The sequence below is a fragment of the Croceicoccus sp. BE223 genome (assembly GCF_031457155.1).
In the GTDB taxonomy this organism is placed as follows: Bacteria; Pseudomonadota; Alphaproteobacteria; order Sphingomonadales; family Sphingomonadaceae; genus Croceicoccus.
The window spans coordinates 499,877-607,229 of record NZ_JAVDWB010000001.1 but is presented as its reverse complement, the minus strand read 5'-3'; the positions used below and the strand labels follow the sequence as shown (position 1 = coordinate 607,229).

The following is a 107,353-nucleotide window of genomic DNA, read 5'->3' as shown; positions in this document are numbered from 1 at the left end:
GGCCGGTTCAGCGTCACGCCGCCCCCCGCCACCAGGCTCACCAGGCCGGCGGTCGCGGCCCGAAACGTGACGACCGTGTCGATCGCAAAGGCGACGTCGGAATCTGGGGGAACCGTGATCAGACACCCGCCGGCGTTCGTCGCCCGCTTATACTTGTTCGCCCCGTCAGCCAGAGCCAGCGTGTAAGTCGGACCGGCGATTTCCTCGCTTGTCGCGATGCTCGCGGCCGCCAGCGCCGCGGCCAATCCGGCGACGTCGCCGATCGTGTGGCCGTGATCGTCGGCCGCCTTGCCGTCCAGCGCTGCCTGCAATCCCGCGACGTCTTCGATCGCGTGATCGTGCGGGATCCCGGCAATGTCGCCCAGCGGCGCCTGGCGCGAATGGCCGCCCTGGACGATCGCGACCAGTTCGGCGCCGTCCAGCGCGTCCGCCTCTGGCAGCTGGTCGGTTCGTTTGTCGGTCATGGCTGTCGGATCCGCATTGTGATGAACGGCGACAGACTGGCCGACCAGGCGCGCGGATCGAAGCGGCCCCCGTTGTCAGGCCGGCCGCGACAACGCGCGCGGATTGAATAGATGCCCGCGCCCGCGATGATCCGGCGCATGGCAGTAGCAAGCGACAGTTTCACCGGCGTCGATCTTTCGCGGATCCCTGCGCCCGGCATCATCGAAAGCCTGGATTTCGAAACGATCCTGGCCGCCGCGCTCGCGCAGCTGCAGATCTATTTCCCGACCTTCGACGCAACGGTCGAAAGCGATCCGATCGTCAAGGTCGTCCAGCTGTTCGCCTATCGCGAACTGATCCTGCGCCAGCGGGTCAACGATGCGGCTCGCGCCATCATGCCGGCGTTCGCTGTCGGCGCGGATCTCGACCACATCGCCGCGACCTTCGGCGTCGAACGGTTCATCCTCGACGAAGGCGATCCCGACGAAGGCATCGCGCCGACTTACGAATCCGACACCGATTTTCGCCGGCGCATGGTTCTCGGCCCCGAAGGCTATTCGGTCGCCGGCCCAGCGGGCGCCTACATCTTCCATGCGCTGTCGGCCGACGGCGACGTTCGCGATGCATCGGTCGAAAGCCCCGATCCCGGCGAAGTCGTGATCACGATCCTGTCGCGCACCGGGGACGGCACGGCCAGCCCCGAATTGCTGGCGACGGTCGACGCGCGGCTGAACGCCGACACGATCCGGCCGCTGACCGATCAGGTCACGGTCCAGTCAGCGACGATCATCCCGTTCACGATCCAGGCCGACCTGATTTTCCTGAACGGCCCCGATCAGGCGCTGGTTCTGGCCCAGGCGCAGGCGCAACTGAACGATTTTCTGGCCGCGACGCTGCGCCTTGGCCGCGACGTCAGCCGCGCCGGCATCATCGCCGCGCTGTTCGCCGAAGGCGTCCAGAACGTGATCCTGAACGAACCGGCCGCCGACATGGTCATCACCCGCGCCGAATGCGCGGCCGTGACCGCGATCGATCTGGTCGACGCCGGGTTCAACGAATGATGCAGATCCTGCCCCCGAACGCGACGACGCTGGAAAAGGCGCTCGAAATGCTGATCGGCGCTCGGGTCGGCGCGATCGGCGCGCCGCTGCGCGACATTTGGTCGCCCTGGGATTGCCCCGAAGACTTGCTGCCCTGGCTGGCCTGGGCATTGTCGATCGACAGCTGGGACGCGACCTGGCCGCTGCGAATCCGCCGCGCGCGGATCGCGGCCGCGATCGCGGTTCAACGGCGCAAGGGGACGACCCGTTCGATCCAGGACGTCGTCGCCTCGTTCGGCGGCCATGTCGTCATGCGCGAATGGTTCGAACAGGATCCGCCCGGCGAACCGCACACTTTCACCCTGACCGTTTCGATCAGCGGCAACGATGGCGCCGCGCCGACGTCCGAATTCGTCGACCAGGTCATCGCCGAAGTCGTCCGCACGAAACCCGTCCGGTCCCATTTCACGTTCCTGATCGCGACCGATGCGCTGGGCGCGATCGGCGTTGTCGCAGCGGCGCGGCCGGTCGTCTTCGCGCGCCTGATGCTGGGCGCCGATGCCGCGCCGGAATCCGCGCTGTTGCTGTCGGGCGATCAGCAGGACGGCGGCGCCGACGCGCTGCAGCTGAACGGCGACCAGCAGGACGGCGACGATCGCCTGCAACTCTCGATTTTCTCCTGACCCCCTTTTCATGACCAGGTAGGGACACGATGCCTTTCACGATCACAGTCACCGACGCCGGCCGCGTTGCCCTGATCAACGCCGAACACACCGGCACCGCACCGGTCGCGATCACCGAAATCGGCCTGTCCGAAACGGCGATCGTGCCCGATCCGGCGGCGACCGTCCTGGTCGACGAAATCAAGCGGGTTTCGGCGATTTCCGGCGAAGTCGTCGCGCCCGACACGATCCATGTCACCATGTTCGACGACGGCCCCGACGCCTATTCGATGCGATCGTTCGGCGTTTACCTCGCCGACGGAACGCTGTTCGCGATCTACGGCCAGGCCGATCCGGTCGTCGTGAAAACCGCCGCGTCGATCGCCTCGCTGGCCGTCGACGTCCGGTTCGTCGACGTCAACGCCGAATCCGTCACGTTCGGCGACACGACCTTTTCGAACCCGCCGGCGACGACCGAACGCCAGGGCGTTGTCGAACTGGCGACCATTGCCGAAGCGATCGCCGGTATTGATGCACTGCGCGCCCTAACCCCCGCCGCCGGCCGCGCCGCGGTCCTGTCGTGGCTGCTGGGTCAGGACGGCAGCGGGTCAGGGCTCGATGCCGACATGCTCGATGGGCAGGACGGCAGCTGGTATGCGAACATCCCCGCCCGCCTGGGGTTCACGCCATTGGACGCGGCCGCCTTCACCGCGAACGCGATCCTGACCAGGATCAAGACGGTCGATGGCGCCGCTTCCGGCCTGGACGCCGACTTGCTCGACGGCAAACACGCGGCCGCCTTCCTGCAGGCTGTCGACGCGACGAAGTTCGGCAGCAATTCGGCCGGCACCTGGGAAAAGCGCGCAAACGGGTTTCTGGACCAGGCCGGTTTGAAAACGGGCAGCTGGACGAACGAAGCGGTCGTCGCGGTTTCCTTCCCCCTGCCCTTCGGGTCGGTCGGCGAAATCATCGCGATCAGCGTCACGCCCGTCGTTTCGACCGCGTCGATCTATCGCGATCTGTGGTGCCAGGTGATCAGCGGCACCGTCACGAAGAACGGGTTTTCGGTCCAGCTGCAGGCCGATGACGGCGACGATAACAGCTTGCAGGGGTTCTACTGGTCCGTTCGCGGCAAGCAGTAATCCCGACACGAAAGGCCCAGACCATGCGAACCCAGATCCGCGCCTACGATCCCGAAACCAGGACCGTCCCCGTCACCTTCTCGCACCGTGGCAAGATCCATCGGCGCGCCGTCAACGCCGTCCTGGACGATGCCGGCGCCTATGACCGCGACGCCACCCGCGCGCGCGTCGCCGAAGTCGCCCAGGGCGTCGAAGCCAAGATCGACGCCGGCCTGATCTGACATTGTTCCGGCCCGCGCGATCATGCCCGTTGTAAGCGCGGCCGGCACAACCCCGGCCGCTGGCCTGATCGCGCAGGCGCGCGCAAGGCATCGGCCATGCGCAGTCCCGAAGATGCCCCGACCGATCCCGACCAGCTGATCCGCTTCGGCGCGATCGCTGCCGTCGACCTGTCGGCGGCGCGCTGCACCGTGGAATTCGACGACGGCGCGATCAGCGGCCCGATCCGCTGGATCGAAAGCCGGCATGGCGCGACGATCACCTGGACCCCGCCCAGCGTCGGCGAACAGGTCGTGCTGTTGTGCCCCGCCGGCGAAATCGGCGCCGGCGTCGCGCTGCGCGGGATCGTCTGCGATGCCTTCCCGGCGGCCGACAACCGCGCGATCGACCTGATCCGCTTCGGCGACGAAGCGGTCCTGTCTTACGACGCGGCCGCGCATGCGATGGTGATCGAACTGCCCGCCGGCGCGACGATCACCGCCACCGCCGACGGCGGCGTCACCGTGAACGGTCCGGTCACGATCAACGGCGAAACGACCGTGAACGGCAATGTCCAGGTGAACGGCAACGTCCAGATCAGCGGCGATACCGGCGTCGGCGGCAATGTCGATTCGGGCGGCACTGTCACCGCCAGCAGCGACGTCGTCGGCGGCGGGGTCCACCTGAAAACGCACCGGCACACCGGCGTCACGACCGGCAGCGGCACGACCGGATTGCCGACATGATTGGCATGAACCGCGAAACCGGCGCGCAGCTGGACGGCGACGATCACCTGATCCAGTCGATCGGCGACATTCTGTCGACGCCGATCGGAACGCGCCCGATGCGCCGCGATTATGGCTCGCTGCTGTTCGAATTGCTCGATCGGCCGAACAATGCCGCAACCCGCCTGTTGTGCGTCATGGCGACTGCGATCGCGCTGGCCCGCTGGGAACCGCGCCTGCTGGTTCAGCGGGTCGAAGTCGCCGGCGAATTCGCTCTGGGTCAGATGATCATCACCGTCACCGGCCGCCGCACCGACACCGCCAGCCCGACGTCCGTTTCGCGCCTCACTGTCCCGATTTTCTGAAAAGGAACCGAACCCCATGCACGGAATCAAAACCAACGTCCTGACCGCCGGCACCCGCGCGATCACCACGATCGCCACCGGGATCATCGGCCTTGTCTGCACCGCCGACGATGCGGTCGACGAAATCTTCCCGCTGGATCGCCCGACCCTGATCACCGATCTGCGCCGCGTGATCGGCGATGCCGGCACGACCGGCACCCTGAAACCGACGCTGGAAGCGATCGCCGACCAGGTCGGCCCGATCCTGATCGTCGTCCGCGTCGCCGAAGCCGAAGAAGATCCCGAAAACCCCGGCGCGCAGGACACCCTGGTCATCGGCGACCAGATCGACGGCGTGTTCACCGGCCTGCAGGCATTGCTGGCCGCCGAAGTCCAGACCGGGTTCCGCCCGCGGATCCTGGCCGCGCCGGGCCTCGATACGCAGGACGTCACGACCGAACTGGCCGTCATCGCAACCAAGCTGCGCGCGATGGCCTATGCCCGCGCGATCGGCGAAGACATCGCCGCTGTCGCCCTCTATCGCGCCAACTTCTCGGCCCGCGAACTCATGCTGATCTGGCCCGATTTTACCGGCCCGTTCGTGGGCGATGCGGTCGCCCGCGCGGTCGGCCTGCGCGCGCTGATCGACGAAACGCAGGGCTGGAACAAGACGCTGTCGAACGTCCCCGTCGCCGGCGTGACCGGACTGTCGAAGGATATTTATTTCGACCTGCAGGACGACGAAACCGACGCGGGCACCCTGAACGCGGCCCAGGTGACGACGCTGGTCCGCACCAACGGGTTCCGATTCTGGGGGAACCGCACCTGCAGCAGCGAGCCCCTGTTTGCCTTCGAAAGCGCCGTCCGGACCAGCCAGGTTCTGCAGGATTCGATCGCGGCCGGCCTTCTCTGGGCGATCGACAAGCCGCTGACCGTCGGCCTGGTCCGCGACATTCTCGAAACGATCAACGCCGATTTCCGCGCCAAGGCGGCGGCCGGCCTGATCGTCGGCGGCTCGGCCTGGTTCGACCAGGCGCTGAATTCGCCGACTGACCTCGCCAACGGCAAACTCGTCATCGACTACGACTTCACGCCGACGGCCCCGATGGAAGGCCTGCAGCTGAACCAGCGGATCACGGCGAAGTATTACGCCGACTTCGCCAACCTTCTCGCGGCGGCCTGATCGGATCCGGCGCGCAACCCCTTCACCTGATGCCGGCCAGCCCTTCCCCTGACCCGGCGCCATAGGAGCAAAGACAATGGGCCTTCCCAGCAAACTGAAGAACATGAACCTGCACGGCGACGGCGACAGCTATATGGGCGTCGTCGCCGAAGTGACCCTGCCCCCGCTCAAGATCGTGACCGAAGACTGGCGCGGCGGCGGCATGGTCGGCGCGGTCGCCGTCGACCTGGGCCTGGACAAGCTGGAAATGGAATTCGTCGCCGGCGGCCTGCTGGTCCCCGCGATCCGCAAGTTCGGCGCCGCGGCGCACGACGGCACCATGCTGCGCTTTAACGGCGCCTATCAGGCCGACGACGGTTCGGCGGTGAAGGCCGTCGAAGTCGTGTCGCGCGGCCGTTATGTCGAAATCGACATGGGCGGCGCCAAGCCGGGGGATGACACCGAACACACGTTCAAGTCGGTCCTGTCCTACTACAAGCTGTCGATCGACGGGCGGACGGAAATCGAAATCGACATGGTCGGCGGCGTGTTCATCGTCGACGGCATCGATCGCAACGCCGAAATCCGCGCCGCCCTGGGCGCCTGATTTCGCCAACCCTCTCCGCTCTGGCGCGAAAAAGCGGGCGCGCCAGGGCGGGGAACCCCGCACCGCCTGCCCGCTGATCGCCCTGAAAGGTTCCCGCTATGACCGAAGCCACCCCCGTCGCCGATGCGCCGGCCACCGAAACCACCGGCAAGCCCCGGCCCTACACGATCACCCTCGCCGAACCGATCGAACGCGAAGGCGGCAACGTGACCGCCCTGGCCTTGCGCAAGCCAAAGGCCGGCGAACTGCGCGGCCTGTCGATTTCGAACCTGGTCAATTCCGACGCTGGTTCCATCATCACCGTCCTGCCCCGGATCTGCGACCCGTTCATCACCGAAGCCGAAGCCGGCAACCTCTCGGCCGAAGACTTCGCCGAAGTGGCGGGAACGATCGTCGGTTTTTTTATGTCGGCCGCGCAGAAACAGCAGATCGCGCAGCTGACCGGCGCGATCGTTCCGTCGACGCCATGATCGCCGACGTCGCGGCCGTGTTCCATTGGCCCCTTTCCGAAATGATCGGAATGGATTTCGACGAACTGGCCGCCTGGCAGGATCTGGCGGTCGAACGGTTCAAACAGATGAACCGAACCGCCTGACCGCCTGACCCTGAACCGCCCGAAAGGCCGCCCGAATGTCGAACAACCTGCTGAACCTGATCGTCCAGTTCACCGGCGTCGACAAGCTGTCGGGCGGCCTGAAAAACATCATCGGCCTGGGCCGCTCCGGCGGTCAGGTTCTGGGCGGGATGCAGCGCGAAGCGCGCGGCCTGGAACGCGAACTGCGCGACGTTCGGCGCCAGCTCGAAAGTGCGACCGGCGACGTCACTGCCCTTGCGAACCAGGAACGCGAACTGGAACGCCGCGTCCAGGGCGCGAACGAAGCGATCCGCCGCCAGCGCGACGAACTCGCGCGCCAGGGCCGCAACGCGAAAATGGACGCGCGCGGCCAGGAACTGCAGGCGGCCGGTCAACAGCAGATGATCAGCGGCGCGACGCTGCTGACCCCGATCGTGATCGCCGGCAAGGCGGCGATGGATTTCAGTTCGGGCATGGTCGACATTCAGCAGAAAGCGAACCTGACCAATCGCGAAACGCGCGCGATGGCCGACAATATCCTGCGCGCGGCCGAAGCGGCACACCGCATGCCCGAAGACATGCGCGCCGGCGTCGACACCCTCGCTGGCCTGGGCCTGGATCCGCGTCAGGCCGTCCAGATGATCGGCCCGATCGGCCAGCTGGGGACCGCGTTCAAGGTCGACATGGCCGACGGCGCCGCCGCCGCCTTCGCGAACCTCAACAATCTGAAAGTCGGGCTCGGCGATACCGCCCGCGCGCTCGACATCATGGCCGCCAGCGGCAACGCGGGCGCCTTCGAAGTGAAGGACATGGCGAAGCACTTCCCCGGCCTGACTGCGCAGATGCAGGCGCTGGGCCAACACGGCGTCGGCGCAGTCGCGGATCTGTCGGCCGCCTTGCAGATCGCGCGCCAGGGCGCAGGCGATGCCGACGAAGCCGGGAACAACGTGAAAAACCTGCTGGCGAAGATCAATTCGCCCGCGACGATCAAGGCGTTCCAGAAAAACTTCGGCGTCGATCTGCCCGCCGCGATGAAAGCGGCCTACGCCAAGGGTAGGACGCCGATGGAAGCCCTGGCCGAAATCACGCAAAAAGCGACCGGCGGCGACCTGTCGAAGATCGGGTTCGTCGTCGAAGACATGCAGGCACAATCGGCGCTGCGCATGCTGATCCTGAAAATGGACGAATATCGGGCGATGCGCGCCCAGATCGCGAACAGTTCCGGCACCATCAGCCAGGCGTTCAACCAGCGCGAACTGCAGGACGGGAACGTCGCCTGGGCATCGTTCCTGAGCACGGCAAGCCGCCTCGCGATCACCTTGGGGACGACGCTTCTGCCGGTTGCGACCCGCTTCCTGGGCATGGTCAATTCGATCCTGTCGCGCGTGTCGGCCTGGGCGCAGGCGAACCCGCAGCTGGCCGGAACGCTCATGTCGCTGGCCGCTGGGTTCGCCGTGATCAAGATCGGTCTGGGCCTGACCATGTTCCTGTTCGGCGGCACCCTCTCGGCCGTCGCGAAACTCCTGCCCTATCTCGGCATGGCGCGAACCGCCGTCCTGCTCCTGGGCCGCGGCGTGATGCAGGCCGGCCTGATGATGATGGCAAACCCGATGGTCGCGCTGATCGTCGGGATCGGCCTCGCCCTCGCCGGCCTCGCCTATCTCGTTTATGCGAACTGGGATCGGATCAAGGCGGCGTTTTCGGCGGGATGGTCGGCGGTCAAGTCGGTCCTGGCCGCCGCGCCTGGCTGGCTCCGGTCGCTGGGCGGCCAGATGATGCAGGGCCTTTTGTCGCTGATCGACCCGTTCGGCCTGCGCAATCGCCTGCTCGCTGTCGCGCGCAACGGGATCGCCGCTTTCAAGTCGTTCTTCGGGATCAAGTCGCCGTCGCGCCTGATGATGCAGATGGGCGGCCATATGACCGAAGGCCTGGGCATCGGCCTCGATCGTGGCGGCCAGCGTCCGCTGCAGGCGATGGGCCGCCTGTCGGCCGGCCTGGCCGGCGCTGGCCCGACGGCCGGCGGCATGGCTGGCGGCGGCGCGCCTGGCGCAACCCAGGGCGGCGCGGGGAAATGGGAAATCCACATTCACCAGCGCGACGGCGAAGATGCGCAGGCGCTGGCTGAACGGGTCGCGCGGATCATCGATCGACGCGACGGCCAGCGCGGCCTGGCAACCTACACCGACCAATTTTAAGGATCCGGCCCGATGCTCGCTGCCCTGGGAATGTTCGTTTTCGAAACCGACAGCGCCCTGTTCGATGAACTCGCGCGCACCCGCAACTGGCGCCATGCGACGACCGATCGGTTCGGCGCGCGGCCGGCCAGCCAGTTCACCGGGCCCGGCGCCGACACCGTCACCCTGACCGGCAAGATCGTGCCCGCGATCGCCGGCGACTATTCGTCGATCGCGAAGCTGGTCGACATGGCCGACGACGGCGACGCGCTGCCCTTGTCCGATGGGTCGGGGAATATCCTCGGCCAGTTCGTGATCGAATCGGTCGACGAAAAACACGCGAACCTGGTCGACACCGGCAAGGCGCGTACCGTCGATTTCACCCTGTCGCTGCGCCGGGTCGACTGATCATGGCCCAGCAGGGCGCCGATCGCGCATTCAGCCAGCCCCGCGCCGCCTGGTCGGTCAGGATCGACGGCGGCCAGGATCTGACCGACAGGTTCGAACCGCTGCTGGTTTCGCTGCGCCTCACTGAACAGCGCGCCGAATCCTGCGACGAGCTCGAGATCGTTCTGGTCGATCGCACCGGCGAAATCGAACTGCCACCCGAAGGGTCCCGCCTGCAGGTTTCGCTGGGATGGGAACGGGGAACCGGCGTCGCGATCGGCCTGGTCGACAAGGGGACGTTCCTGGTCGACGAAGTCGCCTGGGATGGGCCCCCAGACAGGATCACGCTGCGCGCCCGCTCGGCCGACATGGCGAAGTCCTTCCGCACCCGCCGAACGCGAACCTGGAACGGCAAGACGATCGGCGAAATCGTCGGCCAGGTCGCGGCCGACAACGGCCTGAATGCGGCATGTCATCCCGATTTCGCGGCGACCGTCGTGACGTCGGTCGAACAGGCGAACAAGTCCGATATGCAGCTGCTGCGCGACTTGGGCCGCCGCTATGACGCGATCGCGACCGTGAAGGATGGGAACCTGATCTTCGCGCCGATCGGCGCCGACACGACCGTCGGCGGGTCGCCGATCCCGTCGATCGAACTGACCCGCTCGGCGGGTGATCGCTATTCCTACCGCCGCGCGTCGCGGGAAAAGGCCCAGGACGGCGCCGAAGCGACCTGGCACGATCAGGGCGCCGCAAAACAGAAAACCGCCTCGCACGGGGGCCAGAACCGCAAGCGGCTGAAACGGATCTATGCCAGCCAGGCCGACGCCGACGCTGCCGCCAAATCGGAAACGAACCGCCTGGCGCGCGCCGCGGCCAGTTTCGAAGTCACGCTGGCCTACGGCGACGCCGCGATCGCCGCTGGCATGAAAGCGACCCTGTCAGGGTTCAAATCGGAAATCGACGCGAAGACATGGCGGATCGCGCGGGTCGAACACGAAATGGACAGCAACGGATTCCGCTCCCGCCTGGAAATGGAAACAGCTGGCTAATCCCAACGCTGAAGGGTCTTTCGAATTTCGACCGGCGGCGTGGGCGGCGGGTTCCTGCAGACCTCCATTTCGGAATTAGTAATTATGGGCTTAAGGCGCTGTATCTAGCGTCCGAGCGGTAGTGACGGCTGCGCCACCATCCGGGCTTTCGCGACGGTGGGAGTGTTGAAACGCTTCCCTGCCAAAATATCGCCGACAGTCAGCATCTGCATCTTGGGGTATTGGACGCCCATCACATCGAGGTAGCCAGCATCGCCCATTTCAGTGGCGAAGTTCTTGGTCTTGCGGTCGCCCATTTCGCCCATAATGATAAGCCCGGCCATTGCCGCCTGATCGCGCTCAAGGACGCCCCGCAAACTACGGACGTTCTCCTTGGTGACGTGCTTGCCGCCCTTGACCTCGATTACCATGCTTTCCAAATCGGCCGAACCGGGGAGCGAGAAATAGAGCCGCCCGTCAATGCCGCCGTCTGCGGTCTTTTTGGTGGTCACGAACCCATCCACTTGCTCGATTGCCCACTTCTGGAACTGGTGCTTGTCGCGTTCCCAGAGGTCCTGAGCGCCCTCGGCAGATTCAGGAATGCCCTCGACTGTGAAGTCCTTGCCCTCCACTAGTCCCAGACGGTCTTCGAGGCGCACCTTGGCCACACGCTTGATGGCATGAATGGCGATATCAATCCCTATCCACTTACGCTTCAACCCGTGCGCGGCCTCTACGGTGGTGGCGCAACCGGCGAAGGGGTCGAGGACAGTATCGCCCTCGTTCGTGGACGCCTTGATAATCCGCTCTAGCAGAGCCACGGGCTTCTGAGTTGGATAACCAAGCCGTTCCGCCGCTTGCGATCCAATGGGCCGAATATCGCTGATAATGTCTTGTATGGGGTTGCCTTCGGCCACCGCCAGATAGCGCTTGTATTGCGGCACAGAGCCCCGTGGCGGCCAATAGATCAGCCCTTGATCGTCTAGCACGTCAAGCCTCTCCTGGACGCTCATATCGGCGTATCCCGGGGGATGCTTGAACCACGGCGGAAGCGCCCGGTCTGGGGGAAGTTCCCAGTGCCGCCCTTTTGGCGTCGGATCTACACCTCGCCACGGCTCGCCCGACGAACCACCGCGCTTACCGGGACCGTCCAGCGTCACATAACGATAGCGGCCATGGCGATCTTCGTGGCGGTAGAAGTCGTCGATATAGGACTGGTCGTATTTCTCGAAGGTCCGGTTCCAAGTGTAGCTGTCGCTGCGCGTGTAAAAAAGGATCGTATCGTGGATGGGCCCCCATTTCTTGGCCCGACCGTGCGCCCCGGTGCGTCGCCAGATGATCTCGTTTCGGAAATTCTGGTGCCCGAAAATGCTGTCCATCATCGCCTTGATGTAGTGCGAGGCGGTAGGGTCGCAGTGAAGGTAGATCGAGCCAGTTGGCCGCACGATAGATCGCAGCGGTAGCAGCCGTTCCGTCATGTAGGAGAGATAGGACAAGAGCCGCGGTTGCGCGTTGCGAAGCGCTGCCATCCAGTGCCGCCACAGTTCGGCAACCTCGTCCGGAATCCCCGCGTCCCGCATAAGAACGGGCATCATCTTGATCTCTTGGATACGCTCCGGCGACAGTTCCCAGAGGTCGTTGAAGGCGTCGATTTGCTCCGGCAATGGCCTGCCCGTTTCATCCTCGTAGATCGCCGCATAGTCGCGGTTCGAGTTGAACGGCGGGTCCAGATAGACGAGGTCAACACTCCACTTGGGCATGTCGCGCAAATGGGTGAGGCAATCGCCATAAAGCAGCCGGTTCATAACTACTAGTTCCGCTCCATTTTATCGTCGAAAGCCTTAACCAGATTTTCGCGCACCTTGGGCATGGGATGCTCCGCCATTTTACCGGCAGTCACTCCTGCGCGCAGAGCGTCAAAGTAAGCTGCGCTTAGTGACCTCTCATCAAAAAGTGCGACGGCGGCCGGTCTACGGCAGGCCAACACCGACGATTCCAAGTCGGAATGAACAGCGGCAATGCAGGCGTCCAATTGTGCAGCGGACGCCATTCGCAAAAACAAAGACGTCAATTGTCAGACCTTCCGAACGACCGCGACGACCCGGCCCAGGATGTGCATTTCGTCATCGTATGCGATCGCGTCGCTAACATTTGGATTGTCCGACATGATCGACACACCCCCGTCGCGTGTCGGTCGCAGCCGCTTAATCGCGCCGCAATCGTTCCAGGCGACCGCCCAGATCTTGTCGGTCATGTTCAGCGTCCGCTGCGAACAGTCGATCAGCATCAAGTCGCTATCGAGCAACGTCGGGAACATCGAATCGCCAGCACCTTGCGCGAACAGCAGGTTTTCGGGATCCGACCGCGTATATTGCCGCAACCATTCGCGCGAAAAATGGCGCGAATGCTCGGTAACGGGAACGTCCATATAAGTCGCGCCCATGCCGAACGTCAGATCCAGTTCGCGCACCGGGACGACCTCGCCGGTCATCTCCTGGGGAACCGGCTCACTGGCCTGGGCCACGTAGGCCAGGCGCCGATCCTGCATCGCAGCCCCTAAATCGTCCGGTTCGTCACTTTCGCCGGTCAGATATTCCGGCGTCGTGCGCAGCGCCCGCGCGATCGCGTAGATCTTCGCCGTGTCGGTCGTTTCTCCCCGAACGATCTTGCTGATCGCCTGCGGCGTCACGCCGACGGCACGCGCCAAGGCTGCTTGGCTCATGTCCCGCAAGTCCAGCAAAGACCGAAGGCGTTCGGGCAAAATCATGCCCCGACCAATCGCAACTTAGGTTGATTGGGGATAGTCAATTCTGGTTGTTGACGCCCGCAACAATGGTTGATACTAGCGTCAACTATGGTTGATGATCTTTCCCCGTTCGAGGCTCTGAACCTCGCCGCCGACAAGCTGGGTTCGCAAGCGAACTTGGCCCGCATTTGCAACGTGTCGAACACCGCAGTCTGGAAATGGCTGCAGTCGTCGAAGCGGCTCCCCGCCGAACACGTTCTGGCCGTGGAAGCCGAAACCGGCATTTCGCGCCATGATCTTCGCCCGGACATTTACCCCCGCAACTATCCGCCTGCCCCTGAATTCCTGGGCGTAGATAGCGGGCGACTGAATGTCCCGTTCAATTCCCGCCATGCTTTGCAATCGGATCGCGTTGCGTGACCAAGCGCCGCGAACCGATCACCTTCCACCGCGCGCTGACGATCGTCGCCGCGCATATCGGATGGGACCGCTGCGCCGCGATCTGCGGCGTGACGGAACGTGCCGTCCGTAACTGGTCGGATCCTGACACCGACGCCGAAATCCGCCTGATCGACGCGCGCCGGCTCGACCAGGCGTATCTGGAACACGGCGGCGCCGAACCGCCCTTCATGCAGGTTTACAAGCTGCAGCTGGAACTGGCCGCCCTGTCAGCGACCGAACGCAGCAAATGCCTGGGCCTGGCCGCCAGCAACGCGGCGAAAGAAGGGGGCGAAGCCTTCGCGGCCCTGATGCGCGCCGCCCTTCCCGGCGCGGGCGCCGCCGATCGACGCCGCGCCGAACGCGAAGCCGAAGAAGCGATCGCCGCCCTGCACGAAGGGCTTTCCATTCTCCGCAACGAAACCGGCAAAGCCGACTTGGGATAGGCGACAAAATGGACGGGGGTCACAACATCGCAGAACAGATCGCGGCGGCGCCGTCGGTCAGCTTCGTCCACGACGACGCCGATCGCAGCGGTGACCTGCGCTGCCCGCATTGCCGGTCGACCGTGTTGCGCCGGACAAGCCGCGAAATCACGCCGACCTTTCGCGAACTGTTTTACATCTGCCGGAACGCCGCTTGCGGCCATTCCTTCAAGGCATCGCTGTCTTACGAATACGGCCTGTCGCCCAGCGGCATCCCCGATCCGGCCCTGAACCTGCCGATGCGTCCGATGGAACGCATGCCTGGCGAGACAATCCCGGCACCCGGCGCGCTGCCGGATCCCAATCAACTGAACCTTTTCTGATGGGGGAAACCATGCCCGATTCCGTCAAGCCCGTCGCCGACTCCGCTCGCCGCGTCCGCTTCGAAGAAATGACCGCCGGCGCCGAACTGGATCGCCTTCGCCGCGTCCAGTTCCAGCGGCCGCTGCGATGGAACGAAATCGAACGGGTCCATCATCTGTTGGATCTGACCGCGCGGCGCCAGCAGCGCCTGGCTCGCGAACGCGCCCTGCGCGCCCTGCAGGTCGCGCTCTGATGCTGGCCCGCCTGATCGTCGGCGTCGCCACTCTCGCCACCATTTTCATCGTGTTCCTGCCCGCGATCACCGACGGGAAGTGGGCGCAGCTTTGGGATCTGATCGCGAAATGATCGACCAGTTCGACCCCCCGCTGGCACCCGCCGCCGCCGCCGCGTTCCGGGCACTTGCCGATTGCAAGGTTATCCGTGGCGCCCTGCATCATCGCGGTCTGTCCGAACTCGCCGCAATCGGCGTCGCGTCTGCGCGGCCCGTTTCGGCCCGCCCCGGTTATGCCGACTGGCGACTGGCGACCGATTTCACCGCCAGCATGGAGCGCGCGGCATGACCGGCATCCTGAATTTCTCGCCCGCCCTGGCCGAAGTCTTCGCCGAACGGATGCGTCAGATTGACCAGTTCGGTCATTCGCCCGACGCCGACTTCGACGCCTACTGGAACGCCGACGACGGTCGCACCCGCCTCGCGGCGATCGGCGCCCGTTTTGCCGACGGCGCCCGCGATCATATCAGCGTCGGTTCGCTCAAAGCGGCCCGCGCCTATGCCCTGCGCGCCGCGGCAACGAACCTCGCACTGATCGAACTGATCGACCGCGTGACAGATCACACCGCGACAGCGACCGACCTGGGGGACGCCGCATGATCGGCGACGACCGTCCGCGCGGAATGGCGAACATAACTTGGCCGACCTGGCTTGGCCTCGCTCTGCTGGCCGGCGGGTTCTGGGCAGGCCTGGGCGATGCCTTGGGAATTTTTCAATGACCGCCGGCAACCGATCGACTGCGGTCATGGAACGCCGGATCGAACCGGCCGACAGTCTCGACTATTTCCCGACCCAGCCTTGGGCAACCCGCGCGATCTGCGAATTCCTTATCCGCGATCTGGGTCAGGATCTGTCGTGGCAAACGGCATGGGAACCGGCCTGCGGCGAAATGTTCATGGCCGACCCGCTCGCCGAATACTTCGGCACCGTGATCGCGTCTGACGTTCACCGCTACAGCAACCGGCACGGCCTGCATGATTTCCTGTTGCCGGGTGCGACATATGCGCGGCCTGACTGGATCATCACGAACCCGCCGTTCCGCCTGGCCGACAAGTTCATCGCCAGGGCGCGCCAGATCGCTCGCGCCGGCGTCGTCATGTTCGTTCGGTCGTCCTTCGCCGAAGGCGGCGCCCGCTATGGTGAACTGTTCGGTCCCGATTGTCGGCCGTCCTGGGTCGTCACTTACAGCGAACGGGTCGTCCTGCTGAAAGGCCGCCTGATCCGTTCCGGATCGCCGGATCCGTTCAATCTCGACGCGGCCGGCCAGCCCATGAAGGCCAGCAGCGCGACCAGCTATAGCCTGATGATCTGGACGCCTGGCGATCACGACACCCGGCACCGCTGGATCGCTCCCTGCAGGGCGCAGCTGGAACGCGACGCCGACTTTCCCGCCTACGCCGAACAATGGGCCAGGATCCGCCCGCCGGTCGACCCGCCGGCACAATTGGCCCTGATCGCCTGACCTAACTCCACCTGCACCCGAACCCAGATCCCCGCGCGCCAGGCTCGATCCCGGCGGCGCCCTCGCCTTGCCAGAAAGAACGAACACACGACATGCGCGACGACATTCGAATCGAAGTCCTGAAACGGGTCCGCTCCGACTATGGGTTCGGCGACCAGGCAGGGGACTGGCTGCAGAAGGGCCGCTGCCCTCAATGCGGCAAAAAGGAACTGTTCACCGCCGCCGCGAAACCCTGGATGCTGCGCTGCGGCCGCTCGAACCGCTGTGGTTGGGAAGGCAGCGTCCGCGAACTCTATCCCGACATTTTCGACAACTGGTCGACCAGGCACAAGGCAACCGAAAAGGATCCGAACGCAGCGGCCGATGCCTACCTGGCGCACGGTCGCGGCCTCGATCTTCGCTTGCTGCGCGGATCCTATGGCCAGGAAACCTATCACGACCGCGATCGCAACCTGACCAGCGCGACCGTCCGCTTCCCCTTGCCGAACGACAGCTGGTGGGAACGACTGATCGACCAGCCAGGCCGGTTCGACAAAAAGGCCCGCTTCGCCTGGGGCAAATCCTATCAGGGCCATTGGTGGCAGCACCCGCAACAGGATCTGGCCGCGCTCGCCAACGCCGACGAAATCTGGCTGGCCGAAGGGATCTTCGACGCGGCCGCGCTCGCCCAGGCTGGCAAAATCGCGGTCAGCCTCATGTCGGTGAACAACTATCCGACGCACTCGCTCGACGCGCTGCGCAAGGCGATCGCGAACGGCGACAATGCCGCGCGCAAGGGTCCGGAACTGATCTTCGCGTTCGACGTCGGCAAGGCCGGCACCGAATACACCCGCAAGTTCGTCGCCCGCGCCCGAAGGGAAGGCTGGGAAGCAAGCGCCGCCCAGCCCCGGCCCGAAGGCGAAACCGACAAGCTGGACTGGAACGATTTGCTGCAGCGCGATCGCCTGGGCGATGCCGACTTCGATTCCTACCGCTGGAACGGCCGTGTCCTGATCGCCCAGGACGCATTCGAAAAGGCGTTCCTGATCTGGCAGCGCCGGCCCCAGGCTGGCTTCCCCGTCACCTTCAACAGCGAACTTTTCTGGGCGACGTTCAGCCTGTCGAAGATCGACGAAATCGTGAAGGAACTGAACGAAAACCCGGACTGGAAAGACCGGCCGATCGAAGAACGCCGGATGAAAGCGGCCGAACAGGCCGGCGCGATCAAGCGGATCTGCAACTGCGATTTCCGCACCCTCTATTTTCAGCGCAACCCGGCGACCGACGAAAGCCAATACTATCTGCGGGTCGACTTCCCCGTCGATCGGGCGGCCGTGAAAGCGGGTTTCACTGGCGGCGCGCTGGCCGCCAGTTCGGAATTCAAAAAACGCCTGTTGTCGGTCGCCCCTGGCGCGATCTGGACTGGCTCGGCCGACCAGCTGGATCGCCTGGTTCAGACCCAGACCCGCCGGATCAAGACCGTCGAAACGGTCGAATTCACCGGCTACGATCGCAAGCGCGACGTTTACCTGCTGGGCCAGGTCGCGGTTCGCAAAGGCCGCGTTCACTATCTGAACGACGAAGATTTCTTCGACTTCGGCGATTGCGCCCTGAAACTCGCGACAAGCGAACGCCTGCTGGAAATCGAATTCGACGCCGATCGGGTTCCCGTCGATTGGGTCGGCGACGTCCTGACCGCCTTCGGCATGAACGGCCTGGTCACGACCGCCTATTGGCTGATGACGCTGTTCGCCGAACAGATCCGCACCGAAACCAAGTCGCTCGCCTTCCTGGAAATGACCGGCCTTCCCGGCACCGGCAAATCGACCCTGATCGAATTCCTCTGGAAGATCTGCGGCCGCGAAAATTATGAAGGCTTCGACCCGACCAAGGCGACCGCCGCGGCGATCGCGCGCAACCTGGGCAAAGTGTCGAACCTGCCCGTCGTCCTGATCGAAGGCGACCGGAACGAAAGCGCGCCCCATGCGCGCCGGTTCGAATGGGAAGAACTGAAAAGCCTATACAACGGCCGCGCCACCCGCTCGCGCGGCGTGAAGAACGGCGGCATGGAAACGTTCGAGCCCGATTTCCGGGGCTCGATCATCATCGCCCAGAACGATCCTGTGAACGCCTCGCCGGCGGTCATGGAACGGATCATGGGCCTGCACTTCGACAAGTCGGGTTTCACGACCGAAACGAAGGAAGCGGCCGAAAGACTGGAACAATGGCCGGTCGAAGATCTGTCGGGTTTCGTGATCCACGCCCTGCGCAAACAGGCCGAATTCATGGAAGCCTGGCGCGGCTGCTACAAGCGGTATTTCGCCGAACTCGAAACCCGGTCGGGCGTCCACAACCTGCGCTTGCTGCGCAATCACGCGCAGCTGGCCGCCGCCCTCACCGCCATGCGCTGCATCGTCCCTATCAGCGACGCAACGCACCGCGCGGGCCTCGAATTTATCGCCGACATGACGAAGACGCGGCAGCTGATCGCAGCGTCGGAACACCCGACGATCGAAAAGTTCTGGGGGATCTTCGACTACCTGGTCGAAATCGAAGCCGACGACACGAACCGGCCGCTGAACAATCACCGCAAGGCCGACGAATTCATCGCGGTCAGCATCCCGCAATTCATGGAACGCTGCAGGGCGCACGGCCAGAACCCGCCGACCGAAGACGAACTGCGCAAGCACCTGAAAGCGTCGAAGGCCCGCAAGTTTATGGGCCAGAAATCGGTGAACGCACCGAACGGCAAGATCTTTCAGTGCTGGGTTTTCCAGCGGCCGCTGTCCGAACGGTCGGTGATCTGATGACCGCCGCACCGCTCGCCGAAGTCGCCTTCGATTGTCCCGATCTGCGCACCCGCCGCTTGGTCGACGGGATCGAACGCGATGACGATCGGCCCGCCTACGCCTTCGAATGGGCCGCGCTCTGGGGACAATGCCGCGTCGCCCTCGCCCGGCGCGAACGAACCTATCCTGCGATGATCGCAGAAAAGCGGATCGACCAGGCCGACGCCGACGCCGACGTCGCAGCCTGGCGCGCTCTGGCCGCCGAATGGGAATGGATCTGCACCGGCGAAGGCGCGCTGCCGCCGCCGGCGACCCTGCCCGCTCGCAAGCGCGCGACCGAACTGGCCCTGAACCGGGTCGGCGAAGAACTGCGACGCGGCCGCCGGTCGGCCGAAAACGAAATTCAGCAGCTGCTGATCCAGGCGATCGCCTGGCACTTGGCGCGAACCCGCTTCGGCGCGCCGGCCGTGCATTTCTGCGCGGCCCTCAATCACGGATTCGAAGCGCAACGAAAGGGAACGGAATGACCACGAAGCACGAAACGACGCCGACCGACATTGTCCGGATCTGGTTCGGCCGCCGCGGCGCATGGCTGATGCAGGATTGCGAAGGCTTCACGACGCGGGTCGAACAGGCCGGCCTGTTCCGCCGCGAAAAGGCCGACCGCCTGACCGCCGACATGGGCCGCGAAACCAGGATCGAACTCGACCTGGTCGTCGCTTCGCGCCCGCCGCGCGCCTTGCATGTCGTCCAAGCGCCAATCGAAGTCGGACAGCCAGGCCTGCGCGACGTCCTGGAACGCCACCTGCGCGCTCTGTCGGTCACGGCATGCCTGCCGACCGGCCAGGCCGCCATGATCGAAGCGGAAACCGCCGACCAGCTGATAGAAGATCTGCAGGCAATGCGTTGGCCCGCCTTCACGATCCGCCCTGGGCACTTGGCCGATGGGTTGCCGGCATGATCGACGAACAGACCTTGGCCGCGATCACGGCGACCGACGAAGATCGCGCGGCGTTATTCCTGGCGCGCGGCCATGCCGATTTTCCCGAACTGGCCGGCCTGTTCGCCAGCCACCGCGAAGCCGCGACGACGCCGATCGGCGCCGACCTCGCCGGCGACGCGGCTCAGGTGATTGAAAGCCTCATCGACCATCTGGGCGTTTCTGATCACCTGATCGAAGTGAACGGCCGCTGCCTGACGGCCAGCGGGATCCTGAACAGGCTGGCCGCGCCGCAAGCGAACTGCCCCGAATGTTCGAAGATCCTCGCGATCTGCGACTGCCACCCGTTCTGAAAAGCCCAGCAAAGGAATATCCCGCATGAGAGAACAGCTTGGAAATTCGGTGATAGGCTTCGACCGCAAAGGCGGAAAATCGCCGCTCCCCGAAACGATCTGGCTTGTCGTCGCAGAATGGAAAGGCGGCCACGACCGACGCGACTTCCGCCTGATCAATACCTACACCAACGAAAAGGTCGCGCGCGCGGCATGGGATGAATTGACGCCGGAACGCCATAATCGGGTTTGCGGGTTCCCGGTCGACTTCGACGCCGGCTTTGTGCGGCATCCCATGCGTCGTTACGACCTCACCTTGAACCCCGAACCATGATGCAGCTGCGCCCGATCCTGGACAGCGACCGCACGATCGGCGCCCGGCGACTTGTCGTCGGCACCGATCGCGTCGGCCGCGTCGCGACCTGGACAGGCACCGCCTGGGCCTTCGCGTCGGATCCGGCCCGCGAAATCCTCGACGCCGAAGCGATCGGCGAAATCGACCTGGACGAATAGAACATGACCGCGAAACGACGCCTGGTCCCCCTGTCCGAAGTGAAAGAGGCGCTGGAGTTTCTGCGCCAGGAAGGCCTCGAAATTGCCGCCGTTGACATTCGGTCGGACGGCGTGACCTTTTGGCCGCCTGCGACTCAGGGGGAATTGTCGGCGTATGACCGCTGGAAAGCAAAAGACCAGGGCAATGCCGGGCCTGCACATAGTCGCTAAACCGACGAAGGTCGGCCCGCGCTGGTATGTCTATGCTTGGCGGGGCGGCCCTTGCATCGCGAAGGTCGAAGGCCCGCGGCCGATCATCACCCGCGAACTACTCGACGCGCAGTATCATGCCCGCCAGTCCGCGCACGGCCGAACTGCGGAAACGATCGACTGGCTGATCGCAGAATATGAGGCCAGTCCCGAATATGCGCGGCTGAAAGACAGCACCCTGAAAGACTATCGCCTTTGGCTGACCAGGATTTCGGCCAGGTTCGGATCCGCGCCGGTTGAAGCGTTCAACGATTGGCGCGCGAAAGGCGACGTCATTAACTGGCGCAACGAATGGGCCGCCCAGCCTCGCACGGCCGACAAGGCCGCCGTGATGATGACGACTCTGCTGAATTGGGCAGTCAGCAACGGCCGCGCGAAATCTCACGCGATCGAAGGAATCGAGTCGCTGCACTCAGCCGACAAGTCCGAACAGATCTGGGAGGAACGGCACTGGCAGGCAGTTGCCGCAATCGACGATTTTCCGGCCCATGTCCTGCAAGCGATCCGCCTCGCCAGCCTGACTGGCCTTCGCCTGGGCGACCTGGTCGCGCTCGACTGGTCGCAGGTTTTCGAAAAACAGATCACGATTGAAAAGACCCGCAAGCGCGGCGGTCGCGCCGTGATCCCCATTTTCGCCGATCTGGCTGCGTTCCTGAAACAGATCGGCCGCAAGACCGGCCCGGTGCTGTTGAACAGTCGCGGCAAGCGATGGACAGTCAGCGGCCTCGAGACCGTCTGGCAGCGTCGCAAGCCCGAAGGCTTCGACCGCACCTTGCACGACCTCCGCGGGACGTTCGTCACCTATCTGGCTGTGAAAGGCCTGACCGACGAACAGATCGCCCGCATCGTCGGATGGACCGCACAGAAGGTCGCCGAAATCAGGGCGCGCTACGTCGATGAAGCGCGGGTCGTCGTCAGCTTGGTAGACCGCCTGTCGAACTGAAAAGTTTACAGGTCACTGTAAACCTGCCCAATCGGCCGAAAATCGTCTTTGAAAATAACGCTGATTTGCAAGGGTTTATGGTAGCGGAGGAGGGACTTGAACCCCCGACACGCGGATTATGATTCCGCTGCTCTAACCAGCTGAGCTACTCCGCCCCATGGGCCGTGCCGCGCCGCTTGGCGGCGGGCAGGCGCGCCTCTTAGGCGGGTCGTTCCCGCCGGTCAACACCTTCGATTCATGCTCTGCCTCGAAAAGCGTAGCGGGCGGCGAAACTCCACGGCCCCCCTTCGTAGAAGTGCAGTTCGAGCGCGGGAATGGCGAATTCGCGCGGGGGGATGCGCGCCGCCAGTTCGGCCTGCAGCGCCCTCGCCTCCGCGGGATCGACCTTGTTCTGGACAGTGACGTGCAGCCGGGGTCGGTGATTGTCTTGCGCCGTGAGCGAGCCTGCGAAACGATCCGCGATCGCGGCACGAACGGCCAGCAGCGCGCGGCTTTCGATGGCCAGCGCCGTCCCCCGCCCCAGGGACATCACCCCGGTCAGCGCGGCGGCCGGCGGCGGATGCGTGGCGGCAAGGTCGGCAAGGCAGCGCCGCGCCTCCCCCTCGCACGAAGGCGGCAACGCATGGAACAGGGTGAGGTGCGCCGCGATCTTGTTGCGCTCCGGCGGGAAATGCGCGCGGCGCAGGCCATCGGCGAGGGCGAAGAGATCGGCCGGCAAGGCGGCGGTGACGATGAGCGGGCGCACGCCGCATCGTGATCCGGGCAGCCTCATGTTGGCAAGCCCGGTTTCACAGGTTACCAACCTGCCGATGATCGAGACACGCATTCTGCTGATCCACGGCGCCGCGGCCGACGCGCGGTTGTGGCAGCCCGTCGTTGCCGCGCTTCCCGCCGACTGGCAGGTCGAGGCCATCACGCTCACCTATTTCGGAGAGAGCGACTGGCCCGACGACGGCGCTGCTTTCGGAACCCGTCTGCACGCCCGCGAGGTTTGCGAAAAAGCGGCAGCGATGGGGGGCGACGTGCATCTGGTGGCATGGTCCTATTCGGTCCATGTCGCGCTGCAGGCCCTGCTCGATGCCCCGGCCCTGTTTGCCTCGGCCCTGCTCTACGAAGCGGCGCTCGGCCAGTATATCGCCGACGATGCCGGTCGCGAGGCATTCGGCAAGGATGCCGGCAGTCTGTTCGGCGCGGTCGGGGCAGTGCTGGAAAAGGAAGGCACGGTCGCCGCCGTTCGCCAGCTTGTCGGCAGGGCCTTTGCCGCGCTCGCGCCCGAACGGCAGGCGATGTACCTCGCCAACCACAGAATGATGCCGCTGCTGATGGGAAGAGGCGAACCGCCGACGAAGATCGGGCCGGAACAGCTTGCAACGATCGAAGCGCCGGTGCGGGTCGCCATGGGCGCCGAAACGCGCCCCGCCTTCGCGATCCCCAGCCGGGCGCTGGCCGCGGCCCTGCCCAATGGCGAACTCGACGAGATCGCGGGCGCGGATCACTTTTTGCCCGAAACCGCCCCGCTGCTTTTCGCGGCAATCATCGAGGAATCGGTGGAGAAGCTCCGCTCCGACCGGATCTGAAAAGGATAGCGGGACTTAGTCCTGCGGCCCGGCCCACTGCCGCCGGTCCTCCGCCGCGCGAAGAACCTCGTAGGCCAGTTGCAGCTTGTGGAATTCCGCCGCCGCGTTCGCATCGCCCGGCTTCACGTCGGGATGGACTTCCTTCGCCTTGTTGCGCCAGGTCTTCTTGACGGTGGCAAAGTCGACGTCGGGGTCGAGGCCGAGCGCATCGAGCGCATTCAGTTCGTCGCGGCTGCGCGAACCGTCGCCCGAACCCGCCCATCCGTAATGCGCGCTTTCGCGGTAGCCCGCGTTGTCCCGCTGTTCCTGCGCGGCGCGGGCGGCGGCCTCCTCGGCATCGAGCCCTGCGAAGTAGTCCCACCCCTTATTGTATTCGCCGGCGTGCTTCTGGCAGAAATACCAGCGCTCCGGACTGTTCGGGCTTTTTGGAGCCGGACAGTCGCCCACCTCCTCGCAGCCGACCCGGTCGCAAAGGCGCACACTCTGCGCCTCGCGACCGGCTTCGTAGCCGCGCCAGCGGGGAAAACCCCAGTCAATGGATCGCTTCGATCGGGCCATGACGGGTCCCTAGCCCGAAACCGGGCCAAGGGATACCTCTGCGGTCAATCGATGGTGACGGTGACCGCGCGGCGGTTCTGCGCCCACGATGCCTCGTCCGATCCCAGCGCCTTGGGGCGCTCCTTGCCGTAGCTGACGGTCGTGATCCGGCTTTCCGACACGCCGAGGCCGACGAGATAGTTCTTCGCCGCATTGGCACGACGTTCGCCGAGCGCGAGATTGTATTCGCGCGTGCCGCGTTCGTCGGCATGACCTTCGATCGTCAGGCGCTTGGTCGGATACTGGAGCAGCCACTGCGCCTGGCTCTGCAACACGGCCATGTCGGCGGAATCGACGGTGTATTCGTCGGTGTCGAAATAGACCGTGTCCGAAGCGACGCGCGCGACGAAGTCGGCTTGGCTGCCCGGGGTTGCCGCGCCGTAATCGCCGCTGCCGGTGTCGGGCGCCGTGGTCGTCGGCGTGCTTGGCTCGGGCGGCAGTTCCTTGGGCGTGGTCTTGCACGCGCCGAGAACGAGCGAACCGGCGACGATCAGCGCAAGCGGCGCGACCATGCGAGAGCGCGAATGAGACATGGCGGGGGTTCTCCTAACGATCTTGCCCGGACCGGGTGTCGCGGGCGGGGGAATTGGCGAGACGAACGGTGCGACCGGGTCCGTCCGCTCGTGTGTGATCAACTAACGCATTCAGGGCCGAACCGGTCCCCACGAAGGATCGGATGCGTCCTCCTGCGTCTGCAGCTTGCGCAAGTGACGACCGGTCAGGTCGACCTGCCACAGGCTGGATGCGCCCGAACCGCGCTCGGTGCGGAAGAACTGGACTATGCGGCCATTGGGACTCCAGGTCGGGGCCTCGTCCTGCCAGGCATCGGTGAGGTGGCGCAGGTTGCTGCCCGAAGGGCTCATCGTCGCGATGCGGAAATTGCCGGCAATATGGGTAAAGGCGATCTGGTCGCCGCGCGGGCTCCATTCCGGGGTCGCTGCCCGCCCACCGAAGAAGCTGATCCGCTTCTGGTTCGAACCGTCGGCGTTCATCACGTAGATCTGCTGGCTGCCCGAACGGTCGCTTTCGAACACGATCTTGCTGCCGTCGGGCGAATAGGAACCGCCGATGTCGATGCCGGGGCTACTGGTCAGCTTGACCGGCGTGCCGCCACCCGCCGCCGAAACGCGGTAGATGTCGGTGTTGCCCGAAATCGCCATCGAATAGAGGATCCACTTACCGTCAGGTGACCAGCGGGGCGCAAAGGTCGGATTGCGGCTTTGCGCCACCAGCGTCTGTGACTTGCTGTTGACGTCATAGACGTAGATGCGCGGATTGCCGTCGGTGTACGACAGGTAGGCGATCTTCGAATAGTCGGGCGAATAGCGCGGCGTCAGTGCCGTGCTCGATCCGCTGGTGATGAAGGTGTGGTTGGCGCCATCGCTGTCCATGATCGCCAGCCGCTTGCGGCGGTTACCCTTGGGTCCGCTCTCGGCGATGTAGGCGATGCGCGAATCGAAGAACGGGTCTTCGCCCGACAGCCGCGAATAGACGAGATCAGCGCACTTGTGCGCGGCGCGGCGCCAGTCGGCGGGGGAAACGACATAGCCTTCGCGCACCAGTTCGGACTGAAGCTGCACGTCGTAGAGGTAGCAGCCCACGGTCAGCTGCCCGTTCGGCGCCGCCTTGACGAACCCGTGAACCAGCATCTCGCTGCCCATTCCCGCCCACTTGCCGAACTGCGGACTGGTCGCCTCGCCAAAGGCGATGCGCGGCAGGGAATTGGGGCCGACCGGCTTGAACAGGCCGTTGTTCTTCAGATCGTCGGTGATGATCTGCGCCAGCGCGACGCCAAGCGCGCCGGTCGTCTTGGGAGCGGCGGTGGTGGCGACATCGGCCTGTGCCGGAAAGGCGGGGATCGCGATGCCGAGATCCTGCCACTCGCTCTCGTCGGAAACGGAGCCGGTCAGGCCTCCTTCCTGCGCGAAAGCTGCGACGGGGGCCAGGGCCACCAGCGCGGCGGCGATCAGGGTTGCGGTCTTCATCCTCACAGTCTCCGGTCGAAGCGGAAGGAGCTGACGTTCTTCCACGTGTCGTAATAGTCGTCGGGCAAGTCGAACGGCGCGGCAAGCTGCACCGCGCGGATCGCCAGTTCGGCATGGCGCTGTTTCTGTGCCTCGTTTGCCGGGGTCACGCCGCTCTGCGACACGACCTCGGGCCGGCCGATCAGATTGCCGTTGCGGTCCATTCGCCAGCTGAGCACGGTGACCAGCTTTTCCGCGTCGACACCTTGCGGCGCGGTCCAGTGCGGGCGCAACTGGCGGCTGATCGCGCTGGACAGCGACGCGGCTGTGAGCGGTCCGGCCTTCGCGGCAGGCTGATCGGCGTCGGCCGCCTTCCCGCCCGTGCCGGACAGGAAATCGTTGCCGAGCCGGCTCCCGGTCGCGCGCTTCGGCTCCGGCTTGGGCTGGGCCTTGGGCGCGGGTTTCGGTTGCGCCTTGGCCGGGGTCGGCTGCGCCTTGGCGGGCGACGGCACCAGCGCGGGGCGCGGTTGCGGACGCGGCGTTTCGGCGGCGGTCACGGGCATCGGCACCGGCGCCGCGGCATCGGCGGCGGGTTCGACGGGGCCGATCTCCTGCGCCACCGAAGGCGCGGGGTCGGCCATCGGGTTCGGCGATACCGATTCCAGCGCGATCTCGTCGGACACGGTGACGGTGATGCGATCGGGGATCGGCGCGGGCGGCGCGGCCTTGTCCCAGGTGACGAGCGCGACGAGCACAAGCGCATGGAGGCCGATCGCGATGACGAGACCCAGCCGGTCCTCGCGGCGAAGGCCGCGGTCCGCATCGTCAGCCGGGACGGGTGTGGCAAAAGACATTGTCACCCTGGCCTATGGGCTTTCCGATGAACCGTGAGTGACCAGCGAGATCTGGCGGAAACCGGCCTTGTTCAGCGCGCCCATCACCGCCACCACGCGGCCGTAGTCGAGCGCCCTGTCGGCCCGCAGCACCACCGGCGGCGCCTCTCCCGCGCCCGGCGCGATGAGAGCGAGGCGTTCGGAGAACGCGCCAGCGGGCACTTGCGCCTCATCAATGAAGATCTGCCCCTGCGCGTCGAGGCTGACCGACACCTGGCGGTCCTGGTTGTCGAGCGCGCTCGCCTGGCTGTCGGGCAGGTCGACCGGAACGCCCGCGACCATCAGCGGCGCGGCGACCATGAAGATGATCAGCAGCACCAGCATGACGTCGACCATCGGCGTCACGTTGATCTCGGCCATCGGCGCGCGGCCGCTCCGGCCCCGTCGGCGACGGCAACCGCCGCCGCCCGATGCCATGCCCATCGCCACTTACATCGCCTCCAATTCGCGGCTGAGCGAGGCGTGGAACCGATCGGAGAAGCGATAGAGCCGCGTTTCGAACCCGTTCACCCGGTGCGAAAAGCGGTTATAGGCAATGACCGCCGGAATCGCCGCGAACAGGCCGATGGCGGTGGCGAACAGCGCCTCGGCAATGCCGGGGGCGACGACGGCGAGCGAAGTGTCCGCCTGCGCGCCGATCTGGAAAAAGCTGTTCATGATGCCCCAGACGGTGCCGAACAGGCCGACGAAGGGCGCGACCGACCCGACCGTGGCGAGGAAGTTAAGCTTCTCCGACAAGCTGTCGCTTTCCGCGGTGACTGCGGCATCCATCGCCCCTGACAGCCGCTCGCGCAGGCCCGCCTTGTCGCGCAGGCCCCGCCGGGTCGAGGTCTGCCATTCCGCAATGGCGGCGGCGGCGACGCGGCGGGAGGGCAGATCCTCGTTCGATTTCACCAGCGGTTCGACGTCGTCCGCCTGCCAGAAGCGGGATTCGAAATCGCGGGTCTGGCGGTCGACCCGGCCCATGCGGATCCAGAAGGACACGATGATCGCCCAGACCACGACAGAGGCGATCAGCAGGCCCGCCATGACCGACTGCACGACGATGTCGGCATCGAGGAAAAGCTGCAGCGGGTCGAGCCGCATCGGCACAGCCGGAGCAGGCGTGGCGGCGGGAACGGCGACGGCAAGGATATCGGTCAGGGTCATCGGTTCGGGATCATCGATTCTGTGATGGGCTGGATGGAGCAACGGTCTGGAAAGCGACAAGCCAGTCTGCGGGCTGGCGACGCGGGCGGCCATCGGGTGCGACGAAGCCGACGCGGACGTCCATTTCGGCGAGCGGGGTGTCATCGCGCAAGGCGCGCTGCGACAACGTGCAGGATGCGCGGGCCAGGCGGGTGGCCCGGGTCTCGATCAACACCGTGTCACCCAGCCTTGCCGGGGCGCGATAGCGGATCGCGAGGTCGGCAACGGCGTAGAAACCCTCCCCCGCCTCGATCGCCGCGCGCTGGTCGATGCCGATGCAATCGAGAAGGTCGGACCGCGCGCGTTCGAACCAGCGAATGTAGTTGGCGTGATATACGACGCCGGACAGGTCGGTATCCTCGAAAAAAGCGCGCACGGCGTACCAATGCGTGCCGTCGCGGATCGATCCGGTGGCCGGTGAGGGATGCTGGTCCTGCGCCATCGGCAAGGGTCATAGCCGTGGCTCGATTCGTCGCACAAGCGGCATATTTTTGCCGCTGTGGATGGTCGATTCAGCGGCAATTCACCTTGGCGAGGCGGCAAACCGGCATGCCGGTCAACCAGCCGTCCAGTTGCGGTCCAGCATCGGGCCCATCACTCGCCCGCCGAGGAGGTGGACGTGCAGGTGCGGCACCAACTGCCCGCCATGCGGCCCGACGTTGTTGATCAGGCGATAACCCCCATCGACCAGCCCCATGTCGCGGGCGATGGCGCCGACCGCGCGGACGAACCCGGCGATCTCGTCCGGGGCGGCGCGCTGCGAAAAATCGTCCCACGACACGTACTTGCCCTTGGGAACGACAAGGACGTGGACGTCGGCCACCGGCGCGATGTCGTGGAAGGCAAGGACCCACTCGTCCTCGTAGACCTTGGAGCAGGGCAGTTCGCCGCGCAGGATGCGGGCGAAGATATTGTCGTCGTCGTAAGGGGCGCGGGGATCGACCGGGCTCATGACCGAGCCCTCGCCGCCTTTTCCGCGATGCCGGAAACGCCATCGCGCCGGTCCAGTTCGGCAAGCGCGTCGTGGATCGACAGATCGCGCGCCGCGAGCAGGACCGCGAGGTGAAAGATCACGTCCGCCGCCTCGCCGACCAGTTCCTCGTCCGAACCCGCCAGCGCCGCGACGACGGTTTCCACCGCCTCCTCGCCCAGCTTGCGCGCGGCATAGTCGGGGCCGCGATCTAACAGCTTGGCGACATAGCTCTCGTTCGGGTTGCCGCCCTTGCGGCTCTCGATGGTCGCGGCCAGGCGCGTGAGGGCATCGAGCGGTGGTTTCGTGTGTTCGGCCATGAGCGTGCCTTATGCCGCGACGCGGCCGCGATCAATCGCGCTGCACGAAGATGCGATCACGCCCCGCCAGGAAATCGCCGCTGGCGAACTGCTGTTCCAGCCGCTCGCAATCGCGGTCGCGATAGGCGCTCTCGGCCTCGTCGATCGCCTGGAGATTTTCGCCGAGGCTCTCGAGCGCATTGCGCGCCATGCTGATCGCCGATTCGAACAATTCGCGCACGACGAAATCGACGGGTGCGTCGTTGAGCGCGACGACTGCCCGCCGGTCGAACGCGCGGACCAGGATCGCGGCATCGGGAAACTGTTCCTTGACCGAAGCCATCAGGTCGGCGCTCGCCTGGTCGCCGTCGAGGCAGAACAGGATAGCCCGCGCCTCTCCCGCCCCCGCCTGGCGCAGCAGGTCGATGCGCGTGCCGTCGCCGAAATAGACCTGAGCGCCGTAAGTGCCCGCCAGATCGATGAGGTCGACGTTGCGATCGATGATGGTGACGCGGATGCCGGCGGCGACGAGCATCTGGGTCACGGTCTGGCCGAAACGGCCGTAGCCGACGACGAGCGCGCTGGCCCCGTCCGCCTTCGGCCCCTCGCGCTCGCCGCCGTGGCCTTCGGCTTCGGCTCGGATGCGGCGGGTGGCCATCATCAGGAACGGCGTGGTTGCCATGGAAAGGGTGACGACCGCTCCGAACAGGCTGGCCGCCTCCGGCGCGATGATGAGGCCGTTCTGCGCCTGGGCAAAAAGCACGAACCCGAATTCGCCGCCCTGGCTCAGCAAGAGGCCCAAGGCGAGCGCGCGACGCCACGGCATCCTGATGAGCAGCCCGATGAACCCGATCACCAGCGCCTTGGTGGCGACGAGGCCGAGCGCCATCAGCCCGACGAACAGGGGCCGGTCGGCGATCGCCGGCAGGTCCAGCATCATGCCGATAGACAGGAAGAACAGGCCGAGCAGGATCGAACGGAACGGCTCCACGTCGGCTTCGAGCTCGTGCCGATAGGGCGAGCTGGCCAGCATGACGCCGGCGATAAAGGCGCCCAGCGCCGTCGACAAGCCGAGCGAGGCCATCAGTGCGGCCGCGCCGACGATGGTGAACAGCGCGGCGACGACGAACATCTCGCGCTCGCCCATCACGCCGATCAGCCGGAACAGCGGGCGCAGCAGGTAGCGGCCCGCGACGATCAGCCCGACGATGGCGACCGCCGCGATCAGCGCGGCCTGCCAGCCCGGCGGCCCCTCAGTCACGTCGGGCTTGCGGCTCAGCGCCGATACGATGGTGATCAGCGGGATCAGCGAAAGGTCCTGGAACAGCAGGACGGCAAAGGCGCGCTCTCCGAACGGAGTGCGCAGCCGCCCGGCGCTTTGCAGCATGGGCAGGACCTGCGCGGTCGAGGAGAGGGCGAGCGGCAGGCCGATGGCGATCGAGGCCTGGAGGCTGAAGCCGGTGGTGACGTAGATCAGCGCGCTGAGCGCGATACCGCACAGCGCCACCTGCAACAGGCCTACGCCGAATATCTCCTTGCGCATCCGGAACAGGCGTTGCGGCGCCAGTTCGAGACCGACGATGAACAGCAGCACCGTGATGCCGAGCTCCGCGAAGTTGAGCTTGGCCTCGGCCCCGCCCACCAAGCCGAGGACGTGCGGCCCGACCACCGCCCCGGCCACGAGATAGCCCAGCGTCGCGCCCAGCCCGAGCCGGCGAAACGTCAGGACAAAGAAGAGCGCAAAGCCGAGAAGGATCACCCCTTCCAGCAGCATGTGGCCGCCCGCGGTTTCGTGCATGCGATGCCCCCTTGGCCCCGAAGCGGCGGGGCTGATCGAACCGACCGGTAGGCGCTGCCGGTCTGCGCTGCAATGCCGGGAATGCGAGCGTCTGCGATCATGGGGCTGACGCGGAAGCGGTCAGCCGCTATGGTGCCGGGAAACGAGATGCGACGAGGCGGGTCATGCTGGGGGGCAAAGGAGCCCGCCCCGCCGCTGGACGAAGACCGATCCGAAGGGTCGGATCAGTTCTCCACCCGTTCCTTGTGCGCGGTGGCAAAGGCGCTGTTCGTGTCCGCCATCGGTCCGTTGAACACGGTGGCGAAGAAATCGCCCTTCTTCCACACCGGTCGCTCGATCATGTTCGCGATGCCGCGGGCGATGTCGTAGTTGATGGCGGCAAAACGCGCAGCCTGGGTGAAATCGATCAGCTCGATCTCGTCCGAAGGCTGGTGATAGTGTTCCTTGATGAAAGCCTGGAACGCCTCTTCGCCGCCATTGCCCGGACCGGTGTCGAGGTAGATAGACGGGATGCCCTGCTCGACGAAGGAATAGTGGTCGGACCGGGTGAAGATGCCCTCTTCGGGATGCGGATCCTTGGCCAGCGTGACCCCGGCCCGGCCCATCGCGGTTTCCAGCACCGGAAACAGCGTGGAGCGTTCGGCGCCATAGGCGATGATGTCGGTGAACGCGAACGTCAGTGTCGGCATGTCGAGATTGACGTTGGCGACGATCGCGTCCTTCGCCACGGTCGGGTGCTGCGCGAAGTAGGACGAGCCGATCAGGCCCTTTTCCTCTGCCGTCAGGCCGATGAAGATCACCGAGCGGCGCGGCGGCGCAACCGCCAGCCGGCGCGCGACATCGAGCATGGTCGCCACGCCGACGGCGTTGTCCATCGCGCCGTTGTGGATCGCGTCGCCGCTTTCGTCCGGATCGTCGATGCCGACATGGTCGAGGTGCGCGGTGAGGACGACGTATTCGCCCCTGAGCTCCGGATCGGTCCCTTCGATCAGGCCGACGACGTTGCTGCTCGTAACCTTTTCGAAGGTCATGTCGTAATCAATGCGGCCGTCGATGCCCATGTCGAAAGGCTTGAAGCGGCCCTTGGGATTCTTGGCGAGAGCTTCCAGCGCGGCGACGGTCAGGCCTGACCTGGCAAGCAGCCGATCCCCGGCCTCGGCACTGAGCACGGCGGAACCGACATAGCCTGGGTAATCACCCTCGGCCTTGCCCGCGGCATCGATCCATGTCGCGCGCGAGTAGTGCTTGAAATAGCCGAGATACTTTTCCCAGGTCGTACGCTCGGTATCCTTGGGCGAGCGGATCGTGATCACGCCGATCGCCCCTGCATCGGCGAGCCGTTTGGAACGGGTATTGTTGAAGTAGGCCGCCTCTTCCGGATCGATGTATTCGGGAGAACCGGAGAAGACGACCGCGATCTTGCCGCGCAGGTCGACGCCCGCGAAGTCGTCACGACCGATGCGCGGGTCGGCAAAGGCCTGCCCGACGAAGACCAGCGGGCCAGAGATCGAACCGTCGGCGTCCGTGCCCATCCCGGTGACGACGTAATCCTTGTCGCGCACGAACGGTGCCACCGGCGCGTTGGGGCCGCTCAGCGCCATGACGTTCTTCGTGCGATCGCCGAACGTCTTGATGCGCAGGTCGACCGGCTGAAACCACGATCCGCTCGCCCCGCCCGGCTTCAGCCCTATGGCATCCATGCGGCTCGCGACATAATCCGAGGCGGCGACATAGCCGCGCGTGCCGGATTCCCGACCTTCTAGCGCATCGGAGGCCAGATAGGCCACGTCGCCGCGAATGAACGCCGCATCCGGCGCGGTCGCAATCGAAGCAGGTGCCTGGGGAAGAGTCGTCGAACAGGAGGCCAGCAGCATGGCGGCCGCGGCGGCGGGGACAAAACGCATGGAAATCAGACCTCGGGGGAAGCTCTTTGGTTACGCATGTAACTGCCCCCGCGGCGAATGCAAGACTTCCTGTGGCAGGCGCCTCAATTTTCAGTGTGACAATGTCGGTTATGCGGCAAGACCCAGGCGGCGAGGGGCATCCCGCTCGGGGCGGATCAGCTTCGCGCGGGCAATCCGGCCAGGCGCAACGCCTCGTGCGCCTCGGCAATGGTGTGCTGTCCGAAATGGAAGATGCTGGCGGCGAGAACCGCGCTGGCGTGCCCCTCGGTCACACCGGCGACAAGATGACCCAGATGCCCGACCCCGCCGCTGGCGATCACCGGCACCCCGACAGCATCGGCGATGGCACGGGTCAGTTCGAGGTCGTAGCCCCGCTTCGTGCCGTCGCCGTCCATCGAGGTGACGAGAAGTTCGCCCGCCCCCATCTCGGTCAGCTTCAGCGCATGTTCGATGGCGTCGATGCCGGTGGCCCGGCGACCGCCATGGGTGAAGATTTTCCACCGGATTTCCCCACGATTTTCCGCAGCATTACCCCCAGCGTTATCCACAGAATGTCCACCGGTGCCCGGCCCTGAAACGCGCCGCGCATCGACGCTGGCAACGATGCACTGGCTGCCGAAGCGTTGCGCGATGTCGGCGACGACCGCGGGCCGAGTGACTGCTGCGGAATTGACGGCGACCTTGTCGGCCCCCGCCAGCAGGAGCGCGCGCGCATCCTCGGCGCTGCGCACGCCGCCGCCCACGGTGAGCGGCATGAAGCAGACCTCCGCCGTCCGGCGAACGACGTCGAGCAACGTGCCGCGCCCTTCGTGGCTGGCCGAGATGTCGAGAAAGCAGAGCTCGTCCGCGCCGGCCGCGTCGTAGGCGCGGGCCTGTTCGACCGGATCGCCCGCATCGCGCAAATCCACGAAGTTCACGCCCTTCACCACGCGCCCGTCGCGAACGTCGAGGCAGGGAATGACGCGGACGCGGACGGTCATGATGTCAGCCTTTCGCCATCGCGAGGGCGGTCTTCAGATCGAGCCGCCCGTCATAGATCGCGCGGCCGGTGATCACGCCCTCGATCCCGTCGTCGGCATGAAGCGACAGGATGCGGATGTCGTCCAGCCCCTTCACCCCGCCGCTCGCGATCACCGGGATGTCGACCGATCGGGCGAGATCGACCGTAGCCTCGATGTTGCAGCCCTTCAGCATGCCGTCCCGGCCGATGTCGGTGAACAGCAGGCTGGCGACGCCCGCGTCCTCGAACCGGCGGGCCATGTCGACGACCGGCACGTCGGACACGTCGGCCCAACCTGCGGTGGCGACCATGCCGTCCTTGGCATCGACCGCCACGACGATGCCGCCGGGATATTCGGCGGCCATGTCCTTGACGAACTGTGGATCCTTGAGCGCGGCGGTGCCCATGACGATGCGCGCGACGCCTGCGTCGAACCACGCCTCCACCGCTTCGCGCGTGCGGATGCCTCCGCCCAACTGCACATAGCCTTCGAAGGCATCGACGATGCCGTCCACCGCCTCGCGGTTGCGCGCTTCGCCCGCGAAGCTCCCGTCGAGGTCGACGACGTGCAGGTGCATCGCCCCCGCCGCGGCGAAGATGCGGGCCTGCGCGGCCGGATCGTCGCCGTAGACGGTGGCACGGTCCATGTCGCCTTCGGCCAGGCGAACGACCTGTCCGCCCTTGAGGTCGATTGCGGGAAATACGATCATCGCAAGCCTGTCCTTACGGGTTCCACATCAGCCAGCGTTCGAGCAGGTCGATGCCGTAGCGCTGGCTCTTTTCGGGATGAAACTGGAGGCCGAGGAGATTGTCGCGCGCCACCGCCGCGGTGATCGCGCCGCCGTGATCGGTGATCGCGGCGATGTGGCGGCCTTCCTCGGGCACGAAATGGTAGGAGTGAAGAAAATAGGCCTCCCCCCGGTCGATCAGTTCGGCGCCGTCGCGATGCTTCATCGGCGCCACGTCGTTCCAGCCCATATGCGGCACCTTGATCTTCGGGTCGGTAACCACGATCGGCAGCACTTCGCCGGGGATCCAGCCCAGCCCCTTGTGCACGCCGTGCTCGACCCCACGCGTCGCCATGAGCTGCATGCCAACGCAGATGCCGAGGAACGGCGCACCTTCCTGGAGGACCTTGCGCTGCAGCGCATCGACCATGCCCGGAACCGCGTGCAGCGCCTTCGAACAGGCGGCAAAGGCGCCGACGCCGGGGAGGACGACGCGTTCGGCGCGGCGCACGATCTCCGGGTCGCTGCTGACCTTGACGTTGTCCGCGCCCGCCGCCTTCAGCGCGTTGGCCACCGACTGCAGGTTGCCCGCGCCATAATCGATAAGGGCGATGCCATCCTTCATCGGCCCAGCAACTCCAGCCCATCGGCCACGAAGCTCGGCGCCATCTCGATGACATTCACGGTCACGGCGCCACTGGTCACGAACGGGTCGGCAGCGGCCACCGCCTCGACTTCGGCCCGGCCGCCAATGGCCAGAACGATCCCGCCCGTGCGCGGCACCTTGCGGCCCCAGGCGACAAAGCTCCCCGCCGCGTGACCCTGTTTCAGCCACGCGACATGCTCGTCCATCAGTTCGTCGATGCGTTCGACCGGCGCGACATAGGTTATGTCGAGGATGAACATCGCATCAGGCCTCGATCGAACCCTTGCCGAGCAGGCCCTTGGTCGAGGGAATGGCATCGCCCTTGCGCGGATCGATCTCGACCGCCTGCCGCATCGCACGGGCGAAACCCTTGTATATCGCCTCGATGATGTGATGGTTGTTCTGACCGTAGAGCAGTTCGATGTGCAGCGTGATGCCGGCGGCCTGCGCAATGGAATGGAACCAGTGCTCGAACAGCTCGGTATCCATCTCGCCCAGCCGCGGCTGCGAGAAACCGGCCTTCCAGACCAGCCAGGGACGACCGGAAATGTCCAGCGCCACGCGGGCCAGCGTCTCGTCCATCGGCGAATAGGCCGCGCCATAGCGCGCAATCCCGCGCTTTTCGCCCAATGCCTGGAGGATCGCTTCGCCGAGTGCGATGGCGCTGTCTTCCACCGTGTGGTGCTGGTCGACATGCAGGTCGCCATCGACCCTGAGCGTTACGTTGATCAGCGAATGGCGGGAGAACTGCTCGACCATGTGATCGAGAAACCCGATCCCGGTGGCAATGTCGTATTCTCCGGCCCCGTCGAGATCGACGGCCACCTCGATGGCGGTTTCCTTGGTCTTTCGCGAGATCGATCCGGTGCGCATGGCGCCCGCTATAGGCCGGTTGTCATGCGGCGCAAGTCGGCACGTGGCCCGGCCCGCACGCCAACCGGCCCGTCACGTTGAAATCGGCAGCGCATCAGCGGCTTGCCGCGCGCAACATTGCTGCGGCCAGGCGCCGCAACGGCGTGGAAATCGCCTTTTCCCGCTTGACCCGGGCGGTATAGGAGGTCAATCCGGGCCGCATGAGCGACGCCCCGCCCGACAGCCTGATCCCCTACGACGAAATCGTGCAGGAAGCCTTGCGCGCCGTCGTCGGCCGTGTGCTGCGCGAAGTGGAAGCGTCGGGCAGCGAGCTTCCCGGCGCGCACCATTTCTACATCACGTTCAAGACCGGCGCCGCCGGAGTGTCGATCCCGGCGGACCTGCGCGCCCGCTTTCCGGACGAGATGACCATCGTGCTGCAGAACAAGTTCTGGGACCTGTCGGTGCAGGACGATCATTTCTCGGTCGGGCTCAGCTTCAACGCGATCCCGGCCAAGCTGGTCATACCGTTCGGCGCGATCACCGCGTTCGTCGATCCCGCGGTCGATTTCGGCCTGCAATTCCAGGCAATCGAGGCTGACGGCATTCCCGAACCGCACGAAGACGCCGAAAACGATTCGGAACAGGCGGGCGACAACGGCGTTCTTCCGGCAAGCGCCGAAGACGGCTCGAACGTGGTGACGGTCGACTTCGGGAAGAAAAAGTAACGCTTCGGCCATAACCCTCGGATCACTCCGGGCCATGTGCCGGACAAGACGAGGTTTCCCATGCCCAAGCGCCGCCTTCCCGGCATCAGCCCCAACCCGATGACCAACCTGATCATCACCGACATCGCCTTGCGGGGCGCCGGCCGCCTGACACGCCGCTTCCTGGAAAAGGGCTTGCTGCGGACACGCTATGCCAAGGACGACGCGGACCGGGTTGTCGAGGGCCGGTCGATGGCGCAGACCTTAGCGTCGGTGGCGATCGCGCGCGTCGCGACCCGTTCCGTGCCGGGCGCTCTCCTGGTCGGCGCGGGCCTCCTCGGTAAGACGCTTTACGACATGAGCAAGGGCAAGCGAGAGGCGCGCGCCGAGGGCCAGCGCCAGATTCGCGAACGGATCAACCAGGCGGACAAGGCCGAGAAATCCGCCTGAACCCTGACGGCGCAGCCGAGTCTGCGATTGATGCACAGCAGTTCCGCCGAGCTTGACCGGAGAAGGTCGCGCGGCCATCAGCGCGCATGGCCGACGATTTTCCACCCGAAGCGCCCTCGCTGCAACGACGCGGGCTGATGTTCATCCTTTCCTCGCCATCGGGCGCAGGCAAGACGACGATCGCCCGCAAGCTCTTGGCATCCGATGCCGACTTGCGGCTTTCGGTGTCCGCGACAACGCGGCCGATGCGGCCCGGCGAAGTCGACGGAAAGGACTACCACTTCGTCACCCAGCCAACGTTCGACGCCATGGTCGAGGAGCACGCGTTTCTCGAATGGGCGCATGTCTTCGGACACAGCTACGGCACGCCCAAGGCCCAGATCTGGACGGGCATGAAGGAAGGGAAGGACTTTCTCTTCGACATCGACTGGCAGGGCACGCAGCAGCTCAACCAGCGCGCGCACGAGGACGTGGTGCCCGTCTTCATCCTCCCGCCCAGCATTGATGAGCTTCGTCGCCGGCTCGAATCGAGGGGCACAGACGACGCGAAGGTCATCGACGCCCGCATGGAACGCGCGCGCGCCGAAATCAGCCATTGGTCCGAATATCGCTACGTCGTGGTCAACGACGACATCGACCGCTGTTTCGCGCAAGTCCGCGAAATCCTTCACGCCGAACGCATGCGGCGCGAGCGGCAGACCGGCCTCGTCCGCTTCGTGCGCGAACTTCTGGCCGGGCCGCCGCCCGGAGCGTGATCGCCTAGAACCTCGTCGACCAGCGCAGCGCAGCGCCCTTGTCGTCGGGCAGGCCCGCGACGTGTCCCGGATCGACGCGATAGAACAGGCTCGCCATCAGCGATCCGCCGAACATCGGGCCGTACCAGCGCAATTCGCTCGCCACTTCGCGGCCGCTCGGGCTGAGGGCGATATCGCGCCGCTCGAAGGTGGTCTCGCCGCTCGCATAGCTGTAGCCAACGGGCAGGTTCAGCCCGATCGCGCCTGATTCGACCCGCAACGGCTGCGCCATGCGAAAGCCGAGTCCATCGCCGCGCGCGAGAACCGAGCGCCGCTCGACATCAAGGCTCCACGCGCTGGTCTGGAACGCGGTGTCGCCTGCGATCATGCCGTTCGCCTCGGGCCGGGTGAAGCCGCGGCGATAATCGGCGGAGATGGTCCAGCCCGCCGCCGGCTGCCATCGGCTTGCGGCACCGAGGAACAGCGTGTTCGCCCCGCCCGTACCCAGCGATTCGCCGAACCGCGCGCCGAGAATGGTCGCGTCCTCGCTCAGCCAGCTTAGGCCCAGGGAACCGCCAAGCGCACCGCGCTGCCAATCGAGCGTCGCGCCATAGCGGGCGAAGGCGCCGCGCCGACCCTCGCCGCGCACGCCGTCCTCGAAGGCATCGCTCCACGCCTGGCCCATTTCGGCGGATCCGGTGAGGCCCATTTCGCCGCCCGGTCCTTCGAAACCATGGCGGACCGCCAGCGCGCCGTCGCGCCGGGCCATGAAACCCAGCTCACCGGCCGCCTCTCCGGCGACGAGGAAGGCGGGGCGTGCCTGATCGGCCATGCCCGCTTCGAGCCCGCGCGCACCCTCGCGCAGGGCGAAGGCGAATTGCGTGTCGGGCGCGATCGTCGCGCCGATCCGCGCGGCGAGGAGTTTCGAGCGTTCGGCATCGACCCTGTCGAGCCGCAACGGCACCGGTCCTCCCGCTTCGACCATTCCGGGCGCGACCGTGAAGGCGAGCGAGGTCGAACCCTGCTCTATGGTCAGCCCCGCGGTGCGCCCTGCGACCGCGCCATACAATCGGGGCTCCAGCCGGGCCGAACCGAGGTTGGCAGCCATGTCGTAGCCATAGGCGCGGTCATACCCGTCGAGCAGCACGGTGCCGAGCGTGGCACTTCGCGCCGCGTCGCCCATCGCCGGACTGAGGACGCCGGTCCCCTCGCCCAGCGCAACCGGCGTCATCGTGCCAGCCAGGGTAGTCGTGCCCTGCGGTGCGAAGGCGCGCTTGATGTCGAGCACGCCGCGCCCGTAAATCGCATCGACGCCCGCCGTGCCCAGATCGCGCGCGCTATTCAGGATGATGTCGACGATCTCGGTCCCGGTCAGGTTCGGGAAGGCCTGTGCCAGCAGGGCCACCGCACCGGAAACCTGCGGCGCGGAGAAGCTGGTTCCGTTCATCACGTAGAAGTACTGCGCGCCGCCGGTCGTCTCGAGGTAGATCTGGCCGTCGCGATACTGGCAGCAGACATCCTCGCCCCGCGCCATGAGATAGGACTGCGCTCCCGTGCCCGCCCGGTTGCTGAAGCCCGAGATGACGTTGTTGGCATCGACCGAGCCGACGATGATGACGTTTTCGGGCGCAGCCGCGAGGATGCCGGCTCCAAAGGGATCGGGGTTGTTCGGATCGATCTTGGCATCCGACCCGTCGCCATTGTTGCCGGCAGCGACCACGACGACCAGCCCCGCCGTACCGGCACGCGCCACCGCGTCGATCACGTCCTGGGTCGGCGCATCGCCGCCCAGCGAAAGGTTGACGACCTTGGCGCCGGCAGCGATCGCCGCGTCGATGCCCCGCGCAATGGCGACGTCGTTGAACTGGCAGTTGCCGTCGGGGGTATCGCAGCTTCCCGGATCGTCGGCGCGCAGCGCGACGACGGTCGCGTCGAAGGCGATGCCCATGATGCCGCTGTTGTTCCGCGCCCCCGCCGCCACCAGCGCGACTTGCGTGCCGTGACCGTCGGTATCGTCGTAGCTGCGCGAACCCGCCACGTCCTTCGAGGCGGAGGAGATCCGTCCCGCGAACTCCGGGCTGTCGGCATCGATGCCGGTGTCGATCACCGCGATGGCAACGCCCTTGCCAGTGTCGCCCGCCTGCCACGCGGTCAGCGCATTGTGCTGCGCCGGTCCGTCGGAATCGCGATATTCCTTCGTATCGAAGGCGGATGTCGACGTTGGCGTCGGACTTGGCGTCGGGGTCGGGCTCGGACTGGGCGTTGGCGTGGGGCTGGGCGTCGGGCTCGGAGATGGCGCGGGCGCCGGAGCAGGAGCGGGTGCAGGTGCCGGCGTCGAATTCACGCCGCCCCCGCCGCCGCACGCGCCAAGCGCCAGCGCGGAGGTCATCGAAAAAGCCATCAAGGTGAGGCGAAGTGCCCCTGCGGACTTGGTCCCGGTGTTCATTGCGATGTGTCCCGTCCCTTGCCGCGCCGATCCTGCGCATATCAAGTTGATGTCGGACGCAATTTTCCGACGCGATCCTCTATACGTCGCAACCATGGATATTGAGTGAACGCGTGCCCAAGTGGCTCCGCGCGATCGTTTGCTCTGTCGGGTGCCTGGCTTTCGCCTTTCGCGCCCAAAGCGTGGTTGCCCAGCGCGCGTTTGGGCGATAGGCGGCTGGCTGAGCACCGACACCTCCTGCACGGCCAATCTGCCCTGGCCACAAATGTCCGAAGGAACCGCCATGTCCGACAATGCCGCCCTGATCGCCGCCATCGATGCCGCCTTCGAGGATCGCGCCAATGTCACCCCGGCCAGCACCGAGGTGCGCGAGCATGTCGAGAAGGCACTCGCCATGCTCGATGCGGGCGAGGCGCGGGTCGCGGAGAAGCAGGGCGACGAATGGATCGTCAACCAGTGGCTGAAGAAGGCGGTCCTGCTGTCCTTCCGCCTTAACGACAACGAGATCGTGCCCGACGGTTCGGCCGGCGCGCCCGCCTACGACAAGGTGCCCTCCAAGTTCGCCGGGTGGAGCGACACGCGCTTTGCCGAGGCCGGCTTCCGCGTCGTGCCCGGCGCGGTCGCCCGCCGCGGGGCATTCATCGCCAAGGGCGTGGTGCTGATGCCCAGCTTCGTCAACATCGGCGCCTATGTCGGCGAGGGTACGATGGTCGACACCTGGGCCACGGTCGGCTCGTGCGCGCAGATCGGGCGCAACGTCCACCTGTCGGGCGGCGCGGGCATCGGCGGCGTGCTCGAACCGCTGCAGGCCGGGCCGGTCATCATCGAGGACAACTGCTTCATCGGCGCACGCGCCGAAGTGGCCGAAGGGGTGCACGTCGGCGAAGGCGCGGTGCTTTCGATGGGCGTCTACCTCGGTGCCTCGACCCGCATCGTCGATCGCGCCACCGGCGAAGTGCACATGGGTAAGGTACCGCCCTATGCGGTCGTCGTGCCCGGTGCGATGCCGGGCAAGCCGCTGCCCGACGGATCGATGGGCCCGTCGCTCTACTGCGCGGTGATCGTGAAGACGGTCGACGCGCAGACGCGGTCGAAGACCAGCATCAACGAACTCCTCCGGCCGTAACGGTCCACCCCCTTTTGCAGCGCCTGTCGGGCGGACGGAACGAAACCATCCGCACCCGCGTTTTCGATGTGAACTCGGTGCCCGCAGGGGCGCCCACATCGCGGTCCGCAACGGACCTGATGTGGACCAGACAGGAGCAATTCATGGAACGTCACGGCGACGAAGTCGAAGTCACCACCACCGAAGCGCGCAGCGGCAGCACCCCGCACGTGGTGCGCTATGTGCTGATCATCAGCCTCGTGCTGGCGATCGTGGCGCTTTCCATCGTCTGGATCACCGGCGCCGCGACGGCGGACGATCCGGTGCCGAGCGGCGCGGAATTGACCAGCGGCAAGGCCGGCGCGGAGGAATAAGCACCGTGACGTCTTTCCCCACGACAGGCGATTGCTGATGGCCAAGAACTCCTTCCGCAAGGGTCAGGACGTCCAATGGTCGTGGGGCAAGGGCACGGCCAAGGGCAAAGTGACCGAGCGCTTCGAACGCAAGGTGCAGCGCACGCTCAAGGGCACCAAGGTCCGCAAGAACGGAACCGAGGACAATCCCGCCTATCTCATCGAGCAGGAAGACGGCGACAAGGTTCTGAAGCGCGGCTCCGAGCTGGAGGCGGCAGGCTGATGCGCGCGACATCCAAGGCTCAGCAAAAAGCGGCAGGCGCGGCTCTGTCGGCCAAGCGCGGCGAGACCAAGGTCGGCGAACTGAAGGGGGCGTCGAGGTCGATGTACAAATCCATGAGCGAAAGCGAACTCGATGAAATGGCCTCGACAAAGCGCAAGGACTTGCCCGACCACAAGGACTGAGTCTTGTCCCAACTCAACCGCTTCGTCGAAGCCCAAAAGCCTATCTACCCTCGCGCGCTCGCCGAATTGCAGGACGGGGCGAAGCGCAGCCACTGGATGTGGTTCATCTTTCCGCAAATCGCCGGATTGGGTCGGAGCGAGACGGCCCGATTCTATGCGATCCAAGATGCCGATGAGGCCGAAACTTACCTTGCTCATCCGGTGCTGGGTCCAAGGCTGCTCGAATGCTGCGCAGCCCTTATGCCATGGGCCGGTCGCCGGACTATCGAGAACATTCTCGGGCCTGTCGACGCGATGAAACTGAGAAGCAGCATGACGCTCTTCGCGCAGGTCGCCGAAAATCCCGCTCCCTTCGAAATGATCTTGTCCATCTTCTTTGGCGGCCATCCCGACGAAGCTACGCTGGCGCTCCTCCGCCGGGAGCAGGCCTAAATGACGAGACGATCGCCACCATCGAAACTCTTCTGCCCTAGCCCGCCTGGACGACGGTGATGATCACGGCCTGCGTTGCCGTGCACGGCCTCGGCCTCGCCCTGATCACTCACGTTCTGCGGATCGGCGTGTGGGCCGGGATACGCATCCGCCACGGTATCGGTCCGGGGAATCACGACGACGCTCGGCATCGTTTACGCGCTCTTCGTAATGCACGGCGCGCAAATCTGGATGTTCGGGCTGTTCTATCATGCGGTCGGGGCGCTGCCGATGCTGGATGGCTCGACCTACTTTTCGGCCATCTCGTGTGGTGCGGGCATCTGCGGCATCATGCTGCTCGGCTGGTCCACTGCCGACTTCGTGCAGATATGGGCCGCATCGACTTCACCCGGCCCTGATCTTGCGCGCCAGGGTCATGGCCGCGGCGGGCGCGCGCACCTTGGCCCCGTTGATGCAGAACATCCATGCGTCGCGCCCCGCCGCTTCGTGCGCCAAGGCCCAACGTGCCCATTCTTCGATCGCGGCGGGCGGATAGCCGCGCTTCAACCGCTCGCTCGCATTTTTCAGCCGGGCATAGGCGAAATCGGTGGTGACGACATCGATCGTTTCGCTGCCCGCCGCATCAACGACCGCGATGGCGACACCGGCCTCACGCGCCAGGCTCGCGAAGTCCTCGCAGGCAAAGCTTGGATGGCCCGCCTCGATGACGTGTTGCAGCGGCAGCCCGTCGATCGCTCGCGGCAAGAGCGCGAAAAAGGCCGCCATTTCCACCGCATCGAACACGCGGTGCGAAGACAGCTGCCAAAGCACCGGACCGAGCCGGTCGCCCAGTTCGGCAATCCCCTGCCCGCAGAACCGCGCGACCGCCTCCCCGGCGTCGGCAAGGCGCGGGCGCGTGACGACGTAGCGCGATCCCTTCAGCGCGAAGCGAAAGCCCTCGGGCACGGCATCGCGCCACCGGGCAAAGGTGGCGGGGGTCTGCAGGCGCCGAAACGTGGCGTTGACCTCGATAGCGCCGAGATGCGCGGCGGCGTAGGCCAGCTCGTCCTTCTGGCGCAGGTCCGGCGGATAGAACACGCCGCGCCATTCGGGAAAAGTCCAGCCGCCGATGCCGGTGCGAATGGTCATTTGTCGTCGGGTCGCAACGCATGCATGGTGGGCCAATGATCGCCCGCCGCACCGGTTCCGCTCGCCTACGCAGCGTGATGCGCTGGCTTCTCGCCGCGCTCTACATCATCGCCGGGATCGCGCATCTGCGAGACCCCGCGCTGTTCGTGCGGATCACGCCCGACTGGGTGCCCGCGCCGGACGCGGTCATCGCCTTGACCGGGGTTGCCGAATTGCTGGGGGCGATGGCCCTGATCCAGCCGTGGAGCGGGCGACTTCGCCAGGCAGCCGGCATCGGGCTCGCGCTCTATGCCCTCTGCGTCTGGCCAGCCAACATCCATCACATGACAATGGACCTGGCGAACCCGGACGGAGGGTGGGGCCTGGCCTATCACGTTCCCCGAATGCTGTTGCAGCCGGTCCTGATCTGGCTGGCCCTGTGGACCGGAGAGGTCGTCGGTCCGGCGGCGCCAGGAAAATGGCACCGCCGGACCGGGTAACCCGATCAACCGAGGTGCTTGGACACCGCGGCAGTCATCTTGAACATCGAAATCTTTTCGTTGCCGATCACCGCGCCCAGCTTGGCGTCGGGTTCGATCATGCGCTTGTCGTCCTTCGCCTGGAGGTCGTGCTTCTTGATGTATTCCCACACCTTCGAAGTCACCTCGCCGCGGGACATCGGACCCTTGCCGACGATTTCCTCGAGCGTCGGCGAGACCGCGACAGGCTTGTTGATCGCATTGTTCTTGGCGGCCATTTTTCGGCTCCCTTCACTATCGGGATTGATCGCGGGCGGACTCATTCCACCTCGATGTCGTCCCAGTCCTCAATCTCTTCTTCGCGGGCGTAAGTGCCCGTCAGCAACGCGACGGACAGGACGTGTCCCTCCATCGCCTCCACCAGCGCCTTGCGCGATGCGCCGGGCGACAGGGTCAGGGCGGTGTCCAGCGCATAGAGCTGGAACACGAAACGGTGGGGGGCGTCATCCTCGGGCGGCGCGGGCAGCAGCCAGTCCGAATTGCCGGCCGCATTCTTGCCGGTGCGCGGCGGGGTTTCCCCCTCCATCAGCTTGCCGCGCTGGCCGGCCAGGCCGAAGACCAGCCAGTGGCATTTGCCCCCGGCATCGGCATCCTCGACGATCAGCGCCATTTCGGCGGTGCCGGCCGGCGGCTGCGTCCATTCCAGCGGCGGGGCGACCGCGTCTTCCTCGTCCGCGGTGAAGGACGGATCGAGCGCTTCGCCATCCTCGAACGCCGCGCTCGTCAGGCTGAGCCCGCCCACATTCAGCAGACCTGCGTTACCCAGGCGCGCCACGGCCAGCGCGCCGCCCCCCTCCCCCACATCGGGAAGAGCATCGTTCAGCCAGGTAGCAAGGGCAGGCATCGATCGGGCGGACTCTTTGCAGAAATGGATCACCAACGCCGGAGCCGGCGCGTCTCGCCCTTGGGAATATGGGAAAACCGTGCCCGAGGGGAGAGGCGCGAAGGGCGTTTTGCCCGGTTTAGATGCGCAACGGGGCCGGCTCGGTTGACGAGCACGGCCCCGAAGACAATTCCGAATCGGCTGACCCCTGAAATCAGGCGGACGCCGGTTGGCGCCGGCCGAACGATTCGTAGAAGCGGCGGAAGTCGAGATTGGGCTGCTCGGCCAGCCTCTGTTGCAGGCTCTGCACGATCAACCGGGCCCGGCGGCGACGCGCGGCCGACGAGGTGAACGGAATGGTCGCGTCCGGCCTCGCCCGGACCAGACGATCGATCAGCGCCTTGCGACCTTCCGGGGTGTTCGGAACCGAACGTCCGGCGACCGGCGCGGCGGGGGTCGCGTTGACGTAGCCGTCGCTATGCCACTTGCTCGCATAAGTCGGAGCAGGGTTGCTGGCCGTAACCACGAAACCGGGTCCGGGGCGAAGTGCCGGGGCGGCAGCGGGAGCCGCAGGCGCGGGAGGAGCCGTGCGAACGGGTTGCGCTCGCGGCTCGATCGGCGCGTTTCGCACCGGCGTCGCCGCCCCGGGGCGGGCAGCTCGCCTGCGACGCGAGGCGCCCGCCATGAAAAGCCCTGCAAGACCCAGGGCAACTGCCATGCCGCCGCCGACGAGAACCAGTTCGGAACCGCTTTCTTCGGGCGCGGCTTCGGCAAACACCGGAGCAGCCGATGGGCCCTCCGCCGCCGACGGCACGGCGACGGGGTCGGCGACCTCGGCGACAGTCGCCGGAATCTCGTTCGCGACCACGGTGTCGCCTTGGTCCGGGCCCGCTCGCGACGCAGCGGACGCGCTGGGCTGCGGGGTTCGGGGCCCCGCCGTCGTACGGGCAGCAGCGGGCGTTGCCGGGGCTTGCGCGGCAGGTGCTTCATCAGCGGTGGGGGCATCGGCTGCGCCCTGGTCGACGACCGCGTCCGGAACCACGACGCTTAGAGTGGGGGCGGGCGTTGCCACGGCGGCTGGCTGCGACGCGACCACGATCGGAATAGGGTCTGGTGCCGCGGCGGTTGGCGACGCATCGGTTGCCGAAGCGCCATCCTGGGCCAGCGCGGGAGTGGTAGCGAGTGCCAGGACCGCTGCAATCGCGCGGCCGGCGGGGCGGGCTAGAATAGATGTATTCATCATGGCGCAGATGATAACAGCGAATGTCATTACTCGATCCAGTCAAATTTGCGATTTCAGGGCAAGACGATTGGAAATCGAGGATGAAACGATGCTCGCTATTAAAAGCACAGGTCAACCTGAACGCTCGATAATACTTGCATTCATCCGGCATTCAGCGAATCGCGGATCTTGTTATCTTGGCGTTCATGGCTAGGATGGGGATGGTTGACCGCATCGCCTGCGCCGCTCAAATGGGTCGATGACGGGCGGCATCCTGATTACGGCATTCGATGCCTTTCCCGGCGTTCCGCACAATCCGACCGGTTGCCTGCTCGCCTCTCTCGCGAACTGCGACTATCCGGCGCTTCGCAGCGCACGTCGGTTGCTTCTACCCACGCTTTACAACGTCGCTCCCGCCCTCCTGCTGGCATCGCTCGAACCTACGCCCCGGGCGATCCTGATGTTGGGGTACAGTCGCCGCGCGACATCCGCGACCCTTGAGAGACTGTCTTCCGGCCACGTCCTGCCCGATCGGCCCGATGCGGAAGGTCGTTGCCCCAACCCGTCCGGACAGCAGGTGGAGACATGCGAGACGCGCGCAGACTTGATGACAATCCGTTCCGATCTGCGCCGGGCGGGCCTGGCATGCGAGATTTCGAGCGACGCGGGCGGCTACGTCTGCAACCACCTCTATCACGCGGCCCTTTCCGGGCCATGTGCAGCCGGCGGCCCGGTCGGACTGTTCGTTCATCTGCCGGCCCTTGCCGGAACGCCTCTGGCCATGCAGTCCGCCGGGGCGATGACGGTGAGCGCAATGCAACGTGCCCTCCGGATCATCATAGAACGGATCTGACCGGTCGGCCGTACATACGAAACCAGCGTCTCAGGCGTTTGAAAAACCATGCAGACACGACCAAGGGTTCGTTCGAACACGAGGGTCGCACCTACGTCCACACCGTCAAAGATCGCGGCGACGTCCAGCTGATCAACGGGACCACGGAAAATGGCGCGCCGTTTCGACTGGTCGTCAGCAAGGATCGCGTCCGCGGCACGTATAACGGCAATCGCGTATCGTTCGATCGCGCCGAAGTTCTGCCTATCAAGGTAGCCGCTCGCTAAAGCGCTTGCGCCGGGCTGGCGCTGCGCCAGTCCGGCATCGGCACCCGCTCAATCCTTGGGAAGCAGCCGAAGCGAATCGAGCAGCACCTCCAAGTGAGCGCGGCCCAGCCGGCTCCACACGTTGTAGGTGCACCCCTGTCCGGCAACATGGACGTAAGCCAGCGAATTGTCGCCGACACCATCCGGTCTCTCCGCGCCGTAGGGCTTCGCACCTTCAAGCCCGTAACCGGCGAAGGCGGGTTGGGCGAGTCTCTCCAACCTGATGAAGTAGGGCCATTGGCCCTTCAGTCGAGCCTCCTGCCCGTCGGCCCTGTCACTCTCGACGATGCCCGGACCGGCCACGCCATAGGCGCTCTTCACACCATCTGTGTCGAACGCGACGCCCCATCCACCCGAAAAATTCGCACGCCGCGCCTCGCCACCCGCACCCCCGTCGGTGGTGAGAACCAGCGGCGCGCACTCATCCTTGTTGGCCGCCGTAGCCCATTCGTTTCGCGTCAAATCGATGGCAAGAGGCGTGACCTCGACGATCTCAGGCGACTGCGAATCGGCCACCGGGGGCGGCGTCACCGGCTGTTGTGGCGCATCGGGCATTTCGGTGCCGTTGTTGGTCTCCTGCGGCGCGGGGTTGCAGGCGGACATAATGGCGAGCGAGGCGATCGGCAGGATTGATTTCTTCATCCCGCCATGAACGTGCGGGCGCCGCCCCCTGTTCCGTGCGCCAGCTTGCGCCGCGCGTTAGGGTGTGCTTGCCGTCGGGCATGGATAGTTTCGACTACATCGTCGTGGGCGGCGGCAGTGCAGGATGCGTTCTGGCCAACCGGCTGAGCGCGGACCCGCGAAACCGGGTCCTGCTGCTGGAGGCGGGGGGCCGCGACAACTACCACTGGATCCGCATTCCGGTCGGCTATCTCTACTGCATCGGCAACCCGCGCACCGACTGGTGCATGGCGACGGCGGAGGAAGCAGGCCTCAACGGTCGTTCGCTGCGCTATCCGCGAGGCAAGGTGCTGGGCGGCAGTTCTTCGATCAACGGCATGATCTACATGCGTGGGCAGGCGGCGGACTACGACGGCTGGCGGCAGATGGGCCTGCCCGGCTGGGGCTGGGACGATGTCCTCCCCCTCTTCCGCAAGGCGGAGGATCATTACGGTGGCGAGAGCGAATTCCACGGCACCAGCGGGGAGATCCGCATCGAAAGACAGAGGCTGCGCTGGGACATCCTCGACGCGTTCCAGCGCGCGGCAAACGAGGCGGGCATACCACCAACTGGCGATTTCAACGACGGCGACAACTTCGGGTCGGCTCTGTTCGACGTCACCCAGAAACGGGGCAGGCGATGGAGCGCGGTCGACGCCTTCCTCCGCCCCGCAATCAGGAGACCGAACCTGAAGGTCGTGACCGGCGCCCATGCCGACCGCGTGACGTTCGACGGCACACGCGCCGTCGGGGTCCGCTGGCACGCCGCCGGGACGGCACACGAAGCGCGGGCAGACGGCGAAGTGCTGCTGACCGCCGGCGCGATCGGATCGCCCGCCATCCTCGAGCGCAGCGGCATCGGCGATGCCGCGCGGCTCGCCGGGGTCGGCATCGCGAGCGTGGTCCACAACCCGCAAGTCGGCGAGAATCTGCAAGACCACCTCCAGATCCGATGCGCCTGGGCGGTGACGGGCGTCTCCACTCTCAATGTCCGGGCAGGAAGCCTGTGGGGCAAGGCGCTGATCGGCCTCGAATACATCCTCAACCGCTCCGGTCCGATGGCAATGGCGCCCAGCCAGCTCGGCCTCTTCGCGAGGTCCTCTCCCAATGTCGCGACGGCGGATCTCGAATACCATGTCCAGCCGCTCAGCCTCGAGGCATTCGGCGGGGGGTTGGACCGGTTTCCCGCCTTTACCGCCAGCGTCTGCAATCTGCGCCCGTCGAGCCGAGGATCGACCCACATCGAGAGCGCCACGCTGGACGATCACCCGACGATCCGCCCCAACTATCTCGCGACAGAGGACGACCGCGAGGTGGCCCGCCGTGCGGTGCGGCTCACCCGCCGCATCGTCGCGCAGCCGGCGCTCGCCCGCTACCGGCCCGAGGAAGTCCGCCCCGGCATCGCCGTGCAGGACGATGTCGCGCTGGACCGGGCCATCGGCGACATTGCCACCACCATATTCCACCCCGTCGGCACCGCCGCGATGGGCCGGGTGGTCGATGCCCGGCTGCGAGTGAACGGCGCGCAGTACCTGCGGATCGTCGACGCCTCGGTCATGCCCACGATCACCAGCGGCAACACCAATGCGCCGACTATGATGATCGCCGAAAAGGCCGCCGCCATGCTGCGCGAGGATGCGCGGGCCTAGCGGCGGCACCGCGCCCAATCAGGCGCAGCCTTCGACGTAGCCGAGCACCGGTGCGGTGCCGACGTGCATGTCGGTCACCTTGCCCGCGCCGTCGAGTTCGAAGCGCACCGCAGCGTCGCCGCTCGCGGCGTTCGGCGCGGTCAGGTCCACTCCGCCTTCGACATACTTGTGCGGGGTTTCGCGAAAGCCGGGGAAGCTGCCGTCGACCTGGGCGCGGGTGGCGCCGACGCCGATGCCTTCGACGAATGTCACGTCCGATCCCTGCCCGGCGGTGATGCGGCGGACCGCGCCGTTTTCGACTATGGCGTAGACGCCCGGATAGGCATCGGACTTGTAGATCAGGCAGGCGTCGGAGGCCTGCATGTCGGGCTTCGTCCAGCCGCTGCCGGCGGGAACCGGCTGGCCGATCTTCAGCGGGCCCAGGCCTTCGAGGGTCATCGTCCGGTCGAGGCTCGCTTCCGTCGCCGTGGCGGCGGGGGCGGCCGGGGCGGCGGTTTCGCTTGCCTCGGCAGTGGGAGCGGCTTCGTCCGTCGGCGTCGGGGCCGAACAGGCGGAGAGGGTCAGGGCGAGCGCCGTTGCGGCCAGCAATGTCTTCATGGGCCGAACAACCCGCGAAGGGCGCGGCGGTTTCCGCCGATCGGGCGATCAGGGTGACAGCGGAGTTCGGCGGGGACCGGGCCGGTGACGCTGACGCCGCCGCGCCGCGCATCGCCCGAGGGATCGGCGACGAGCGTGACGACGGTGCCGCCCGAGCCGAAGCTCATGCGTTCCTCGCTGCCCACTGGCGTGAACGCGTTGACGTTGACTAGCAGCCCCTCTCTGGGAGCGGCGCCGTTGGGACAGAACAGGTGGACCTTGGCCGGCTCCCCCTCGACCACGCCGAAAAACAGGCCGTCGCCTTCGCCGCTCGATACCATGTTCCACTTGCCGGGCACCGACGAGGGGGGCGATGCGCTGGCGGCGGGGTTGGCCGATGCCGTGGCAACAGGCGGATCAGGCGTGATCGGGTCGTCGCTATCCGGCGCAGGCGCACCGCAGGCGGGGAGCGCAAGGGTTGCGAAAAGGGCTAGAGCGCCGGGGTGTCGGGTCATGCCCGATCAACCCCGCACGCCCTCGCCCGGTTCCGTCATTTCTCAGGCCGAGCGATCAGTCGTGCTCGCGATCGCCAGCCCCCATGTACAGCTCTGAGCCGGTTTCCTTGAACACCCGGCTCATCTCCTCCATCCCCTTTTCCGCGTCCTCTGCGGCGCCAACCGACGCAAGGAACTGGTCGCTGGGCTGGTTTTGCTTGGCGGCGAATTCGCGGACTTCCTGGCTAATCTTCATCGAGCAGAACTTAGGCCCGCACATCGAGCAGAAGTGGGCGGTCTTCGCCCCTTCGGCGGGCAGGGTCTGGTCGTGGTACTGTTCCGCCGTGTCGGGATCGAGGCTGAGGTTGAACTGGTCGCGCCAGCGGAACTCGAACCGCGCGCGCGACAGGGCATCGTCGCGCACTTGCGCCGCCGGGTGCCCCTTGGCCAGGTCCGCCGCGTGGGCGGCCAGCTTGTAGGTGACCACGCCGACCTTCACATCGTCACGGTCGGGCAGGCCGAGGTGTTCCTTGGGCGTGACGTAGCAGAGCATCGCCGTGCCGTACCAGCCGATCTGCGCCGCGCCGATGCCGCTGGTGATATGGTCGTACCCCGGCGCGATGTCGGTGACGAGCGGCCCGAGGGTGTAGAACGGCGCTTCGCCGCAAGCCTCGAGCTGCTTTTCCATGTTCTCCTTGATCTTGTGCATCGGCACGTGGCCGGGGCCTTCGATCATGACCTGAACGTCCTGTTCCCAGGCGCGCTTGGTGAGTTCGCCCAGCGTGTAGAGCTCGGCAAACTGCGCCTCGTCGTTCGCGTCGGCGATCGAGCCGGGGCGCAGGCCATCGCCCAGCGAGTAGGCGATGTCGTAGGCCTTCATGATCTCGGTGATCTCGTCGAAGTGCTCGTAAAGGAAGCTCTCCTTGTGGTGGGCAAGGCACCACTTCGCCATGATCGACCCGCCGCGCGACACGATGCCGGTGACGCGCTTGGCGGCGAGCGGCACGTAGGGCAGGCGCACGCCCGCGTGGATGGTGAAGTAGTCGACGCCCTGCTCAGCCTGTTCGATCAGCGTGTCGCGGAAGACTTCCCAGGTCAGTTCCTCGGCGATGCCGCCGACCTTTTCCAACGCCTGGTAGATGGGGACGGTGCCGATCGGCACGGGGCTGTTGCGCAGGATCCATTCGCGGGTGTCGTGGATGTTGCGGCCCGTCGACAGGTCCATCACGGTGTCCGCGCCCCAGCGGATCGACCAGACCATCTTGTCGACCTCGCTCGCCACGTCCGACGCGACGGCGCTGTTGCCGATGTTGGCGTTGATCTTGACCAGGAAGTTGCGACCGATGGCCATCGGTTCGGATTCGGGGTGGTTGATGTTCGACGGGATGATGGCGCGGCCGCGCGCCACTTCGCTGCGGACGAATTCGGGGGTGACGTATTCGGGGATCTCCGCGCCCCACGACTGCCCGTCGCGGACATGATCGCGGACCATCTCGCGGCCCAGGTTCTCCCGCTCGGCCACGTATTCCATTTCGGGGGTGATGATGCCGCGGCGCGCGTAGTGCATCTGGGATACGTTCATCCCCGCCTTGGCGCGCAGCGGGCGCTTCACGACGTTGGGGAATGCGGGCACGCCGCCGCTGCGGTCGGGGCCGAGCTGGCCGTTATCCTCGGGGCGGACCATGCGGGCGTCGTATTCCTCCACATCGCCGCGGTCTACGATCCAGTCGCGGCGCACGGCGGGAAGGCCGGCGGCGATGTCGATCTGCGCGTCGGGGTCGGTATAGGGCCCGCTGGTGTCGTAGACCCGCACCGGCGCCTCGCCGCTCGACGGTTCGAGGCTGATCTCGCGCATGGCGACCCGGCGGGGGCCGACGTAGATCTTGCGCGATCCGCGGATCGGGCCGGTGGTGACCCCGATTTCCAGCTTGGAATTGATATCGGCCATGACAGGTCTCTCTCGGTCTGCATCGGAGCCTTGGGAGAGGGACCGCGCGCGTGATCCGGCCAGGCGCGCCTCCCTTCCCTCCGCCCGGATTAACGGGTTCAGGTTCGACGGGTCGACTGGCGCTACCCAGCCCTCTCAGCCTTGAAGCAGGCTCCCCGGGGTTGCGGTTACACTTAGCACGTATGCGAAAACCGTCCAGCCGAGAGTTACGGTGAAACAGCATCCGCAGCAGGCGGCGCATTGGCGAAGATACAGACTCCGATCGCGCTTTGCCTCATCATGTAAAGAAAATCGGCGCGGTCGCACCGATCGACAATGACATCACCTTGGGGATGCCAGACATCATAGGGCATGGAGCGGTTGCGATAGAGCAGAACTGGTCCGGTATTCACGGCGAGGCGACCCGGATAGTTCGAAAGAGCTTTGTCGAGCCGAGCAAACTCCGCCCTCGCCTGCTTCGTTCGTTCGAAATCGAAGGGCCAATGCATCCAAACGGCGAGCAGAACAAACGGTATGGTACCAAAACCAAGCCTTGCCGAAGCGATGCTTAGGGGAACCAGCATCGGCAAAAGGTAATGTGGATAGAAATTCGGCACCGCAACGAAACTGAGCGCTGTCGCGAGCAACCAGCCGCTCAAGAAAAGACGGTGACGCGATAATGCAAGCCCGGCGAGGCCCGCAAAGACAACCGGAAACGCTTCGATCAGCCGCTTCGCGATGAGCACCGCCGACTTCGCTTCATTGTCTATCGGAGCGAGGAATACGCATGCCCAGAAGCGATCGAAATGGCTCAGAAAAGGTAGGGCGGTGAGCGCAAAGGGAAAGCAGCCCAAAGCCACGAACTTCACCGCATCGCGTAAGGGCCTGTTACGCATGGCGTAAAGGCCCAGAAAGATCGCTTCGAAAACAGCGCTGTGCTTTATGGTTATAGCTGCACCGCACAAGATCATGGCCAAGCCGACCTTGCGGTTAAAGAAAATTAGCCAGCCTGCAGCCGCGACCAAAAGGTTGTAGAAAACGGGTGCCTGACCACCATTGCCAAACAACAGAGCAAGACCGGCAAGATACAAGCAGCCCGCAGCGATGCCTCCAGCGCTTCGCGAGAACGCATAGATCACGAAACCTGTCGTCGCGGCAAAAAGGGTAGCAACGACTTGGTAAGCGGCCGGATCGTGACTGATAAACGCAATCAGATAGTAGATCAGAAAAAGACCGAAGGGTTTTCGATCGTAGATATCGATGTAGGGCAGTAGCCCGTCATGCATCTTGATGCCGACGAGCATGTAGAAACTCTCGTCAGGCTCGAGCGTCGGATTGCCAAAGGTTGCGCTGCGGATAAGAAAAGCGAAACCTGCGATCAGTGCGGCAGCTATCCAGTCGCGCTTCGTCATGCCATCCGACTAGCCGCGACAGGCAGCAAACGGCAAACGCTATTACGGCCCCCGGTCGCCACACTCCGTCCGACCGCTCCTCAGAACGCGTAGCCCACAGCGACGAAGCCGCCGTACTGGTTGCGGTCGCCGCGCATCGCGGTGAGCGGGGTTTCCGCCGCGCTGCCGCGCAGGCGTTCATAGGTCAGCGCCGCGCCGATGCCGAAGCCGCCATTGCGGAAATCGCCGTCGAGGTCGAAGCCGTAGTAGAGCTTGGCATTGGTGTCCTTGCGCCCGCCGCGCGCGTCGTAGGCAGGGAGCAGCCCACCCGTCGCCGCGCTGCCTTCGGGCGTGATGCCGTAGTAGTAATCGGCATGGTCGCCATCGACCCAGGTCGTGCCGACCGATACGCCGCCGCCCATGCCGGTCGAGAGCGCCGTGAAATAGGAGACGGAAAGCGAGGTCGTGCGCCCCGCACCGTTGCCCGATACGTCCCAGCGGGTGCCGGTGTTGAACGAGAGCGAATCCGCCGGGGTCAGCAGCTTCTTGAACGAGATCCCTGCGCCGAAGCCGGCCTCCACAGTCTTGTCGAGCCGGGGAAGCAGGTTCACCACCTCGTCGTCCACCGATCCGCTGCGCGTTGTGCGATAGCGCACGTCGGGGCCGAACGAGAGTTCGATGTTGCCCGGAAGATTGGGAATGAGGTCGAGCTCTATGCCGAGCCCACGAGTGGCGAAGCCGATGCCGCCCACCGATCCGCGCACGACCCCGCCGAACTGGGTGCCGTAATCGTCAGACCCGTCGTAATCGGGCAGGTAGCCCGCGCCCAGCGCGACGATCACGTAATCGCCTTCGAAGACGCTGTCGATTTCCGCGCTCGGGATATCGGGAAACTCGGTGAGCCGGGTGTCGAAGGCGGCGGCGGCCCCGGTCAGGACCGGGCCCGCGTTGCCCCCCGCGCTGGCCAGCGCCGGGCCGGAATCCGCGGCTGCGGCGGTTTCGGCCATGGCCGGGGCCGCGACGAAAAGACCCACGGCAAGAACGAATGCGCCCGCGATGCGCGAGAGCGAGGAGGGCCAGGGCTGCGCGAGTGCGGCGCAGGCACCTGCGTGAGCAAGGTTCTTCAAAATCGTATTCCTGGAAATCGTTTCCCCCTGAACGCGCCGTCGCTGCGCCTGTTCCGCAGCGCAGCACCGTGATCCGATCCCCGGTGCGGACCAGACCCCGCTTGCAAGGCGCGGCTGTCCGTGCGAGCAGGCGGCGATGCAGGGCCGCTTCGACATCGCGATAGCAGGCGCAGGGCTGGCCGGGTCGCTGATCGCGCTGACTCTTCGCGCCCGCCGCCCCGACCTTTCCGTCGCCCTTGTCGACAAGGGCGAGAGCGTGGGCGGCAACCACGTCTGGTCCTTTTTCGCGACCGACATCGCCGATGCCGACCGCGCCCTTGTCGATCCGCTGTGCATCGCGCGCTGGGACAATGGCTACGACGTTCTGTTCCCCGCGCTCGAACGCACGCTGCCGACCTCCTATCGCAGCGTGACGAGCGAGCGGCTCGACGCCGCGGTGCGCGCCGCCTTGCCGGCCGATGCCCTGTTTACCGGGCGCGCGGTCGCCTCGCTCGATCCGGCGGGGCTGACGCTGGCCGACGGCGCGCGGATCGCGGCGGGCACGGTGATCGACGCGCGCGGGCTGGATGGCGAGCGGCTGACGCGGCTGTCGGGCGGGTGGCAGAAGTTCGTCGGCGCGATGCTGGAATGCGAGGCGCCGCACGGGCTGGAACGGCCCGTCGTCATGGACGCGACGGTCGACCAGATCGACGGCTATCGCTTCGTCTACTGCCTGCCGTTCTCGCCGACAGAGGTCTTCATCGAGGACACCTATTACAGCGACACCCCCGATCTCGACGTCGCGGCGCTGACCGCGCGGATCACCGATTATGCCGCCGCGCGCGGCTGGCGCGGCACGCTGGGCCGGTTCGAGAGCGGCGTGCTGCCGGTCGTCACCGACGCCAACTTCGCCGCGTTCCAGGCCGAGGGCGGCGAGGTCGCGCAGGCGGGCGTGCGCGCGGGCCTGTTCCAGCCGCTGACCAGCTATTCGCTCCCCGACGCGGTGCGTTACGCGTCCGCGCTCGCTGCCCTCCCCCGGATCGACCATCGCAGCGTGCTCGCCTGGTCGCGCGCCTACGGGCGGCGGCACTGGCGCCGGGGGCTGTTCTATCGCCTGCTGGCGCGCATGCTGTTCCGCGCCGCGGAACCGGACCAGCGCTACCGCGTACTGCAACGGTTCTACGGACTGGACGGTATCCTCATCGAGCGTTTCTATGCCGGTGCCAGCACGCTGGCTGACTGGGCCCGGGTATTGACCGGCAAGCCGCCCGTGCCGATGGGCCGCGCGGCGCTGGTGCTCGCCGGCATCGGCGCGCCCGGCCGGCTGACCCGTCCCGTTGCCCCGCCCCACCCCCTCACCGCACCCCCAGCGACCGAAGGAATGCCATGACCGACCAACCGACCGTCCCCGTTCCGGTTGCCCCGCCGGCTGGCGAACGGGCGGTGGAACCGACCGGCCGCACCGCCGCCGTCATCGGCGCGGGCTTCGGCGGGCTGGCGCTGGCGATCCGCCTGCAGTCCGCCGGCATCCAGACCACGCTGATCGAGGCGCGCGACAAGCCGGGCGGCCGCGCCTACGTCTGGGAAAGGGACGGCTTCACCTTCGACGCGGGGCCGACGGTGGTGACCGACCCCGACTGCCTGCGCGAGTTGTGGAACCTGTCGGGCCACGACATGGCGAAGGACATCGAGCTGGTTCCGGTGACGCCGTTCTACCGGCTGCAGTGGGACGACGGCACGACCTTCGACTATTCGAACGACATGGCCAAGCTCGCCGCCGAGATCCACAAGCTGAACCCGGAGGATGTCGCCGGGTACGAGGAGTTCTCGCGCTATTCGGAAGGGGTCTACGAGGAAGGCTACCTCAAGCTGGGTCACGTGCCCTTTCTCAGCTTCTCCTCGATGATCAAGGCCGCGCCGGCGCTGGCCAAGTACCAGGCCTGGCGCAGCGTCTATTCGATCGTGTCGAAATACGTGAAGAACCCCAAGCTGCGCGAGGCGCTGTCGTTCCACACCCTGCTGGTCGGCGGCAACCCGATGACGACGAGCTCGATCTACGCCCTGATCCACAAGCTGGAGAAGGACGGCGGCGTGTGGTGGGCCAAGGGCGGCACCAACCGGCTGATCGCCGCGATGGTCACCCATTTCGAACGGCTGGGCGGCGCGGTGCGGCTGGCCGATCCGGTGGCGCGGATCGACACCGTGGGCAACCGGGCGACCGGGGTGACGACGCAGTCGGGCTGGTCGGGCAAGTTCGACGCGGTCGCGACCAACGCCGACTTGATGCATTCCTACCGCGACCTTCTCGCCGGCAACCGGCGCGGTCCGGCGATGGCGAAGTCGCTGGCGAGAAAGCGGTGGAGCCCCAGCCTCTTCGTCGTCCATTTCGGGGTGGAGGGTGCCTGGCCGGGCATCCCGCACCACATGATCCTGTTCGGCCCCCGCTACAAGGGACTGCTCGACGACATCTACAAGTCGGGCGTGCTGCCCAAGGACTTCTCGATCTACCTGCACCATCCCAGCGTCAGCGACCCGGCCATGGCGCCCGAAGGGATGAGCACGTTCTACGCGCTCGTGCCGGTCGCCCACATGGGCAAGCTGGCGGTGGACTGGGACCAGGTCGGCCCGCTGCTCGAAAAGCGGGTGCTGGACGAGGTGGGCCGCCGCCTGATCCCCGACATCCACGACCGCATCGTCACCAAGTTCCACTACACACCCGCCGATTTCGGCACCGACCTTTCGGCGCACATGGGCTCGGCCTTCAGCCTCGAGCCGGTCCTGACGCAGAGCGCCTATTTCCGCGCGCACAACCGCGACGACGAGATCGGCAACCTCTACTTCGTCGGCGCGGGGACGCATCCGGGCGCGGGCATTCCCGGCGTCGTCGGTTCGGCCAAGGCGACGGCGCGGATCATGGTGCAGGACATCGTGCGTGGCTGACAGCCGCGCGGCGCTTTCGGACCGAACCGTTCTTCCCGGCACGCGGCTCGCACTGGCCGACCGCCAGGACCTGGTCGCCCACGCCCGCGGCGTCATCGCCCGCGGGTCGAAGAGCTTTGCCGCCGCATCCCTGCTGTTCGACCGGGCAACGCGCGAGAGGGTCTGGCTGCTCTACGGCTGGTGCCGCGCGGCGGACGATCTTGCCGATGCGCAGGACATGGGCGGCAGCCTCGGCGACCAGGCCGACGCCGCGGCGCGGCTGGCGACTATCCGGGAACGCACCGCCCTTGCGTTGGCGGGCGAGCCGACCGGCGACCTTTCCTTCGACGGGCTGGGCGTAGTGGCGCGCGAATGCGGGCTGACCGCGGCGATGTGCGACGATGTCGTCGCGGGCTTCGCGCTCGACGCCGACGACTGGCGCCCCCGGACCCAGGCCGACATGCTGCAGTACTGCTACCACGTCGCCGGCGCGGTGGGGGTGATGATGGCCAAGGTGATGGGCGTGCCGGACGAGGATGCCGACCCGCTTGCCGGCGACACGCTCGACCGGGCCTGCGATCTCGGCATCGCGTTCCAGCTTGCCAACATCGTGCGCGACGTGTGGGAGGACGATGCCGCGGGCCGTTGCTACCTGCCGCTCGAATGGCTGGTCGAGGCCGACATCCCGCCCGGCCAGCACATGAAGCCCGTTTACCGCGCCGAGCTCGTCGCCATGGTCCACGACGCCTGCGTATTGGCGCACGCCTACGAGAGCAGCGCGCGGATCGGTGCGGCGCGGCTGCCGCTGCGCTCGCGCTGGGCGATCCTCGCCGCGACCGGCATCTACGGCGCCATCGCGCGCAAGGTGGAGGATGCCGGCATCCACGGCTGGGACCACCGCGCCTTCACCACCCGGTTCGAAAAGCTGCGCCATGTCCTCGGCGCGGGCACCGCCTGCCTGCGCGCGGTGCCGGACAGCTGCGCGGACGAGGCCCGCGCCCGCCCGCTCACCCGCCGCGATTTTGCCGCGCGGGCGGCGGCGCAGCGCGGCTAACCGGCCCTGCGCCTGCGGCCCAGCCCGACGACGATGGCGACCAGCGCGGCCAGCCCCGCCGCCAGCCACGTCGCCCCGCCGCCGATCCGCATCTGCAGCGCGGCCCCGATCACCCCGCCGCAGACCAGCCCGAGCCAGAGCACGAGATAAGGGAGCCACGCCATCCGCGCCCCGCCCGCGAGCATGTCGGCAAGGCGCAGGCCCAGCTTGACCAGCGTGCCGGTCATGTAGGTCAGCCCGACGCGGACATCGCCGCCGACTTCGAAGGCCAGGTTCATCGCCCCCATCGCGGCGGCGAGCGGCAGCAGCGGCGACGCGCCGCCGCCAGGGCCGTCGAGCAGGGCGGACAGCGCCATCAGGCCCGCGACGAAGCCCAGCACCGCGCTTTCCTTCGACGCTTCGCCGACCCGCCGGCGCAGCAGCGAGGCGACGACGGTGCCCGAAACGAAGGCGGCGATGAGCGCGAGGGCCAGCAAGGCGGGGGTGGCGGACGATCCGCCTGCCAGCGCCTCCCCCAACCCGACGCCCAGCCGGGTGGAGTTGCCGCTCATGAACGAGACGAAATAGCCGCCGCTGGCGAGAAAGCCCACCGCGTCGACGAAGCCTGCCAGCCCGGCGAGAACGACCGCCAGCACCCCGATATGATGATCCCGCATGGCGCCGACCCTAAAGTGGCGGCGCGCGTCCGGCCAGCGGGAATCCGCAAAGCCCGCAGCCGAGCGTTCGGCCGAGGCCTCAGCCGAGGCCTCAGCCGATTTGGGCGACCAGCGCCAGGACCCGCTCGGCGTGTTCCTTGCGGCAGATGAGAAGGTCGGGCAGCGAGACGTCCTTGTTGTTGTAGGTCATCGGCGATCCGTCGATGCGGCTGGCGTGGAGGCCGTGCGCCAGCGCGACGGCGGCCGGCGCGCAGTTGTCCCATTCGTACTGGCCGCCCGAATGGAGGTAGATGTCCGCCTCCCCCCGGATGACCGCCATCGCCTTGGCCCCGGCGCTGCCCATCGGCACCAGTTCGGCGCCCAAAGCCTCGGCCACGGCCTGGCTGTCGGCGCCGGGACGGGTGCGGCTGACCACCATGCGCAGCCGTTCGGGAACCGGCGGCAGCGGCTGCACGCGATCGGTGCGCAGGACCTGCGGCACGCCCGGCAGCGCCACCGCGCCGATGACCGGCCTGCCGCCGATGGCCAGCCCGACGTGAACCGCCCAATCGCAGCGGCGCTCGCCGTATTCGCGCGTGCCGTCGACCGGATCGATGATCCAGACCCGCTCCTTGCCCAGCCGTTCCTCGGTGTCGGCGCTCTCCTCGCTCAACACCCCGTCTTCGGGGCGCTGCTCGGCGATGGCGCGCATCAGGAAAGCGTTGGCGACTGCGTCGCCCGCCTTGCCCAGCGCCTTGCCATCGATCAGGCCGCTGTCGCGCACTTCGACCGCGATGCGTCCCGCCGCCTCCGCGAGCCTGGCCGCCAGTTCGGCGTCGTCCGCGATGATGCTTGCCGCCATGCTCACCAGCCCAGCGCGTATTCGACGATCATGTCGGCCGCCTCGTCCGCGGTCATCTTCGTCGTGTCGATGCGGATCTCCGGGTTCTCCGGCGCTTCGTAAGGGCTGTCGATCCCGGTGAAGTTCTTGAGGTTGCCCTCGCGCGCCTTCTTGTAGAGGCCCTTGACGTCGCGCTCCTCGGCCACGCTCAGCGGCGTGTCGATGAACACCTCGACGAACTCGCCCTCGGCGCACATGCTGCGCACCATCTCGCGCTCGGCCCGGAATGGGCTGATGAAGGCGGTGACGACGATGAGGCCGGCATCGGTCATCAGCCGCGCCACTTCGCCGACGCGGCGGATGTTCTCGATCCGGTCGGCATCGGTGAAGCCGAGGTCCTTGTTGAGCCCGTGGCGCACGTTGTCGCCGTCGAGCAGGAAGGAATGCCGGTTCATCCGGTGCAGCCGCTTCTCGACCAGGTTGGCGATCGTCGACTTGCCCGAACCCGACAGGCCGGTGAACCACAGCACCTTGGGCTTCTGGTTCTTGAGATCGGCCCGCGCTTCGCGCGTGATGTCGAGCGCCTGCCAGTGGACGTTCTGCGACCGGCGCAGCGCGAAGTGGATCATCCCTGCCGCGACCGTCTGGTTGGTCAGCTTGTCGATCAGGATGAAGCCGCCCAGCGTCTTGTTGAGGGTTCCCCCCATCCCCTCATTGGCCTCCTCGCGATAGGGCAGGAAAACCAGCGGCTTGTCGGTCACCAGTTCGGTCACGCCGATGGCGTTGAGGTCAAGCGTCTTGGCCGCCAGGTGCTCCATCGTGTTGACGTCGACCGCGTACTTGGGCGGCTGCAGGCTGGCCGACACGGTCTGCGTCGCCAGCTTCAGCCAGTAGGACCGGCCCGGCAGCAGCGGCTCGTCCGCCATCCACACCACGGTCGTCTCGAACTGGTCGGCGACCTGGGGCGGGCTGTCGGCGGCGGCGATGACGCTCCCGCGCGAACAGTCGACCTCGTCCGCCAGCGTGATCGTCACCGACTGGCCGGCCTGCGCCTCGGCAACGTCGCCGTCGAAAGTGACGATGGACTTGACCGTGCTGGTCTTGCCCGAAGGCACGATACGCACCGGATCGCCCGGCTTCACCGCACCGCCGCTGACCAGGCCGGAGAAGCCCCGGAAGTCGAGGTTAGGCCGGTTGACCCACTGCACCGGCATGCGGAACGGCTTGGCGAGGTCGTCGTCGGCCGACACCTCCACCGTCTCGAGATGTTCCATCAGCGTCGGGCCGTCGTACCACGGGGTATGGGCCGAACGGTCGGTGACGTTGTCGCCCTTGAAGCCAGAGATCGGGATGGCGGTGAAGTCGGCGATGCCGATCTGCCTCGCGAACTCGCGGTATTCGGCGACGATCGCGTCGTAAGTGGCCCGGTCGTAGTCGACGAGGTCCATCTTGTTCACCGCCAGCACGATGTTCTTGATGCCGACGAGATGCGCGAGATAACTGTGCCGCCGGGTCTGCACCAGCACGCCCTTCCTCGCGTCGATCAGGATGACGGCAAGGTCCGCGGTCGACGCGCCGGTCACCATGTTGCGGGTATACTGTTCGTGGCCGGGGGTGTCGGCGACGATGAACTTGCGCTTTTCGGTGGTGAAGAAGCGGTAGGCGACGTCGATGGTGATGCCCTGCTCCCGCTCCGCCGCGAGGCCGTCGACCAGCAGCGCGAAGTCGATCTCCTGCCCCTGCGTGCCGACGCGCCGGCTGTCGCTTTCCAGCGCCTCGAGCTGGTCCTCGAAGATCATCTTGGCATCGTAAAGCAGCCGGCCGATCAGCGTCGACTTGCCGTCGTCGACCGAGCCGCAGGTGATGAAGCGCAGCATCGTCTTGTGCTGGTGGGTCTCGAGATACTTCTCGATGTCCTCGGCGATCAGCGCGTCGGTCTGGTAGACGGGGTCTTTCGTGTCGGTCATCAGAAGTACCCCTCCTGCTTCTTCTTCTCCATGCCGGCGCCGCCCGCATCCTTGTCGATCGTGCGGCCCTGCCGCTCGCTGGTGGTGGTGAGCAGCGTTTCCTGGATCACCTCGGACAGGTTCGCCGCCTCGCTCTCCACCGCGCCGGTCAGCGGGAAGCAGCCCAGCGTGCGGAAGCGGATCGAGCGCTCGGTGATCTCGGGCCGGCGGCCCAGCACGCGTTCCAGCCGGTCGATGTCATCGGCCATCAGCAGCTGGCCCTGCCATTCGAACGTCGGGCGCTTCGCCGCGAAGTAGAGCGGCACGATCTCGATCGCGTTCAGCTGGATATACTGCCAGATGTCGAGCTCGGTCCAGTTGCTGATCGGGAAGACGCGGATGCTCTCGCCCCCGTTCTGGGTGCGCGGCGCCTTCTTCGCGTTGTAGAGGTTCCACAGCTCCGGGCGCTGGTTCTTGGGATCCCAGCCATGGCTCGCGGTGCGGAAGCTGAACACGCGCTCCTTCGCCCGGCTCTTCTCCTCGTCGCGGCGCGCGCCGCCGAAGGCCGCGTCGAAGCCGTAGAGGTCGAGCGCCTGCTTCAGCCCCTCGGTCTTCCACATGTCGGTGTGGAGCGGGCCGTGATCGAACGGGTTGATGCCGCGCTCTTCCGCATCGGGGTTGTGGTAGACCAGTAGTTCCATGCCCGCATCGCGCGCCGCCTTGTCGCGCAGCGCGTACATGTCCTGGAACTTCCAGGTGGTGTCGACGTGCAGCAGCGGGAACGGCGGCGGGCTGGGATAGAACGCCTTCTTCGCCAGGTGCAGCATCACCGCGCTGTCCTTGCCCACCGAATAGAGCATCACCGGCTTTTCGGTTTCGGCCACGACTTCGCGGATGATATGGATGCTCTCGGCCTCAAGCCGTTCCAGGTGCGTCAGGGCGCGCGGCATCGATACTCCTTCGCAAGGGTCGGGCGACCGCATCGGCCGCGCCCGTCAGGCACGCTCGCCAGGCAAGCGGGCCGAAGATGAAAACGGATCGGAGGCAACGCGGCGGATGCGCAGCCCCGACATTGCGCGCGTTCATAGCGAAAGGCGCGCGGCGGTTCGCCAAAATAAATCTTGCGCGCGAGCAATCACGGCTTGGCGGGCCGAGCGATCCGCAACGGGTGCGCCTTCGCTAACCGCCTGCCCCATCGCGCTCCCAAGATGCACCTGGGACGAGGGCCGCTTCCTGCTGATCCATCCCCTTGCCCGCGATGCGATGCGGCTCGACGAACTGTGCGTCAGCTTGCAGCGGGCGGTCGAATTCCCGGCGATCCCGCACGGCAATGCGCTGCATCACGACCGGGTCCGCATCTCCACCGCCACCGCCTGGCGCCGGGCGGCCAAGGCGGTCGCCCTGCCCTTCGCGCTGATCGCGAGCCTCGGCATCGAGAACGTGCGCGGTGCGCGCCACGTCGAACGGGTGTGAGCGCGGAAATGACCCGACCTATTCCTTCCAACCGTTTCGGGTCGGTCCGGTTCGGCGTATCCGATCCGCAACGGGGAGCCGGATGGACAGACTGCAGGACTGGGATGCGAGTGTGCCCGCATGGATGGGGCGCTTCGACGACGACGATACCGACAGCGTGCGACGGCAGGACTTTGCCGAAGCGGCGATCCGGCTCGTCGCGTCGGAGGGGTTTGAGGGACTGACCTTCCGCCGCCTCGCCGCGGTGAAGGATTGCAGCACCACCACCATCGCCTCGCTGTTCGGCGACCGGCAGGGCCTGTGGATGGCGGTCTATCGCATGACTGTGCTACGGACCCAGACCCGGATCCGAGCGGCCTATGTCAAGACGGGTGGCAGCCCTGTCGCCTGCATCCTGGCGCAGATGCCGGTGACCGCGCAGGGACGCGAAGACTGGGCGGTCTATCTGGCGCAGAACACCGTTTCGGCGGCCAACCCGATCTTCGCCGACGAATATCGCCGTCAGGTCCGCTATGCCGTGCGCGATTTCGCCGAGCTGCTCAATCGGGAGCACGAGTTTTCGCAGGCGAATGCCCGCCGCGCCTCTCGCGTGGCGTTTACGCTGTGCATCGGTATCGCGGTGCAGGCCATGTTCGAACCGCTGAGCTGGTCCGCCCGGCGACAGGAGAGCTACCTGCGCGCACAGTTCGAGCTTAACGGTATTCCCACCTGAGACGGCCAGGCGAGACAAGCAAAACTAAAAGACGCTCGTCTTTCGGAACTAAGACAAAAATATTTTCCCGATTTACCAACCGATTTCGGTTGGCGTGACGCAGACTGTATTTCAAATGTTCGTAGTCTTTGTATAACGCATCGGGTAAAGGACTTTCTCGCAGATGCAAAACGGGTTCTGCGGTTGATTTTGGAATTGCTCCCCTCATCGCCTCCGCCATATTAAGGCGAATGGTACAAAAGGCCGCCCACCGGCCTGACCTGAGGGAGAGAATCATGAGTCCGTGCCTTCGCACAGTCGTGTCCGCAACCGCGCTTGCCGCATCGCTCGCCGCGCAGCCGGTTCTGGCGCAGGACGCCGAGACCGCCACCGACACCCGCGCTACGGCTCCTGCCGACGAGATCATCGTAACCGCCCGCCGCCGCGAGGAAACACTCCTCGACGTGCCGGTGGCGATTGCCGCAGTCGGTGCAGAACAGCTCGAACGCTATGCTGCGACCGACTTGCAGAAGATCGGCCAGCTGGTCCCGCAGGTCATCCTCGCCAAGACCGGCGGTGGCGGCGCGGGCGCATCCTTCACCATCCGCGGGCTCGGCTCATCGGCGCTCGACGCCGGTATCGACCAGACGGTTTCGCTCAACATCGACGGCCTTCAGATCAGCCGCGGGCGGCTTGTCGCGCAGAGCTTCTTCGACGTGCAGCAGGTCGAAGTGCTGAAGGGTCCGCAGGCGCTGTTCTTCGGCAAGAACAGCCCCGGCGGCGTCGTCTCGGTCAAGACCAAGGGCGCGACCGACAAGCTGGAAGGCTATGTCCGTGCCGGTTACGAGTTCAAGGCCGACGAACGCTTCGTCGAAGGCGCTATCTCCGGCCCGCTAACCGATACGCTGGGCTTCCGCATCGCGGCTCGCGGTTCGAAGATGTCGGGTTACATCGACAACAATGCCGGACCGATCACCCTGCCCAGCGATCCCACCCACCCCAGCATCGGTGCGGCGCATGACCGCGATCCCGGGACCAGGGAAGTTCTCGGTCGATTCACGCTGGAATGGAACCCGTCGAGCGCGTTCGACGCGACGCTCAAGGTGTTCGGCGACAAGCTGCACGACAACGGCGAAACCTCGGGCACCGAACTGCTGTGCGACGGCGGCTCGCGCACGCTCGATCTGCTGTCGGGCACGCTGGTGTCCGACCCCTACAGCGATTGCGAATTGAATGGCGAGCGGACGCTGGGGGCGTTCAACCCGGAAATCGGCGCGAAATATCCCGGCTCGAACGGTGGCGTGCCGGAAACACGGTACGAATCGCTGCTCACCTCGCTGACCATGAATTACCGTGCGGGCGCACTGAACTTCACCTCGGTGAGCGGCTTCTGGAGCTACACCAACGACGGGTTCGACAACTTCGCCTTCGATTCCACCCCGACCGTGGCGGGCGCGAACAAGGACCATTCCGAAGCTTTCACGCAGGAACTGCGCGTGAACTCCGACTATGACGGCATGTTCAACTTTGCCGCCGGTCTGTTCTACGAAGACGGCAAGCGCGACACGCGCGGCAACGGCTTCATCGCCAACGTCGGCACCGACAGCCGCTATGATACCTACCACAACTGGCAACTTCTGTCGGACAACACCGGCAAGACCTACTCGGCGTTCGGCCAGCTCATTTTCGACGTGACAGACACCCTCGAACTGGCAGGCGGCGCGCGCTGGACCAAGGAGACCAAGCGTACCACCGTCGGCAACAGCTACGTCAACGACAACTTCGCCGCGTTCGGCATCACTGCGGACGAGGGCGAATTCACCACCGGCCGCTTCTCCGACGAACAGATTTCGCCCGAAGCGACGATCACCTGGCGCGCGACGCCCGAAACGACGATCTACGCCGCGTACAAGACCGGCTACAAATCGGGCGGCTTCTCCAACCCCTCGATCCTGTCGGCGGGGCAGACCATCGCGGACCTCGGCTTCGCGCCCGAAAAGGCGGACGGCGGCGAAGTCGGCTTCAAGGGCGAGCTGCTCGATCGTCGCCTCATGGTGAACGCGACCGTCTATCGCTACACGTTCAAGGGGCTGCAACTCACCTCGTTCAACCCCTCGCCCCCGTCGTTCACGATCCGCAACGCGGCATCGGCTCGCACGACCGGCGTGGAACTGGACGGCGCCTTCAACGTCACGCCCGAATTCACGCTGCGCGCGGCGGCGGGCTATAACAAGGCGAAGTACCTGAGCTTCCCCGCCGCCCCCTGCTATGCGGGCCAGACGGCGGACGAGGGCTGTACCGGCACCACGCAGGACCTGTCTGGCACGCCGCTCGTGCGCGCGCCGAAGTGGAACCTGACCGGCGGCATCACCTACGACAGGGAACTGACCAGCGACCTTGGCCTGGGCCTGTCGGGCGACGCCAACTACACCAGCGGCTACTGGTTGCTGGAAAACCAGAACCCGGTCGGCTGGCAGAAGGGCTTTGCCCGCCTCAACGCCACCGCGCGCCTCTACCAGCTCGACGACAACTGGGAACTGGCGCTGATCGGGCGCAACCTCACCAACAAGTACTACGGCATCGCCGGCGCGGAAAAGCCGTTCGGCACGCCCGACGCGGTCTGGGTCAACATCGGCCGCCCGCGCGAAATCCTGCTGCAGGGAACGGTTCGCTTCTGATCCCGCACCGACCGGCGCCGCCTCGCTTTCACTCCCTGGGAGAAGTGCGGCGTCGGTCTCCTTTCTATCTGACACGGAGCTTCGCATGGCGCTGCACGATCCCAACCCGCAGGTGAGCGATTACCTGGCCGGCACCCACCAGCTGTTCATCGACGGCGCGTGGCAGGATGCGTCGAGCGGGGAGACCTTCGAGGTGCATGACCCGGCGACCGGCCGGTGCATCGCCCGCGTGGCCGAGGGCCGCGCCGCCGACATCGACCGCGCCGTCGCCGCCGCACGCCGCGCCTTCGACGAACGCCGCTGGCACGGGTTGCCGCCCGAACGGCGCGCCGACATCCTGTGGAAGCTGGCCGAACTGTTCGAGCGTGAAGCGCGCACGCTGGCCGAGATCGACGTGGCCGACAACGGCATGCCGATCGCCTTTGCCGAATGGATGGTCGGATCCACCATCGCGCAGCTCAAATACTATGCCGGCATGATCACCAAGGTGACGGGCCGCAACGTCAGCCCGTCCATCGCCAGCGATGCGGTGCCCATGCACGCCTATACCAGCGTGGAGCCGGTGGGCGTGGCGGGGATCATCATCCCGTGGAACGGCCCGATCGGCACGCTCATCATCAAGCTCGCCCCCGCGCTTGCCGCCGGGTGCTGCGTGGTGGTGAAACCGGCGGAACTGACGCCGCTGTCGGCGCTGTACGCCGCGAACCTGATGAACGAGGCGGGCGTGCCGCCGGGCGTGGTCAACATCGTGCCCGGCTTCGGCAAGGATGCGGGGCAGTCACTGGTAGACCACGCCGATGTCGACAAGATCAGCTTCACCGGATCGACCGAGACCGGGAAGGCCATCGTCCGGTCCGCCGCGGCCAATCTCAAGCGGGTGACGCTGGAACTGGGCGGCAAGTCGCCGGTCATCGTGTTCGACGATGCCGATCCCGACATCGCCATTCCCGGCGCCGCCATGGGCATCTTCGCCAACACCGGGCAGGTCTGTTTCGCCGGATCGCGCCTGTTCGTGCAGAAGAAGTCCTACGACAAGGTGGTTGCCGGGATCAGCGATTTCGCGAAATCGCTGACCATCGGCAAGGGCATGGATCCGGCCAGCCAGATCGGCCCGCTGATCAGCGCGGGGCAGCGCGACAAGGTCGCCAGCTACCTCGAAACCGGCGTACGCGAAGGGGCCGAGATCGTCACAGGTGGCTCGACTCACGGCGACCACGGCTTCTTCGTGCAGCCCACCGTCTTTGCCAACGTCGATGCATCCATGCGCATCGTGAAGGAAGAGATCTTCGGCCCGGTGCTGGTGGCGACGCCGGTCGACGACATGGACGACCTGGTCCGCATGGCGAACGACACCCGCTACGGCCTGGGTGCGGGCATCTACACCACCAGCGTCAACAAGGCGCACCTCGTCGCGCAAAAGCTGCGCGCGGGCAACGTGTGGATCAACGGATACGGCGTCATGCACGCAGCGATGCCCTTCGGGGGTTTCCGAGAATCCGGCTGGGGCCGCGAGAACGGACTGGAAGGTATCTCCGCCTTTCAGGAAACCAAGTCTGTCTTTATCACCCTCAACGAAAACGACAGGGCCTGACCTGGACATGCCTCATACGTCTCCCGACCCGACTTTGACCGACCGGATTGGTTTGCGCGGCGCCGGCTTTTCTCTCCTTGCCCTGCTCGCGCTTGCAATGGGGGCATGCAGCACGGGTGGGGGGACGGATACGGGACGCGAGGACGCCGCCTTCGATGCGCGGATCATCGCGGCCGACAGCGAGCCGCATAACTGGCTGAGTCACGGCCGCACCTATTCCGAGCAGCGCTTCTCGCCGCTGGACGACATCGACACCGGCAATGTCGCGAAACTCGGCCTGGCCTGGTCGCACGATCTCGACACGTTCCGCGGGCAGGAGGGTACGCCGCTCATCGTCGACGGGGTGATGTTCGCGACCACCGCGTGGAGCAAGGTCGTCGCGCTCAATGCCGCGACGGGCGAACCGATCTGGCAATTCGACTCTGAAGTGCCCGGCGACACCGCGCTCCACGCCTGTTGCGACGTGGTGAACCGGGGCGCGGCCTATGCCGACGGGCGGCTGTTCTTCGGCACCATCGACGGGCGCCTCATCGCGCTCGATGCCCGAACCGGCCAGCCTATCTGGTCGGTGCAGACGACCGACCCGGACGCGGCGCAGGCGATCTCGGGCGCGCCGCGGGTGGCCAAGGGCAAGGTGTTCATCGGGAACGGCGGGGCGGACCATGGCCAGCGCGGCTACATCTCCGCCTACGACCAGAAGACCGGCAAGATGGCCTGGCGCTTCTACACCGTGCCGGGAGAGCCGGGGAAGATGGACGGGCAGATCTCCGACGAGCCGCTGGAGAAGATGGCCCGCGCGACATGGTCGGGCGACGCCTTCTGGAAGATCGGCGGCGGCGGCACGGTCTGGGATTCGATCGTCTACGATCACGAGATGGATCGGCTTTACGTCGGCGTCGGCAACGGCGGACCGTGGAACCGGGGCCTGCGCTCCAACGGCGAAGGCGACAACCTGTTCGTCGGCTCGATCCTTGCGCTCGATCCCGACACCGGCGAATACATCTGGCACTATCAGGAAACGCCGGGCGACCAGTGGGACTTCACATCCACCCAGCAGATGATCCTCGCCGATCTCACCATCGACGGCACGGCGCGCAAGGTCATCATGCACGCGCCCAAGAACGGGTTCTTCTACGTCATCGATCGCGGCACCGGCAAACCCATCTCGGCGGAGAAGTTCGTGCCGGTCAATTGGGCGGACCGCATCGATCTGGCCACCGGCCGTCCGGTGGAGAACCCCGCCGCCCGTTATGACAAGGCGGGGCCGTACCTGGCCACTTCGGGCGGCTGGGGCGCGCACAACTGGCACCCGATGGCGTTCAGCCCGAAGACCGGCCTCGTCTACATCCCGGCGATGCAGGTGCCGATGCTCTACAACCCCGACGGCAGTTACGAGATGCGTCCGGGGCTGCTCAACCTCGGCATCAAGATGGACGCCAACCTGCCGATGGACAAGGCGGGCATCGCGGCCCTGCAATCGGCGCTGCAAGGCAACCTGATCGCGTGGGACCCGGTGGCACAGAAGGAAGTCTGGCGGGTCAAGCGCGAGTCCCCGTGGAACGGCGGCGTGCTGGCGACCGCAGGCAACCTCGTGTTCGAAGGGCTCGCCGACGGCACCTTCCGTGCTTACGACGCGACCAACGGCACCGAGCTCTGGCGCTTCGACGCACAGCAGGCGGTGATGCCCGGCCCGGTCAGCTATGGGGTGGACGGCGTGCAATACATCGCGGTCATGGCCGGCAAAGGCGGTGCCTACAACCTTGCCATGCCCGGTTTCGCCCGCCCAGACCCGAAGATCCCGGGCCGCATCATGGCGTTCCGCATCGGCGGCACCGCCAAGTTGGCCGCGAAGCCCAAGGCCGACGTCATGCCCTTCGCCCCCTCTGACGAAGTATTCACCGCGGCGCAGATCGCGCGCGGCGACACGATCTTCAACCTCACCTGCGGGGCCTGCCATGGGGCGGGCGCGCAAAGCATCGGCGTGCTGCCGGACCTGCGCCGTTCGGGCGCGCTGGCGCACAAGGACGTGTGGAAGCAGATCGTGATCGACGGAATGCTGGCCGAAAACGGCATGGCGAGTTTCGCCAAGTACCTGACGCCGGTCGATGCGGAGGCGGTGCGCGCCTACGTCAACGACCGGGCCCGCGCGGCGAAGCAGGCCGGAGCGCAATGATGCAGAAGTTCGGAGCGCGCATGGTTCAGGCCGGATACCTGGTCGACGATCTCGACGCGGCTATGGCGCACTGGACGAAGACGCTGGGCGCAGGCCCGTTCTTCGTCCTGCCCAGGCGCGAGTTCGTCGAGCTGTACCACGGCGGCGAGGCGTGCAGCGAACCGATGATCGCGGCGGTCGCGCTGGGCCAGCTGGACGACCTGCAGATCGAGCTCATCGTGCCGGGCGGCGGGCCGTCGACCTATCACCGCTTTCTGGGCGCAGGCGGGCGAGGCCTGCATCACATGGGCTACATCGCCGACGATTTCGATGCGTCGTACAAGGCCGCGCTAGATGCAGGGCTGGTCGTCGCCACCGAGGGCCGCTCGCAGGCGACGCAGTTCGCCTATGTCGAGAACCCGGACGCGCTTGCCGAACCGTGCCTGGAGATCATCGCCGCGAGCGATGCCATCGTCGGCATCTTTGCCATGGTGGCGCAGGCGCATGCAGGATGGGACGGGTCGCAGCCCGTCCGCCACCTCTGATCCAACCTCACTCGATCCCGTCGCGCCCGAAGAACGTCGCGTCCTTGCGATAGTAGTCGGCGTTGAGCCTGAGCTCGGTCAGTCCGCTGTCGACGGCGATGACCTGCCCCGTCACGTTGCGCCCGTCGGGGCCGGCGAGCCATGCGAAGCAGCCTGCGATCTCGTCGGCGCTGACGATAGTGCCCAGCGGGTTGCGCGCGCGCTGGGCCGCCTCCATCGCCTCCATCCCGCCATAGGCCAGTTCGGTCAGCCGCGAGGGCACGCTTCCGGGCGCGACGGCGTTGACCCGGATGCCGTCCGCGGCCAGCTCGCTCGCCGCGGAACGGGTCAGGCCGACGACGCCATGCTTGGCCGCGGTATAGGCATGGGGGGCAAGCGCCGCGATGCCGCCGACGCTGGCGGTGTTGAGGATCGACCCGCCCCGCTCCCCATTGCGCCCCATCACCCGCGCCGCGTGCTTGGTGCCGAGAAACACCGAGGTGAGCAGCACCGTGACAGTGCGGTTCCAGGCATCGAGCGTGATGTCGGCAATGCCCCCCAGCGCGCCCAGTTGCCCGGCATTGTTGATCATGCAGCCGAGCCATCCGTGCCGATCGACGCACGTGCCGACCAGCGCTTCGAAGTCGGCCTCGCTGGTTACGTCGCAGCGGCGATAGTGGCCGCCGATCTGTGCGGCCAGCGCCTCTCCACGCGCGTCGTCGATGTCGGCAACGATCACTTTTGCACCCAATGCGGCGAAGAGGCAGGCGGTCGCCGCGCCAAGGCCGTTGGCGCCGCCGGTGACGATGGCGGGCAGGTCGGCGAGCGGGCGGTGGTCGATGGTGGTCATGGGCGGTCCTCTTGGCTTGATTTCGCCGTGGCGGCGTGTTTGAGGCAGATGATCGAAAAAACAGGCGCGGCGTGCCGCGATGGCGGAGAATGCGCGTGGCCCCGGCTGACAATCCTTATCCCGACGATCCGGCGCAGGAGCGAGAGCGGGCCTTCGATCTTGCCGAAAGGGCCCATCCTGCCGAACCTGCGGGCGACCGCTTTACCGCGCCGGTGGTGCCGAGCGGGCTGCTGCGGCTTTACGGCGGGATGGTCGTGGCGCAGGCGCTCGCCGCGGCGCAGCGCACTGTCCCGGCCGACAAGCCGGTGCACAGCCTGCACGCCTATTTTCTGAAACCGGGGCTGACCGACAGGCCGCTCGATTTCGCGGTGCGGCGGCTTACCGACGGGCGCAGCTTTGCCGCGCGCCATGTCGCCGCGACGCAGGATGCGAACCCCGTGGTCGAGATGATGGCCAGCTTCCAGGTCGACGAGCCGGGACCGGCCTTTGCCATGCCGATGCCCGACGTGCCGCCGCCCGATGCCTTGCCGGTGCTCGAAGACCTGTTCCGTGCCCACGCCGACACCTTGCCCTTGCGGCACCGGCCGTTCTGGCTGCGGCGGCAGCAGGTCGAATGGCGCCCCTGCGAACCGTTCGGCTTCGGCGACGACAGCGTCCGAGCGCCGCGCCGCAGTTTCTGGTTCCGGATGAAGGAGCCGCTGCTGGCCGACCAGGCGCGGCAGCGCTGCTGGCTGGCCTATGCCAGCGATTTCCACCTGTTCCAAACCGGTCTGCTGCCGCTCGGCCACGGCTTCGACAACGACTTCCTGCAAACCAGCAGCCTCGACCACGCGATGTGGTTTCATGGCGACGTCGATATGAACCAGTGGATGCTCTACGCGCAGGAAACCCCGGCGGCGGGCGGCGCGCGGCTCTACGCGCGCGGCACCGTGTTCCGCGCCGACGGCACGCCGCTTGCCCATGTCGCGCAGCAGGGGCTCGTGCGCGTGCTGGACCGGGTTCGCGAAGGAAAGATCTGAGCCGGTCACGGCATGAAGAACCCGCCGTTCACGTCGAGGATCGCTCCGATGACGAAGGCGGCGTCCTCCGACACGAGGTAGCGGGTCGCGGCGGCGATGTCGCCGGGCCGTCCCAGCCTTCCGGCGGGGATCTGCGCGACGTAGTCGTCGAGCGCGAACTGTTCCGACTGGTCGGTCTCGATCCGGCCGGGCGCGATGCAGTTGGCGGTGATGCCATGGCCGCCCGCCTGCCCCGCCAGCACGCGGGTAAAGCCGAACAGCGCCGCCTTCGACGCCGCATAGTGCGCGCCCGACAGCATCGAGCGGGTCCGCCCGCCTTGCGAGGAGAAGTTGACGATCCGGCCCCAGCCCGCGCGCTTCATCCCCGGCAGCACCGCGCGGCAGCAATGGAACACGCCGTCGAGATTGATCGAGAGAACCCGGCGCCAATCCTCGACCGCGATGTCCTCCACCATCACCGCGCGCCCGTCGGGAGAGGCGGGGCTGATCCCGGCATTGTTGACGAGGATCCCTACCGGCCCGAAGCGCCGTTCGACCTCGGCGACGGCGGCGGCGACGGCGTCGGCATCGGCAACGTCGCAGGCAAGGCTCGTCACCCGCTCGTCCGTGCCCTCCTCCCGGTCGAGCGAGACGACGCGGTGTCCCAGCGCCGCGAGGTCGAGCGCCACGGCGCGGCCGATCCCGCGCGAGGCGCCGGTCACGATTGCGGTCCTGGGCGTGGTCTGATGGGCAGTGGAAGACGGAAAATCCGTCATGGTGGCGATCCTTCCATTGACAGGGGCGCGGGCAACTTGTGACAGGGTGGCGGCTCGGCTAGCGTCGATGGCCAGGGAAAGCACGGAGCATAATGGCGACCACACTCGAACCTGAGCCGAAGAAGCGCCGCCGTTCGCGCGCGGCGGAGGTGACGCGCATCCGCATCATGGAAGCGGCGGAAATCCTGTTCGCCGACCGCGGCATCGACGGCGTCGCCCTGCGCGAGATCGCCGCCGCCGCCGGGCAGGGCAACAACACCGCGGTGCAGTACCATTTCGGCAGCAAGGAACAGCTGGTCTACGATATCTTCGACTACCGCTCGAACCTGTTCGAACCGCTGCGCGCCGAGATGCTGGACACGGCGGAGAAGAGCGGGCGGATCGACGACGTTCGGGTGCTGCTGCAAGTGCTGGTCCTGCCGCACCTGACGATCTGCGACGACAGCGGCGCGCATCCCTATTCGGCTTTCCTCGCGCAATACCTGACCCGCTCGAGGGCGGAAGGCATCAGGCATCCCTACGACAATCCCGAGGCGCCGGTCCCCGCCCTGCGGCGGGTGCGACGGCTGATTGCGGAACGCTGCGGGCATGTCCCTTCCGACGTGCTGCGGCTGCGGGTCGGGCTGGTGAAGCTGATGTTCCTCAACATGCTGATGCGGCGTGACAGCGGCTTTCCGCGCAGCGACGAGGCCATGCCGCTCGCCATGCTGGTCGAGGACACGCTCGACCTGATGACCGCCGCGCTGACCGCTCCCTATCGCCATGATCCGCCGCCGCCGTTGATCCCGCTGCCCGCCGGGCCCGGTCAGGCCGCCTCCAGGCGGGCGAGGTAGGCCTTTCGCGCCTGGTTCAGGAGGACCAGCCCGACCAGCGCCGAGATTGCCGAGGTAAGCGCCAGCGAGGTGCCGACCATGTTCTCGTCGCGGAAGACGTGGTCGGTGATCAGCGCCACGAGAGTCGGCGCCGCGCCCAGCCCGATGACCGATACGACGAAGACGTAGATCGCGCTCGCCATCCCGCGCATGCGGCTGGGGGAGACGATCTGCAGCGCAGACGACGCGCCCGCCATCGGCAGCGAATAGAAGAAGCTGATCACCCCGCCGATGCCCAGCGCCACCTCGTAGGAAGGCGCAAAGGCGAGCGCGGCGGCAAGCGCGGCGACCATCGCGGCGGCGAAGACCGGCACCATCATCAGCCCGTCGCGCCGCCCGCGCCGTTCGAGCCAGCCGACCAGCAGCGGCCCGCACAAGACGCCCGCCGACCCGCCGATCAGCACGAAGGCCCCGTATTGCAAGCCGATCGCCGACGCGTCCGCCCCGAACTGGCGCATCAGCACCGCCGGCAGCCAGGCCGGGAAGGCATAGAGCGTGATGACCAGCCCGCTCATCCCGGCGTAGAAGTTGAAGTAGAAGCGCCAGTCGTGGCGGAAGCGCCGGCCGACCTCGGCGATCGGCATCGTCTCGTCGGGCTCGTTGCCCAGCGTCGCCTTGCGGAGCGGTTCGCGCACGAAGAACAGCAGCAGCGCCGCGACCAGCGCGCCCGGCACCGCGACCGCGATGAACACGAACTGCCACGGGTCGAGCGAACCGAACTGGTGCGTTTCGGCATATTTCAGCAGGAGCCCGCCGAAGATCATCGCCATCCCGCCGCCGAGGTATGGCCCCATCAGGAGGATCGACATCGCCCGCGGCATGAGCCGGGCGGGAAAGCGATCGGCGATGATCGACCACGCGGCGGGCGTCAGGCTCGCCTCCGCCGCGCCGACGCCGCAACGGGCGAGGAACAGCTGCGTGTAATTGCGCGCCAGCCCGCACAGCGCCGTCGCCAGCGACCAGATCACCACTCCGCCGATCAGCACGTTGCGCCGGTTGGAGGTATCGGCGAGGCGGCCCATGATCGGGCTGAACGCGACGTAGGCGACCGTGAAGGCCAGCCCCTGCAACAGGCTGAGCCGGGTGTCCGACAGGTCGAACTCGGCCTTCAACGGCTCGACCAGCAGGTTCAGCACCTGCCGGTCGATGAAGCTCAGCGTGTAGGCCATGGTCAGGATGACGACGACGCCCCAGGCGCCCCAGCCGACCGTCTCGTCGGCTTGCGAAGGCCCCCTCATCAACCGGCGGCCTTGCGGCGCGGCTCTATCTTGGAATGAGGTTCGAACCCCTTGAGAAGTTCGAACTTCTGCACCTTCGTCGCGCTCATCGGCCAATCCTCAACAAATCTTATGTATCGCGGTATCTTGTAACTCGCGATGCGGCCGTCGCAATGGGCGACAAGCTCTTCGGGGGTCAGGGTCGCGCCGGGCTGAAGCTCGATGAAGGCGGCGGCGACTTCCATCAGGCGGTCGTCGGGCACGCCGATGACCTGCGCCATCCTGACCGCCGGGTGGGTCATCAGGAAGCTTTCCAGCTCGACCGCGGCGACGTTCTCGCCGCCGATCTTGAGCATGTCCTTCAGCCGCCCTTCGTAGACCAGACGCCCGCCCGGACCCTTGCGGCCCAGGTCGCCGGTGTGCAGCCAGCCTTCGGCATCGACCGCCTTGGCGGTGGCCTCTGCGTCCTTGTAATACCCAGCGAAGATGACGTTGCCGCGCAGCCAGATCTCGCCCGGCTCGCCATCGGGGCGTTCTTCGCCGTCCGGCGCGGCGATCATCGCCTCGACCCCGTCGTAGACCCGGCCGCTGGTGGTGAAGAGCAGGTCGCGAGGATCGTCGAGTTCGGAATAGCAAGGCACGCCGGTCGCCTCGGTCAAACCATAGGAATTGACCGGGACCGCGCCGGGAAAGGCATCGGCGTAGCGGCGCAGCAGGTCGGGCGGGCCGACGACGTGGTTTATGCGCAGGCGCGACTGGTCGTACTTCGCGAAATCGGGATGGTTGACCAGCGCTCCGACGATCGTCGGGAACCCGGCGTAGTGGACGGTGGGCCGCTCGCGGATGAGCAGCGCCATCGCTACGTCCTCGTCGAAATGGTCCATCCCCATGAAGCAGGCGCCGGTGTGGCGGCACCCGGCCAGCGGCAGGATGGTCGACATGTGGAACAGCGGCAGCGGATCCCAGACGATGTCGTTCTCGGTCAGGCGGAAGCGTCCCGCCATGCCCTTGCCGGTCACGCACAACGAACGGTGCGCGATCATGCAGGCCTTGGGCCGGCTGGTCGTTCCGGAGGAGAAGATCATCAGGCCGATGTCGTCGGGTGAGACCGCCAGCGTGCGATCGAGGATATCCTCGCGCGTCGCTTCATCCTCCAGCGCCTCGAACGCGGCGGGCGTCATCCACGCGCCGAGTCGCGCCTCGCCCAGTTCGACCACGCGTTTCAGGCGCGGCAGGTCGGGATGGCTTACCCGGCCCCCTTCCCCCGCATGGTCCCCCATGAGGCCGGGAAACGCCTCTTCCAGCATCGGGCGATAGTCGCAGTGCCGCGCCGCCTGACCGCCGACGAACAGGTAATCGATGTCCGCCTTGGGAATGACGTAGGCAAGGTCGTCCGGACGGTAGCGTGCGTTGAGCAGCACCGCGGTCGCCCCGGCAAGCTGGGTGCCGAGATAGAGCGTCACGTATTCGAAGCAGTTGGGCATCAGCACGCCGACGTGATCGCCGGGCCGGACGCCCAGCCCCGCCAGCCGCCGGGCCATCGCGATCGACAGTTCGGCCAGCTCGCGCCAGTTCGCCCGGCTGTCGCCGTAGACCAGCGCGGGCCGGTCGGGAAACCGGTTGGCGATGGCGAACAGCGTTCCCCCCACCGTCAGTGGATCGGGCAGGAGGAACGGGGGGTGCGGCACGGCGGGGTTGGCGTTCACGAGGCTGAAGGGTGCTTTCCGGTCTGGGCGATCAGGGGATGCGCAGCGTCAGCTGCACGGTGACGGTCCGCGGCATCGAGACGAAGCCGACCTGGTCGGCGCTGACCGCGGTGTTGGTGCCGGTGCCCGTGCCGGTGCCGCTGCCGTCGGTGACGCCGGTGACGATGAAGTGGTTGGTCAGGTTCTTGCCCAGCAACGCCAGTTCCCACCGCTCGTTCTCCGCACCGACGCGCAGGCCCGCGTCGAGCATGACATAGTCGCCCTGCTCCGACAGCGGGCTGCCGAAGGCCGACGTCAGGTAATCCGAACTGTAGCGCGCATCCGCCGACAGGCCGATCTTCAGCCCGTTGCCGAGCGGCCCTTCGTAACGGGCGCCCAGCGTCGCAGTCCAGTCCGGCGCGTCGGACGTCGGCAGGCCCTTCAGGTTCTGGCCCGGCGTGCCGGGGCTGAGCAGGTTGGGAATGCAGCCGTCGTCCAGGCTCTGCCCGCCATAGCAGGGCGACAGCGCATCGCCGTAGCGGGCGCGGTTGTAGTTGGCCGATCCGTTCAGCTGGAACCCGCGCAGCGCGTCGGGGGCGAAGGCGAATTCCATCTCCACGCCCTTGGTCCGCGCTGTACCCGCGTTGATCGAGTTATACGACAGCGCCGCCGAATCGAGGTAGGTCACCTGCAGGTTGGTGAATTCGTAGTTGTATGCGGCGACGTTGAAACGAAGCTGGCGGTTCATCAGCTCGGTTTTCAGGCCGACCTCGAAACCCTTGGCCTTTTCCGGTTCGAACAGGAAGAAGTCGAGCGGCGTGACCGGCGACTGGATCGAGGAGTTGGAGAAGCCGCCCGACTTGTAGGCGGTCTTGTAGGCGGCATAGAGCGTGATGTCGCGCGTCGGCGTCCAGGTCAGCGTCGCTTCGGGCGACCAGTTGTCGAAGCTCTGGTCGGCGGTCAGCGGGTCGTTCACCGCATAGCGCGAGCCCGCAAAGAGCGGGTGGGCGTAGGGCTGGACGAAGTAGCTGTCCTTGGTTTCGTGAATGTAGCGCACGCCCGCCGTCGCCTCGAGCGTTTCGGGCACCAATTCCCACATGAACTGGCCGTAGGCGGACAGCGTCTTGCCGTCGGTGCCGCTGTCCTTGGCATAGGCCACGTAGCGCTTGCCTTCGGGCGCCGCGCTGTTCTCGACCCCGGCGAAAACGACGTTCTGGACGAATCCGCGGGTCGAGGTCTGGTAATAGCCGCCGAGAAGGAAGTTGATCGGGCCTTCGTAGTCCGACAGCAGGCGCAGTTCCTCGGAAAAGGCGTCGTACTCCGAGTTTTCCGTGCCGAAGATGTTGAGGCCGGGCGAGGACACCGACTGGTAGTCGAGGTCGAGCGACCAGACGTTGCGGTTCCACTGGTAGTTGGTGACCGAGGTGAGCATCAGGTCGCCCATCTCGTAGTCGATGGTGCCGGTCACCCCCCACGAGGTGTAGCGGTTGAAGTTCTTGCCGTCGTCGCGGGCGAACTGGGTCTCCGCGCCGATCGAGGCCGGCATGTTGTTGGTGTAGATCGAGAAATCGCGTTCGCACGGCACCCCGGGCGACAGGTGGCTGAAGCCGCCCTCGCAGGCGAAGACCACGTAGTTCCAGGTGCCGATGGTGCGGTTGTAGCCGTAGTTGGCGGTCAGGCGCGCGGTCAGCTTGTCGCTCGCCTCCCACTCCAGCGTGCCGCGCAGCAGCACTTCCCTCTCGCGCGGTCCGTTGTCCTTGTAGGCGGTGGCGGTGTGCGAAGTGGGGCCGTTGTTGACGGTCAGCGACGGGCGGTCGGTGGTGATGTAGGTGACCGGCCCGGCCTTGTTGTCAAACAGGTACCCGAAATCCTTGCCGACGCGCCCGGCCAGACGGAAGCCGAGATTGTCGCCGAGCGGGCCGGAGAGGATCAGTTCCTCGCGCAGCTTGCCGGCGTTGAACTCGTAGCTCGTCTTGGACGATGCGGTGAACTCGTCGGTCGGGTCGGCGGTGGTGATCGAGATCACGCCGGCGGTGGCGTTCTTGCCGAAGAACAGCGACTGCGGACCCTTCAGGATTTCCACCCCGCCAAGATCGAAGAAGCCTTCGTTGATGGTGCGGCCCTGCCCGTAATAGACGCCGTCGACGATCACCGCGATCGACTGTTCGGTCCCGATCGACAGCGAGTTCGACCCGATGCCGCGCAAGGTCAGCTGCGCGCCCGAACCGGTGGCGTTGCGGCCGATCGCCAGCTGCGGCGTGGCGGCGGCGATGCGTTCGAGGCTGGTGAGATCGCGGTCGGCGATTTCCTGGGCCGAGATGGCGGTAACCGAAACCGGCACGTCCTGCGCCGATTCGACGCGCTTGCGGGCGGTCACGACGATTTCCTGGAGACCGCCGCCGGCGGGCTGGACTTCCGCCGCCTCCGACGTGGTGCCGGCGTAGGTCGGCTCGACACCGCTGCCGGGCACCGTGTCCTGGTTCGACTGGGCCAGCGCGGGCTGGGCCAGCACGGCAAGCGCGCTGCCGGCCAGAAGCCAGGTGGCGTTGCGACGAACGACATGCCCACGCAGGGCCGGGGACGCGGTGTGTGCCATCAAATCTCTCCCTTCGCGCACCTAATGAGGATGCTTCAATAACGCCGGGTCTATCACGGTCGCGGCGATAGGGATACAGCGATATAAAATTAAGGCAAGCGAATTATTTTAGTGAAATCGCCGCGAGATTTGCTAATGATTCTGCGCAAACCTGGAGCACAAGAGAGACCCGACCGGCCGATTTCGGTAAAGTCAGGGTTCCTCAGTTGTGTTATAAAACAACAGACAGGAGGATTGCCTGATGACCGAGACGGCCGATTCGCTCGCCGACCTGAGCCTGCTGGACCCCGCGGTTCAGGACGATCCCTTCGACGCCTACGACCGCATCCGCGCGATGCCTGGCATCTACCGGATGCCCGAAACCGGGTTCTACATCGTCACGCGCTACGACGACCTGCGACAGGTGCTGACCGATCCGGCGACGTTTTCGAACAACGTCGACCGCGCCTCGCTGCAGGGCGAGGCGAATTCGAAGATCATGCAGGACTATCTCAACGAACACGGCTGGTCGCACGTCCAGACCCTGCAGCGCACCGACGCGCCGATCCACGCGCGCTACCGCAAGCTGGTCGACCGGGCCTTCACCGTCGGGCGCGTGCGCAACCTGATGCCGCATATCGAGGACATCGCCCACCGCTTGATCGACCGCTTTGCGTCTCGCGGCGAATGCGAGTTCATGGCCGATTACGCCGTGATGCTGCCCGGCACGATCCTCGCCGAACAGATCGGACTCGATGCGAGCGAACTGGATACCTTCCGCCGCTGGGCCGATGCGCTGCTCGCCCCGGCCTCGCGCGTGATGACGCCCGAGGAACTGATAGCCAACGCCGACATCGAGCTCGAGGCGCAGCACCACCTCGCCCGCCTGTTCGAGGAACGCCGCGCCAACCCGCAGGAAGACCTCGTCTCCGCGCTCGTCATGGGGCACCAGGACACCGAGCAGCCGATGACGGTCAACGAACTGCTGTCGATGATGGCGCAGCTGATCGCGGGCGGCTTCGAATCGACGACCAACGCGCTTGGCCATGCGATGCTGCGGCTGGTCCAGCAACCTGATCAGATGGCGAAGCTGCGCGCCGACCCGTCGCTCGCCCGCAACTTCGTCGAGGAAGTGGTCCGCTACGATACCCCGACGCAGGGCCTTCGCCGCCGCACCACGCGCGACGTCGAACTGGCCGGAACGCTGATTCCCGAAGGCTCGGTCGTGATCGTGCGCTATGGCGCGGCAAACCGGGACGGGGCGAAGTTCGAGTGTCCGCATGCTTTCGACATGGAGCGCAGGAACGTGGGCCAGCACCTCGGCTTCGGGGCGGGCGTGCACTTCTGCGTCGGCGCGCCGCTGGCGCGGGCGGAAATCGCGAGCGGCATTCTCGCCATGCTCGAACGACTGGACGACATCCGGCTGGCCCGCCCGCTGGAACAGCCGATCCACCACCCCAATTTCCTGACCCTGCCGCTGCGCGAACTGCCGCTCGCGTTCACCCCGCGGGGCTGACGCCGCCGCCTGCCGGTCTGGCCGTCACCCGCGCGGCGCGGCGATCCAGGCCAGCGCGTTGGTAACGAGCCTGCGATACTCGGGATGCGCGAAGGTCTGCGGTCCGTCGCCGGGCTGGAGATAGACCACGCGCGAGGCGTCGGCCGTCTTGGCCCAGCCGATCAGGCGCTGGTCGTTGGGCGGCGACCATGGTTCGTCCTCGATCCGCCGCACTGCGTTGCGCGCGGAGAGGAAACGCTCGGGCGCGATGTCGCTGACCCGTGTCAGCAGCGGTTGCAGGCCTTCGCTTTCCAGGATTTCCATCGCGTAAAGTTCGTCGTCCAGCTCGAAACGCCCCGCCACGCCCTCGGTCACCGGATGCGGCGCGGTCGCGGCGGTGTAGCGGACGTCGGGGCAATAGCCGCTGTCCTGCCGTGGCGATCCGTCCAGCGCGCCTTCGCGATAGAGGAACCGGCCCCCCAGCATCCGGGCGTAATCGTCCCAGGCCGGCCAGCTCGCGATGGCGTGATGAAGGGCGAGAACACCGGTCCCGCGCCCCAGGATCCGGGCCCAGCCTGCCTTCAGCGCCGCCCCCGGGTCGACCGGAGCGGGCCGTTCTTCCCGCGGCGCACGAAAATCGAGGCCCCACATGTCGTGTAGCACCACCACGTCATAATCGCACAGCAGGTCCGCCTCGATCATCGCGGCGGCGGCGGGCTGGTCGACAAGGGTCGGCTCGGCCCCGCAGGCGCGCAGCATGTCCTCGAACGCGTTGCGGTCGAAGGCATGGCCCTTGACCGCACAGAATGCGCGCAGCGGTTTGCGGTTGGTGGCCATGACCCTCTCCTCATTATCGGAACGGTTGTAGGCGGGACGAAAACTTAAGGCAATTGCTTGATTTATCGCTGTTGACCGAACCTAACCAGCTTAACCCCAGGTCAACATGCTTGATTTCGCAGATGCTTTTCCGTTACGTCGCCCGCATGGGTGTGTCGCGTTGACGGAAAGGGAAGCCGAAGGCTGGGGCGTGGGCGCGATCGTTATCGATCGGCGCTCGAAAATCCGGTGCTGCACCGCGACCCGCCCGCCCGGATTCGCCCACTGGCCGGTCGAGCCGGGACGCTTCCTCGACGGCACGGAAACCGAGTTCAACGAAGGTTTCTACGCGGCGCTGGCGGTGGAGCGCCTAGCCGGCGGGGAAGAGAGCCGCCTTCGCACCAGCACCGGTTCGGGCCAGTCGGTCGACGTCCATTTCCTGCCGATCGTGCTGAACGACGGCGACGACAACGGCTACATGCTGATGATCGTGGGCGCCCCCGAAGAGGGGCTCGAACACGAGGTCGGCAACGTCGTGGCGGAAATGCGGGCGGTCTCGCTCGTCTCGCAGCGCGGTGCGGCGCGGCTCGACGACCTCGCCTTTTCGCTATGCCGCCGGATCGACGTGCTGCTTGCGCTCGCCCGCCTGCGGCATCGGCGCGGCGACGGGCGGCTACCGCTGGGCGAAGTGGTCACCGCGTCGGGTGCCGGCAATATCGTCCTGACCGGTTCGGCCGACCACCCTCTTCTCAACGAACAGGCCAAGGCAGTCGCGCTGGTCCTCAGCGACTGGCACGAAAGCGACCCCGGGACAGGCGGGTCGAGCCTTGCGGCCCGGACCAGCGACGTGCTCGAACTGACCTGGACCGGCCCTGCGCCCGATGGCGAGATCGCTGGCGAATCGGGGCTTGCCGGTCGCATCCTCTCGCGCGTCGACGGGTGGGTTACTTCGGAGCGGGCCGGCGACGCGCTCGTGCGAAGGCTCGTCATCCCGATCCAGTAGGCCGACTTAGCCAGAAGATCAGGCTCGCCCCGGCCCCCCGATGTCCTAGACTGGCCGATGCCCTAGACTGGCGGAGAAGGAGCCCCTCGATGCGCGATTACGACACGATCCGGTACGATGTGGACGACGGCATCCTGCGGCTGGTGCTGGACCGGCCCGACCGGATGAACGCGTTCACCCTTTCCATGTGCGAGGAACTGCAGGACGCCTACGCCCGCGCCAGCGACGACGACGCGGTGCGGGCGATCGTCGTCACCGGATCCGGCAAGGCGTTCTGCGCAGGCATGGACCTGGGGGTCGAGGGCAATGTCTTCGGCCTCGACGAGAGCCGCCGACCGGTGCTGGCCGACCTTGCCGCCGCCGAGGTGGACCCGGCCGTCGAGCGCGGCGTTCGCGACACCGGCGGCAAGGTCACGCTGGCGATGTACGACTGCCGCAAGCCGATCGTCGGTTCGATCAACGGCGCGGCGGTCGGCATCGGCGCGACGATGACCCTGCCGATGGACTTCCGCTTCGCCTCCACCGCCGCGCGGTTCGGCTTCGTCTTCGGACGGCTCGGTATCGTGCCGGAGGCCGCCTCGACCTGGTTCCTGCCGCGCATCGTCGGCATCGAACAGGCGCTCGAATGGTTCTATTCGGCAGACATCTTCGACGCGCAGATCGCGCTGGACAAGGGGCTGGTGCGCCGCGTTTGCGAGCCGGACGCGCTGGTTGAGGACGCGGTCGCCTTCGCCCGCACGCTGGTCACCGACCGCTCGCCGGTCAGCGTCGCGCTGATCCGCCAGATGACCTGGCGCAATTCGGCCCAGCCGCACCCGCGCCACGCCCACGACATCGACAGCCTCGCCGTCTTCTACACCGCGCTGGCCGACGGCGCTGAGGGCGTGCGGGCCTTCCGGGAGAAGCGCCCCGCCGCCTTCTCGTCGCGCGCGTCCGACATGCCGTCGTTCTACCCGTGGCAGGACGAACATGGCCGGCCACGGGGCTGAGCGAAGGGCAGGCTAGCGAGGGACGAATAGCCGCTGGCCGGGCAGGCGCTGCATCAGGCCATTGCGAGCGGGCATGTTGCCGCGCATGGTGGCGGCCCATCCCTAATCATAGTTTTGGGATCGTCCCTTTTCGTCTTTGGTGGTGAACGATGGCTGACAAACCCAAATCCGCCCCCTTCAATCCGCTGGCCGCGTGGCAGGAGGCGATCCAGAAGTGGGAGCACGAGCTCAACGCCTGGTCGGGCCAGTTTACCAGCAGCGAGGAATTCGGCGCCCTGATCGGGCAGGCGACCAAGGCAACCGTCATCGCGCAAAAGGCGATGGCCGAGCAGACCGAGGCGGTGCTTCGCTCGCTGAACCTGCCGAGCAAGAGCCAGATCGAGGAGGTCTCGGAAAGGCTGGCGGTGATCGAGGATCACCTTGCCCAGATGCGCCTGCAACTGGCCCGGTTCGACAGCAGCGCCGCGCCCACGCCCGCCGCGCCCGAACCGCGCCGCACCCGCAAGCCCCCTGCCGCCGCCCCCGCCCCCGCCCCCGCAGCCGGGAAGGCCGCCAAGCGCGATGCCTGACGCGGCCGCGCCGAACGGGCTGGAGATACTCGACCCGGAGCTGATTTCGCGGCAGGTCCGCGAAGAGGTCGACCGCGCGCTGAAGCGCAACATCAAGGGGCTCGACTTCCTCGTCGCCGAAGCGGCGCCGGTGGGCCACATGCCCAAGGACGTGCTCTACCGCGAAGGCACGGCGGTGCTTTACGGCTATCGCCCGCTGCAGGACGAGATCTACCGCGTGCCGCTGCTCGTCGTCTCGCCGCCGTCGAACCGGGGGTACATCTTCGATCTCGCCAAGGGGCAGAGCTTCTTCGAATACCTGCTGCAGCAAGGCTACGACGTTTACAACCTCGACTGGAACCCGCCGCGCCGCGACGAGGCCGGACTGGATTTCGACGATTACGTCGGGCGCTTCATTCCCAAAGCGCTGGAGGTGATCGAGGCGCAGACGGGCGAAAGCGAAGTGAGCCTTGCCGGCTATTGCGCGGGCGGCACGCTGGCGACGACGTACGCCGCGACGAGCTTCGCCCGGCCCATCCGCAACCTGATCCTGCTGGCAACGCCGGTCGATTTCAACCACATGCCGCTGTTCCAGACCTGGGCCGACCGACGCTATTTCGATGTCGACCTGCTGGTCCGCGAGCTGGAACTGATCCCGCCCGAGATCATGCTCGGCGCCTTCGACCTGGCACGGCCCGCGAACCGCCCGGCGGGGCGGGCGACGCTATGGAACAACATGTGGAACGACGATTTCGTCAAGTCCTACCGCATGTTCGACCGCTGGGCCGCCGAAACGCTGCCGATCCCGGGGGCCTATTTCGGCACGCTGGTCAAGAAGCTGATGTGGGAAAACGCGCTGGTCGCCGGCACGCTGGAGGTCTGCGGCGAGACCGCCGACCTCGGCCGGATCGACGCCTCCATCCTCAACATCGTCGCCAGACACGACCACGTCGTCGCGCACGAGGCGACCGCCCCGCTGATGACGATGACCGCATCGAGCGACCGCGACGAAATCGTCGCCAAGGGCGGCCACGTCAGCCTCGTCGCCGGGCCGCCCGCGCTCAAGCGCCTCTGGCCGCTGATCGACCAGTGGCTGGCCCCCCGCTCGGTCTGAATTTTCAGGAGAACCACCCGATGCCCACCACGGATCTCGCGCCGACCACGCTGGACCTCGACGGTCGCAAGGTCGAGCTGCGCCCGCTCACCGCGGCGGATCGCGATGCCATGCTCGCCTTTGCCAATGGCCTGCCGGTGCGCGAACTGCTGTTCCTGCAGCGCGACATCAGGAAGCCGCGCGTATTCGACGCGTGGATCGAACAGATCGAGGCCGGCACCATCCGCAGCCTCGTCGCCGTCCATGGCGGAGAGATCCACGGCTGCTGCGCGCTGGTCCGCGACGAACTGAGCTGGTCGCCGCATGTCGCCGACGTGCGCGTGCTGGTCGACCTCGAAAGCCGCGGCATGGGGCTTGGCCGGTTGCTGGCGATGCACTGCCTCGACATCGCGTCGCAGAACGGGATCGAGAAGCTGCTGGTGCGCATGACCACCGACCAGCCCGCCGCGCGCACGATGTTCGAGGAGATGGGCTTCCGTCCCGAGGCGCTGCTGCGCGACCATGTTCGCGACGCCGACGGGGTGGCGAGCGACATCCTGATCATGGCGCTGGCGGTGCGTAGCCACGCATCGCGGCTGGGCGTCTACGGCCTCAACTGAAGCGGGCCGCCTGCGCTCAGGCCTCCTGCGCTCAGGCCGGCCCGATCAGGCCGCCCCGATCAGGCCCCCCCCCCGATCACTCCATGCGGCTCAGGCGCGGGGCGATCCGCGATAGAAGGCGCTGAACGGCCCGGCCTGGTCGAACGGCAGCCAGTTCTGTTCGGGCTGGGACAGCCGGTCGGCGACGATGTAGAACACCGCCGGGTTGGTGACGAAGCCGAAATGGCTCGACACCACCTCGATGTTCTCGGTCCTCTCGTCGGTCTCGCTGATGCAGTTCTGCCAGGCGGTGATGCCGTCGGTGCGCGAATAGACCGCGCTCGACGGAACCGGCAGGACCTTGTGCCCGTCGGCATAGCGGGCGTGGTGGCGCATGTCGGCGATGCGGTTGCCGGTCAGCAGTTCGTACAGCGAATTGAGGTTGGTCGCCGAAGGGTTGCCGGTGAACGGGCTGCCCAGCGTCACGACCTGGCGCACGTCTTCGGGATCGCGGCGGGTCGCCTCGCGCGCGATGACGCCGCCCAGGCTCCACCCCACGAGCGACACCTTGCGGCCCGTTTCGGCGCGAATCTCGGCGATGCGGCGGGCGATATGCTCGCCGTTTTCGCCGGTGGTGTGCTGGTCGAGGTTCCAGCCGAGATCCCAGGCGTGGACCGAATAGCCCAGCCGCGACAGGAACAGGCGCAGCAGCCCCGTCATCTGGTCGTTGGTGGCAAAGCCGGGCAGGACCATCACCGGGTGCCCGTCGCCGCGCGGGGCATAGGCCATGAGCGGATAGGTCGCGACCAGAGTCGCCCACTCGGCAAGGCAGCGAAGCCCCTCGACCATGGTGAGGACGGGCAGCGGGCTGACGATTTCGTTGCGGTGCGGCATCATGCCACGGATGGTCGCTGACCGGCGCGGCGGCTACAAGCCCTTTTGTCAGGTGGCCATCGGCGCGAAAGTCTGGGTCAGCCCCGCCCCCGGTGGCGCAGCACCCGTCCCGGCAGCGCGCCGGTAGCGCTATCGTCCTCGCGCGTGACCGTGCCGCCGACGACGGTCATCTGGAATCCGCGCACGTCCTGCAGCAACCGGCTCGCCCCTTCGGGCAGGTCGTCGACGATGGTCGGCTTGCCCAGCGTGAGGTTGGCGAAATCGATCAGGTTGATGTCGGCCCGCATGCCGGGTTCGAGCGTGCCGCGATCGCGGATGCCCATCGAGCGGGCGGTATCGCGCGACATCATCCGCACCACCTGCTCCACCGGCATCGTCGGCCCGCGCCGCCGGTCGCGCGCCCAGTGGGTGAGCATGAAGCTGTTCATCGAACCGTCGCAGATGGTCATCACGTGCGCGCCGGCGTCGGACGCGCCGAGCACCGATGCCGGGTGCTCCAGCATCGGTCGCATCCGCTCCAGCCCGCCGTCGACGTAGTTGTTGATGGCCAGGAGCAGGCGGGGATGGCGGCTCGTGGTCAGCATCGTGTCGTAGGCATAGGACTGCACCGTCCGTCCCGACGCGCGGGCCAGCCCGACGACGTTCATCGCCTCGTCCGGTTCGTAATCGGCCTGCTCGCCCAGGTCGTAGCAGCGTTCCCAGTGGCTGTTGAGGAACTGGCCGAAGCTGCCTTCGGGGTCGGTTTCGGCCAGGATGCGCGCCTTGACCTCCGGGTCGGCCAGCTTTTCCAGCCATGCCTCGCGCGGGAACTGCGCCTTGATCGCCCGGAACGAGGGACGCTCCATGAACGGGTGGGTGCCAAAGAAACTGAGCAAGGCGCCGATCGACCGTCCGCTGACCTGGCCGAATGCCCGGCTGCGGCCACCGGCGTTGATCCGCCCCGCCCATTCGAGCTGGCTCTGCCAGTAATCGGGATCGAGATTGGGCTGGAGCATCAGCATGTGCACGTCGACCCCGGTTTCGCGCACGATCCGGTCGAACATCGCCATCTCGTCGCGGATGGCCGAAGGGTCTTCGCCGACCACGCCGGCGGGCGCGAATTCCATCACCCCGCCATGCCGCGCCACTTCGCGGGCCAGCGCCATCAATTCCTTCTGGTCCGCGCCGAAGTCCGGGGTCATGTCGCCGCGCACGGTGCGGTGGACCGATGTGCGCGAGCTGGAGAGGCCGAACGCGCCGGCCTGCATCGCCGCATCGGTGATGCGCGCCATTGCGGCGATCTCCTCGTCGCTCGCCGGCTGCTCGGTGCCGACCTTGTCGCCCAGCACGAACAGCCGGAGCGGCCCGTGCGGCAGGTAGGCACCGATGTCGAAGCTGCGCGCCTGCGCGTCGAGCACGTCGAGGTATTCGGGAAAGCTGGACCAGTTCCACTTGAGCCCGGCGTGGAGCGCGCTGCCGGGGATTTCCTCGACCCCGTCCATCAGGTCGATCAGCCGCGCCTCGTCGCCGCGATGGACGGGCGCGAAGCCGACCCCGCAGTTGCCAAGGATGGCGGTCGTCACCCCAGAGCTGAAAGAAGGATCGAGCACCGGGTCCCAGGTCGCCTGCCCGTCGTAATGGGTGTGGATGTCGACCCAGCCCGGCGTAACCAGCAGCCCGTCGGCATCGACGGTGCGATGCGCCGTATCGCCGATGCGACCGACTTCGACGATCCGGCCGTCCTTCACGCCGACGTCGGCGGTGCGGATGGCGGCTCCGGTTCCGTCGGCCACCTGGCCGCCACGGATCAACAGGTCTAGCATGTGCGAACCCTCTCTCGTCTGTTTGCCCCAGCCTAGCGTCTCGCGTCCGCCGATGCGACCGGCCCTGCCCTGTGACTTTGACGAGTGAGGCGCGTGACGGCAAAGGACGCGGCGCCTGTCGCCAACCGGTTGATTTGTCGCGCACCGGGGCTGGATCGCGCGGCCAAGGCATGGGATCAGGGGGCGTGCCCCACCGTGCCCCCTCCCCCTTCGCCAGGTGCGCCATGATGCTGACCGCCCCGACCCTGACGCCGATCGCGCTGGCCGCCTGCGATCCGGCCCCGAAATCTGCGACCGAGCCGTCAACCAAGGCCGCCGCGCCATCGGTGATGACCTACGCCGATTTCCAGCAATTGTCCCAGCCGCCCGCGCCCGCGACGCTGGCCTATGGCGACGATCCGCTGCAGGTCGTCGAACTGTGGAAGCCGGACGGCAAGGGGCCGTTCCCGGTGGTGCTGCTGCTCCACGGCGGCTGCTGGCAGAGCGGGGTGGCAAGGGCCGACATCATGCACCGCCAGGCCGCCGCGCTGGTTGCAAAGGGCGTCGCGGTGTGGAGCGTCGAATACCGCGGCGTCGACATGCCCGGCGGCGGCTATCCCGGCACGTTCGCCGATGTCGCCGCGGCGGCCGACCTTCTGGCGCGGACGGGGGCGGAGCATGACCTCGACACGTCCCGCGTCGTCGCCATGGGCCATTCGGCGGGCGGTCATCTCGCGCTCTGGCTCGCAGCCCGGCCTCGCATCGCGCCGACCAGCGCGTTGCATGGATCGGCACCGCTGAAGATCACGGGCGTGGTGAGCCTCGGTGGTCTGCCCGATCTCGCCGCGGCGAGGACCGAGGCGGCCGAAGCCTGCGGCGTCGATACCGTCGACCGGCTGGTCGGGCCGGTCACGCCGGCCCATCCCGATCCCTACGCCGACACTTCGCCTGTCGCGCTGCTGCCGATCGGGGTGCCGCAAGTGCAGATCTCGGGCGAGGACGACGGGATCGCCCCGCCGCGCTTTGCCGAAGCCTATGCCGCCAAGGCCCTGGCCAAGGGCGAGAGGGTCGTGTCGCGCACCATCCCGGCGCAGGGGCATTTCGAACTGATCGTCCCCGGCACGCCTGCCGGTGATGCGGCGATCGATGCCGCGGTCGACCTGCTGGGCCGCAAACCGTGACTCGCGAAGAGGTGCTGGCCCTCGACGCCGCGGACTCGCTGGCCTTTGCGCGCGAGCGCTTCGCGCTGCCGGATGGCACGATCTACCTCGACGGCAACTCGCTCGGCGCGCTGCCTGCGGGAACGCCGGGCCACGTCGCACGGGTGGTCGAGGAACAGTGGGGCCGCGACCTCATCGCCAGCTGGAACCGGCACGACTGGATCGGCCTGCCCCAGCGCGTCGGCGCGCGCATTGCCGGTCTGGTCGGCGCGGGCGAGGACGAGGTCATCGCCTGCGATTCGACTTCGGTGAACCTGTTCAAGCTGCTGAGCGCCGCCTTGCCGCTACGCGCCGACAGCAGCGATCTGGTCATCGAGGACGCGGGCTTCCCGACCGACCGCTACATCGCCGCCGAAGTCGCCGCCCGCGCCGGACGCAGCTTGCGCGCCGTGCCCCGCGCGGACCTCGCCTCTGCCATCGACGAGCGCACCGCGCTGGTCCTGCTGACCCATGTCGATTATCGCGGCGGCGGCATCGCCGACATCGCCGCGATCACCGCCGCGGCCCACGCAGCCGGCGCCCTGGTGCTCTGGGATCTCAGCCACAGCGCGGGCGCGGTCGCGGTGGACCTGGCCAGGGCGCGGGCCGACATGGCGGTCGGCTGCGGCTACAAGTACCTGAACGGCGGGCCGGGCGCCCCGGCGTGGCTCTATGTCCGCCGCGAGCTCCAGGATGCTCTGGCCACGCCGATCCCCGGCTGGCTGGGGCATGCCGCGCCGTTCGCCTTCACGCAGGACTATCGCCCCGCGCCCGGCCTTTCCCGGATGCTCTGCGGCACGCCCCCGGTGCTGGCGATGGCGGCGCTGGAACACGGGCTGATGCAGTTCGAGGGTGTTCCTTTGCCCGCCCTCTTTGCCAAGGGCCGCGCGCTCGGCGACCTCGCCATCTGGCTGGTCGAGGATCGCTGCGCCGGGCACGGTTTCATTCTCGCCTCGCCCCGCGACGGGGCATCGCGCGGCAGCCATGTCGCCTTCGCCCACCCGCACGCCCATGCCCTGTGCCAGGCGCTGATCGCGCGCGGCGTCGTCGGCGATTTCCGCGCGCCGGACATCCTGCGCCTCGGCTTCGCGCCCCTCTACCTGCGCCTTGTCGAGGTATGGGACGCGGTGGAGATCCTGGGCCAGATCCTCGACAGCGGAGAGTGGGACCAGCCCCGCTTCCACCAGCGCGACCGCGTGACCTGACGGACGCCGGGATCGCGGCAGCGCCTATGCGCGTTGCAGGGATCATGCCCGGCGACCCGCAACCCGCAATCCCGAAGCACCCGGTCACGCCGGACGGTCGCTACTTCGTCGTGCGCGGACGGCTGTGGCGCTGCTCCGACCCTCGCCTGCCGGAACGCCGCCGCGCCGAACTGGTCCGCGAGCTTATGCGGGCGCGCGGTGCGGTCGGCCATGCCCTGCGCGCCGGGGACGCAGCGGCCCTGAAGGCTGCGCGTGCGCAGGTCGACACCGCCAAGATCGCGCTGGGCGAACGCGGCCCGGTGTGGTGGCACGACGGCGCGCCCGATCTCAACCGCAGGCTGGCGCGCAACACGCCCTATGCCGACTGGTTCGCTGGGGTCGATCCCGCCGCCTGAGCCGAAGCGAGGGTTTTTCCACCCCGCGCTTTCCCCCGTCGCCAGCCGCCGCGAGTCCCGGTAATAGCGCCAGGGCCGCATCCTTCGCGGCTTTTTTCGAAAGCGGCAGATGGACGGCAATCTCGCGCTCCTGTGCATCCTTACCGGGGTGATCAACCTGATCGGTGCGCTGGCCTATGGTGCAAGGATCGCGGGGGTGCGCACCCGACGCATCGCGATGAGCTTCGCGGTGTTCAACATCCTCGTCCTCGTGTCGCGGCTGTCGAACGGGTTTCTGGCGCCGATCCTCGCCAAGCGGGTGGAGAACGGCATCGCGGCGGGGCACGGGCACGACATCGCCGGCGACTTCCACTGGCTGATGGCCTCGGCCAGCGTGGCGATCCTCATCGGCATCCTGCTGGTGCCGACGGCGCAGCGGGTCTTTTCCGCCGCGATCGGCTCGATGAAGACCCGCCCGTCGGTGGCGCGGATCTTGCTGCGCGGCATATCGCCGGCGGGCCTGCGCCTGCTGCGCGACGCGGCGGTCATGCCGGCTGCCGATCACCTGCAATCCGTCGCCCGGCCCAAGCGGCACCTCTGGCCGATGCTGGCGGCGAACGTGGTGGCGCAATCGCTGCTGATCGTCGGCGTCTTCGCCTCGCTCTATGCCGGGTATCTCGATCCGACCTACCGGGTCACCGCGTCGCAGCTTTCGGCAGTGATCAACGGGGTGGCGACGATCCTGCTCTTCGCCTTCATCGACCCGCACCTGTCGGTGCTGACCGACGACGTCATCGACGGCAAGATGGGCGAAGGCGAGTTCCGCCAGGTCATCGTGTGGATCTCGATCAGCCGGCTGGTCGGATCGCTGGCGGCGCAGGCGCTGTTCCTGCCCGCGGCCTGGCTGGTCGCGCGGATCGCCGCGGTGATCTGACCGGACGGGCCGCCCCTGCGGCCTGCCGCAAGCCGGCCTCCGCCAAGGCAGATTCCGATGGCGGACCGCCCATTTCGGGGGTATGAGCGCGCGGCTGGCGGGTCATCGTGCCCGCTTTATCGGAGTGACGCACTTGGGTTCGTTTTCACTGACGCACTGGATCATCGTGGCCATCGTCGTGCTGGTGCTGTTCGGACGCGGCAAGCTTTCCGAGACGATGGGCGATTTCGGCAAGGGCCTGCGCGAATTCAAGAAGGGCATGAACGAGCCCGAGCGCGATCAGCCGAAGCTGCCCCGACCCGACCAGGCCGTGTCCGAACCGAGCGTCGCCGCCGAGACGACGCCTTCGCGAGAGGGCTGACCCTCAGCGACAGGTGGCGAGCGCCTGGGCGATGCCCGGCGTGTCCGATAGTGGCGGCACTGCGATTTCGCACTGGCGCCCGTCGGCCAGCTTCGCCTCCAGCTTGCGGTCTGCCGACAGCCGGTTGAAGTCCATCAGCCCGTCGTAGGCGACCATGTAGCTGTCGCCCGACGCGGCGGTCAGCTTCGTGCCCAGCGGCAGGACGGTGCCGTCGGCTTCGGCCACCAGCAACGGAACCGAGCGCCAGGCCCGCACGTCGATATCGACGCGACCCACCGCGCCCGGCACGATCGCGACCCGCTTGTAGGTCGAGCGGGCGACCGCCTCGTCCGGCAGCTTTTCGGGATCGATGTCGAACTGGATCGGCACCATCGGCGTCACTTCCTCGACCAGCAGGCGGCCCTTCCTGTCGGTGACCCCGGCGAGCCGGTGCTCCCGCGTGACCGTGACGCCCGCGACGCTCCCGGTCTTGACGAAGGCAAACGATCCGCCGGTCTGGTTGCGGGCAAAGACGGTGCCGCCGGTCGCGATCACCGTGCCCCGCGCGTTCAGCCGCGCCGCGCTGCGCCCCGCCACCGTTTCGGCCTGAATTTCCGCACGGCCATATTCGCTGCGATACGATCCGCGCGCCGCGAACCGCTCGACGATGCTCTTCGTCGCCTCGATGCCGTAGCCGATCTCGCCGGGGACGACATCGGGCCGGAAGAAGCTGGCCTGCGCGGTCGTCTGGCCCGATTCGCGCGCAGCACTAGCCTGCGCGTGGCGCCCGCGCGACAGTTGCAGCGAAAGGCCGACCATCGCGCCGTAGCTGGTCCTGTCGCCGCGCCGCCGCGACACGTCGGCAAAGACGTCCAGGCTCTTCGACAGCGGCATGCGGAACGTAGAGCGCAGGAGATCGATCCGCCGTTCCTGCAAGGTGAAGCGCGGATCGTCGCCGCGCCGTTCGATGCGGCTGGCGGCGAATTGCAGCTGCGAGGCGCGGCTCACGTCGAACGCCAGCGAAGCGTTGTACTGGCGCGGCGGAAGGTCGTCGCCCGACGCGGCGGCAAGGTCGGCATAGCGGCCCGTCGGCACGATCGCCTCGACCCGCCCGGAAATGCCGCGCCCGATCGATTCGACTCCCGCCCGGATCAGCGAGCCGCTGCCCCTGCCCGTGCTCAGCCGCGCCTCGGCAAAGACCATGGCCGCGCCGCCGATCGTCTGTTCCGCCTGTAGCCCGATGTTCGCGATGCCGGCCCCGACTTCGCCCGAAAAGCCGAGCGAGAGCGCCCGGCTCATGCCGCGCCGGCCGAACCAGGTCAGCGCGAGATCGCGATAGTCGCTGCTCTCCCGCCCGAAGTTGCGACGGATGAAACCGGCGTTCACCCCCGCCTGCCAGCGCCCCACCGGCACCAGTTCGCGCGAGACGTAGATCCGGGCGGTCTGCACCACCTCGCGCCCCAGCGCGTCCTGCACCACGACCGAGACTTCGCCGCGTCCCGGATTGACCGGGATGTTGCTGATCTGGAACTCGCCCGCCTCCAGCTCGCCGCCGGAAAAACGCCGGTCGTTGACGATGAGGTCGATGGCGGTGGGCACCGCCACCTGGCCGGCGAAGCCCGGCAGCGGATAAGTGACGAGATCGGGCCGCAGCGCCATGTCGGTCGCCACTTGCACGCCCGCCATGCGCAGCGGGCGCTGGCTGCGGCTGCCCGCGCTGACATAGTCGCCCAAGGTAGCGTTGATGCCCCGGCGCACCGAGACATGGCGCAGCGCGGTGTCGAGCCGGATCAGGCCGTCGATCCCGGTCGAGGGCTTCGACACCCATTGCAGCGAGGTGCCCAGCTCGTACTCGCCATAGACCGCGCGCGGGCTGAAGAAGCCCGCCGCCACCGTGCCTGCGCCAAACGTCGCGGTCAGGTCGTAGTCCATCAGCCCCGCGAACATCGGCACGAAGTCGCCGGGTGCTGCCTCTCGCCGGGCGAAGTCGATGTCGTTGGGGCCGTCGCCGCGGCGGAACCGCTTGATGGCCAGCGTCTGCGTCTGGCGGTCGAAGTTCCAGCTTGCCACCGCGAGGTCGGCGACCGCCACGTACCCGGACCGGCCCTCCGGCACCGGAATGGCGGCGGCGCGCGCGGCTTCGGCATCGATGGTGAGCACCCCGTCCTGCCACGCCAGGGCGATGAACCGGTCGAGAAGGACCCCGTCGAGCTCGACCGCGACGAGGCCCGGCCCCGAAAGGTCGGTCGCGTCATCGAGCGAGACGATATCGGGGAGCGCGAACGGATCCTCGACCTGCGCCCGCGCGGTCGTCGCCGAGGCGGTCAGCAGCAGGCAGCAGGCGACCGCGCGAAGAAGGCTAGCCGCAGCGCGAAGCGGCCTGGACATCGACCGGCTCGCCATCGATCAGCACCGAAACCGCCACCGGCCCCGCGGGGCAGGCCCCTGCCAGCGGCCAGTTGATGGCGCTTCCGCCCAGAAGGTAGCGAAGGCCGTTGCGATCGACGTTGACCGCCTGACCGCTGGCGTCGCGGGCGGAAAGGTTGACGATCTTCACCGTCTGCCCGCCCATGTTGCGGGCGGTCAGGCCATCCGGGCCGAAAGCCCAGTCGAGCTGCGGCGCGCTGGCGATGTCGCGATCGACGAACAGCGGGATGGTGAAGCGCAGCCGCGCGGTGGCCGAACCGTGGCGGGTCTGCGAAGGATCGGGCAACTGGTCGATGGCGACGCGATAGCGCCCTTCGCCGGTGCCCCCACCGCCGCCGCCGCCGGTGCGCAGGACGCGGAAGAACTGTTCCTCGCCCGGTTCGATGGTGATGATCGCGGGCGTGATGACGATGTCGGTCGTTGCCGCGTATTCGTCCTCCCCGCCGGCCTGGCTCCACGCGAAGGCGCGCACCTGGACGCCGATCCTGGTGGTGGAGGGATTGCGCAGCCGCAAGGTGGCAGCGGTCTGGCCGCTGCCGATCTCGAGGCGGAGCGGAGCGACCGCGACCGTTGCGCCCATGTCGGGCAAGGCGGCAGGGGCTGGCGCTGCCGCCCCGCCCGCACCTTCGTCCCCGTTGCCGGTCGCCAGAAGGGCAACCGGGGCCAGAAACGCCGCAATCGGTCTCATCTGCTCCGCCCCCGCACTCTCGTCAGGCGCGCTTCCGATCAGAACGTGACGGTAACGGTCACCGAGTCCGAATAGGAGCCGGCCTTCACCGATCCCGCACTCGTCGGAATGCGTCCGTAGGCGGTATGCGATCCGGTGCCGCTGGTGGCAACGCCGATGGCGACGTTACCCGCAGACGAATTCCACACCTGGGTGCGGGCCGAATCGAGATAGACCTCGTAAGGAATGGTCTGCGTCGCGTCGGTGCTGCTCTGCAGGAAGCGCTGCGTGCCGCCCGCGGCATGCGTGCCGAAGTCCATGCCGACCGAATAGCTCGTGCCGATGGTGCAGGCCAGCGAGACGGTGGCGGTGGTGTCGATGTTGCTGGCGCCGAGCACCGGCAGGGTGCCGAACGCCATCGGCGAGGCGGCGACGGTGCAGGCATCGATAACGGTCGCGGTGACCGGCATCTGCGTGCTCGACGTGCCCGCAAAGGCCGGCGCGGCGATGAGCGCAGCCGATGCGGCCCCGATTGCGATGATTTTGCGCATGTTCAATTGATCCCCAACTGCTGTGACGTGTCCGTCCGTTCCTGAGCAGTTCGGGAATTAGCGGCATCTTATGTAGAAATGCCTAATCGCGGTTTAGAACCGCGTTAACCTTCTGTATTTTCCCGCCTTGTCGCCCAGCCAGCGGCCGCGCGCCGCCGGCCCGCGCGACGCGTCACGGGTTCGCCGACGACGGTCAGAAGTTTACGGTGACGACGATATAGTCGAAATAGGAGCCGGACCGCACGGTCTGTGTCGTCGACTTGATCTTGCCGTATGCAGTGTGCGTCGCCCGCCCGGTCGGGCCGGTGTTGCCGCTGACCATGTTGGTCTTCTGGTTCCCCCACTCCGACGTCATTTTCGCATCGCGATAGACTTCGTAGGGCAAATAGCGGTTGAGCACCGGGTCGAACATCTGCCGGGTATTGCCCTGGACGTGCATGCCCCGGTCCATCCCGATCGTGTAGGTCACGCTCGGCGTGCAGGCGAGCACCAGCACCGAAGTCGCCGTCACCTTGCCGCTGGCCGCCGGGGTGGTGATGCCGAAGGCCATCGTCGGCGCGGAGATCGTGCACCCGTCGCGGACGGTGGCGGTTACCGGCATGACGGTCGAGGCGCTTTGGGCACAGGCGATCGCGGGCATTAACGCCCACGCAGCGCCGCAAAGGCTCAAGATGCGTGCAAACGACATGGTCTAACGCGTATGGTAAATGGCCCAAATTCGTTGCCAAAACCATAATCGCGATCTCGTCCCGCGCCCAATGACCCAATCTGGGGCAGCATCGAAGGGGCAGCACGTGCCGACGTCAGGCCTTCCCGACGCGCGGAAACCTGGCTGGGGCGGCAGGATTCGAACCTGCGAATGCCGGTACCAAAAACCGGTGCCTTACCACTTGGCGACGCCCCAGCGATCGGCGTTTTCGCCGACGAGCGCCCGCATATAGCGGGGCTGGCGCGGATGAAAAGAGGCGATGGGCAGGAACTTGCGCGCCTTATCCTCCGTTTGCGGATTCACCATGACCGCTCGCCCCTCCCCCGCCTCCGGCGCTTCTGCTCCCGCCTCGGACACCTCCGGCAACGGATTGATCTTCGTCGACGATTCGCTTCCCGGCATCAGCCGTCGGCGCTGCGGCAAGGGATGGTCCTATACCGATGCGCAGGGGCGCAGGATCACCGACCGCGCGGAGATCCGCAGGCTCAACGCCATCGCCCTGCCGCCCGCCTATGTCGATGCGTGGTTCTGCCCGGCCGACAACGGCCACATCCTGGCCACCGGCATCGATGCCAAGGGGCGCAAGCAGTATCGCTACCACCCCCAGTTTCGCGCCGAGCGCGAAAGCAAGAAGTTCGACCGCACCGTCGCCTTTGCCAAGGCCCTGCCCTTGCTGCGCCGGCGGGTGGAAGACGACCTCTCGCGCCGCGGCCTGACGCGCGAACGGGCACTCGCCTCGGTCGTTCGCCTGCTCGACCTGGGCCGCCTTCGCGTCGGCAACGAGGCCTATGCCAAGGCCAATTCCAGTTTCGGCGCGACGACGTTGCGCCGCCGCCACCTGAAGCTTGGCGGCAAGCGGCTGTCGCTCCGTTTCAAGGGCAAGTCGGGCCAACAGCGCGAAGTCACCCTGACCGACCGCAGCCTGCTTCGCTTCGTGAAGCAGGTGCAGGACCTGCCCGGCCAGCACCTGTTCCAGTACATCGACGACGACGGCGAGGCGCGGCCCGTCACGTCCGGCGACGTCAACGAATACTTGCGCGAAACGATGGGCGGCGATTTCAGCGCGAAGGATTTCCGCACGTTCCACGGCAGCGCCCTCGGCTTTGCCACGCTGGTCGCGGCGAGAGTGCGTGTTCCGCTGAAGGCGGTGCTCGCCGAAGTGTCCAGCCGCCTCGGCAACACGCCCGCCGTCGCGCGGCGCAGCTACATCCATCCCGCCGTGCTCGAACTGGTCGACGTGCAGGAGGATTGGCGCCCGACGGTCGCGCTTCCGCGCAAGACCCGTTGGCTGACACGGGCCGAACGCGGGCTGATCGACCTTCTGGAAAGATGCCGTGGCAAGGACGCTTCTGTCGCGGCTTAATCGATCCGAAACGGATCGGTTGTTACTAAATTACGACTTGCACCGGATTGGGCGCGTCCATATCCGATGCTTATGGGGGCTGTCGACATTCGCAAATTGGCGATCGTTTTGTGCGCTTTGCTGACTTGGGCGTGTGGTGACAGCAGCGCACCCGTCGACAGGGCGCTGGAAAACGGGGTGCTGATCATCGCCAACGGGGCGGAGCCGACGACGCTCGATCCGCACCTCACCGTCGGCCAGCCCGAAGCCAATATCATGAGCGCCCTTTCCGAAGGCTTGGTCGTGCAGGACCCGGACGATTACGGCGCCGTCCGGCCGGGCGTGGCGAAATCCTGGCGTCACAGCGATGATTTCCGCCACTGGACGTTCGAGCTGCGCAAGGACGCGCGATGGAGCAACGGGCAACCGCTGACCGCCGACGACTTCGTCTACAGCTTCCGCCGCATGCTCTCGCCGAACCTGGAATCGGAAGCGGCCGACCTGCTCCACGTCATCAGCGGCGCGGCCGATTACAGCGAGGGGCGCATTGCCGATTTCGAGCAAGTCGGCATCGCCGCGCCCGGTCCGCACCGGCTCGAAATCACACTCGAGTACCCGGCGCCCTATCTCCTCAGCATGCTGGCGGGCAGCGCGTTCTTCCCGGTCAACCGCGCGGCGGTCGAGGCGGGCGGCGCATACGACGATGCCGCCAATCGCTGGGCCAGCGTCGGCACCTATGTCGGCAACGGCCCCTTCCTCCTCAGCGAATGGCGGGCCAACCAGTTCGTCCTGCTCGAACGCAATCCGCAATATTGGGACGCGGCGAATGTCGCGCTCAATGCCGTGCGCTTCCTGCCGCTGGTGAAGCAGGAAGAGGAGTTGCAAGCCTTTCTAGACGGGAAGGTTCACGCCACCACCTCGATCCCCGCCGCCGGGCTGGCCGAAGCCCGCCAGAAGCGCCCCGAGGCGATCGTCAACGAAGAGATGCTCGGCGTCGACATGTACGAGTTCAACACGCGCCAGCGCCCTTTCGACGACGTGCGCGTGCGTCGCGCCTTGGCCATGGCGCTCGACCGCGAGGCGCTGGTGCGCGAGACCGGTGACGACCGCAAGGCGGTGGCCGGTTTCGTGCCGCCGGGCATTCCGGGCTATGCGACGGTGCCCGTGCCCGCGCCCGACGTGGCGGGCGCCCGCCGCCTTCTGGCCGAAGCGGGCTATCCGGGCGGCAAGGGCTTTCCTGGGACCACGATCCTCGTCAACGATTTCGAACCGCATCGCGACATGGCCGCCCGGGTCAGCGCGATGTGGCAGCGCAACCTCGGCATCACCGTCGATGTGCAGGCGATGAGCTGGAAGAATTACCTGCAGGCCACCGCCGACCGCCAGTTCCAGATCGCGCGGACCGGCTGGCTGGCCGGGTATCTCGATCCGGGCGCCTTTCTCGACATCCTCAAGTCCAACGGCTTCCGCCGCGAGACCGGCTGGGTCGATCCGGCTTATGATGCGACGATCGAGATGGCGCGCGGGATGACCGACCGGGCGCAGCGGATGGCGACGATGCGCCGCGCCGAGGATCTGATGCTGGCGCAGCAGCCGGTCATCCCGCTCAGCAACTATTCCACGACCTACCTGCTCGACCCCCGCGTGAAGGGATGGGGGCGTAGCATTGACGGAAATCGCGTGTACAAGTTCATGTCGTTCGCATCGAACTGACCTGACGGGGATTTCCCTATGACCATGATGACGAGGATGCCGGCGCGGCGCAGGATTGTGCTGGTCGCCGCCGTGGCGCTGTCCCTGCCCCTTTCGCTGGCTGCCTGCGGCAAGAGCGAGACCGACGCCGACCGGGGGGCGCGCGAAGGCATCCTGCTGACCGGCAACGGGGTAGAGCCCAAGACGCTCGATCCCCAGCTCAACACCGGCTCGCCCGACGGGCGCATCATCAGCGCGCTGAGCGAGGGGCTGGTGACGCAGGACCCGGTCGATCCCTTCGGCGTGCGCCCGGGCGTGGCCTCGAGCTGGGAGCACAACGCCGATTCCACGCAGTGGACTTTCAGGATCCGGCCCGAGGCGAAGTGGAGCGACGGCACGCCGCTGACCGCCAACGACTTCCTCTACAGCTACGAACGCATCCTGTCGCCCGCCTTCGGCGCGGAACCGGCCGAGCTGTTCTACGGCATCCGCAACGCCGAGGCGTTCAACAAGGGCCGGATCGACGATTTCGGCGAGGTCGGCTTCTCCGCGCCCGATCCGCAGACGCTGGTCATCACCGCCGATGCGCCGATGCCCTACCTGCTCAACATGCTGGCGACCTACACCTTCTACCCGGTGCAGAAGGCGGCGGTCGAATCGAACGGCAAGATGCTGGACCGCGACAACGCCTGGTTCGAGATGGGCAAGTACGTCGGCAACGGGCCCTTCGTGCTGAAGGAGTGGAAGACCAACCAGTACATCGAAGTCGCCAAGAACCCCAATTACTGGGACGCGGCGAATGTGAAGCTCAACGGCATCCGCTTTTTCGCGATCGAGAACCAGAAGAGCGAATTGAACGCCTTTCTGTCAGGCCAATTGCACATGACCAACGTCGGCTCGGTGCCGGTCGAACGCATCGCCAGCCTGAAGAAGAGCATTCCCGACGAGGTGCGGACCGACCGGCAGCCCAACGCCAACTACTACGAATTCAACGTCACCCGGCCTCCCTACAACGACCCGCGGGTTCGCCGTGCGCTGTCGCTGGCGCTGGATCGCAAGCTCCTGACCGACCGGGTCATGCTGGGCGGCGAGACGCCGACCGGCGGCCTGGTGCCGGGCGGGCTTCCCGGATACGAGGCGATGCCCGCCGTTCCGCCGAACGCGGAGGAAGCCCGCAGGCTGCTCGCCGAAGCGGGCTATCCGCGCGGCAGGGGCTTTCCCAAGACCGAAATCCTGATCAACACGAAGGAATCGAACCGCAAGCTGGCCGAGGCGATCCAGGCGATGTGGAAGCGCGAGCTGGGCATCGACGTCGGCATCTACAACCAGGAGTGGAAGGTCTTCCTCGACACCCGCACCGCCCGAAACTTCGATATCGCGCGGTCGGGCTGGTACGGCTTCTACCCCGGGCCCGGCGCCTACCTGACCCTGATGACCGGCAACAGCCCCAACAACGACACCGGCTGGGCCAACCCGCATTACGATGCCCTCGTCGCCAAGGCGCTCGCCACCGGCGACACCGCGCAGCGCAACGCGCTGTTCCGGCAGGCGGAGCAGATCCTGGCCAGCGAGCTGCCGATCCTGCCGCTCTACACCGGGGCGCAGACGACGCTCGTCGACACCCGGGTCAAGAACTGGGGCAAGGACGGGGCGGGCAACTTCAAGTTCGTGTCGCTCGAAGCGAAGTAGGCCCGCCAGCGCCCGCCGTTTCGCGACGCGAGCTGGCGAAGGGGGTTCAGCCGAGCCTGCGGACCCAGCCGTGGGTGTCGGCCATCTCGCCGCGCTGGATCGCGGTGAGCGTCGCCTTGACCTTGCCGGTGATCTGTCCCGGTCCGCCGCTGCCGATGGTAAAGTCGAGATCGCGACCGGCCACCCGGCCGACCGGTGTGACGACCGCCGCGGTGCCGCAGGCGAAGCATTCGACGAGCTTTCCGCTCTTCGCGTCCGCCTCCCACTGCTCTATCGAATAGCGGCCCTCGACGACGTCGAGCCCCTCCTCGCGCAGCAGCGCGATCAGGCTGTTGCGGGTGATGCCGGGCAGGATCGTGCCGGTCAGTTCAGGGGTGATCACCTTGCCGTCGTCGAAGACGAAGAAGATGTTCATGCCGCCCAGTTCCTCGACCCACTTCTTCTCGACCGCGTCGAGGAAGACGACCTGGTCGAAGCCGCGCTCGATCGCCTCGGCCTGGGGCACGAGGCTGGAGGCATAGTTGCCGCCGCACTTGGCTGCCCCGGTGCCGCCGGGCGCGGCGCGGGTGTAGTCGCTCGAAACCCAGATCGAGACCGCCGGGGCGCCGGACTTGAAGTAGTTGCCCGCGGGCGAGGCGATCACGACGAAGCGGTAGCGCTTGGCCGGGCGGACGCCTAGGAACACCTCGTCCGCGAACATGAAGGGCCGCAGATAGAGAGAGGCCCCTGCCCCTTCGGGAATCCACGCGCCGTCTTTGGCCAGCAGCGCCTCGATCGCGGCGATGAACAGGTTTTCGGGAAGGTTGGGCATGGCCAGCCGGTCGGCCGAATCGTTGAAGCGGCGGGCATTCGCCTCGGGCCGGAACAGCGCGGTCGACCCGTCGGGGTGGCGATAGGCCTTCAGCCCTTCGAAGATTTCCTGGGCGTAGTGGAGCACCGCGCTCGCCGGATGCAGCGGGATCGGCTGGAGCGGGCCGACGGTGGCGTTGTGCCAGCCCTCGCTCTCGGCCCACTCGATCGAGACCATGTGATCGGTGAACTGCGTGCCGAAACCCGGATTGGCGAGTACCGCCGACCGAACCTCGTCCGAAGCCGGTGCGGGGTGCGCGATCTCGCGGAATTCGATGGTCTCGGCGGCGTTCGCCATGGCGGCAGGTCCTGTGCTTGGTAACTTTGAGGCAAGCCGGTTAGGCCGTGGCTGGCAGCGGTGCAAGCCTTGTCGTCGCGGCGCGATAGCCGTTGCCACAGCGGATCGCGGCAAGGCGGTTGCAGCCGCAACCGACCGCCACCGGCCCCAGCGCCGACAGCAAGTGTCGGCCACCAACGAAAAGGGCGGCTCCCGCAGGAACCGCCCTTCTTGTCAGGTTAGCCTGCGTGTCGGCGCTCAGGCCTGCTCGCGGACCGTCTTGCGCTCGGCGATACGGGCCGACTTGCCGGTGCGGCCGCGCAGGTAATAGAGCTTGGCGCGACGCACCACGCCGCGGCGGACCACGGTGATATTGTCGATGTTGGGCGAGTAGAGCGGGAAAACGCGCTCGACGCCTTCGCCGAAGCTGATCTTGCGAACGGTAAAGTTCGAACCCATGCCGCGGTTGGAGCGGGCGATGACCACGCCTTCGTAGTTCTGCACACGCTCGCGCGTGCCTTCGACGACGCGCACGCCGACGCGGACGGTGTCGCCCGCGCGGAATTCCGGGATATCCTTGCCGAGCGTCTGGATCGCTTCGGCTTCGAGCTGCTGGATCAGGTTCACTGGTCCAAGTCCTTCTTCTTTCGCCGCGCGCCAGAGGCAGGCTGAACCCGAGCGCCCTCGTGACGCTCCCAAAGGTCCGGCCTGCGTAACCGTGTGTCTTCCTCGCTCCTGGCCTTGCGCCAGGCGGCGATTTTCGCATGATCCCCCGATCGCAGCACTTCAGGGATCGTGCGCCCTTCCCATTCGACGGGTCGGGTATAGTGCGGATATTCGAGAAGGCCGCTTTCGAACGACTCCTCGACCCCGCTGGAAGCCGCGCCCATTACGCCGGGAAGCAGGCGAATGCAAGCATCCAGAACAAGGAGCGCGCCGACCTCGCCGCCCGACAGGACGACGTCGCCAACACAGACCTCCTCCACGTCGCGCCCTGCGAAGATCCGCTCGTCGAACCCTTCGAACCGGCCGCACAGGATGGTCAACCCCGGTCCCGCCGCCAGCTCGCGCACCCGCGCCTGCGTCAGTGGACGTCCGCGCGGGGTCATCGCCAGCACCGGCGCGTCGGGCTTCGCGGCGCGGGCGTGGTCGATTGCGGCGGCCAGCACGTCGGGCTTCAGCACCATCCCCGCCCCGCCGCCCGCCGGCGTGTCGTCGACGGTGCGATGCCGGTCGGTGGCGAAATCGCGGATCTGCACGGTATCGAGCCGCCAGGTCCCCGCCTCCAGCGCCCGACCGGCGAGGCTGACGCCGAGCGGCCCGGGAAACATCTCCGGGTATAGAGTCAGGACGGTTGCGGCAAAGATCATCGGGGGCGCGTTAGCGTGACGGGCACCGAAATTCCATCCCGTGCGTTACGCCCCGCATGAGCGACGCCATCGACGACACCATCATCATCGGCGCCGGGCCCGCCGGGCTTACCGCCGCGATCTATCTCGCCCGCTATCACCTCGCCATTCGCCTGTTCGATTGCGGGTCGAGCCGCGCGGCGATGATCCCGTGCACTCACAACCATGCCGGCTATCCCGAAGGCATCGCCGGCACCGAACTGCTTCGCCGAATGCGCGAACAGGCGGCGCGATACGGTGCGCTGCGTGAGGAGAAGCGTGTCGATCGTCTGGCGAAGGAGGACGACTGCTTCGTCGTTCGCACGGATACGGGCACCTATCGCGCGCGCACCGTGCTGATGGCGACCGGCGTCATCAATCACCGGCCAAAGGCTCTGGACGACGTCACGCACGACGAGGCGCTGGCCCGCGGCCTGCTGCGCTATTGCCCGGTCTGCGACGGCTACGAAGTCACCGACAGGCGGGTCGCGATCATCGGCACCGGCACGCACGGCACGGCAGAGGCGCTGTTCCTGCGCGGCTTCACCGCCGACCTGACGCTGGTTGCGCCCGATGGAGGGCACGATCTCGACCCGCAATGCCGGGCCAAGCTGGACGAGGCGGGAGTACGGCGCGTCGCCGGCCCGTGCGGCGGCTTTGCAATCGAAGGCGACCGGCTGGCGTTCGACACGGCGGAGGGGCGAATGGCATTCGACAGCGTCTATCCCGCGCTGGGCAGCCGGGTGCGTTCGGATCTTGCGGTGATGGCCGGGGCCGAAGTGAGCGACGAGGGCTGCATCAAGGTCGACGATCACTTGCAGACCAGCGTGCCGGGCCTGTTCGCGGCGGGCGACGTGGTGGTCGGGCTGGATCAGATCAGCCACGCGATGGGCCAGGCAGGCGTCGCCAGTACGAAGATCCGCAACCTTCTGGCGGAAAAGCGCCCTCTGCGCCGCTGAGCGGCAGTCAGGCTTCGGGGTTGGCGAAATCCGCAGTGACGGTGAGGCGCTCCGCGTCCCAGCCGGTGACCGCGTTTTCGTGCATCGGCACCATGAACGTGCGCGGCTTGCTACCCTCTGGCCGCTCGATCTCGATCACGTCGCCCGCGCCGAAATTCTCGACCCCGATGACCGTGCCGAGCGGGATGCCGTCCTCGCTGACGGCGGCGAGGCCGATGAGATCGGCGTGGTAGTATTCGCCCTCTTCCAGCGGAGGCAGTTCGCCGCGCGGGACAGTGAGCAGGGAACCTCGCAAGGCCTCTGCCCCGTTGCGGTCCGCCACTTCGGCAAAGCGG

Annotated in this window: 119 protein-coding genes, 2 tRNA genes and 1 riboswitch (2 of these 122 cut by a window edge); of the genes, 66 read left to right on the top strand and 55 right to left on the bottom strand. The window is 66.7% G+C overall.

The window, feature by feature from the left end:
• Positions 1-464, bottom strand: the 5' portion of a protein-coding gene (locus J2X37_RS03080) for a hypothetical protein (RefSeq protein WP_310017584.1). 109 nt of this gene lie to the left of the window's left edge; the window shows 464 of its 573 coding nt (coding positions 1-464); it begins with the start codon at positions 462-464; its stop codon lies off the left edge, out of view.
• 138 nt (positions 465-602) lie between these two features.
• Between J2X37_RS03080 and J2X37_RS03075 the strand changes: the two genes are divergently transcribed.
• The 13 genes from J2X37_RS03075 to J2X37_RS03015 all read left to right on the top strand — a co-directional run bounded on the left by J2X37_RS03075 (position 603) and on the right by J2X37_RS03015 (position 10,511).
• Entirely contained in the window at positions 603-1,505 is a 903-nt protein-coding gene (locus tag J2X37_RS03075; protein WP_310017582.1) for a baseplate J/gp47 family protein, read from the top strand.
• Positions 1,505-2,167: a phage tail protein I gene (locus J2X37_RS03070; protein ID WP_310017579.1), complete on the top strand. Its 663-nt coding sequence runs from the start codon at positions 1,505-1,507 to the stop codon at positions 2,165-2,167. The genes J2X37_RS03075 and J2X37_RS03070 overlap by 1 nt, the downstream gene beginning before the upstream one ends.
• A gap of 29 nt (positions 2,168-2,196) precedes the next feature.
• Entirely contained in the window at positions 2,197-3,288 is a 1,092-nt protein-coding gene (locus J2X37_RS03065; protein WP_310017577.1) for a hypothetical protein, read from the top strand.
• Between the two features lie 23 nt (positions 3,289-3,311).
• Positions 3,312-3,509: a hypothetical protein gene (locus J2X37_RS03060; RefSeq protein WP_310017575.1), complete on the top strand. Its 198-nt coding sequence runs from the start codon at positions 3,312-3,314 to the stop codon at positions 3,507-3,509.
• A 96-nt stretch (positions 3,510-3,605) separates the two neighbouring features.
• Positions 3,606-4,232, top strand: coding sequence for a phage baseplate assembly protein V (locus tag J2X37_RS03055; RefSeq protein WP_310017573.1), 627 nt, complete (start codon positions 3,606-3,608; stop codon positions 4,230-4,232).
• A gap of 5 nt (positions 4,233-4,237) precedes the next feature.
• Entirely contained in the window at positions 4,238-4,576 is a 339-nt protein-coding gene (locus tag J2X37_RS03050) for a GPW/gp25 family protein (protein ID WP_310017570.1), read from the top strand.
• Between the two features lie 16 nt (positions 4,577-4,592).
• Positions 4,593-5,738 carry a phage tail sheath subtilisin-like domain-containing protein gene (locus tag J2X37_RS03045; protein ID WP_310017567.1) on the top strand — a complete coding sequence of 382 codons (1,146 nt, stop codon included), beginning with the start codon at positions 4,593-4,595 and terminating at the stop codon, positions 5,736-5,738.
• A 76-nt stretch (positions 5,739-5,814) separates the two neighbouring features.
• The gene (locus J2X37_RS03040; RefSeq protein WP_310017564.1) at positions 5,815-6,324 is read left to right on the top strand and encodes a phage major tail tube protein; all 510 of its coding nucleotides are present in this window, start codon (positions 5,815-5,817) and stop codon (positions 6,322-6,324) included.
• 98 nt (positions 6,325-6,422) lie between these two features.
• The gene (locus tag J2X37_RS03035) at positions 6,423-6,794 is read left to right on the top strand and encodes a phage tail assembly protein (RefSeq protein WP_310017563.1); all 372 of its coding nucleotides are present in this window, start codon (positions 6,423-6,425) and stop codon (positions 6,792-6,794) included.
• Positions 6,791-6,919: a GpE family phage tail protein gene (locus tag J2X37_RS03030; RefSeq protein ID WP_310017561.1), complete on the top strand. Its 129-nt coding sequence runs from the start codon at positions 6,791-6,793 to the stop codon at positions 6,917-6,919. The genes J2X37_RS03035 and J2X37_RS03030 overlap by 4 nt, the downstream gene beginning before the upstream one ends.
• Before the next feature lie 35 nt (positions 6,920-6,954).
• Entirely contained in the window at positions 6,955-9,093 is a 2,139-nt protein-coding gene (locus tag J2X37_RS03025; RefSeq protein ID WP_310017558.1) for a phage tail tape measure protein, read from the top strand.
• A 12-nt stretch (positions 9,094-9,105) separates the two neighbouring features.
• Positions 9,106-9,480 (top strand): phage tail protein, encoded by a 375-nt coding sequence (locus tag J2X37_RS03020; RefSeq protein ID WP_310017556.1) that lies wholly within the window; start codon positions 9,106-9,108, stop codon positions 9,478-9,480.
• Positions 9,481-9,482: 2 nt separating this feature from the next.
• Complete coding sequence (locus tag J2X37_RS03015; RefSeq protein ID WP_310017554.1) at positions 9,483-10,511, top strand: contractile injection system protein, VgrG/Pvc8 family; 1,029 nt, start codon at positions 9,483-9,485, stop codon at positions 10,509-10,511.
• A 104-nt stretch (positions 10,512-10,615) separates the two neighbouring features.
• Here the strand turns inward: J2X37_RS03015 and J2X37_RS03010 are convergent, their stop codons facing one another.
• Both J2X37_RS03010 and J2X37_RS03005 read right to left on the bottom strand, forming a co-directional pair.
• A complete protein-coding gene (locus J2X37_RS03010; RefSeq protein ID WP_310017552.1) occupies positions 10,616-12,295 on the bottom strand; it encodes a DNA methyltransferase in 1,680 nt (559 codons plus the stop codon).
• A gap of 269 nt (positions 12,296-12,564) precedes the next feature.
• Complete coding sequence (locus J2X37_RS03005; RefSeq protein ID WP_310017550.1) at positions 12,565-13,257, bottom strand: LexA family transcriptional regulator; 693 nt, start codon at positions 13,255-13,257, stop codon at positions 12,565-12,567.
• Positions 13,258-13,344: 87 nt separating this feature from the next.
• On the opposite strand from J2X37_RS03005, the gene J2X37_RS03000 reads away from it, so the two are divergent.
• The 14 genes from J2X37_RS03000 (at position 13,345) to J2X37_RS02935 (ending at position 21,961) form a co-directional block, all read left to right on the top strand.
• The gene (locus J2X37_RS03000) at positions 13,345-13,656 is read left to right on the top strand and encodes a YdaS family helix-turn-helix protein (protein ID WP_310017547.1); all 312 of its coding nucleotides are present in this window, start codon (positions 13,345-13,347) and stop codon (positions 13,654-13,656) included.
• Positions 13,653-14,120 (top strand): hypothetical protein, encoded by a 468-nt coding sequence (locus tag J2X37_RS02995; RefSeq protein WP_310017545.1) that lies wholly within the window; start codon positions 13,653-13,655, stop codon positions 14,118-14,120. The genes J2X37_RS03000 and J2X37_RS02995 overlap by 4 nt, the downstream gene beginning before the upstream one ends.
• A gap of 8 nt (positions 14,121-14,128) precedes the next feature.
• A complete protein-coding gene (locus J2X37_RS02990; RefSeq protein ID WP_310017543.1) occupies positions 14,129-14,482 on the top strand; it encodes an ogr/Delta-like zinc finger family protein in 354 nt (117 codons plus the stop codon).
• An 11-nt stretch (positions 14,483-14,493) separates the two neighbouring features.
• Positions 14,494-14,715, top strand: a complete 222-nt coding sequence (locus J2X37_RS02985) for a hypothetical protein (protein ID WP_310017541.1) — start codon at positions 14,494-14,496, stop codon at positions 14,713-14,715.
• A 109-nt stretch (positions 14,716-14,824) separates the two neighbouring features.
• A complete protein-coding gene (locus J2X37_RS02980; RefSeq protein ID WP_310017539.1) occupies positions 14,825-15,043 on the top strand; it encodes a hypothetical protein in 219 nt (72 codons plus the stop codon).
• Entirely contained in the window at positions 15,040-15,354 is a 315-nt protein-coding gene (locus J2X37_RS02975; RefSeq protein WP_310017537.1) for a hypothetical protein, read from the top strand. The genes J2X37_RS02980 and J2X37_RS02975 overlap by 4 nt, the downstream gene beginning before the upstream one ends.
• 145 nt (positions 15,355-15,499) lie before the next feature.
• The gene (locus J2X37_RS02970) at positions 15,500-16,216 is read left to right on the top strand and encodes a hypothetical protein (RefSeq protein WP_310017535.1); all 717 of its coding nucleotides are present in this window, start codon (positions 15,500-15,502) and stop codon (positions 16,214-16,216) included.
• A 92-nt stretch (positions 16,217-16,308) separates the two neighbouring features.
• Positions 16,309-19,002, top strand: coding sequence for a toprim domain-containing protein (locus tag J2X37_RS02965; protein ID WP_310017534.1), 2,694 nt, complete (start codon positions 16,309-16,311; stop codon positions 19,000-19,002).
• Positions 19,002-19,511 (top strand): hypothetical protein, encoded by a 510-nt coding sequence (locus J2X37_RS02960; protein ID WP_310017532.1) that lies wholly within the window; start codon positions 19,002-19,004, stop codon positions 19,509-19,511. Before J2X37_RS02965 ends, J2X37_RS02960 begins: the two co-directional genes overlap by 1 nt.
• A complete protein-coding gene (locus J2X37_RS02955) occupies positions 19,508-19,945 on the top strand; it encodes a hypothetical protein (RefSeq protein ID WP_310017530.1) in 438 nt (145 codons plus the stop codon). Before J2X37_RS02960 ends, J2X37_RS02955 begins: the two co-directional genes overlap by 4 nt.
• Positions 19,942-20,277, top strand: a complete 336-nt coding sequence (locus J2X37_RS02950; protein WP_310017528.1) for a hypothetical protein — start codon at positions 19,942-19,944, stop codon at positions 20,275-20,277. Before J2X37_RS02955 ends, J2X37_RS02950 begins: the two co-directional genes overlap by 4 nt.
• 25 nt (positions 20,278-20,302) lie before the next feature.
• Positions 20,303-20,590 carry a hypothetical protein gene (locus tag J2X37_RS02945; RefSeq protein WP_310017526.1) on the top strand — a complete coding sequence of 96 codons (288 nt, stop codon included), beginning with the start codon at positions 20,303-20,305 and terminating at the stop codon, positions 20,588-20,590.
• The gene (locus J2X37_RS02940) at positions 20,587-20,769 is read left to right on the top strand and encodes a hypothetical protein (protein ID WP_310017524.1); all 183 of its coding nucleotides are present in this window, start codon (positions 20,587-20,589) and stop codon (positions 20,767-20,769) included. The genes J2X37_RS02945 and J2X37_RS02940 overlap by 4 nt, the downstream gene beginning before the upstream one ends.
• A gap of 154 nt (positions 20,770-20,923) precedes the next feature.
• On the top strand, positions 20,924-21,961 hold the full coding sequence (locus J2X37_RS02935) for a tyrosine-type recombinase/integrase (protein WP_310017522.1): 1,038 nt from the start codon (positions 20,924-20,926) through the stop codon (positions 21,959-21,961).
• A gap of 78 nt (positions 21,962-22,039) precedes the next feature.
• Here the strand turns inward: J2X37_RS02935 and J2X37_RS02930 are convergent.
• Both J2X37_RS02930 and J2X37_RS02925 read right to left on the bottom strand, forming a co-directional pair.
• Positions 22,040-22,116: transfer RNA gene (locus tag J2X37_RS02930), tRNA-Met, on the bottom strand.
• Positions 22,117-22,196: 80 nt separating this feature from the next.
• Entirely contained in the window at positions 22,197-22,706 is a 510-nt protein-coding gene (locus J2X37_RS02925; protein WP_310017520.1) for a 2'-5' RNA ligase family protein, read from the bottom strand.
• On the opposite strand from J2X37_RS02925, the gene J2X37_RS02920 reads away from it, so the two are divergent.
• Positions 22,693-23,538, top strand: a complete 846-nt coding sequence (locus J2X37_RS02920) for an alpha/beta hydrolase (protein ID WP_310017518.1) — start codon at positions 22,693-22,695, stop codon at positions 23,536-23,538. The genes J2X37_RS02925 and J2X37_RS02920 overlap by 14 nt on opposite strands.
• Before the next feature lie 15 nt (positions 23,539-23,553).
• Here the strand turns inward: J2X37_RS02920 and J2X37_RS02915 are convergent, their stop codons facing one another.
• The 16 genes from J2X37_RS02915 to hisB form a co-directional block, all read right to left on the bottom strand.
• Positions 23,554-24,096, bottom strand: a complete 543-nt coding sequence (locus J2X37_RS02915) for a J domain-containing protein (RefSeq protein ID WP_310017516.1) — start codon at positions 24,094-24,096, stop codon at positions 23,554-23,556.
• A 44-nt stretch (positions 24,097-24,140) separates the two neighbouring features.
• A complete protein-coding gene (gene pal, locus J2X37_RS02910) occupies positions 24,141-24,668 on the bottom strand; it encodes a peptidoglycan-associated lipoprotein Pal (RefSeq protein ID WP_310017514.1) in 528 nt (175 codons plus the stop codon).
• Between the two features lie 111 nt (positions 24,669-24,779).
• Positions 24,780-26,120, bottom strand: coding sequence for a Tol-Pal system beta propeller repeat protein TolB (gene tolB, locus J2X37_RS02905; protein ID WP_310017512.1), 1,341 nt, complete (start codon positions 26,118-26,120; stop codon positions 24,780-24,782).
• A 2-nt stretch (positions 26,121-26,122) separates the two neighbouring features.
• Positions 26,123-26,953 carry a hypothetical protein gene (locus J2X37_RS02900; RefSeq protein ID WP_310017510.1) on the bottom strand — a complete coding sequence of 277 codons (831 nt, stop codon included), beginning with the start codon at positions 26,951-26,953 and terminating at the stop codon, positions 26,123-26,125.
• A gap of 12 nt (positions 26,954-26,965) precedes the next feature.
• On the bottom strand, positions 26,966-27,421 hold the full coding sequence (locus tag J2X37_RS02895; protein ID WP_404979588.1) for an ExbD/TolR family protein: 456 nt from the start codon (positions 27,419-27,421) through the stop codon (positions 26,966-26,968).
• A complete protein-coding gene (gene tolQ, locus J2X37_RS02890; RefSeq protein WP_310017508.1) occupies positions 27,422-28,141 on the bottom strand; it encodes a protein TolQ in 720 nt (239 codons plus the stop codon).
• 10 nt (positions 28,142-28,151) lie between these two features.
• Entirely contained in the window at positions 28,152-28,622 is a 471-nt protein-coding gene (locus J2X37_RS02885) for a YbgC/FadM family acyl-CoA thioesterase (RefSeq protein WP_310017506.1), read from the bottom strand.
• A gap of 114 nt (positions 28,623-28,736) precedes the next feature.
• On the bottom strand, positions 28,737-29,132 hold the full coding sequence (locus tag J2X37_RS02880; RefSeq protein WP_310017504.1) for a histidine triad nucleotide-binding protein: 396 nt from the start codon (positions 29,130-29,132) through the stop codon (positions 28,737-28,739).
• Complete coding sequence (locus J2X37_RS02875; protein WP_310017502.1) at positions 29,129-29,470, bottom strand: phosphoribosyl-ATP diphosphatase; 342 nt, start codon at positions 29,468-29,470, stop codon at positions 29,129-29,131. The genes J2X37_RS02880 and J2X37_RS02875 overlap by 4 nt, the downstream gene beginning before the upstream one ends.
• 31 nt (positions 29,471-29,501) lie before the next feature.
• Positions 29,502-31,247: a cation:proton antiporter gene (locus J2X37_RS02870; RefSeq protein ID WP_310017500.1), complete on the bottom strand. Its 1,746-nt coding sequence runs from the start codon at positions 31,245-31,247 to the stop codon at positions 29,502-29,504.
• Between the two features lie 224 nt (positions 31,248-31,471).
• Positions 31,472-33,121 carry a M28 family metallopeptidase gene (locus tag J2X37_RS02865; protein ID WP_310017498.1) on the bottom strand — a complete coding sequence of 550 codons (1,650 nt, stop codon included), beginning with the start codon at positions 33,119-33,121 and terminating at the stop codon, positions 31,472-31,474.
• Between the two features lie 185 nt (positions 33,122-33,306).
• Positions 33,307-34,131, bottom strand: coding sequence for an imidazole glycerol phosphate synthase subunit HisF (gene hisF, locus J2X37_RS02860; RefSeq protein WP_310017496.1), 825 nt, complete (start codon positions 34,129-34,131; stop codon positions 33,307-33,309).
• Positions 34,132-34,135: 4 nt separating this feature from the next.
• The gene (gene hisA / locus J2X37_RS02855; protein WP_310017493.1) at positions 34,136-34,861 is read right to left on the bottom strand and encodes a 1-(5-phosphoribosyl)-5-[(5-phosphoribosylamino)methylideneamino]imidazole-4-carboxamide isomerase; all 726 of its coding nucleotides are present in this window, start codon (positions 34,859-34,861) and stop codon (positions 34,136-34,138) included.
• Positions 34,862-34,874: 13 nt separating this feature from the next.
• Complete coding sequence (gene hisH, locus J2X37_RS02850; protein ID WP_310017491.1) at positions 34,875-35,504, bottom strand: imidazole glycerol phosphate synthase subunit HisH; 630 nt, start codon at positions 35,502-35,504, stop codon at positions 34,875-34,877.
• On the bottom strand, positions 35,501-35,785 hold the full coding sequence (locus tag J2X37_RS02845; protein ID WP_310017489.1) for a YciI family protein: 285 nt from the start codon (positions 35,783-35,785) through the stop codon (positions 35,501-35,503). The genes hisH and J2X37_RS02845 overlap by 4 nt, the downstream gene beginning before the upstream one ends.
• A 4-nt stretch (positions 35,786-35,789) precedes the next feature.
• Entirely contained in the window at positions 35,790-36,398 is a 609-nt protein-coding gene (gene hisB / locus J2X37_RS02840) for an imidazoleglycerol-phosphate dehydratase HisB (RefSeq protein WP_310017487.1), read from the bottom strand.
• A gap of 200 nt (positions 36,399-36,598) precedes the next feature.
• Here hisB and J2X37_RS02835 point away from each other — a divergent pair, with 200 nt between their 5' ends.
• The 3 genes from J2X37_RS02835 to gmk all read left to right on the top strand — a co-directional run bounded on the left by J2X37_RS02835 (position 36,599) and on the right by gmk (position 38,289).
• The gene (locus tag J2X37_RS02835; protein WP_310017485.1) at positions 36,599-37,105 is read left to right on the top strand and encodes a ClpXP protease specificity-enhancing factor SspB; all 507 of its coding nucleotides are present in this window, start codon (positions 36,599-36,601) and stop codon (positions 37,103-37,105) included.
• Between the two features lie 60 nt (positions 37,106-37,165).
• Entirely contained in the window at positions 37,166-37,534 is a 369-nt protein-coding gene (locus J2X37_RS02830) for a hypothetical protein (protein WP_310017483.1), read from the top strand.
• An 86-nt stretch (positions 37,535-37,620) separates the two neighbouring features.
• A complete protein-coding gene (gene gmk, locus J2X37_RS02825) occupies positions 37,621-38,289 on the top strand; it encodes a guanylate kinase (RefSeq protein ID WP_310017481.1) in 669 nt (222 codons plus the stop codon).
• Between the two features lie 4 nt (positions 38,290-38,293).
• Here gmk and J2X37_RS02820 read toward each other — a convergent pair whose 3' ends face one another.
• Complete coding sequence (locus tag J2X37_RS02820; protein ID WP_310017479.1) at positions 38,294-40,657, bottom strand: S8 family peptidase; 2,364 nt, start codon at positions 40,655-40,657, stop codon at positions 38,294-38,296.
• Between the two features lie 340 nt (positions 40,658-40,997).
• On the opposite strand from J2X37_RS02820, the gene dapD reads away from it, so the two are divergent.
• The 5 genes from dapD (at position 40,998) to J2X37_RS02795 (ending at position 43,069) form a co-directional block, all read left to right on the top strand.
• Complete coding sequence (gene dapD, locus J2X37_RS02815; protein WP_310017476.1) at positions 40,998-41,840, top strand: 2,3,4,5-tetrahydropyridine-2,6-dicarboxylate N-succinyltransferase; 843 nt, start codon at positions 40,998-41,000, stop codon at positions 41,838-41,840.
• 143 nt (positions 41,841-41,983) lie between these two features.
• Positions 41,984-42,193, top strand: a complete 210-nt coding sequence (locus J2X37_RS02810; protein WP_310017474.1) for a hypothetical protein — start codon at positions 41,984-41,986, stop codon at positions 42,191-42,193.
• Between the two features lie 37 nt (positions 42,194-42,230).
• On the top strand, positions 42,231-42,455 hold the full coding sequence (locus tag J2X37_RS02805) for a DUF2945 domain-containing protein (RefSeq protein WP_404979587.1): 225 nt from the start codon (positions 42,231-42,233) through the stop codon (positions 42,453-42,455).
• The gene (locus J2X37_RS02800) at positions 42,455-42,637 is read left to right on the top strand and encodes a DUF3008 family protein (RefSeq protein ID WP_310017472.1); all 183 of its coding nucleotides are present in this window, start codon (positions 42,455-42,457) and stop codon (positions 42,635-42,637) included. The genes J2X37_RS02805 and J2X37_RS02800 overlap by 1 nt, the downstream gene beginning before the upstream one ends.
• A gap of 3 nt (positions 42,638-42,640) precedes the next feature.
• Positions 42,641-43,069, top strand: coding sequence for a DUF1810 domain-containing protein (locus J2X37_RS02795; RefSeq protein ID WP_310017470.1), 429 nt, complete (start codon positions 42,641-42,643; stop codon positions 43,067-43,069).
• Here J2X37_RS02795 and J2X37_RS02790 read toward each other — a convergent pair.
• Complete coding sequence (locus J2X37_RS02790) at positions 43,066-43,260, bottom strand: hypothetical protein (protein ID WP_310017468.1); 195 nt, start codon at positions 43,258-43,260, stop codon at positions 43,066-43,068. The two genes, J2X37_RS02795 and J2X37_RS02790, sit on opposite strands and share 4 nt — an antisense overlap.
• 193 nt (positions 43,261-43,453) lie before the next feature.
• Positions 43,454-44,197 carry a DUF72 domain-containing protein gene (locus J2X37_RS02785; RefSeq protein WP_310017466.1) on the bottom strand — a complete coding sequence of 248 codons (744 nt, stop codon included), beginning with the start codon at positions 44,195-44,197 and terminating at the stop codon, positions 43,454-43,456.
• A 77-nt stretch (positions 44,198-44,274) separates the two neighbouring features.
• On the opposite strand from J2X37_RS02785, the gene J2X37_RS02780 reads away from it, so the two are divergent.
• On the top strand, positions 44,275-44,676 hold the full coding sequence (locus J2X37_RS02780; RefSeq protein WP_310017464.1) for a DoxX family protein: 402 nt from the start codon (positions 44,275-44,277) through the stop codon (positions 44,674-44,676).
• A gap of 5 nt (positions 44,677-44,681) precedes the next feature.
• Here J2X37_RS02780 and J2X37_RS02775 read toward each other — a convergent pair whose 3' ends face one another.
• From J2X37_RS02775 to J2X37_RS02765, 3 genes are all read right to left on the bottom strand, one after another.
• Positions 44,682-44,933, bottom strand: a complete 252-nt coding sequence (locus J2X37_RS02775) for an SWIB/MDM2 domain-containing protein (protein WP_066555351.1) — start codon at positions 44,931-44,933, stop codon at positions 44,682-44,684.
• Between the two features lie 41 nt (positions 44,934-44,974).
• The gene (locus J2X37_RS02770) at positions 44,975-45,559 is read right to left on the bottom strand and encodes a YbhB/YbcL family Raf kinase inhibitor-like protein (RefSeq protein WP_310017461.1); all 585 of its coding nucleotides are present in this window, start codon (positions 45,557-45,559) and stop codon (positions 44,975-44,977) included.
• 193 nt (positions 45,560-45,752) lie between these two features.
• Positions 45,753-46,406 carry a hypothetical protein gene (locus J2X37_RS02765; RefSeq protein ID WP_310017459.1) on the bottom strand — a complete coding sequence of 218 codons (654 nt, stop codon included), beginning with the start codon at positions 46,404-46,406 and terminating at the stop codon, positions 45,753-45,755.
• Positions 46,407-47,019: 613 nt separating this feature from the next.
• On the opposite strand from J2X37_RS02765, the gene J2X37_RS02760 reads away from it, so the two are divergent.
• Positions 47,020-47,613 carry a hypothetical protein gene (locus J2X37_RS02760; protein ID WP_310017457.1) on the top strand — a complete coding sequence of 198 codons (594 nt, stop codon included), beginning with the start codon at positions 47,020-47,022 and terminating at the stop codon, positions 47,611-47,613.
• 38 nt (positions 47,614-47,651) lie between these two features.
• Complete coding sequence (locus tag J2X37_RS02755; RefSeq protein WP_310017455.1) at positions 47,652-47,879, top strand: hypothetical protein; 228 nt, start codon at positions 47,652-47,654, stop codon at positions 47,877-47,879.
• A 48-nt stretch (positions 47,880-47,927) separates the two neighbouring features.
• Here J2X37_RS02755 and J2X37_RS02750 read toward each other — a convergent pair whose 3' ends face one another.
• Positions 47,928-48,560 carry a hypothetical protein gene (locus J2X37_RS02750; protein ID WP_310017453.1) on the bottom strand — a complete coding sequence of 211 codons (633 nt, stop codon included), beginning with the start codon at positions 48,558-48,560 and terminating at the stop codon, positions 47,928-47,930.
• Positions 48,561-48,640: 80 nt separating this feature from the next.
• Here J2X37_RS02750 and J2X37_RS02745 point away from each other — a divergent pair, with 80 nt between their 5' ends.
• The gene (locus J2X37_RS02745) at positions 48,641-50,227 is read left to right on the top strand and encodes a GMC family oxidoreductase N-terminal domain-containing protein (RefSeq protein ID WP_310017451.1); all 1,587 of its coding nucleotides are present in this window, start codon (positions 48,641-48,643) and stop codon (positions 50,225-50,227) included.
• An 18-nt stretch (positions 50,228-50,245) separates the two neighbouring features.
• Here J2X37_RS02745 and J2X37_RS02740 read toward each other — a convergent pair whose 3' ends face one another.
• From J2X37_RS02740 to J2X37_RS02720, 5 genes are all read right to left on the bottom strand, one after another.
• Positions 50,246-50,824, bottom strand: coding sequence for a hypothetical protein (locus J2X37_RS02740; protein WP_310017449.1), 579 nt, complete (start codon positions 50,822-50,824; stop codon positions 50,246-50,248).
• Positions 50,821-51,318, bottom strand: coding sequence for a hypothetical protein (locus J2X37_RS02735; RefSeq protein ID WP_310017447.1), 498 nt, complete (start codon positions 51,316-51,318; stop codon positions 50,821-50,823). The genes J2X37_RS02740 and J2X37_RS02735 overlap by 4 nt, the downstream gene beginning before the upstream one ends.
• Before the next feature lie 55 nt (positions 51,319-51,373).
• A complete protein-coding gene (gene thiC / locus J2X37_RS02730) occupies positions 51,374-53,245 on the bottom strand; it encodes a phosphomethylpyrimidine synthase ThiC (RefSeq protein ID WP_310017445.1) in 1,872 nt (623 codons plus the stop codon).
• Positions 53,246-53,303: 58 nt separating this feature from the next.
• Positions 53,304-53,413: riboswitch (TPP riboswitch) on the bottom strand.
• Between the two features lie 38 nt (positions 53,414-53,451).
• On the bottom strand, positions 53,452-54,636 hold the full coding sequence (locus J2X37_RS02725; RefSeq protein ID WP_310017443.1) for a hypothetical protein: 1,185 nt from the start codon (positions 54,634-54,636) through the stop codon (positions 53,452-53,454).
• A gap of 80 nt (positions 54,637-54,716) precedes the next feature.
• A complete protein-coding gene (locus J2X37_RS02720; RefSeq protein WP_310017440.1) occupies positions 54,717-55,742 on the bottom strand; it encodes a MipA/OmpV family protein in 1,026 nt (341 codons plus the stop codon).
• Positions 55,743-55,878: 136 nt separating this feature from the next.
• Between J2X37_RS02720 and crtY the strand changes: the two genes are divergently transcribed.
• The 3 genes from crtY to J2X37_RS02705 are packed head-to-tail and all read left to right on the top strand — an operon-like array spanning position 55,879 to position 59,694.
• Positions 55,879-57,111: a lycopene beta-cyclase CrtY gene (gene crtY, locus J2X37_RS02715; protein WP_310017438.1), complete on the top strand. Its 1,233-nt coding sequence runs from the start codon at positions 55,879-55,881 to the stop codon at positions 57,109-57,111.
• Positions 57,108-58,661 (top strand): phytoene desaturase, encoded by a 1,554-nt coding sequence (locus J2X37_RS02710; protein WP_310017434.1) that lies wholly within the window; start codon positions 57,108-57,110, stop codon positions 58,659-58,661. Before crtY ends, J2X37_RS02710 begins: the two co-directional genes overlap by 4 nt.
• A gap of 52 nt (positions 58,662-58,713) precedes the next feature.
• Positions 58,714-59,694, top strand: coding sequence for a phytoene/squalene synthase family protein (locus tag J2X37_RS02705; RefSeq protein ID WP_310018057.1), 981 nt, complete (start codon positions 58,714-58,716; stop codon positions 59,692-59,694).
• Here J2X37_RS02705 and J2X37_RS02700 read toward each other — a convergent pair.
• The 4 genes from J2X37_RS02700 to cysD form a co-directional block, all read right to left on the bottom strand.
• Positions 59,691-60,350, bottom strand: a complete 660-nt coding sequence (locus tag J2X37_RS02700) for a DUF1275 family protein (protein WP_310017431.1) — start codon at positions 60,348-60,350, stop codon at positions 59,691-59,693. The genes J2X37_RS02705 and J2X37_RS02700 overlap by 4 nt on opposite strands.
• Before the next feature lie 91 nt (positions 60,351-60,441).
• Positions 60,442-61,191, bottom strand: coding sequence for a 3'(2'),5'-bisphosphate nucleotidase CysQ (locus J2X37_RS02695; protein ID WP_310017429.1), 750 nt, complete (start codon positions 61,189-61,191; stop codon positions 60,442-60,444).
• A 2-nt stretch (positions 61,192-61,193) separates the two neighbouring features.
• A complete protein-coding gene (gene cysN, locus J2X37_RS02690) occupies positions 61,194-63,137 on the bottom strand; it encodes a sulfate adenylyltransferase subunit CysN (protein WP_310017426.1) in 1,944 nt (647 codons plus the stop codon).
• Complete coding sequence (cysD, locus tag J2X37_RS02685) at positions 63,137-64,066, bottom strand: sulfate adenylyltransferase subunit CysD (protein WP_310017422.1); 930 nt, start codon at positions 64,064-64,066, stop codon at positions 63,137-63,139. Before cysD ends, cysN begins: the two co-directional genes overlap by 1 nt.
• Positions 64,067-64,379: 313 nt before the next feature.
• Here cysD and J2X37_RS02680 point away from each other — a divergent pair, with 313 nt between their 5' ends.
• The 6 genes from J2X37_RS02680 to J2X37_RS02655 all read left to right on the top strand — a co-directional run bounded on the left by J2X37_RS02680 (position 64,380) and on the right by J2X37_RS02655 (position 72,246).
• On the top strand, positions 64,380-64,589 hold the full coding sequence (locus J2X37_RS02680; protein WP_310017420.1) for a hypothetical protein: 210 nt from the start codon (positions 64,380-64,382) through the stop codon (positions 64,587-64,589).
• A gap of 82 nt (positions 64,590-64,671) precedes the next feature.
• Complete coding sequence (locus J2X37_RS02675; RefSeq protein WP_310017418.1) at positions 64,672-65,301, top strand: TetR/AcrR family transcriptional regulator; 630 nt, start codon at positions 64,672-64,674, stop codon at positions 65,299-65,301.
• A 275-nt stretch (positions 65,302-65,576) separates the two neighbouring features.
• Entirely contained in the window at positions 65,577-67,958 is a 2,382-nt protein-coding gene (locus J2X37_RS02670; protein ID WP_310017416.1) for a TonB-dependent receptor, read from the top strand.
• Between the two features lie 85 nt (positions 67,959-68,043).
• Positions 68,044-69,549 carry an aldehyde dehydrogenase family protein gene (locus tag J2X37_RS02665; RefSeq protein ID WP_310017414.1) on the top strand — a complete coding sequence of 502 codons (1,506 nt, stop codon included), beginning with the start codon at positions 68,044-68,046 and terminating at the stop codon, positions 69,547-69,549.
• Between the two features lie 97 nt (positions 69,550-69,646).
• Positions 69,647-71,722, top strand: a complete 2,076-nt coding sequence (locus tag J2X37_RS02660; RefSeq protein WP_310017412.1) for a PQQ-dependent dehydrogenase, methanol/ethanol family — start codon at positions 69,647-69,649, stop codon at positions 71,720-71,722.
• Complete coding sequence (locus tag J2X37_RS02655; protein WP_310017410.1) at positions 71,722-72,246, top strand: VOC family protein; 525 nt, start codon at positions 71,722-71,724, stop codon at positions 72,244-72,246. Before J2X37_RS02660 ends, J2X37_RS02655 begins: the two co-directional genes overlap by 1 nt.
• 7 nt (positions 72,247-72,253) lie before the next feature.
• Here J2X37_RS02655 and J2X37_RS02650 read toward each other — a convergent pair whose 3' ends face one another.
• A complete protein-coding gene (locus J2X37_RS02650) occupies positions 72,254-73,075 on the bottom strand; it encodes an SDR family oxidoreductase (RefSeq protein WP_310017408.1) in 822 nt (273 codons plus the stop codon).
• Between the two features lie 89 nt (positions 73,076-73,164).
• Here J2X37_RS02650 and J2X37_RS02645 point away from each other — a divergent pair, with 89 nt between their 5' ends.
• On the top strand, positions 73,165-74,094 hold the full coding sequence (locus tag J2X37_RS02645) for an acyl-CoA thioesterase domain-containing protein (RefSeq protein ID WP_310017406.1): 930 nt from the start codon (positions 73,165-73,167) through the stop codon (positions 74,092-74,094).
• A gap of 5 nt (positions 74,095-74,099) precedes the next feature.
• Here J2X37_RS02645 and J2X37_RS02640 read toward each other — a convergent pair whose 3' ends face one another.
• A complete protein-coding gene (locus J2X37_RS02640) occupies positions 74,100-74,849 on the bottom strand; it encodes an SDR family NAD(P)-dependent oxidoreductase (protein ID WP_310017404.1) in 750 nt (249 codons plus the stop codon).
• Between the two features lie 92 nt (positions 74,850-74,941).
• Here J2X37_RS02640 and J2X37_RS02635 point away from each other — a divergent pair, with 92 nt between their 5' ends.
• Positions 74,942-75,682 (top strand): helix-turn-helix domain-containing protein, encoded by a 741-nt coding sequence (locus tag J2X37_RS02635; protein ID WP_310017402.1) that lies wholly within the window; start codon positions 74,942-74,944, stop codon positions 75,680-75,682.
• Here the strand turns inward: J2X37_RS02635 and J2X37_RS02630 are convergent.
• The 3 genes from J2X37_RS02630 to J2X37_RS02620 are packed head-to-tail and all read right to left on the bottom strand — an operon-like array spanning position 75,655 to position 81,219.
• A complete protein-coding gene (locus tag J2X37_RS02630) occupies positions 75,655-76,959 on the bottom strand; it encodes an MFS transporter (RefSeq protein ID WP_310017400.1) in 1,305 nt (434 codons plus the stop codon). The genes J2X37_RS02635 and J2X37_RS02630 overlap by 28 nt on opposite strands.
• Positions 76,959-78,644 (bottom strand): AMP-binding protein, encoded by a 1,686-nt coding sequence (locus J2X37_RS02625; RefSeq protein ID WP_310017397.1) that lies wholly within the window; start codon positions 78,642-78,644, stop codon positions 76,959-76,961. The genes J2X37_RS02630 and J2X37_RS02625 overlap by 1 nt, the downstream gene beginning before the upstream one ends.
• Positions 78,645-78,675: 31 nt before the next feature.
• On the bottom strand, positions 78,676-81,219 hold the full coding sequence (locus tag J2X37_RS02620) for a TonB-dependent receptor domain-containing protein (RefSeq protein WP_310017395.1): 2,544 nt from the start codon (positions 81,217-81,219) through the stop codon (positions 78,676-78,678).
• 241 nt (positions 81,220-81,460) lie between these two features.
• Between J2X37_RS02620 and J2X37_RS02615 the strand changes: the two genes are divergently transcribed.
• Positions 81,461-82,714 carry a cytochrome P450 gene (locus J2X37_RS02615; RefSeq protein WP_310017393.1) on the top strand — a complete coding sequence of 418 codons (1,254 nt, stop codon included), beginning with the start codon at positions 81,461-81,463 and terminating at the stop codon, positions 82,712-82,714.
• A gap of 24 nt (positions 82,715-82,738) precedes the next feature.
• Here the strand turns inward: J2X37_RS02615 and J2X37_RS02610 are convergent, their stop codons facing one another.
• Complete coding sequence (locus J2X37_RS02610; protein ID WP_310017391.1) at positions 82,739-83,530, bottom strand: ThuA domain-containing protein; 792 nt, start codon at positions 83,528-83,530, stop codon at positions 82,739-82,741.
• Between the two features lie 190 nt (positions 83,531-83,720).
• Here J2X37_RS02610 and J2X37_RS02605 point away from each other — a divergent pair, with 190 nt between their 5' ends.
• The 5 genes from J2X37_RS02605 to J2X37_RS02585 all read left to right on the top strand — a co-directional run bounded on the left by J2X37_RS02605 (position 83,721) and on the right by J2X37_RS02585 (position 87,762).
• Positions 83,721-84,512, top strand: coding sequence for a hypothetical protein (locus tag J2X37_RS02605; RefSeq protein WP_310017389.1), 792 nt, complete (start codon positions 83,721-83,723; stop codon positions 84,510-84,512).
• An 89-nt stretch (positions 84,513-84,601) separates the two neighbouring features.
• Entirely contained in the window at positions 84,602-85,501 is a 900-nt protein-coding gene (locus J2X37_RS02600; protein ID WP_310017387.1) for a crotonase/enoyl-CoA hydratase family protein, read from the top strand.
• A gap of 149 nt (positions 85,502-85,650) precedes the next feature.
• Entirely contained in the window at positions 85,651-86,070 is a 420-nt protein-coding gene (locus J2X37_RS02595) for a hypothetical protein (protein WP_310017385.1), read from the top strand.
• Positions 86,063-87,163, top strand: a complete 1,101-nt coding sequence (locus J2X37_RS02590) for an alpha/beta fold hydrolase (protein WP_310017383.1) — start codon at positions 86,063-86,065, stop codon at positions 87,161-87,163. Before J2X37_RS02595 ends, J2X37_RS02590 begins: the two co-directional genes overlap by 8 nt.
• Positions 87,164-87,183: 20 nt before the next feature.
• Entirely contained in the window at positions 87,184-87,762 is a 579-nt protein-coding gene (locus J2X37_RS02585) for a GNAT family N-acetyltransferase (protein ID WP_310017380.1), read from the top strand.
• A 90-nt stretch (positions 87,763-87,852) separates the two neighbouring features.
• Here J2X37_RS02585 and J2X37_RS02580 read toward each other — a convergent pair whose 3' ends face one another.
• Together J2X37_RS02580 and J2X37_RS02575 are read right to left on the bottom strand one after the other, a co-directional pair.
• Positions 87,853-88,638, bottom strand: coding sequence for an alpha/beta hydrolase (locus tag J2X37_RS02580; protein WP_310017378.1), 786 nt, complete (start codon positions 88,636-88,638; stop codon positions 87,853-87,855).
• Between the two features lie 74 nt (positions 88,639-88,712).
• Positions 88,713-90,437 carry an amidohydrolase family protein gene (locus J2X37_RS02575; protein ID WP_310017375.1) on the bottom strand — a complete coding sequence of 575 codons (1,725 nt, stop codon included), beginning with the start codon at positions 90,435-90,437 and terminating at the stop codon, positions 88,713-88,715.
• A gap of 224 nt (positions 90,438-90,661) precedes the next feature.
• On the opposite strand from J2X37_RS02575, the gene J2X37_RS02570 reads away from it, so the two are divergent.
• From J2X37_RS02570 to J2X37_RS02550, 5 genes are all read left to right on the top strand, one after another.
• Positions 90,662-91,597, top strand: coding sequence for an alpha/beta hydrolase (locus J2X37_RS02570; RefSeq protein WP_310017373.1), 936 nt, complete (start codon positions 90,662-90,664; stop codon positions 91,595-91,597).
• Positions 91,594-92,820 (top strand): kynureninase, encoded by a 1,227-nt coding sequence (gene kynU, locus J2X37_RS02565; protein ID WP_310017371.1) that lies wholly within the window; start codon positions 91,594-91,596, stop codon positions 92,818-92,820. Before J2X37_RS02570 ends, kynU begins: the two co-directional genes overlap by 4 nt.
• A gap of 26 nt (positions 92,821-92,846) precedes the next feature.
• Complete coding sequence (locus J2X37_RS02560) at positions 92,847-93,215, top strand: hypothetical protein (protein WP_310017369.1); 369 nt, start codon at positions 92,847-92,849, stop codon at positions 93,213-93,215.
• Between the two features lie 109 nt (positions 93,216-93,324).
• The gene (locus J2X37_RS02555; protein ID WP_310017368.1) at positions 93,325-94,128 is read left to right on the top strand and encodes a lipid II flippase Amj family protein; all 804 of its coding nucleotides are present in this window, start codon (positions 93,325-93,327) and stop codon (positions 94,126-94,128) included.
• A gap of 133 nt (positions 94,129-94,261) precedes the next feature.
• Positions 94,262-94,489, top strand: coding sequence for a twin-arginine translocase TatA/TatE family subunit (locus J2X37_RS02550; protein ID WP_310017366.1), 228 nt, complete (start codon positions 94,262-94,264; stop codon positions 94,487-94,489).
• Positions 94,490-94,492: 3 nt separating this feature from the next.
• Here the strand turns inward: J2X37_RS02550 and J2X37_RS02545 are convergent, their stop codons facing one another.
• The 6 genes from J2X37_RS02545 to J2X37_RS02520 form a co-directional block, all read right to left on the bottom strand.
• Complete coding sequence (locus tag J2X37_RS02545) at positions 94,493-96,856, bottom strand: fimbria/pilus outer membrane usher protein (protein ID WP_310017364.1); 2,364 nt, start codon at positions 96,854-96,856, stop codon at positions 94,493-94,495.
• Positions 96,828-97,583, bottom strand: a complete 756-nt coding sequence (locus tag J2X37_RS02540) for a fimbria/pilus periplasmic chaperone (RefSeq protein ID WP_310017362.1) — start codon at positions 97,581-97,583, stop codon at positions 96,828-96,830. Before J2X37_RS02540 ends, J2X37_RS02545 begins: the two co-directional genes overlap by 29 nt.
• A gap of 38 nt (positions 97,584-97,621) precedes the next feature.
• Positions 97,622-98,113: a spore coat U domain-containing protein gene (locus tag J2X37_RS02535; RefSeq protein WP_310017361.1), complete on the bottom strand. Its 492-nt coding sequence runs from the start codon at positions 98,111-98,113 to the stop codon at positions 97,622-97,624.
• Positions 98,114-98,306: 193 nt separating this feature from the next.
• A complete protein-coding gene (locus tag J2X37_RS02530) occupies positions 98,307-98,714 on the bottom strand; it encodes a spore coat U domain-containing protein (protein ID WP_310017359.1) in 408 nt (135 codons plus the stop codon).
• A 228-nt stretch (positions 98,715-98,942) separates the two neighbouring features.
• Positions 98,943-99,017: transfer RNA gene (locus J2X37_RS02525), tRNA-Gln, on the bottom strand.
• Positions 98,997-99,128 (bottom strand): hypothetical protein, encoded by a 132-nt coding sequence (locus J2X37_RS02520; RefSeq protein WP_310017357.1) that lies wholly within the window; start codon positions 99,126-99,128, stop codon positions 98,997-98,999. The genes J2X37_RS02525 and J2X37_RS02520 overlap by 21 nt, the downstream gene beginning before the upstream one ends.
• Between J2X37_RS02520 and J2X37_RS02515 the strand changes: the two genes are divergently transcribed.
• The 3 genes from J2X37_RS02515 to J2X37_RS02505 all read left to right on the top strand — a co-directional run bounded on the left by J2X37_RS02515 (position 99,127) and on the right by J2X37_RS02505 (position 103,545).
• A complete protein-coding gene (locus J2X37_RS02515) occupies positions 99,127-100,185 on the top strand; it encodes a DNA topoisomerase IB (RefSeq protein ID WP_310017354.1) in 1,059 nt (352 codons plus the stop codon). The two genes, J2X37_RS02520 and J2X37_RS02515, sit on opposite strands and share 2 nt — an antisense overlap.
• A gap of 117 nt (positions 100,186-100,302) precedes the next feature.
• On the top strand, positions 100,303-101,877 hold the full coding sequence (locus tag J2X37_RS02510; RefSeq protein WP_310017352.1) for a peptide ABC transporter substrate-binding protein: 1,575 nt from the start codon (positions 100,303-100,305) through the stop codon (positions 101,875-101,877).
• A gap of 18 nt (positions 101,878-101,895) precedes the next feature.
• Positions 101,896-103,545: a peptide ABC transporter substrate-binding protein gene (locus J2X37_RS02505; RefSeq protein ID WP_310017350.1), complete on the top strand. Its 1,650-nt coding sequence runs from the start codon at positions 101,896-101,898 to the stop codon at positions 103,543-103,545.
• 46 nt (positions 103,546-103,591) lie between these two features.
• Here the strand turns inward: J2X37_RS02505 and J2X37_RS02500 are convergent, their stop codons facing one another.
• The 3 genes from J2X37_RS02500 to trmD form a co-directional block, all read right to left on the bottom strand.
• Positions 103,592-104,692: a branched-chain amino acid aminotransferase gene (locus J2X37_RS02500; RefSeq protein WP_310017348.1), complete on the bottom strand. Its 1,101-nt coding sequence runs from the start codon at positions 104,690-104,692 to the stop codon at positions 103,592-103,594.
• A 237-nt stretch (positions 104,693-104,929) separates the two neighbouring features.
• Positions 104,930-105,298, bottom strand: coding sequence for a 50S ribosomal protein L19 (gene rplS / locus J2X37_RS02495; RefSeq protein ID WP_310017346.1), 369 nt, complete (start codon positions 105,296-105,298; stop codon positions 104,930-104,932).
• Complete coding sequence (gene trmD, locus J2X37_RS02490; RefSeq protein ID WP_310017344.1) at positions 105,295-106,041, bottom strand: tRNA (guanosine(37)-N1)-methyltransferase TrmD; 747 nt, start codon at positions 106,039-106,041, stop codon at positions 105,295-105,297. The genes rplS and trmD overlap by 4 nt, the downstream gene beginning before the upstream one ends.
• A gap of 56 nt (positions 106,042-106,097) precedes the next feature.
• Between trmD and J2X37_RS02485 the strand changes: the two genes are divergently transcribed.
• Positions 106,098-107,018, top strand: a complete 921-nt coding sequence (locus tag J2X37_RS02485; protein ID WP_310017342.1) for an NAD(P)/FAD-dependent oxidoreductase — start codon at positions 106,098-106,100, stop codon at positions 107,016-107,018.
• Positions 107,019-107,025: 7 nt separating this feature from the next.
• On the opposite strand, the gene rimM is transcribed toward J2X37_RS02485, so the two are convergent.
• Positions 107,026-107,353: the 3' portion of a ribosome maturation factor RimM gene (rimM, locus tag J2X37_RS02480; protein WP_310017340.1), read on the bottom strand. Its footprint extends 188 nt past the window's final position; 328 of the gene's 516 nt are visible here — the last part of the coding sequence; its start codon lies off the right edge, out of view; the stop codon is at positions 107,026-107,028.

Bases quoted from the DNA above. Each gene is read 5' to 3' on its own strand.
- J2X37_RS03075 (WP_310017582.1), top strand. From the start codon at position 603: ATGGCAGTAGCAAGCGACAGTTTCACCGGCGTCGATCTTTCGCGGATC.
- J2X37_RS03070 (WP_310017579.1), top strand. From the start codon at position 1,505: ATGCAGATCCTGCCCCCGAACGCGACGACGCTGGAAAAGGCGCTCGAA.
- J2X37_RS03065 (WP_310017577.1), top strand. From the start codon at position 2,197: ATGCCTTTCACGATCACAGTCACCGACGCCGGCCGCGTTGCCCTGATC.
- J2X37_RS03060 (WP_310017575.1), top strand. From the start codon at position 3,312: ATGCGAACCCAGATCCGCGCCTACGATCCCGAAACCAGGACCGTCCCC.
- J2X37_RS03055 (WP_310017573.1), top strand. From the start codon at position 3,606: ATGCGCAGTCCCGAAGATGCCCCGACCGATCCCGACCAGCTGATCCGC.
- J2X37_RS03050 (WP_310017570.1), top strand. From the start codon at position 4,238: ATGAACCGCGAAACCGGCGCGCAGCTGGACGGCGACGATCACCTGATC.
- J2X37_RS03045 (WP_310017567.1), top strand. From the start codon at position 4,593: ATGCACGGAATCAAAACCAACGTCCTGACCGCCGGCACCCGCGCGATC.
- J2X37_RS03040 (WP_310017564.1), top strand. From the start codon at position 5,815: ATGGGCCTTCCCAGCAAACTGAAGAACATGAACCTGCACGGCGACGGC.
- J2X37_RS03035 (WP_310017563.1), top strand. From the start codon at position 6,423: ATGACCGAAGCCACCCCCGTCGCCGATGCGCCGGCCACCGAAACCACC.
- J2X37_RS03030 (WP_310017561.1), top strand. From the start codon at position 6,791: ATGATCGCCGACGTCGCGGCCGTGTTCCATTGGCCCCTTTCCGAAATG.
- J2X37_RS03025 (WP_310017558.1), top strand. From the start codon at position 6,955: ATGTCGAACAACCTGCTGAACCTGATCGTCCAGTTCACCGGCGTCGAC.
- J2X37_RS03020 (WP_310017556.1), top strand. From the start codon at position 9,106: ATGCTCGCTGCCCTGGGAATGTTCGTTTTCGAAACCGACAGCGCCCTG.
- J2X37_RS03015 (WP_310017554.1), top strand. From the start codon at position 9,483: ATGGCCCAGCAGGGCGCCGATCGCGCATTCAGCCAGCCCCGCGCCGCC.
- J2X37_RS03010 (WP_310017552.1), bottom strand. From the start codon at position 12,295: ATGAACCGGCTGCTTTATGGCGATTGCCTCACCCATTTGCGCGACATG.
- J2X37_RS03005 (WP_310017550.1), bottom strand. From the start codon at position 13,257: ATGATTTTGCCCGAACGCCTTCGGTCTTTGCTGGACTTGCGGGACATG.
- J2X37_RS03000 (WP_310017547.1), top strand. From the start codon at position 13,345: ATGGTTGATGATCTTTCCCCGTTCGAGGCTCTGAACCTCGCCGCCGAC.
- J2X37_RS02990 (WP_310017543.1), top strand. From the start codon at position 14,129: ATGGACGGGGGTCACAACATCGCAGAACAGATCGCGGCGGCGCCGTCG.
- J2X37_RS02985 (WP_310017541.1), top strand. From the start codon at position 14,494: ATGCCCGATTCCGTCAAGCCCGTCGCCGACTCCGCTCGCCGCGTCCGC.
- J2X37_RS02980 (WP_310017539.1), top strand. From the start codon at position 14,825: ATGATCGACCAGTTCGACCCCCCGCTGGCACCCGCCGCCGCCGCCGCG.
- J2X37_RS02975 (WP_310017537.1), top strand. From the start codon at position 15,040: ATGACCGGCATCCTGAATTTCTCGCCCGCCCTGGCCGAAGTCTTCGCC.
- J2X37_RS02970 (WP_310017535.1), top strand. From the start codon at position 15,500: ATGGAACGCCGGATCGAACCGGCCGACAGTCTCGACTATTTCCCGACC.
- J2X37_RS02965 (WP_310017534.1), top strand. From the start codon at position 16,309: ATGCGCGACGACATTCGAATCGAAGTCCTGAAACGGGTCCGCTCCGAC.
- J2X37_RS02960 (WP_310017532.1), top strand. From the start codon at position 19,002: ATGACCGCCGCACCGCTCGCCGAAGTCGCCTTCGATTGTCCCGATCTG.
- J2X37_RS02955 (WP_310017530.1), top strand. From the start codon at position 19,508: ATGACCACGAAGCACGAAACGACGCCGACCGACATTGTCCGGATCTGG.
- J2X37_RS02950 (WP_310017528.1), top strand. From the start codon at position 19,942: ATGATCGACGAACAGACCTTGGCCGCGATCACGGCGACCGACGAAGAT.
- J2X37_RS02945 (WP_310017526.1), top strand. From the start codon at position 20,303: ATGAGAGAACAGCTTGGAAATTCGGTGATAGGCTTCGACCGCAAAGGC.
- J2X37_RS02940 (WP_310017524.1), top strand. From the start codon at position 20,587: ATGATGCAGCTGCGCCCGATCCTGGACAGCGACCGCACGATCGGCGCC.
- J2X37_RS02935 (WP_310017522.1), top strand. From the start codon at position 20,924: ATGACCGCTGGAAAGCAAAAGACCAGGGCAATGCCGGGCCTGCACATA.
- J2X37_RS02920 (WP_310017518.1), top strand. From the start codon at position 22,693: ATGAGCGGGCGCACGCCGCATCGTGATCCGGGCAGCCTCATGTTGGCA.
- J2X37_RS02915 (WP_310017516.1), bottom strand. From the start codon at position 24,096: ATGGCCCGATCGAAGCGATCCATTGACTGGGGTTTTCCCCGCTGGCGC.
- pal (WP_310017514.1), bottom strand. From the start codon at position 24,668: ATGTCTCATTCGCGCTCTCGCATGGTCGCGCCGCTTGCGCTGATCGTC.
- tolB (WP_310017512.1), bottom strand. From the start codon at position 26,120: ATGAAGACCGCAACCCTGATCGCCGCCGCGCTGGTGGCCCTGGCCCCC.
- J2X37_RS02900 (WP_310017510.1), bottom strand. From the start codon at position 26,953: ATGTCTTTTGCCACACCCGTCCCGGCTGACGATGCGGACCGCGGCCTT.
- tolQ (WP_310017508.1), bottom strand. From the start codon at position 28,141: ATGACCCTGACCGATATCCTTGCCGTCGCCGTTCCCGCCGCCACGCCT.
- J2X37_RS02885 (WP_310017506.1), bottom strand. From the start codon at position 28,622: ATGGCGCAGGACCAGCATCCCTCACCGGCCACCGGATCGATCCGCGAC.
- J2X37_RS02880 (WP_310017504.1), bottom strand. From the start codon at position 29,132: ATGAGCCCGGTCGATCCCCGCGCCCCTTACGACGACGACAATATCTTC.
- J2X37_RS02875 (WP_310017502.1), bottom strand. From the start codon at position 29,470: ATGGCCGAACACACGAAACCACCGCTCGATGCCCTCACGCGCCTGGCC.
- J2X37_RS02870 (WP_310017500.1), bottom strand. From the start codon at position 31,247: ATGCACGAAACCGCGGGCGGCCACATGCTGCTGGAAGGGGTGATCCTT.
- J2X37_RS02865 (WP_310017498.1), bottom strand. From the start codon at position 33,121: ATGCTGCTGGCCTCCTGTTCGACGACTCTTCCCCAGGCACCTGCTTCG.
- hisF (WP_310017496.1), bottom strand. From the start codon at position 34,131: ATGACCGTCCGCGTCCGCGTCATTCCCTGCCTCGACGTTCGCGACGGG.
- hisA (WP_310017493.1), bottom strand. From the start codon at position 34,861: ATGATCGTATTTCCCGCAATCGACCTCAAGGGCGGACAGGTCGTTCGC.
- hisH (WP_310017491.1), bottom strand. From the start codon at position 35,504: ATGAAGGATGGCATCGCCCTTATCGATTATGGCGCGGGCAACCTGCAG.
- J2X37_RS02845 (WP_310017489.1), bottom strand. From the start codon at position 35,785: ATGTTCATCCTCGACATAACCTATGTCGCGCCGGTCGAACGCATCGAC.
- hisB (WP_310017487.1), bottom strand. From the start codon at position 36,398: ATGCGCACCGGATCGATCTCGCGAAAGACCAAGGAAACCGCCATCGAG.
- J2X37_RS02835 (WP_310017485.1), top strand. From the start codon at position 36,599: ATGAGCGACGCCCCGCCCGACAGCCTGATCCCCTACGACGAAATCGTG.
- J2X37_RS02830 (WP_310017483.1), top strand. From the start codon at position 37,166: ATGCCCAAGCGCCGCCTTCCCGGCATCAGCCCCAACCCGATGACCAAC.
- gmk (WP_310017481.1), top strand. From the start codon at position 37,621: ATGGCCGACGATTTTCCACCCGAAGCGCCCTCGCTGCAACGACGCGGG.
- J2X37_RS02820 (WP_310017479.1), bottom strand. From the start codon at position 40,657: ATGACCTCCGCGCTGGCGCTTGGCGCGTGCGGCGGCGGGGGCGGCGTG.
- dapD (WP_310017476.1), top strand. From the start codon at position 40,998: ATGTCCGACAATGCCGCCCTGATCGCCGCCATCGATGCCGCCTTCGAG.
- J2X37_RS02810 (WP_310017474.1), top strand. From the start codon at position 41,984: ATGGAACGTCACGGCGACGAAGTCGAAGTCACCACCACCGAAGCGCGC.
- J2X37_RS02805 (WP_404979587.1), top strand. From the start codon at position 42,231: ATGGCCAAGAACTCCTTCCGCAAGGGTCAGGACGTCCAATGGTCGTGG.
- J2X37_RS02800 (WP_310017472.1), top strand. From the start codon at position 42,455: ATGCGCGCGACATCCAAGGCTCAGCAAAAAGCGGCAGGCGCGGCTCTG.
- J2X37_RS02790 (WP_310017468.1), bottom strand. From the start codon at position 43,260: ATGCCGAGCGTCGTCGTGATTCCCCGGACCGATACCGTGGCGGATGCG.
- J2X37_RS02785 (WP_310017466.1), bottom strand. From the start codon at position 44,197: ATGACCATTCGCACCGGCATCGGCGGCTGGACTTTTCCCGAATGGCGC.
- J2X37_RS02780 (WP_310017464.1), top strand. From the start codon at position 44,275: ATGCGCTGGCTTCTCGCCGCGCTCTACATCATCGCCGGGATCGCGCAT.
- J2X37_RS02775 (WP_066555351.1), bottom strand. From the start codon at position 44,933: ATGGCCGCCAAGAACAATGCGATCAACAAGCCTGTCGCGGTCTCGCCG.
- J2X37_RS02770 (WP_310017461.1), bottom strand. From the start codon at position 45,559: ATGCCTGCCCTTGCTACCTGGCTGAACGATGCTCTTCCCGATGTGGGG.
- J2X37_RS02760 (WP_310017457.1), top strand. From the start codon at position 47,020: ATGACGGGCGGCATCCTGATTACGGCATTCGATGCCTTTCCCGGCGTT.
- J2X37_RS02750 (WP_310017453.1), bottom strand. From the start codon at position 48,560: ATGAAGAAATCAATCCTGCCGATCGCCTCGCTCGCCATTATGTCCGCC.
- J2X37_RS02745 (WP_310017451.1), top strand. From the start codon at position 48,641: ATGGATAGTTTCGACTACATCGTCGTGGGCGGCGGCAGTGCAGGATGC.
- J2X37_RS02740 (WP_310017449.1), bottom strand. From the start codon at position 50,824: ATGAAGACATTGCTGGCCGCAACGGCGCTCGCCCTGACCCTCTCCGCC.
- J2X37_RS02735 (WP_310017447.1), bottom strand. From the start codon at position 51,318: ATGACCCGACACCCCGGCGCTCTAGCCCTTTTCGCAACCCTTGCGCTC.
- thiC (WP_310017445.1), bottom strand. From the start codon at position 53,245: ATGGCCGATATCAATTCCAAGCTGGAAATCGGGGTCACCACCGGCCCG.
- J2X37_RS02725 (WP_310017443.1), bottom strand. From the start codon at position 54,636: ATGACGAAGCGCGACTGGATAGCTGCCGCACTGATCGCAGGTTTCGCT.
- crtY (WP_310017438.1), top strand. From the start codon at position 55,879: ATGCAGGGCCGCTTCGACATCGCGATAGCAGGCGCAGGGCTGGCCGGG.
- J2X37_RS02710 (WP_310017434.1), top strand. From the start codon at position 57,108: ATGACCGACCAACCGACCGTCCCCGTTCCGGTTGCCCCGCCGGCTGGC.
- J2X37_RS02700 (WP_310017431.1), bottom strand. From the start codon at position 60,350: ATGCGGGATCATCATATCGGGGTGCTGGCGGTCGTTCTCGCCGGGCTG.
- J2X37_RS02695 (WP_310017429.1), bottom strand. From the start codon at position 61,191: ATGGCGGCAAGCATCATCGCGGACGACGCCGAACTGGCGGCCAGGCTC.
- cysN (WP_310017426.1), bottom strand. From the start codon at position 63,137: ATGACCGACACGAAAGACCCCGTCTACCAGACCGACGCGCTGATCGCC.
- cysD (WP_310017422.1), bottom strand. From the start codon at position 64,066: ATGCCGCGCGCCCTGACGCACCTGGAACGGCTTGAGGCCGAGAGCATC.
- J2X37_RS02680 (WP_310017420.1), top strand. From the start codon at position 64,380: ATGCGGCTCGACGAACTGTGCGTCAGCTTGCAGCGGGCGGTCGAATTC.
- J2X37_RS02675 (WP_310017418.1), top strand. From the start codon at position 64,672: ATGGACAGACTGCAGGACTGGGATGCGAGTGTGCCCGCATGGATGGGG.
- J2X37_RS02670 (WP_310017416.1), top strand. From the start codon at position 65,577: ATGAGTCCGTGCCTTCGCACAGTCGTGTCCGCAACCGCGCTTGCCGCA.
- J2X37_RS02665 (WP_310017414.1), top strand. From the start codon at position 68,044: ATGGCGCTGCACGATCCCAACCCGCAGGTGAGCGATTACCTGGCCGGC.
- J2X37_RS02660 (WP_310017412.1), top strand. From the start codon at position 69,647: ATGGGGGCATGCAGCACGGGTGGGGGGACGGATACGGGACGCGAGGAC.
- J2X37_RS02655 (WP_310017410.1), top strand. From the start codon at position 71,722: ATGCAGAAGTTCGGAGCGCGCATGGTTCAGGCCGGATACCTGGTCGAC.
- J2X37_RS02650 (WP_310017408.1), bottom strand. From the start codon at position 73,075: ATGACCACCATCGACCACCGCCCGCTCGCCGACCTGCCCGCCATCGTC.
- J2X37_RS02645 (WP_310017406.1), top strand. From the start codon at position 73,165: ATGCGCGTGGCCCCGGCTGACAATCCTTATCCCGACGATCCGGCGCAG.
- J2X37_RS02640 (WP_310017404.1), bottom strand. From the start codon at position 74,849: ATGACGGATTTTCCGTCTTCCACTGCCCATCAGACCACGCCCAGGACC.
- J2X37_RS02635 (WP_310017402.1), top strand. From the start codon at position 74,942: ATGGCGACCACACTCGAACCTGAGCCGAAGAAGCGCCGCCGTTCGCGC.
- J2X37_RS02630 (WP_310017400.1), bottom strand. From the start codon at position 76,959: ATGAGGGGGCCTTCGCAAGCCGACGAGACGGTCGGCTGGGGCGCCTGG.
- J2X37_RS02620 (WP_310017395.1), bottom strand. From the start codon at position 81,219: ATGGCACACACCGCGTCCCCGGCCCTGCGTGGGCATGTCGTTCGTCGC.
- J2X37_RS02615 (WP_310017393.1), top strand. From the start codon at position 81,461: ATGACCGAGACGGCCGATTCGCTCGCCGACCTGAGCCTGCTGGACCCC.
- J2X37_RS02610 (WP_310017391.1), bottom strand. From the start codon at position 83,530: ATGGCCACCAACCGCAAACCGCTGCGCGCATTCTGTGCGGTCAAGGGC.
- J2X37_RS02600 (WP_310017387.1), top strand. From the start codon at position 84,602: ATGCGCGATTACGACACGATCCGGTACGATGTGGACGACGGCATCCTG.
- J2X37_RS02595 (WP_310017385.1), top strand. From the start codon at position 85,651: ATGGCTGACAAACCCAAATCCGCCCCCTTCAATCCGCTGGCCGCGTGG.
- J2X37_RS02590 (WP_310017383.1), top strand. From the start codon at position 86,063: ATGCCTGACGCGGCCGCGCCGAACGGGCTGGAGATACTCGACCCGGAG.
- J2X37_RS02585 (WP_310017380.1), top strand. From the start codon at position 87,184: ATGCCCACCACGGATCTCGCGCCGACCACGCTGGACCTCGACGGTCGC.
- J2X37_RS02580 (WP_310017378.1), bottom strand. From the start codon at position 88,638: ATGATGCCGCACCGCAACGAAATCGTCAGCCCGCTGCCCGTCCTCACC.
- J2X37_RS02575 (WP_310017375.1), bottom strand. From the start codon at position 90,437: ATGCTAGACCTGTTGATCCGTGGCGGCCAGGTGGCCGACGGAACCGGA.
- J2X37_RS02570 (WP_310017373.1), top strand. From the start codon at position 90,662: ATGATGCTGACCGCCCCGACCCTGACGCCGATCGCGCTGGCCGCCTGC.
- J2X37_RS02560 (WP_310017369.1), top strand. From the start codon at position 92,847: ATGCGCGTTGCAGGGATCATGCCCGGCGACCCGCAACCCGCAATCCCG.
- J2X37_RS02555 (WP_310017368.1), top strand. From the start codon at position 93,325: ATGGACGGCAATCTCGCGCTCCTGTGCATCCTTACCGGGGTGATCAAC.
- J2X37_RS02545 (WP_310017364.1), bottom strand. From the start codon at position 96,856: ATGTCCAGGCCGCTTCGCGCTGCGGCTAGCCTTCTTCGCGCGGTCGCC.
- J2X37_RS02540 (WP_310017362.1), bottom strand. From the start codon at position 97,583: ATGAGACCGATTGCGGCGTTTCTGGCCCCGGTTGCCCTTCTGGCGACC.
- J2X37_RS02535 (WP_310017361.1), bottom strand. From the start codon at position 98,113: ATGCGCAAAATCATCGCAATCGGGGCCGCATCGGCTGCGCTCATCGCC.
- J2X37_RS02530 (WP_310017359.1), bottom strand. From the start codon at position 98,714: ATGCCGGTAACCGCCACCGTCCGCGACGGGTGCACGATCTCCGCGCCG.
- J2X37_RS02515 (WP_310017354.1), top strand. From the start codon at position 99,127: ATGACCGCTCGCCCCTCCCCCGCCTCCGGCGCTTCTGCTCCCGCCTCG.
- J2X37_RS02520 (WP_310017357.1), bottom strand. From the start codon at position 99,128: ATGGTGAATCCGCAAACGGAGGATAAGGCGCGCAAGTTCCTGCCCATC.
- J2X37_RS02505 (WP_310017350.1), top strand. From the start codon at position 101,896: ATGACCATGATGACGAGGATGCCGGCGCGGCGCAGGATTGTGCTGGTC.
- J2X37_RS02500 (WP_310017348.1), bottom strand. From the start codon at position 104,692: ATGGCGAACGCCGCCGAGACCATCGAATTCCGCGAGATCGCGCACCCC.
- trmD (WP_310017344.1), bottom strand. From the start codon at position 106,041: ATGATCTTTGCCGCAACCGTCCTGACTCTATACCCGGAGATGTTTCCC.
- J2X37_RS02485 (WP_310017342.1), top strand. From the start codon at position 106,098: ATGAGCGACGCCATCGACGACACCATCATCATCGGCGCCGGGCCCGCC.